Origin of the sequence: Colwellia sp. MB02u-9 (assembly GCF_014077085.1) — a bacterium.
In the GTDB taxonomy this organism is placed as follows: Bacteria; Pseudomonadota; Gammaproteobacteria; order Enterobacterales; family Alteromonadaceae; genus Cognaticolwellia.
The window spans coordinates 173,015-288,357 of record NZ_JACGVF010000099.1 but is presented as its reverse complement, the minus strand read 5'-3'; the positions used below and the strand labels follow the sequence as shown (position 1 = coordinate 288,357).

Here is a 115,343-nt window from a genome sequence, read left to right as displayed (position 1 = left end):
TTGTATTTACCGTCGGCTAAGTGGCAACAAACGTTAGCTAACGGTCAATATCGCAGCAAAGACGATATGTTAACCTTTAATAGCGTTAAAATTCAAACCGATGGTGCCTTAGGCAGTCGCGGTGCGGCATTAATTGAAGATTATTCTGACCACCCAGGTCATAAAGGCTTACTGTTAAATACCCCGCAAGAATTTGAACATTTAGTTAATACTTCAATGCGCCAAGGCTATCAAGTTAACAGTCATGCCATTGGTGACAATGCGAATAAACTGGTACTTGATACCTACGAAAAACAGATCAAAGCGACTAATACCAAAGCGTTACGTCACCGTGTTGAACACGCACAAGTATTACGACTTGAAGATATACCGCGTTTTGCAGCGCTAGATCTTATTGCTGCCATGCAAGCAACCCACGCGACCAGTGATAAAAACATGGCACAAGACCGACTTGGGCCAAGCAGAATGTTAGGCGCCTATGCCTGGAGAAAGTTACTCGATGCTAAAGTAATGATTGCGGCTGGTTCAGATTTCCCCGTTGAATCACCCAATCCATTTTTTGGTCTACATGCCTCAATTACTCGTCAAGATCATACCAATAGTCCCGAAGGTGGTTGGTTTGCTGATCAGAAAATGACACCGCTAGAAGCTTTTAGAAGTTTCACCTTAGATGCCGCCTATGCTGGCCATCAAGAAAACATCATTGGCAGCTTAGCCCAAGGGAAGAAAGCTGATTTTGTTTTACTCGACAATAATTTATTTACCATGCCTGAGCAAAATATCTGGCAAATATCTGTGGATAAAACTTGGGTAAATGGCAAGTTGGTGTATAAAAAGTAGTGACTATGATCGCAATAATAAACTTTATTAAGCAGTTTTGGCAGGCTATAACAATCGTGATTTTAGTACTAATAACAGTTGCTTCGCTCTACCCTGCCCAGCATTTGCCCAGTGTACCTGGCAGTGATAAAATCCATCACTTTATTGCCTATTGCGCTTTAATGTTGCCTACCGCACTACGTTGGCCTAAGTATTGGTTAGCCTTTGCCTTGTTATTCATTACGTGGAGTGGCTTAATTGAATTGATTCAGCCACACGTTAATCGTTATGGTGAATGGTTAGATCTGGCGGCTAACACCGGAGGTGTAATATTAGCGATAATTATTGCACAAGGGCTACATGGATTAATTGCGCTAAAGAAAGCATAGTATAATCAGTAAGCTAGCATCAGTAAACTAGTATGCTGCGCTTATGAGCACTGAAGTATTAATGCGTTTATGAAGATAAAAAAAGCCCATATGGGCTTTTTTTATCTTCATCATACTGGCTAGAGCATTATTTTTGATAAATCGTCGCTTTATTACGGCCATTATCTTTCGATTGATATAAAGCGTTATCGGCATGCTCAAGCCACTGTCTTTCTGAGCTATAGTTTGGTTGAATTTGTGCAACCCCTAAGCTAATAGTGTATTGAACCTCAATGCCATTATAAATAACCACTGACTCTGCTACTGTTTTACGCAAGCGCTCAGCAAATATTAGCCCGCCTTCTGCATGAGTATCCGCCAATAAAATAATAAACTCTTCACCGCCATAGCGAGCTGAAATATCAGTTTCTCGTACTTGTTCACGGATAAACTTAGCTAAATGGCGAATCACATCATCACCTACTAAATGGCCATAGTTATCGTTAACAGCCTTAAAGTGATCTATGTCTAACATAACTAAGCAACTAGCATGTTGGTTACGCGTATAGCGCTTAAACTCAGCAGCTATACATTGCTGCCAATGATTACGATTAAATAATTGTGTCAGGCCATCGGTTCGACTCAAAATAGCTAAATCAGCGTTAGCTTTTTTTAACTGCTTTTTCTGCGTAGCATTATCAGTTACGTCGTAAACTAATAAACATAAATGAGAAACTTCACCCGTAGTCGACTTTAAAGGAATAAAGGTTGTATTTTGGTACATAAACTCAGCGGTACCGGTAATAGGGCGATAATTGTTAAATTTGAAGACATAAGGGCGTTGCTCCCAAATAGTAAACGCTTTGTTTTTTAATAAAAAAACTGATTCCGCTTTACGACGAAACCAGTCTTGGGGTATTTCGTCAAAAAGATCAAAGAGCAACTTACCTTTAACTTCACGCGGCAATAAGCCACTGTGGTTTTCCATAAAACCATTCCAAATTTGAATGGTGTAATCACGATCAAGTACTACCAGGCCAACATCAATGGTATGAAGTACTTCCATCATCCAATGTAATTCGTTCAACTGTTCAGTTTGTAATGACATGATTAATCCAACAAGTAAGCTATTTTATGATTAAGTACGGCTAACGATTGTTCAGTAAAGAGCAGCAGTAGATCAAATTTAATAGGGTAGTTTTCGATACTATAACTAATTTCAATCGCGAGCGTTTTCTTCCATTTATTAGTATTTGTCGCAATTAATTCAGAAATTTTCCTATGTTGACCTAACACAACTGGATGGCCCTGACTAAAGGACATATCAAGCTGTTCTGCAATACCACTTAAACACGCACCAATAAGTAAGTTAGCCATATCCATTAACAACTCTAACTCAACATTGTTGTCTAATTTGTCTTCATATTTCATCAAAGAAGCAATGTCTTTAAAGCTGGAGTCATTAAGAATTAAAAGTGCTTCGCCTGAGATGCCAGCACCAATAAAACCTTGACAGATACCTGAGGTTTCATCTTTGTTCTCAACGTCCGAAAGCGCCATGGTTAACTCACTGACTTCAATTAAATTAACATTAGGAATGGGTAAAACAACAACAACGTCCAGTAAACGAGCGAGCAAATCGCCTGCCTGCCCCATAGCTACATTAGTGATTTCTTGATAACAATCAAGCATTTCACTATCAACTTTAGTAATGGATTTCTGGGTTGCTGCCACAGCAGGCTTTCTCACTGATGCGCTTTTTACCGGGCCAGTTGATTGATTTATCAGTTTAGCTGTATCATTTTCAGCAATGATGAGATCTTCTTTACTGAAAACCCCATAAGCACTCAATACTTCAGTGAGTTTGCTTTTATCAACCGGTTTTTTAATGAAGTCTAATGCACCTAACCCCTTCACTCTTTGATGTGCTTCAGGTTGAATGTCACCTGATATAACAATGGCAAGGGTTGGCAGGTCTTGTTTCAATATGGTTTCTAGTACTTGATAGCCGTCCATTTCTGGCATGTTCAAATCAAGTAATAAGATATCACCTTTACCTGCCTTAATTGCCGCTATGGCTTCAACACCATTACTGGCAAATGTTAAATCAACATCCCAGCCATCAGGAAGTGAGCGCGCGACTTGTTTTCGCGCCATAGTGGAGTCATCACAAATAAGTAAAGAAGTTGGCATAACAAAAAAGCCCTAGGTTGGGATAGCAAAAGATAACTCAAGTGAAATTTTCAGCAAGATATACTCAGGAATAAAAGATTAAGATATATTTATGCTACGATATTTAGTGGTGGTTTTTAAAATAAAACACGATTAATTCGCATTTTTTTCTACACTTTTTTCTACACTTTTTTCTTACAAAAAGGTAAGCTTGGGGTCTAGTTTACCTTAAGTAAATATCGAAATTATGAATATTTTTAAATTAACCGCAATTGCCTTACTTAGCTCAGTGTTTTTCTCTTCAGCCAGCGCTGATATTTCTGTACCTGAACTGACAGAAACTACCAATTTAGTCATGGCAGGTAATAAGTACGTTACCTTACTTGGCAATCAAGTAAAAGTAGGAGATCAAGCACCTGACTTTAAGGTAGTAACTCAGTCATTTTCACCCGTTACCTTGGCTGAATTTAAGCAAAAACCTGTGTTAATTTCAGTTGTACCGAGTTTAGATACTGGTGTTTGTTCTATTCAAACTAAGCGTTTTAATGATGAAGTAGCAAATTTACCCGAAAACGTGGTTATGTTAACCATTAGCAATGATTTACCTTTTGCGCAAAAACGTTTTTGTAAAACTGAAAAAGTACAAAATATCAAAGTGTTATCTGATGCTGTCTGGCGAGACTTTGGTCATAATTATGGTTTGCTTATTAAAGATATGGGCTTGTTAACACGCGCTATTTTCATTATTGATGTTGACGGAAAAATCGCTTACAAAGAATTAGTCGGCAATATTTCTCAACACCCAGATTACGACACAGCGTTAACCAAATTAAGATCAATGAGTCAAACAGTTCAACCAACAAAAACCACAACAAGTGAGCATTCTGGCTAGCACTTTTCAAACTATAGCATGATGAGAGCCAATAGAAAATATTAGCTCTCATCAACTAATAAGCGTAAAACAAATAATTATATATTTAAAAATCAATAAGTTAAAAATAAATTCAACAATAACTCAACTATATCCCCTCCTTGCTCTTGAAATTAAATGCATTAATCCCATCTTTAATAGTGTAGTCGCCGATAGGGTCTACATTAACCGCCTGTTCAATATTGAAAGGCACAATTAAACTCTGTAAACGTTTAATTTCAGTTGTCACAATTCGCAGCTTTAGCTGGTTTTAGCATCAGAAATATATTTACAGAGACAACATATTGCTAAACTTAAATAGGATATGAATTATGCGTACAGCTACAGATTTCAGCCCACTTTACCGCTCATTTATCGGATTCGATCACTTAGCCGGATTAATTGACAAAGCATCAAGGGCAGATAAACAACCTTCTTACCCTCCGTATAACGTAGAGTTACTGGCGGAAGATCAATACCGTATAACCATGGCAATCGCTGGCTTTGCTGAACAAGAACTCGACATTGAATCAAAGCAAGACACACTCATAGTTACTGGTACAAAAAGCGCTAGCGACAGTAATAAAGAGCGTAAGTATTTGCATCAAGGTATTGCTGATCGTAACTTTGAACGTAAGTTTCAATTAGGCGAGCATGTTAAAGTCATTGGTGCGTTTATAGAGCATGGCTTACTGTCTATAGATTTAGAACGAGAAATACCGGAAGCGCTAAAACCAAGAAAAATTGCGATTAACGGCAAAAGCTTATTACAACAACGTAATGCCAATGTAATAGAAAAAAATTAACCCCTTTGTTTAAATAGTTTCTCCCTGTTGTTTTGCCCAGTCTGTGACTGGGCTTTTTTATAAATAAAATACGGTTAAAAACTGATCTCAGCTAATAAAGTTCGTGTTTAGCATCAACTTATACGTCTTTTAATTCACTTGCTTTTTCATGAGAAAAAATGGCTTAATACCAGGTATAAAATTTAGTCAGGCGTTATGCTAGTTATCAATTTTATCACTCTGTATTTTTTCATTTTATCCCTTAAAAATGAACAGCTAATTAATCAACTTGCTATTACATACTGTTCATAAACACGACTTGACCAGGCAACTCAGCACAAAGGTCGTTGCTATTTTATTATCACTAAAGCGATATCAATATAATCCGCGCTAACGATTAAATTTATTGTGATACTGAACCATTTACTTTTCAGTATCACAATAAAGACACGTTAAGGGCTAGGCTTGTTATTTCGCCATAACATCAAGTAGCGCATATACCGTAGCTTCAACACCTGATTTAATCGCCGGCTCAGGGGTTATTTTAAATTGCGGACTATGATGACTTGGCACAGCCGCGCCACCCGCTTGTGCGCGCTCAAAATCAGCTTTTGGCGTGCCGCCTACTTTAAAATAAACGCTAGGAATATAAGGCTGAGTGGTAAAAAAGCCAAAATCTTCTGCGCCCATACCCGTTTCTGCCGGCTCTAATAGCGCGTCAGCACCCATTTTTTCGCTTAATACGTTTTTCAAACGCTTAGCCAACTTTTTATCATTAAAGGTCGGTGGGTAAGCGAATTCACTGACCACAACTTCCGGTAATTTGTCTTCTGGCACACCTGCAGTACGTGCTGTACCAATAGCAACACGCTTAATTGCCGATAGTAACTGCTCACGTACCTCTGGTGTTAAGCTGCGTACTGTTAACTGCAACTTAGCTTCATCTGAAATAATATTATGCTTAGTACCGGCATGAAATGAACCTACTGTGATAACACCTGCATAACGGGGAGCCAACTCACGACTAATAATCGTTTGTAAGTTATTCACAATTTGCGCACCGATCACGACAGGATCTTTACCTTGATGTGGTGAAGCACCATGAGCACCAATACCATGTACCCTAATATCAACCGTATCCGCACCGGCATAAGGTGAGCCTTCGTCTACAATTATCTTACCCGCTTCTGAATTAGCGGTAACATGAAAAGCAAAAGCATAATCTGGTTGACCAAAACGCTGCCATAAATTATCTGCCATCATTGCAGACGCTCCTGGGCCCTTTTCTTCTGCAGGTTGCCCTATAAGCATTAAAGTGCCTGACCATTTATCTTTATTTTCAGCCATATAGCGACCAGTTCCCACTAGGCTCGTCATATGAACATCATGACCACAAGCGTGCATAACGCCAACAGTTTCGTCATTCCAATTCTGCATTTTAACGGTTGAGGCATTAGCTAAGCCTGACTGCTCGACTACGGGCAAACCGTCCATATCGGCTCGTACCATGACCATGGGGCCTTCGCCATTTTTCATTATCGCGACAATACCTGTGCCACCAACACCTTGAGTAACCTCATAACCCACAGTACTCAATTCTTGCGCTAAACGTTTTGCTGTTTTAGTTTCCATTAATGATAATTCAGGATTACGATGAAAATGATCCCATAAGGGTGCTAAGTGCTGTTGATAATCTTTTGCAATATCGTTAGCCGTGTCTTGTTCAAAGGCTAAAACGTTAGTCGTCGCAAAAGACGAGATTGTGAGTGCTGACGCAATTAAGATTGCTAGTGTTTTACGCTTCATTTTCAACTCCATAGATTGTCCAAATATCATCCCATTTTTATAACGAATCACTTTAAAATCTTGATGACTTTATTGTTATAGCAAACAGAGCGGGTAGGTAACTTACTCTACCTAGGCTAATTATCAATGTCTTGCTGTTTTCGCTAATCTGCCTAGATTCAACGACAGGCAACCTTAATTTCTAACCATTTATGTCTAATTATTATCTTATTCTTGTTGGTAATTAAAGCGACCGCTGACTGTACAAAGCTCAGTCATATCGAGTCTTTAACCACCCTTTCGCTTAACGAATATGCGCTTAATAACACATTTGTTTACTTCTTGATTTATGAGCCTCGGGGATAAGATTTTTTTAACAACAACTAAAGCTTAATTAACCGACAAAAACTTAACCTAACAGCAGCAGAAAGAATCTACTTTTTTTATGAAAAAAGTTACTGATATTAAATTTTTTATTGTGCTCAATATTATGCTGAAAGTTAAATTCAATCTTACTCATGCTACCCACAATATTGAGTTATCATTGCATAAACGCCAAGTCGATATTGCCTGCTGGTACAAGGGTAAATATCTCAACAGCAGTTCAGGTGCTATGGCCGGCTGTTTTGTATAACAAAGCCACATTGAAAATACCCAAGTTAAGCGCTTTGCGGGTTGAATGTTGAGTGTTAGCACTGATGGGCGCACAACTTATGTTATTTGTGTTACGCCCGTGTCGTTATACAATAATGTTCAAAATATTTACCATTTTGTCAGAATATTAAAGGAATTCATCTAATGTCAGTCAGAGAGCAAATAACCATTGCCGGTGCCGGCCCCGTTGGTACTCTACTTGCCGTGCTTTTAGCTCGACAAGGTTATGCCGTTAATTTATTTGAATCGCGACCTGACTCACGTAATCATAATATTTATCAGGGTAAGTCGATTAACATTGCTTTGTCTGATCGGGGATGGCTGGCATTAGCAGTTGTTGGTATTGAAGCAGAGATTAAGCAACATGCCATTGCTATGCATAAGCGCGTAATGCATGCCATTGATGGCACGATTACCGAACAAGCATATGGTCAAGAAAACCAAGCTATTTGGTCGGTTTCTCGTTCGGGTATTAATGAGCAGCTACTTGATTTAGCTGAGCAAGAGCCCTTAATAAACGTGAGATTTGAACAACGTTTAGTTGATCTTGATTTTAGCGATGCCAGTGCTAGCTTTAGCCATGATCATAAGCTTGAAAAAATATCAGCAGATATTTTATTTGGTGCCGATGGCGCTTTCTCAAAAGTGCGTCGCCTAGCACAAGACACGCCAGGTTTTAGTTCTAGCCAGTCTTATATGCCACAAAGCTATATTGAATTAAACATTCCAGCCAATGATGATGGTTCATTTAAAATAGCCAAAAATGCCTTACATATTTGGCCACGTAAAACCTTTATGCTGATTGCCTTACCTAACCCTGACGGTTCTTTCACTTGCACTTTATTTCTAGACGCTGAAGGTGAGGTTTCATTTTCTTCATTAACAAACCGCGCTGAAGTGACTGCGTTTTTTACAGAAAATTTTGCCGATGCACTCCCTTTAATGGAAAATCCGATAGATGACTTTCTCAATAAAACCGCCAGCCCATTATTTCTGCTTAATATTGACCCTTGGGTTATCAATAATACTGTCGCGTTAATTGGTGATTCAGCTCATGCCATGGTGCCTTTTTATGGTCAAGGCATGAATTGTGGTTTTGAAGATTGTCGAGTATTAAACGAATTAATTACTGAATATCAGCAAGACTGGTCAAAAATATTTCCAGCTTATCAAGTGGCTAGAAAAATAAATGCGGATGCCATTAGTGAGTTAGCGAAACGAAATTTTGTTGAAATGAGTGAGTTATCAGGTCAGGCAAGGTTTTTATTACAGAAAAAAATAGAAGCAGAATTTCATCAACGCCATCCTACACTTTGGACTCCGCTATATACTATGGTGACCTTTTCGCCCTTACTGCCTTATTCTCAGGCCTTAGCTCTGGGTGATATTCAGCAAGAGATTATGCAGAAAATAATGCAAATTCCCAATATCGAAAAATGTTGGCAAGCCGACTTTGTGTATGAAAAGTTGTGGCAATTAGCCCAAGCAGCATTTGGCGCTGGCCATACTGATTTAGTTAACCAAAAAATTTAACCGACTATGCTAAAGGCTAAAGCAGGTTCGACAAAGGCAAGGCTAATCATACCAACGCAAAGAAAAAATCCGCTAGCGAAACAAGATAACTGGCGGTCCTTTTCATCATTAAACCAGTAAGGTTGGGATAATTATCAGGCACTGAAAACGATACTCATCAGGGGGATCTGCTTAAAAGTAGCCGTTAAAGATGAGATTTATTCTTCAGCCGATTGCCATTCGTAGCCATTTATACCTCAGCGCGATAGGCAGCTTAGATTCATTAGTTAACTCAGCTGCTTTTAATTGTAGAAATAGTTAATGCGCTAAAATAAACAACAATTCTGCTAAATCAGGTTGCCATTGAAAGTCTTTTAATTTGATACGCGCCCCTATAACCACCACTTGCTCAGCTTGCAGTAAGTCACGTTGTCGAGCAAAATTCTCGCTACCGGCTGCAAATGAAATTCGACCTTGAGCATTAATTACCCGATACCAAGGCACGGTTTGCCCGTGCCAACCGTTAGTTGGCACAGCAGCTAACGCTTTACCTACTAACCGAGCGCGGCCAGGTAAACCGGCTAGATCAGCAATTTGGCCATAGCAAGCGACTTTCCCCGCAGGAATAGCCAGAACAGTTTGCCAAATTTTTATATGCTTGCTACTAAACGGTTTACCAACATTTGAGCGTATAGTGTTCTTTATTACCAAGGCAAAACACTACCATTAGAGTGTTTAAAAATACCACTTTGTGCCAAGGTTAATTGATTAATTAATTCAACTAGCTTTTTAGCCGCATCACTCGCGCTAATATCACCACCATAATTAACCATCTCTGTTTGGACATAACCAGGATGATATATACCAACAGCCACTTTATTACTGGCAAGGTCATGACTCAACGACATGGCGGCCGCATTTAAAGCCGCCTTTGACATTCTGTAACCATAACGACCACCTGAGTCATTATCGGCAATAGAGCCCATTCTTGAGGTGATAAGTGCTACTTTTGCTCCTTGGTTAAGCTGCTTTTGCAAACTAGCAACCACTCTTAGCGGTGCTAAAGCATTGACTTCGAACTGCTCTCGTATCGTGCTTAAATTGAGATTGGCTAAACTTTCATCCCTTAAAACACCTGCATTACACACCAATACATCAATGTCGATATGCTTTAATCCAGAGACCATATTTGCTATACCCAAATCACTTGTTACATCGATATCTTCGATGATATTGACATCAAGCGCGGTTAACTCAACTGAAGTTTTTCGACACAGCGCAAAAACACGATCTCCTTGTGCCTTAAAGTGCATACACATGGCTAAACCTATGCCTCTATTCGCACCGGTAATCACAATATTATTCTTCATTGACTATCCTTATAGTTAAACGTTTTCATTGATATTAAATCATTAAAACTAAAAAACCACTCAGTGAGTGGTTTTTAATATGCTATCAAGCTTATTGGCTAAACGTTAGACTTATTAACTAAGCGGTGCGCTTATTCGCCACACTTGCCTTCTTTAGCTTTTGTAGCTTTACCTTCACCACATTTGCCTTCGCCACATTTACCTTTGGCTTTGGTCTTCATTTTACTTTCGCCACACTTGCCTTCAGTTTTAGCTTTGCCTTCGCCACACTTACCTTCGGTTTTAGCTTTGCCTTCACCACACTTACCTTCGGTTTTAGCTTTGGCTTTACCTTCACCACATTTGCCTTCGCCGCACTTACCATTCTCGTGACCGTCAGCAGACACTATAGTCATGACATTTTGCACAGCAAATGGGTTAGTTTCTGCTTGCACTGGCATTGTTGCCGCAACAGTTAATACAAATAAGCCTAATAAAGCCGCAATTGAAGATTTTTTAATTAATTTCATTATATTTTCCTTTTAATTTTTTATGTAGATACTACATCTACTAGGTACAGCTATTAACAAAGACCATACTGGATGTGAATAAATTTCAAGCGCTGTAAATTTTTACATTAATTTAAAGAAATTTTGTATCTACAACAACGTTGAGATTAGCTTTATCAACATGAAACCACAAGTAAAAAAACTCACCTATTTAACTGCCGCATTAGCCACTTTCGATCGTAAAATGTAGTTAATATGATTGATTATCATTCTGTCTTTGTCGAAAAAAGTACATAAACATAGGATAAGCTCACTTAACTTTACTAACGCCATTTAATTTTTTAGCACAAAACCACATTAGCTCTGAGTCATTTTCCGGTGGAACCCTAATTTTTTGAGCAATTTTTAACACTAAAAAATAGAAGATAAATAAGTAGCCTGCTATTTATTTTTAGTTGTTATGGTGCGCTTAATGTTATTATTGCCAGATGATTACCCTTGGGTAAATCAACATTAATGGCAGCTAAAGCGCGTTGCCTGTTGAGAACACAGCTTGCTCTCAGCATAAGATATTTAATAAAACACCATTGAATAACGTCTACCGCCTCAAATATTACAGCTAATAACGTATGCATACCCCAATAGAAACCAAAGTAAAAAAAATAATCCTAGCACCTATGGAAGGTGTTGCCGATGAGTTAATGCGTAAAACACTGACATCTTTGAATAATTATGATTTTTGTATAACAGAATTTATTCGTATTGTTGACGCCTTAATGCCTGAGCATGTTTTTAGAAGAATGTGTCCTGAACTAGAGAATGGCTGTAGAACTCAAAGTGGTACACCTTTGAGAATTCAGTTACTCGGCCAAGAGCCCGATTGGATGGCTGAAAATGCGGTCAGGGCATTAGACATGGGATCGCACGGTATTGATGTTAATTTTGGTTGCCCAGCTAAAACCGTTAACAAAAGTAAAGGTGGCGCTGTTTTGCTGAACGAGCCAGAAAAAATCTACCAAATAATGGCTAAAATGAGAGCCGCCATTGGCCTTGATGCAACTTTATCAGCGAAAATTAGGCTAGGCTTTAACGATGCGTCAAAGCTAGATGAAATTGTTAGTGCAATCGAGTCAGCTCAAGTTGACCAATTAACCATTCATGCTCGCACCAAGCAAGATGGCTACCGACCTCCGGCTTACTGGCACTTTATTGGCCAAATAAGACAAAAATACGCTATTGAGATATTTGCTAACGGTGAAATTTGGAGTAAAAGTGACGCGGCTAACTGTATAACTCAGAGCCAAACACCCAACCTAATGCTGGGGCGTGGCGCATTAGCCCTACCCAACTTAGCCAATGTGATTAAGTTTGATGAAAAACCTATGCCTTGGTCTGAACTAAGCTTGTTGTTAATAAGTAATAGTGAATTTGACTTAAAAGGTAATAAAAGCTTTTATTTTTCAAGTCGTTTAAAGCAATGGTTGCGTTATTTAAAATTACAATACCCACAAGCAGATACCTTATTTAACAATATCAAACGATTAAAAGATAAAGATGAAATTCTTCATCAAATAGATATCGCCGCATCGATATAGAAAATCAAGTTAACGTACTAAACCCGCTGCCTTATCAACATTAGCTATAATGTTGATAAAACTATTATTAGACTAACGCAGATTTTTATCATCCAACAAGGTAAGATAATTGTTATTAAAGACCATTAATTTACCTTAAATAAGAAGTAACGATAGTGAAGAACGGTTCAGAGTTAAGAGCACGATATAACGACGTAAATCGTGGTGTCTACTTTATTGGCACAACCCCGCCTAAAAGTGATACACCCATTGAGCAAGTATCAACCATTGCCGATAAATTACTTGAGCGTGTAAGCGACATCGATTTTGACGGTTTAATTGTTTATGACATTCAAAATGAGGATTCACGGACCTCGAAACCACGGCCTTTTCCTTTTAAGTCGACACATGATCCTCGGCTTTACTCTTCACTTTTACAGCAAAAGTCAAACCGGCCGGTAATTACTTACAAGAGTGTCGTGCAATCAAACGGCGATGCGTTTAATCAGTGGGCTAATGAAGCCTGGCATGAATATGGTATTCGCGACATTGTGTTGGTTGGAAGCCCTTCAAGGCAAAATAATATCAGTCTGCCTTTAGGCGAAGCCTATAAAACTTTAGTAAACAATGAAAACAACTTTTTTATTGGCGGTATTACCATTGCTGAGCGCCATGCAAATAAAGGCAACGAACATGTTAAATTAATTGAAAAACACCAGCAAGGTTGCAATTTTTTTATCTCTCAAGCCATTTACAATGCCCAAGCAACCATCGATATGTTGACGCGCTATGCCATTGAATGTCAGCAACAAGGTATAAAGCCACAACGTATTATTTTAACTTTCTCTCCTTGTGGCAGTAAAAAAACCTTAGCGTTTATTGAGTGGTTAGGAGTCAGTGTTCCTGAAGCAACAAGTTTACGCATTTTGAATGCTGAGCGACCATTATACGAATCCATTAGAATTTGTAGCAATACCTTAGTTCAGATACTTGATGCGGTATTACCCTACAAAGTACCTTTAGGGCTTAATATTGAGAGTTTAACCAACCGTAAAGAAGAAATTGACGGTTCAATATTACTTTATAAACTCTTACGTTCAACCATGGATAATTATTTAGCTAAACAAGAGCTCAGTGGACTTTTTACTGATTAATTAAGCATTTTTCTCATCGTTATACGCTATGCTTAATTGAAATATTATTTATTTCAATTACAAGGTAAAGGAGACTTAAATATGTCAGGTACAGCGATGGTTGTGTTAATTGTATTTATTTCAGTTGGCTTTGGGGTGATATTCGACATGTACAAAAAGCATTTAGAATTTAAAACCAAAACCTTAGACCACAACAGCCAAAGTAATGAACAAGCTGTAGCGATGACAAAACAAGTACAAGCACTTGAAGAACGTATGCAAGTGTTAGAAAAAATTGTTACTGATGAAGGCTATAGCGTACAAAAAGAGATTAATAAACTCTAAGCTACAGACTTTAAGCTAAAAAATTTTGCTATTGGTAATTATGACGGTGGTGGTGATGATGGTCATGACCAAAAGGATCAAGTGTTAATATGAAATTAATCATGAGAACCGAATTTGAAAACTTACAAAAAAATCCACTTCATGGTTATCAAAGTGATGTAAATGGCGAAAAGCAGGTCGTAAAATTATATCGAAATGATCAACTTATTGCGAAAAAGATCACGCTAAAAAAATCTATTCGATATTTTGCTGTTGATGGCTATCAGCAATTTCTCACTGATGAAACTGAATAAACACAACAACAGCTAACTATCTGATCAGATAAACCTCTGATCAGATAAATACCTAATAAATAAATACACCGCCTGCATCACTATATTGCTATTTACTTCACTTATCGCGCTTTGTGCCTATTTGGTATTACCACAGCAAAACCACTAAATAAGGCTACGTTTTATCGCTGCAATAACGAAATAGAGTTGACTGTAGATATGATAAATTATAATGATTTATAAGGCAGGTACTAAGAGTTTTTTAGATTAACCAAACCCATTAACCTTCCAAAATTTCAGTTAAAGAAGCCAAGGTTTTACCATGTGGGATCGGTTGTTTTGATTCAGGATCAACCTGAACAAAAACGATATCATCAGCCAAACATATTGTTTTTTTCGTCACCTTATTGCGCATAATGCATGTAATGGTAATCGACGTACTTCCAACCGCTTTAGTTGATAAACCAAACTCAACAATGTCACCTTGTTGTGCCGGCGATTCAAAGTTTATTGCGCCAATATGCTTAGTAACCAAACAGTTTGTTTCTAGTTGGCAAATGGCATATATAGCAGCTTCCTCATCAATCCAAGCTAATGCCCTGCCGCCGAAGAGTGAATTGGCATAATTTAAATCATTAGGCAAAATTAACCGACGAGATAAAAAGCGCATAGGTATCCTTATTATAGCTATCAGCCAACTCAAAGTAGTGTTGGCTGATGAACAAAAATTTATTTTTACAAAGATTTGCCAGCAATAATGTCTTGAACTAATTCCAAGCCAGACTGCTTACATTCAGGTAAGTCAACATCGGTCGTTGATAAAGCGTGCGTTCTATCACCCCATTTCACCACATGAGCGCTCCATGTTAAACCACCACCAAAGGCCGGAAGCAACACATAAGATTGCTTTGCAATAAAGCCTTCTTCTATCGCTTCGACAAAGGCCACTAAGGTGGTTGCCGCTGACATATTGCCGTATTTATGAATGTTGATAAACACCTTTTCTTTGTCCACTTTAAGACGTTTAACTAGGGTATCAATAATACGTAAATTTGCTTGATGAGGAACAACACTGGCCATTTGGTCAGCACTAAGTTGCGCTTGTGCTAGTGCTTTTTCACAAGCCTGCGCCATACCTGAAACCGCTTTTTTAAATATTTCTGGGCCTAAAAACGCCCAATTAGACTGCCCAAGCAAACGTCCTTTATTGGCATATTTCATGCCCCAACCTTCAACAGCAAGAATATCTCGAGATTCGCCATAACAGCCTAAAGCTTGCGTTATAACGCCAGTTTCTTCTGCACTTTCTTCCAAGTAAAGCGCTGCTGCACCGTCACCAAATAAGACAGCAACATCACGATTACTCCAGTCCATAATGGGCGAAATAGTTTCAGCGCCAATAACCAGCGCTGATTTAACCACGCCACTTTTTATCATAGACGTTGCAACACTTAGGCTATACATGCCACCAGTACAAGCTGTACTAACGTCCATACAAGCGGCATTCTCAGCTCCTAGTAAACGCTGAACATTGGAGGCTGCGTTAGGACAAATCTGATCAAAGGTGGTGCTGCCAAAAACAATCAATTCAACATCTTTGGCAGTTTTACCTGCAGCAGCTAATGCTCGCGCACAGGCAACATGGGCTAACTCACTGACGGTAACATGAGAAATTCTTCGCTCTTTCATGCCGGTGCGAGAAGTTATCCATTGGTCATCTGTTTCTAAAAACGTTGCTAAATCATCATTGGTAAGAATAGCGGGCGGTAAGCATTTGCCCCAACCGGTAATTGCTGCGTATGTCATAGGAAACCTTATTTTGCTGTTATTTTTACTTTTAAAAAGCAAAGAATAGTCTTTTTTTTATAGCCACATCATACTACAAAAAAACAGTATTTTAACGGCTATTTACTGTATTTACATCAAGTTGATTTAAAATTTAGTCAGGCAATATAGGCTAGTATGAAATACCTCCTAAAAAGTCAGCGTTTTTACCTCTCCTGCCGTCCTCCTGCTTTCCTCCCTGAGAATTATTTTATTTTTTACAGGAAGGAAACAATGAGAAAACAAGGAGGAAAAACTTAAACCTTTTAGGACAGTTCTATTGATACAAAGTTGAGCAGTTAATTTTAAAAATTTTGAAGCTAAATTTTCGCCATGATTAACGCATAACTATTGCGCCAATCTTTATAATCAATGGGAATATTGATAAGCGATTGGTTGTTAACTAAAACTAACGCAGGAAAACCGTTAATAGGCATCACACTCATTTGGCTGATTTCTTTTTTCAGAGCCTTATCAAGTTGCTGGCTGTTCATTTGTTGCAAAAAATCATTGCCGTCCAAGCCAATTTCAATCGCTAACTTATATAAGGTATCGATATCCGATGGATTTTTGGCCTGTAAATAATAAGCATGCTGAATAGCGGTCAGCATGCTTTGTTCTTTATTGCTGGCTCTTGCGATAAGTGCAGCGCGACAAGCCGGAAAGGTAGAGCGCCTTGGCTGACAATCACGCCAAAAATCAAAATTAAATGCGGTACCAAGTTGCCCAGAGATATTTCGCCAAGTTTGCTGTAAAAAATGTTGCATTTCGTCTGGCATAATTTCATCGCAATCTTGTGCTAAACCACCAAGCCCATAGATAATATCAATATGTGGCGCAAGTTCTTGTTGCAGTCGCTTCCAAGTAGGTGCATAACCCCAACACCAGCTGCACATAGGGTCGTAAATATAATATAAAGTAGAGGCCATATTCATTTTAGATCAGGGAGTTGGGTGTGATAACAACTAGCATACTAACTTCAATCTAACATTTCATTATAAAGCTATTATCTATAGTCTACATTTAGTTAAAACGTTGCAGTAACTTCAATTAAAACCAAGTAAGAAGAAGGTTGTATAACAGATAAATTAAACATTAATAAGTAAATTACATGTTAAAAAATTAGTTGTAACGATAATAATTACTGCCTTAACTTCAGCGTTTAATGCCTCCGCGCTACAAATATCTGAATGCAAGACCAGTGAATGTCTGACTTACTTTAAGTCATTTAAAAAAGCCTAAAATCGTGGCCATAAAAATGCCATGTATAATTTTGCAAAGTTTTATCACTATAGTTTTGGTACTGAAATTGATAAAGCTAGGGTGCTTAATTTTTATAAAAAAGCAGGTATACCTGGGCTAGGCGAAGCAGAATACAGAGCGGGAATGCTACTATTAACTGACGAAGAGATTTATGACTTTGATGATGGTGTAAACTGGTTACAGCGAGCATCGAGAAAGGGCCAGCCAAACGCCGCATTTTTATTAGGACAAAATTTTTTTCAAGGCAAAGATATACTAATGCAGATACTTGGTTGACTAAAGTCCACGAAAGCCACCCTATCAAAATGGCAAGTTGGCTTAAAGAAGCACAGCTAACTGAAGCCTATAATGAAAACAACTTGCCCTCATTGCATAAAGTATTTGAAACAACCCCTCTTAAAAATTTGGACTCTACTTCATCTGACAATATTGAAGTTATAACCGTCACTACAATACATAGAAACTCCCTATTAGGCTATATGTTAACTGAATTTAAAAACGAATTACATCAACAGGAACTCGACTGCCCAATATTACTTGTGACCAAAACCTCGAATGTAATAAAAAGTTGTTAAATGAAATACAGTATTTGGGTTAGTCAATAATAATAGCTATTATCGAAGGTATAAAATGAATTAGGCGAAACTTGATCTTACAAGTTTAATAATGAAGTCTACTAAAATTGACAACTTAGTGCGCACAGAAGAAATAAAGCTGCCATAACTTTCTTATCCTGTGGCGCTAAGGGGGGCAAAGCGCCATAGAAATTTTGCCCTATTAATCTGTTTATACTGTCCCCATTTACGCGCGCTTTCTTCAAAAAGAAAAATCAAAGTTCCTCGCCTACAAAATCGATTTGAATGTTCATGTACTGCTTGGACGATTTCGCTAAGGTGCTTTCGCCCCCGTAACGGCTTACAAACCTACAAATTTTTAGCGAACTAAAAGGCAAAAAGCAAGACACGACCCTATTCACACGTCCGGCTTACCCATTGGCTAAATCAGGTTTAGATGACTACGACAATATAATCTATAAAACTTACGCTAAAGTATATTTTAAAGCTTATGAAAAATGACTTTTTATTCTACCTATACTCCAACGACTATGTACGGCGGAACCAACAAAGACTACACTGATCACCCAGTATACATAAGGTAGACAGCTTGTTGCTCAATGCTGAGAACAGCTGTAGCACTAACTCTGCTATATATTCCCTATACATTCCCTATACACGAAATAATTAAAGGACTTGATATGAAAAGCATAACCCTTTCTACACCGGGCGGTCTTGACCAGCTCAAACTTAACCATAGCGCGGAACCCGGTGAGCCGGGGCCTGGCGAAATTCGAGTACGTATTCGAGCCTGTTCTCTCAACTTTCACGATTATGCAGTAGTTGTCGGAGCCATCTCGACCGAAGACAACCGCATCCCCATGGCTGATGGCGCCGGCATTGTAGAAGCCATCGGTAAGGGTGTCAGCGAATTTAAGATTGGTGACCCTGTCGTGTCGACATTCTTTCCTGATTGGCTAACTGGCCCTGCTCTTGTTGGAAACTTCAGTACCACACCCGGCGATGGCCAAGATGGTTACGCCTGCGAGCAAGTTGTACGCCCAACGAACTGGTTCACCCACGCCCCTAAAGGCTACACCCATGCCGAAGCCGCTACATTGACCACCGCAGGCTTAACCGCATGGAGAGCGCTTGTTGTTGATGGTGGGCTGAAAGCAGGCGATACCGTGCTCACGATGGGCACCGGTGGTGTGTCTATCTTTGCACTGCAGTTTGCCAAAATGATGGGTGCTCGGGTTATTTCTACGTCGTCTTCAGACGAAAAACTGGAACGGCTCACCGCGATGGGTGCCGACCACACCATCAATTACAAAACCACACCGGCCTGGGGCACTAAGGTTCAGGAAATGACTGGTGGCAAGGGCGTCGACCACGTTATTGAAGTGGGTGGCCCTAGCACTCTGCCAGAATCTATTGATGCCGTGCGCATTGGTGGCCATATCTCGCTCATTGGGGTGTTGACTGGCTGGGCTGGGGATATTCCAACCGCAAAACTGATGGCGAAACAAGTCCGCCTGCAAGGACTGATTGTGGGCAGCCGAGACCATCAGCAAGAAATGATCCGCGCGATTGAAGCAAACGATATGCACCCGATCCTTGACCGGTCATTTGCGCTGGAAGAGATCGCTGACGCGTTCCGCTACCAAGAGTCTGGCAAGCATTTCGGCAAAATCTGCCTAGAGTTTTAATACGAGTAATATATGGCCAGCCATTTGTGAAACCATTTATTTGCATCTAGTGGCGGGATGCGCAACTTGGTTATGGTGGGCTTAGCCAATCCAATCCGCAGCGGCTTATGGGCCACTGCGGCCTTATAATGTCTGATTGAGTATGCGTCACAAAGCAACTATTTTTCCGGGAGGGGCGATAACGAGATAAAAATATACTGCTTATGTCTGCTTTCTCTGGAAATAGTGAGCGTAATATTGAAATTCATTAATCTCAAATTTTAGACCGCTTTGTGGCCAGCCTGTGTGAAAACTATTTCGAACTTGCGTAATTGGATAATATCAACGTAAAAAGGCTCCATAGATTAAATTCTGTAGTACGTTTGAGGTAAAACCATCTGGTAATTCACGTAGCGTCGCATAAAAAATTTACTCTGATATTTTTCACACAGCCTGTGGCAAAAGCTGAATTCATATTTGTAAGAGCAGATATGAGCCACTAATGTATATCACGGTTTTAATATCACTTTTTTTAAATTAACTTGAATGCCTTTGATAACTGACTCCCTTTGAATTACCGCGCCTAGTTTATTTATAACATTAATGGTGTCGCCATTACCCCGACATAGAGGAAGAGTGCTATACCATTAAACGAGAAGAGCTAGCCTTTACGATGTAAAATAAACCATCTGCCATCGCAAGATCTTTATTTAATGTCGCCATAAAGATCTTCATCTTTTGTTTACAGACCAATTGATTTTATTTAGCGATAAAGTAATCATCTATGACATTATTTTTTTCATCATCCATTAATGCTAAATTTTCTAAACCAAGCCAGTTCGTAGCTTCACTTTTTTTATTATCCTGTCAGCTTAAAACGGTAAATAATAAGGATGTCTTAATGAAAAAAACGCCATTTAAAACGTTTTATCAGCAGCATTTATTATTTCACAAGCATTAAAACACCTTGAATAAAGGCGTTATTTTTCGTTAACAACTAAGAGTTACTGATCTTTATCAGCATTTTCCAACACAAATTAGAGATATTGACTAAGTACAACTAAGCTCATAATTCAGCGATTAATGGAAACTGTTATGTGTAAATTGTGCGGAATATTCTTGATTTTATATTGTGCTTTGCTCTCAATACATGCCTTAGGAACAGCAGAAACGCCGTATTTAAAGCCAGTAGCCAATAGCGCTCAGCAAGAGATAAGTATTAATGCAAACACTTTGGTTGTGCCATTATTAACCATCAAAGGTGCTATTGGGCCTGCCGTTAGTGACTATTTAGTGCGAGAAATAAACAGTGCTAATATGGCCAGTAACATCCCTTTAATTATTATCACACTCGATACTCCTGGTGGCTTAAGTGCCAGCCTACGTGACATTAATAAAAGTATCTTAAATTCTACTATTCCAATCGCCTGTTTAGTTTACCCACAAGGAGCACGCGCAGCGAGTGCAGGTACTTACATACTTTATGCTTGCCATATTGCTGCTATGGCTCCCGCCACCACTCTGGGCGCTGCGACACCAGTTAATATTGCTGGGCCGATGACGCCACCAGCAGAAGATAAGGCACAAAAAAACGCACCTTCTGCGATGGAGAAAAAGGTCTTAAATGATGCCATTGCCTATATTCGTTCACTCGCACAATTACGTTCTCGTAATGAACTATGGGCTGAAAAAGCCGTTACAGAAGCGGCAACGTTAACAGCGAAAGAAGCACTAAAAGAAAATGTCATCACGTTAATCGCTCAGTCGCCACAAGTGTTATTAAATAAACTAGAGGGTCAGCAGGTAGCGATAAAACAGCAAAATATTAAATTATCCTTACAAGGTGCTGAAATACTGAGTAAAAAACCAGACTGGCGTAGCCAATTTATTGCCACGATTACCGACCCTAATATTGCCTATATTTTAATGCTACTGGGTATTTATGGTTTGTTATTAGAATTCTACAGCCCTGGTGTCGGCATAGCAGGTATCATCGGCGGTATATCATTACTTATCGCTTTATATGCCCTGCAGTTATTACCCCTGAATTTTGCGGGTATTGCCCTACTATTGTTAGGCGTAACACTCATGGTGATGGAATCACTGATACCAAGTTTTGGTATCTTTGGCCTCGGTGGTATTAGCGCATTTGTTTTAGGCTCGATATTTTTATTCGACACTAAACTTGAGCAATTTAAAGTTTCACTGCCATTAATTGCCAGTTTTGCTTTTGTCTCTGCACTCTTTATTGTCTTTGCCTTGGGTTTTATCTACCGAGCCCGAAAAAATAAAATAGTCAGTGGTCAAGAAGAAATAATTAATGCTTGGGTTACGGTGGAAAATGACTTCACTGATAAGGGTTATGTGCTCTTTAATGGCGAGCGTTGGGCGGCTAGTAGCCCACTAGCCTTAAAAAAAAGTCAACAGGTACAAGTGCAAGCAATTAATGGCCTAACCCTTGTTTTAGCGCCCGCAATCAACACAACAACTAAGGAGCAAGATAATGACTTCACTATTTAATAATTCAGAATTATTCACCGGCTCAATTATTTTTTTACTTATTGCCTTTTTTTTCAGTGCTTTTAGAATTTTACGAGAATATGAACGCGGGGTAGTTTTTTTACTTGGACGATTTTATAAAGTGAAAGGGCCTGGTTTTATTCTTGTTATTCCCTTTATCCAACAAATGGTAAAAGTTGATTTACGTATAGTAGTGATGGATGTACCTAGCCAAGACGTTATCAGCCGCGATAATGTTTCAGTAAAAGTTAATGCGGTTATTTATTTTCGAGTTATTGACCCACAAAAAGCGATTATCAATGTCGAAGACTATTTACAGGCAACGTCTCAACTTGCACAAACCACCTTACGTTCGGTGTTAGGGCAACATGAATTAGACGAAATGCTCGCGAATAGAGATATGTTAAATGCCGATATTCAAACCATTTTAGATGTCAGAACCGACAGTTGGGGCATAAAAGTGTCTAATGTTGAAATTAAACACGTTGATTTAAATGAAACTATGATCCGCGCTATTGCCAGACAAGCCGAAGCAGAGCGAACTCGTCGAGCCAAAGTTATTCATGCCACTGGGGAATTAGAGGCGTCAACTCACCTGACCCAAGCCGCCAATCAACTGGCCAAAGAGCCTGATGCGATTATGTTACGTTATTTACAAACTTTAACAGAAATTGCTGGTGAGAAAAATTCTACTATTATTTTCCCTTTACCCATGGAGCTGATAAGCGGTCTTATTAAATCAACAGACAAAACAACCAAAGGATAGTAGAAAAACACACGCTATTATCTTTACTCATTATTATAATATTAACGTTAATCTCTTATGACAAGGGGTTAACTCCTCTTAGAAACATTACCTAGTAAACCATAATATTGAAACAGTAAACTTTGCATTAAACAGCCAAGAAAAAGCCGCTAAACTTGAACCTGTGCTTGCCTTACGTGCTGAATAAATTTTAACTGTAATTAAAATTATTGTTTATAACAGAACATATACCTGCAGTGACTGGTTAATTTCACCCCGTCTATCGAGGTAATATTTCGCGCACTTGAACCCAGATACCGAGCAGTAAAGCATAACAACCTATGTTGATATGGGTTTATTACCTTGAGTTATCAACAATAAAAACCCACGACTAGCAGCTTAATATTTTAGCATGTTCTATTTGCTAAAAGTTTATCTTTATTAAAGTTCAAGAGATTAGGACTTATAGACTTATGGAGCTATGGATTTATGAACTTATGAACTAATGAACTTATGAACTTATGGAACTATGGAACTATGGAACTATGGAACTATGGAACTAAAACAATAGGCACACCAACACAATGTGCCAGTTTATTCGCCACACTACCCAGTAATATATCAGCAAAGCGCGATCGACCTCGCCGACCAACAAAGAGCATATTAACGTGATAATCATTTACCTGTTGAAGTAACGCGTCAACAGGCTCACCCCAGATATATTCACTACTCAAATCAACCTTTTCTGCTTTAAATTTTTCAATCGAGGGTTGTAAAATTTTTTCATTCACATCATGTTCTATTTGTTTTTTATCAAGCGGAGGTGGCGCAACCCCCTCAATCATCATTGGCTGAAATTCTTGCCAAGTAATCACATACACTAATTTAACACTTGCACCTGTTTTTTGTGCAAGATGAACCGCTCGTTCAACAGCTCTGTTACTCCATTCACTGCCGTCAACGCCAACTAAATATAAAAGTTTATGCATGTTATTTACCCTTTTTAATAACCTGTATTTTTAATAGTGATAAAATTGATAGTCAGTTCTTCTATAAGGCACCAACTCATAATGAGGTTGTAAAAATGTTACTAAATCAACCAACTCTGTTATCGTCATCACATCATTAAAATTGCTCATTTTAGACTCTCCGTCAACAGCAATAGCGGTAAGGGCATAACCTTTAGATAGTTTATGTGAAGGATTAATAACACTGGTCACAAGTTCGGCATACGTTGTTACCTTGGTTGATTTACCTCCTAAACGTACATTTAAATCAGGGTTATTTATACCTTCAGCTTGTTCCACACCATTGAGATTATGACAAGCTAAACATTGGTATTTTGTTAATACCATCGCTCCCTTAGCAATATCACCTTTTGGCAAACTAAAGCCTCTGGGTGAATCAGGACCTAAGTCACAACTGCTCAGACTAATAGCGATTAAAGTAAAGCAACAAAAAAGTAAATATTTCATAACAACTCCTCGACACCGATTCAAAAAAGAACAACTACTTTATAAACCTAACATCTAAGTAATAATGCACAGGTTAATTTATCTCTACTTTTTCTAACAAGTAGCTGAGATAGATCAGTTAATGGTCACTAACGATGAAAAATAAGTGTTATTCATCAAAAAGTAGAGCAATACCCCGTAAAATTGCTCGCTGGATTAATAAAATTGCCAAGATAAAGATAAGAATCAACGCCTCATTTACCTCTCTATCTACACACAAAATGACACGCCAAAAAACTTCATATAAATGACATTTATCAGGATCGCCAATATAACTTGGTGATAATATCGTGGTGAATAGCAGCGGTATTGTCTGTTTTACTCAATGTACCTATTGATTATGACAACGACTATTTAATGCATGAGCTTGTAAAAGCTATATTGAAATTTTTATTAACTTATAACGCCAGCAACTATTACGCTGTGGCGTTATAACACTGTACGGAGATAAAAATCATGACATTATTTAAACATCAACCATTATCAACAAGACCACAACTGCCCTTGTTTTCGCAATTATCTAACGAAATTGATCGGTTTTTTGGTCAGGGGTTTCCGATGAATAGCCGGAGTTCAGATTTACTGACTGATGTTTGGCAACCTTCTGCGGATATAGAGCAACAAGACAATCGCTATATAATCAGAGCTGATATTCCTGGCGTTGATCCTAAAAACATTAATGTCTCCATGGACAATGGTAATTTAGTGATTGAAGGAAAAAGAGAAAGCAAAGCGGAAGATAAACGAGAAAATTACTATCGACTCGAACGTTCATACGGAAGCTTTTATCGTAGTTTCAATTTACCTGATGCCCAAGATGCAAAGAAAATTGAAGCGCATTGTCATAACGGTGTATTAGAAGTTATTGTGCCTAAACTCATCGCAGAAAAGCACAAAAAAATAGAAGTAAAAGTGGATTAATATCCGCTCTATTATGTTTGTGAGCTTGTTGCGCACAGAAAAATAATTCAAGGGGTTATATTAAGGGTCATATTTATTGTTTCAGACTAAACATAAGTATCTACATCCGTGTAGGTAAGGTGCTCAATTGATCAATAGCTAGCTATTGGTATTGAGAGCACAGGTGTTTAGTTCCAGAAAAAATCTAAGTACTCGGCTCAATGTGAGCAATAAAGCCTTGGGCTATTTAAACCAGCACAAGTGAGCAATAGCTTAATAGAATTGGTATCACTCAGAAAATTTATTTATCTGGACTAGGGGATCAGTCCAGATAAACTTTAGCTACTCAGTGCTAAATCCATGGAAGCTGAGCTTTATGATAAGGAATAAACCATGTTATCTTTTAATCATGAGGTAGCCAAAAACCTGCGAAAAATCTCATTTTTGCTTAAAGAGCAACACGCCAATCCATTTCGTTGTCAAGCTTATCTAAAAGCGGCAATCACCATTGAGGCATTACCACAAGATCTCAGACAACTTTTTAAAAACAGTGGTGTCAAAGGATTAACTCAGTTACCCAATATTGGCCTTGGTATCGCCCGTTCAATTAATGATTATATTACCATGGGACATATGACGAGATTAGATAATCTCAGAGGAAATACCAATCCCATCGATTTATTTCAAGTTATTCCAACCCTTGGTCGAGAGATGGCTCAACGTATTCACGACACCTTACATGTCGACACCTTAGAAGCTTTTGAAAATGCGATATTTGAAGGTCAATTAGATAATGTTAAAGGGATAGGCGTAAAACGAAAAAAAGCTATTAAAGCTTGGTTTGCTCAATGTTTTGGTGCCCGTCAATTACCCATACCAACTCACCACCAGCCCATTGAGGCTAAGCCCAGTATTGAGCTAATTTTCAATATTGATGCACAATATCGTAAAAAAGCAAAAGCAGGAGAACTGCCTGTAATCACACCAAAACGTTTTAATCCAGAAAACAAACCTTGGTTACCTGTAATGCATCTTAATAAAGAAAATTGGCATTTTACTGCCATGTATTCTAATACTCAGCGCGCCCATAAGCTTAACTTAACTTTAGACTGGGTATTAATCTTTTGTTATGACGAACATCATCAAGAAAGCCAATACACCCTAGTTACCGAAACCCATGGTCCACTGAAGGGAAAGCGGGTGATCAGAGGACAAGAAGCCGCCTGTGAAATTTTTTATACCACAAAAAATGCGATCAAAAATCCTAATACTGATATCGAAAAAATAGCAGCAACAGTAAAATAAATAACCAAATTATAAAGTAGCTGCCAAAATAACAATAATGAGACAAAAATCAATAATACTAAGGTTTGTCATATAACACCTGAAAGCAAAGCAGATATTCGATGCTTAGGCCGATCTAGAATAAACCATTATAGAATTAAATTTATAATTCAATAAGTTATTGTAAAGTTATGTTGTTGTTTTTTATCTAAGCGCTATTTTTCTACCTTAGTTTGTTACGCAAGTGATTGCGATTATCTAATGTTGGGTGATTTTTTGTCGGTCAAACTTTAGTCCATCAACCGTTAAACAGGCAATTAACCTGATGTGTTAACCAACATCTGCAACGGGATTATTTTTATTGCTTGGCCGTTATGCCAATGACGGTCAAATTTCATTTAACTTGATGGACTAAAGTCCATCCTACATACGACCTACATAAACCCTACGGGTGTTCATCTAATTTTGTAGGTCGGACTTTAGTCCGTCAACCGTTTAACTGGCAATTAACCTGATGTGTTAACCAACATCTGCAACGGTGTTATTTTTATCGCTTGGCAGTTATGCCAATGACAGTTAAATTTCATTTAACTTGACGGACTAAAGTCCATCCTACATAAAACCTACATAAGCCCTAGGGGTGTTCAATCTAACGTTGGGTGATTTTTTGTCGGTCGGACTTTAGTCCGTCAACCGTTTAACTGGCAATTAACCTGATGTGTTAACCAACATCTGCAACGGTGTTATTTTTATTGCTTGGCCGTTATGCCAATGACGGTTAAATTTCATTTAACTTGATGGACTAAAGTCCATCCTACATAAGCCCTAGGGGTGTTCATCTAACGTTGGGTGATTTTTTGTCGGTCGGACTTTAGTCCATCAACCCTTAAACACCCTATTGAATCGGCTTTGTTAATGCTTCATCTAATACAGTATCGACATGTTCAGCCAACACAAAACGCATTTCTTTCTGAATTGACTCAGGTAAATCAGTCAAGTCTTTCTCATTTTTACTGGGTAAAATAACTGTGGTTAAACCGGCGCGGTGTGCGGCTAAAATTTTATCTTTTATCCCCCCAACAGGTAACACTAAACCCCGTAAGGTAATTTCGCCCGTCATGCCAATATGATGAAAAATAGGCCTATCAGTTAATAACGACACTAACGCGGTAATGATGGCAACGCCAGCAGACGGCCCATCTTTTGGTGTTGCTCCGGCGGGTACATGAATATGAATATCAGTATGCTCAAAAAAATCTTCAGCAATACCTAATTGCTTGGCTTGGGATCTTACGTAACTTAACCCTGCTTCAACTGACTCTCGCATTACATCGCCTAATTGTCCGGTAATGGTCAAACCCTTTTTACCTGGCATAGCGCTAGCTTCAATAAATAATATATCGCCCCCAACAGCGGTTACCGCCAACCCTGTTGCTACGCCTGGGCGTTCAGTACGTTCGGCAAGATCATAAGAGAATGGCGGTTTACCCATTAATTCTTCCAACATAGCGTTATCAACAGTGAGCGATTTACCACTTTTTGTGGCAATTTTTATCACTAATTTTCGACAAATAGCACCTAAACGTCGATCCAAACTACGTACACCCGCTTCTCGGGTGTATTGACGAATAAGTGTCAGCATCGCCGCGTCATTTATAGTTAACTCTTTAACCCGTAAGCTATTTTCTCGTAATTGTCGAGGTAATAAATAACGCTTCGCGATATGAAATTTTTCATCATCGGTATAGCCCGACAAGGTTATAACCTCTAATCTATCTCGTAACGGCCCAGGAATGTTATCGAGTTGATTAGCCGTGGCAATAAACATTAACTGACTAAAATCAAAAGCGACTTCAAGATAATGATCACGAAATTCGCTATTTTGTTCTGGATCTAAAATTTCAAGTAGCGCCGACGCAGGATCACCGCGCTGATCGCCAACAATTTTATCAACTTCATCTAACAATATAACCGGATTATTAGTCCCCACGTCGCGCAATGCTTTAATAAACCGACCCGGCATCGCACCAATATAGGTACGACGATGGCCCCGAATTTCAGCCTCATCACGTATGCCTCCTAAACTGATACTAACCAACTTACGTCCCAAGGCATGTGCTATTGAATGTCCTAATGACGTTTTTCCAATACCGGGAGGCCCGACAAAACAAAGAATAACGCCTTCTCGTTCTCGGCGAATATGAGGTGACGATGCACGCTCATCTAATGGTTTAGTTAATAATCTTTTCTGCCGCAGCTGCCTGACCGCCAAGTACTCTAAAATGCGCTGTTTTATTTTTTCCAAGCCATAATGGTCTTCATTAAGAATTTTTTCTGCCTGTTTAATATCAAGCGTGTCTTCCGTCGTTTTTTTCCAAGGTAACGCGAGTAACCAATCAAGATAAGTTAATATCACGCCTGACTCTGAAGATGATTGTGGGATATGTTCTAAACGAGAAATTTCCTGCCTTGCTTGCTCTTCTGCTTCGGTTGACATACCACTGGTTTCGATTTTCTTAAGGTATTGCTCTATTTTAATTTGTTGGCTATCTTCTTCACCCAATTCGCGTTGCATAGCCTTAATTTGATGGCGCAAAACATAGTCACGTTGTGCCTTGTCCATTTCACCATGGGCTGAACTTTGTATTTTCTTACCTAGCTCAAGTACCTTCATTTCGTGTTGGATAAGATCGGTTAGTTTAAGCATTTTTGCCACAACATCTTTCATATTAAGTATGTCTTGAGCGTCAGCCATGTTCATTCGCATACTCGAACTGACTAAATAAACCAGTTGACGACAATCTTCTGTTTGGCTTAATGCACTCACTAATGATTTAGGTAAATATGAAAGTATGTTAATTAATTCGCTAAACGACTTTAACAAGTTATTGCGTATTGCTTGTGCTTCAATATCTCCTGCTTCTGGTTCAATATCAGTAACAAGATGAATTTTTGCCCGTAAATAGGGCTTTTCGCTCAGCCAAGCGTCAACCGAAAATTTATCAAGCCCTTGTAACAATACCGTGGAGTGATTATTTTCACCCTTTGAAATTCGCAATATCTGTGCAATACACCCCACTTGATAAAGATCTAAAGGTGCTGGCTCTTCAACGTCTTGATCTTTATAAGCAAGGGTTGCCAATAAGTTATTACCTGCGGCCACATCCTCGAGCAATTTCAATGAGCGCGCTTGACCAACAGAAATAGAATTAACGTTGTAAGGGAATAAAACTAGATTTCGTAACGGCAATACCGGCAGATTATCAGGAATAGCGACTAAGGCTCTAGGTTGTTGATTTACATCAACTGATTGCTGTTTATTGTCCTCTTTTACTTTAATACCTTTAACATTAATGTCTGACATCTGGGTTCCTTAATATTACAAAATTATAAATTTACTTTTCGTAACTTTTTTTTCGTAACTTTTTTTTCGTAATATGGTCATTACTGCTTGGGTTAATTCACCAACATAATGCTAATCCCAGTTATTAATTTACACGCTGATATTTATCAGTTCAATTTCGTATTATTCTGTTTAAAGTTGTTTTAGTGTTTTAGAGTTATAATGTATTTACATTAGCGATATTTATAGCTAATGCTGATTTTTAGTGAGTATCAAGCCATTGAAACTACAAAATCTTTACGCTAAAACTTGATATAAATGGCGAAAATAACTTGCTGAGATGGGTAAAAACAATAAGTACAATATTGTTAAGGAGTGGGTCAAGTGTCTGGACTAAAAGTACAAAACATTTTTATTGTTGACGATCATGAACTCGTTCGCCAAGGGCTACGTCAGTTGGTTGACGGTGAAGCAGATATGCACATTTGTGGTGAGGCCGCCAATGTCTATGACGCACTTAACATGCGATCTACCCTGACAGCAGACGTTGCTATTGTTGACTTATCATTGCCCGACGGTAATGGTCTGGATTTAATCAAACAACTTCATGCTTGGCGACCACAAATGGGGATTATCGTCTTATCAATGCACGATGATGAATTGTATGCAGAAAGAGCATTAAATTGTGGTGCGCTAGGTTATATCAATAAACAAGACTCAGCTCAAAAATTACTCCTTGGCATAAGACAAGTAATGAAAAATAAAATTTTTGTTAAAGCAGAAATTCTTGAAAAAATACGTAAAAACCCATCACGAACAATAACCTCTAAAAATGCTATCAACATACAGATACTGACCGACAGAGAACTACAGGTTTTTGAAGCTATTGGACAAGGCATCACAACAACAAAAATTGCCAAATTACTCAATGTTAGCGTAAAAACGATTGAAAGCCACCGGCGTCACATCAAAGACAAGTTCCACTTAAGCTCTGGTTTAGAGCTAACGCGCTCAGCAATAATCTGGAGTTTAGAAGTCATTTCAGCTGAATAAAAAATAGATATAAAAATATTTTTATTCTTAGCACAACACTTAAAATAAATCACTTTAGATCACACTCACTTTTCCACCGAAACTAGGTGCTACATGTCAGGAATAAATGCAACTACACCTAAGCTGATTGTCGGTATTGGCGCTTCTGCTGGCGGGCTTGAATCATTTAGTACCTTCTTTGCTCATATGCCAAATGACAGTAATATAGCCTTTGTTTTATTACCTCATTTAGACCCAACACATAACAGCTTGATGCCAGAGTTACTTTCCAAAAAAACGGCTATGCCGGTTTGCGAAGCGAGTGAAAATATGCAAGTGCAAGGGGATCATGTCTACATACTGCCTCCCGGTAAACTGCTTTTTATCAGTGGCGGGCACCTGCACCTTTCACCAAACGTCAAAAGTCGCACCCAGTGGGTTGCGATTGAATATTTTTTACGCTCTTTAGCGCTAGATCAAGGTGAACATTGTGTTGCCATCATTTTGTCTGGCACTGGCAGTCATGGCACATTAAGTTTTAGTGATATAAAACTTGCAGGTGGCATGATCATAGCTCAAGACCCAGCTAGCACTACCTATAATCAAATGCCTATAAACGCCATTAATACCGGATTAGTTGATGTGATTGCCCGACCTGAAAACATGCCAATGTTGTTAACAGAGTTTTCCAACCACCCCTATTTACAAAGTAAAGCTGAACAAACTGATCAACAGGTGTTTAATTGCATGTACTCTATACTGTCATTATTGCACAGCCGTACAGGTTATGATTTTAGTGGCTATCGGAAAAATATGTTATTGAGGCGCATTCAACGACGCATGTGTGTGTGTCATAGCAAAACAATACAAGATTATCATCAGTTTATGAAAAATAATCCAACCGAAACCAACTCATTAAACAACGATTTATTGATTGGGGTTACCGCATTTTTTCGTGATGAAGAGGCATTTTCAGCGTTACAAACCCATGTTTTTCCTGAACTTGTCGCGCGAAGTAGTGTAGATAATCCTGTTCGTATTTGGATCCCTGCCTGCGCTACTGGGGAAGAAGTTTATACCATCACCTTATTAATGTTTGAGGCTTTTGACCAAGCGAAGAAAGAAATTAACCTGCAAGTTTTCGCCAGCGACATTGATGAAAAGTCAATCAATGTTGCTCGCGGCGGCATCTACGCTAAAAGTATTGCTGAAATTATCTCTGCTGAGCGCTTAGCCAGTTTTTTTGACGTGACTAATAAAGGCGATTATCAAATTAAAAAAGTCATTCGCGAAAAAATTATTTTTTCTAATCAAAATCTGATAAACGACGCGCCATTTTCTCGACTAGATCTCATCAGCTGTCGTAATCTGTTTATTTATTTACAGCCAGAACTGCAAGCTAACCTGCTCGATTTATTTCATGTTGCGCTGAAAACGACAAGTTATTTAATGCTAGGCCCGTCTGAGTCTCTGGGTAAAAATAAACATCAATTTACCACTATATCCAAAAAGTGGCGTATTTTTAAAAATATTACACCATTAATTAAAAGCTCATTGGCTGTACCCGTGAGCCGTATGCCAACACCAAATATCGCAATAGATCAAAGTACTATAAGCAATAATTTTAGAGTTGACTCACCTTCTCGTTATAGTGACTTGGTTAATCGTGATTTACTTGCCGCTTATGCGCCAGCAGCCGTGTTGATTAATCGTTCATTTGAAATACTGCACCATCAAGGCCCTACGGTTAATTTTCTTGAGTTTCCAAAAGGCTCCCCTTCTAATGATCTATTAGTCTTATTACGTGAAGGACTCAGAGCGCGAATGCGTTCAGCGATTAATTATGTGCAAAAAGAAAATCAGGCTATTGCAGATCACCAAGCCAGAGTAAAACGTAATAATCATTATGTAACTTGTACACTTACCGTTCGCCCCGTATATGAGCCAAACCTTTCAACTGAGTTGTTACTGATCACTTTTGAAGACAAACATCCTTTACAAAATAGCTCGCCGCAAAATATTTCAGTAGAAGATACACTTAAAAAGAATCCCCCTAGTCCGTATTTAATCGCAAACAATGACAGCGCAGCAAACTCAAACATAGTCACTCAACTTGAGTATGAACTAAACGCTACTCGCGAAGATTTATACAGTACGGTTCACGAACTGGAAAACTCCAATGAAGATCTAAAAGTAAGTAATGAAGAAGCCATGTCGATGAATGAAGAGTTGCAATCTGCCAACGAGGAATTGGAAACCTCTAAAGAAGAACTGCAATCGATGAATGAAGAACTCAACACCATTAACTCCGAATTACAATATAAAGTTGAAGAATTAGAGCGAAGTTATAATGATATCAGCAACTTACTTTCCAGCACAGATATTGCCACTGTATTTCTTAATCGCGACATGCAAGTGATGTTATTCAATCCTCCTATTAGTGAATTGCTCAACTTACGTGAAAGCGATATTGGTCGTCCTATTAGTAATTTTTCTGCCAATGTATCTAATAAAGCTTTAATGACTGACGCAAAACAGGTGCTGGAAACATTAACCCCGATTGAAACCGATGTATGGAGTCATCATAAAGGTCAAAAGCAGCGCTGTTATTTACGTCGAATAGTGCCCTATCGCACCTTAGATGATCATATTAACGGTATTGTGATCACTTTTGTCGACATTACTGAGCGCCATCATCAAAAACAAATATTGGAACAATGTGTGCAAGAGCGCACGCATGCGTTACACGAGCGAGAAGCACGGCTAAGCGCCATAATGAATTATGCTTTTGAAGCCATACTTGTTTTAGATTTATCAGGCAAGATTACCGAATTTAATCACTCAGCCCAAACAATGTTTAATTATAATAATAAAGAAATTATTGGCAAAAACATTCAAGCATTAATTCCCTCAATCAATATTAAACAGCTAACTAGCCAAGCACTGAACCTTGAATCATCGGCTCTGTCTACCTTGATTTTAGAGAAAAAAGAATTGATAGGATTAAGGAAAGATGCGCTTGATTTCCCCATCGCACTCTCCTTAACTAAGGTCAAGGGTCGACCACTTTACATCGGTATTATTAATGACTTGAGCGAACCTCAAGCATTAAAAAAAGCCTTAATTAACATCAGCACCTATGAGCAGGAAAAAATTGGCCATGAAATTCATGATAATTTAGGCCAACGTTTAACTGGGATCAACTTACTGGCGAGTAATTTAAAACGCTCTTTGCCTAAAAGTGACATAAAAAACAATCAAGCAATGGACCTTATAATAGAACAATTGAGTCAAGCCATTGGTGATACTCGAGATTTTAGTCATACCTTAGCCCCTATTTTATTTCCTCCGCATGGCTTACAAGGCGCCTTAACCACCATGATGAAATTATTTGATTCATCAGGTATTAAAAAGAAAATAAAATTATCTTCAAATTTAACCATTGTAGATTCCGTCGTAGCGACTCAAGTCTACCGCATCGCCCAAGAAGCCATTAATAATACCTTAAAACATGCTAAAGCCCGAAAGGTAACACTGCAACTACAAGCGCAAGGAGAAAACACCTGTTTAGAGATCACTGATGATGGCCTAGGTTTTGACATCAATGATCCAAAGTTTAATCAAGGTATAGGTATACAAATCATGCGATATCGGGCATCTAATATTAATGCGACATTAGATGTTGTCTCATCGAAAGGCAAAGGTACAAGTGTGCGCTGTGTGTTTTAACACTCTAATTTATTTTCATCACTTCAATAAACCTAACTAAACAGCACACTAAATAACAAAGTAAGAATATAGCAAAGTAAGCCACAGCAGATGAAAAATCAGGTCGGTAGACTCATAAGAACCCTCATGCATTTTAGTGTTTTTTATACTCGTATTATCTTAGCATTACCCGTGCATTCGATAATTTGACAGTATCAGCTATAAGTCTATAGTTATAAATGATGACATCCAAAAATTAAATAACGAATAATTATAGTCAACATTAGGAGTTAGTTTAATGGTTCGCGTTAAACGTTTGGTACTCGATATTCTAAAACCCCACCAACCCAATGCGCTAGAATTTTGTCAGGTGTTAGCGTCGGTAGGTGAAGACTATCATGTGACGTTAACTGTAATCGAGATGGATGAAGAAACAGCCACAACCGAAGTGGTAATAGAGGCTAACCATATTGATTTTGATGCAATTTGTGCTGCTATTACTTCAGTAAGTGGCTCAGTTCATAGTATCGATTTTGTCGAAGTACAAAACGACACTCAACAAGAGTAGCCGAGGAATCTGGAATAGCATTTTGATTAGCACTTTAAAACAGGTTGCGTTATTGTTGAGGATCACTAACTCGCAAGACATTATGCGGCGGTACTTTGTGGTTAACGGCTTCGATGGTGCGCTAACAATGCTTGGCATCATTGTCGGTTTTAGTCTTGGTTCCACCACCAGTTTGACCATCACCATTAATGCTTGTGTAGGAGCGGCTATTGCGCTTGCAGTTAGTGGTTTAAGTAGCGCATATATCAGTGAGCATGCAGAGCTTAAACGCACGTTAGTGGAACTTGAAAACATCATGTTAGTTAACATGGAAAATACCGCTCATGGACAAGCAGCACGCTGGGTACCTATTTTTGTTGCGCTAGTTAACGGTTTGGCACCTTTGGTCATATCCTTATTAATTATTGCTCCGCTATGGTTGGCCGACGCTGGATTTTCGTTAATTTTTCCACCTCTGTTAATGGCCAGTATTATCGCGATGACATTAATTTTTTTTCTTGGTATATTTCTAGGCCATGTCTCTGGAGTGTCTTGGTTAATAAGTGGTCTAAGAACCCTGCTGATCAGTTTAGTGACAATCTTTCTTATCTATCTGTTTAGTAAAAACTAATACAAAAGTCATGGTGGTTAACTTTCAATTTTAATGGCTAAAATTAAAGAAATACTAGCAGATATAGCGGCAATAAAAGATCATCAACCTGCACTTAACAGATACCGGTTATTTTAACAAAAGTCACCAATATCTATTAAGTTACTTTAATCGTTTCTCATAGAATATCAGCAAGGTAACGTACACGCAGCTAACGATAACACCTCATAAATAGCCCCCCTTAAATAACACCTTTTTTTAACGCCATAAAATCATAAAAGCAGCTTTTAATATGGCTTCAGCCTGATATATATCATTCAGATAACCTCGAATAATCCTTAATGTTAGTAACACTTTTTTGATACACAGAGCGATTACCATGCAATTTAAACCATTTATTTTTATATGCATACTGACATTAGTGGGATGCAATAACAGTGATAGTGAACCCAGTATTCCTATTGATCAACCAAGCACTGATTTAGTTACTGTAGGGACAATATCGGGCTTCGGCAGTATTATTTCTAATGGCGTTACTTTTTCTACGACAGCCGCCACAGTCATGATCGATACAGAACCGAGTAACCTAGCAGAACTGCAAGTAGGAATGGTGGTTTCAATACGTGGGAGTGTTAATACTAACACTGGCGCAACTACAGCAAGTTACATTCATTTTGAAGGTGATGTTGAAGGTGTTATTACCAACATTAACACAAACAATAACAGCCTAATTATACTCGGCAGAACTATTTTAGTTGATGAGTTAACGGTAATCAATAATGCATCATTTGCAACGTTGGCAATAGGTAACATAGTCAAAGTTAGCGGTCAGTGGCGAGACCAAGAAAGAATACAAGCAACTTATATAACACGAACACAAAATCAATATATGAATGGCATGCACATGCAAGTTAAAGGAGTAATACAAGCGCTTGACCCTGATTTACAGCGCTTCAATATTGGTACGCAAGTGTGCGACTATTCGGGTGCTATGCTGAAATTAAATGGCTTAGCATTAACTAATGGCATGTATGTTGAGGCATCTAGTATGAGAGCATTGTCAGAAAATGTTTTTTTTCTTGACCAATTGCAAATACGTCAACGCAATAGAAACCGATATAACGACGGTGATAAACTGTGTAACCTTAATTGCGATTTTGAATTGAGTGGATTCATTACAGAATTCATTTCAGCTACTGACTTTACTGTCGATAGCTTACCTGTAACGACGACAAGTTCGACTGTTTTCGTCAATGGTAGTTCTTCTTCGCTTGGGCTTGATGTGAAAGTGAAAGTTGATGGTGTTCTAAATGATGACGACATTTTAGTCGCTGACAAAATAGTTTTTAGCCTACAATCATTTATCGAAATTGACGCCGATGTAGAGTCAATTAATGTCAGCAATGCTGAGCTCTCGATACTAGGAATTAATGTTGAAACAAATTCGTCAACGCTATTTCACGACCACAGTGATGCCGCACTTCGAGAATTTTCAATCAACGACTTAGCCTTTGGTGATCGCGTCAACATTCGCGCTTATATGGATAGTGATCGTGTGATGGTATCGCGTTTAGAACGTCAGCCCCCTGAAGACAAGGTTACGCTTAAGGCCTTAGTAGAAGAAATTAACCCATCGAGTTTAACGCTACTTGGCGTTAACGTCACAACTAATCAAAATACAATTTATCGAAATAAAGCTCGTGAAATAATTGATGCTGAAACTTTCTTTTTGTCAGTAACCACGACCAGTTTGGTAAAAGCTGAAGGCTCCTATGATAATACGGCTATTTTGGCTAACAAGTTGTATCTTTTAGATTGTGACTATGGCTGTCTTTGATGGTTGTCTTTGACGATTAATGTGTTAACTACGTGTTAGATTATTTAGCGTGCAGTTAAACAGCTCCACGCTATACCTTGTATTGCATTGCAAAACTGACTATAACTAAACCAGTAGTGCAAGTGCAATGCAGAGGTATATTGTCGAGTAATAGCTGGATATTGTACTTAAGATCACCTGTGCTTAAGATCACCGCGGCCGTGGTGTATTTCAACCAGCAAAAGTGGACAATAATCGCAATAAAATGAGACTAAGACCCATCAAAAAAGAGACCGTATCTTATGCTGTTACCCGCCGAGTAACTTCAACCTAGTAACTTCAAGGTATTCGCTTCCAACCTTAGTCTATTTTAAATTAATGAGTGGCTTTAATTCGTCTCTTTCCCCAATAGTACTTCAACCCTTAATAGTTCATTATCACTCGGCAATGCGACTTGCTGACCTGTTATTACCTTGCCATTAACACTGATTTGAATGACACCACAGCCGACTCCCTCAGGGTCTTTCACTGCAAGCTCAATAGTGCCGTTTTCTCGAGTTAACGTAGCGCTATAACTGCCCCATGACTTAGGAATACAAGGGTCAATCAAGAGGTATTTATCACGATAACGTATGCCTAAAATGGCTTCAGCTCCTAAGCGATAAGCCCACGCCGCTGAGCCCGTATACCAAGACCAACCCCCACGCCCCATATGAGGCCCAGCCGTTGCTATATCTCCTGCCATTACGTAAGGTTCTATTTGATAAGTGGTCATTTCTTCTGTCGTGCTAGAACGCTCAATAGGGTTGAGCATATTAAATATTTGCATCGCCCCGTCTCCATCTCTGTCTTTTGCCAATGCCCAACCTAACCAAGTAGCCGCATGCGAGTATTGTCCACCATTTTCTCGAGTGCCCGGAGGATAAGCCTTGATATAACCTGGGTCTCGCATGGTTGCGTCAAACGGGGGCCATAGTAGTCGAGCTAATTTATGCTCTTGATCAATTAATTCATTTTGAGCCGAGGTCAATGCCTGCTTAGCGCGAGTTTTATCAGCTTTACCACAAAGAGTTGCCCACGATTGTGCAATAGAGTCGATACGACATTCTTGACACTCACTTGAGCCCCAAGGGAGTTGCATATCATCGAAAGCTCGTCGATACCAAGCGCCATCCCAGCCATTATTTTCCACAGCGCGGCAAAGATCTTTAGCTCGCTTACGCCATTGTAAAGACAAATCACTTCGCTGTTGTTGATCGCATATAACCGTAAAGGCATCAATCACAGCAATAGCAAACCAACATAACCAAACGCTCTCACCCCGACCTCGAACACCCACTCGGTCCATGCCATCATTCCAATCACCCGTACCTATTAGCAATAAACCATGCTCTCCAGATGAATCAGTGCCACGTTCGATTGCCCGTTGGCAATGTTCAAAAAGCGAATAGCTTTCGCTTGAACTTTCATACTTACTGTATCGGTCTGCTTCCTGTGTGGTTAAGGGCTCTCCAAGTAAAAACGGAACTTTCTCATGCAATATCGAACTATCGCCACTGGTTTCAACATAATACGAGGTGACAAAAGGTAGCCACATCAAATCATCAGAACAATGTGTTCGTACACCTCTACTATAAGGTGGATGCCACCAATGTAGTACATCACCCAGGTCAAACTGGTGTGCTGCACACTCAAGAATATACGCTCGAGCCAAAGCAGGCTCTATGTTTACTAGCGCCATCATGTCCTGAAGTTGATCGCGAAATCCATAAGCACCGCTTGATTGATAAAAGCCTGAACGCGCAAATATTCGACACGCTAAGGTTTGATAGATAAGCCATTGATTCATCATCAAATTAAATGACAGTGACGGTGTTTCTACCTTGATAGCATTACAGACCTTTTGCCAGTGCGCCTTCATTAATCTCCAATCTTGGTTAATAACACCAGCAGAGCGCCATTTCTTGATGAGTTGTTGCACATGATTATCATTTTTACCTTGACCAAAGATAAAGTGAATATCGACTTGTTCATCAGGGGCTAAATCAATATGCACTTGCAAAGCGGCGCAAGGGTCAACTGCCGCGCCTACTTTGCCACTCATTCCCCAACGAGCTAATGCGGCAGGCTTAGAGCAATGCCCTTCACGACCTATAAATTCAGCTCTGTCTGTGGTGAAAGCATGTACTGGATAATCAGAGAATAAAAAACTTACATTAGTCGAAAAATCACTGCTCCAACGATTTTTAGCTAAAATAACGCCCTCATCAGCTGAATATTCGGTAAATATATGCGAACCACTATGGGCGCGATTAACCCCGTTAACGAGTTCCGCATAATAAGTAACCGTTAAACGTCGAGCGACATGGCTGGTATTATTTAAGCGCAGACGAGTGACTTTAATCGGGTCTTCATGGGCGACAAATACGCTTAGCTCTTGCTCTAATTGATGCCAATGGCTACGCCAACGACTATAACCCACGCTATGGGTGACTTCGCAAAGGTTACCTGTTCCTAAGGGTTTTGGGGTAACTGTCCACACTTGTGCTGTTTGTTCATCACGTAAATAAACCGCTTCACTGGGTTGGTCAATAACGGGATCATTCGTCCAAGTCGTGAGTCGATTTTCACCACTGTTGCCAGCCCAGGTATAACCACCGCCAACTTCGCTAACAATACTGCCAAAATTAGCATTGGCTAACACGTTACACCAAGGCGCTGGTGTGGATTTATTTGCCTCAAGATAAATAATGTATTCCTTATCAGTAAAGCCACCAAGACCGTTAAAAAAAGCCAAATTTTTGCGGCGCTGTAGTTTTGGTATGTCAGGTACTTCTTCAGGAGCCACCATCCCCCGAAAAGGAGGCAAGAGTTCTGTCTGACGATAAGCGAGCGCTAACTGCTCTTTCAATGAAGAATGTGCACCTAAGATGACATGAGCACTCGCCTCAAGTAAATGTGTTTGCGAAACTGAGATTTGATCTGAATGAATGACATGAATACCCGCCCTTTGCGCCACTAAAGTTTCAATGTCTAACTCATGTATAAGTTGCTGTATTTGCGCACCAAACTTGTCATCATAACCAGAAGGGCCTGCTTGTAATATCACAAAATCAATCTTGATCCCTTGATGATGCCAACGTCGATAAGCAAAAAATAACAGTCGTAATAACGCCACATTCGTTTCATCCACAAGTCGCAACAACAAAATGGGGAAGTCACCCGAGATACCAAATGGCCAAAGTGCTGACTGGCCCAATAAGTTATCCGTGATCACTTTATCTGCGGCGCGTAATAGGTCAACCGGATAAATAATGAGTGCCAATAATTGCTGTAATTCGGGTAAATAAGCAACGGCATAATCGAAGGTTTTCATCTCATTACTGACTTTAAATAAGGCATCATGAAAAAGTAAATCAATGGCAGAGTAAACTTCATAACATTGGCAAACATCAAACAATGCGTGTCGCGAACTGGCTGCAATAGTAACCAAGGCAAAAGATTCACTATGATAAGGTGATAATTCAACATTTACCTGTAGAGACATAACTGCATCAAGTGTCCAGCCAAGAGTTTTCGAAACCCCGTCAGTGACTGCTTGTGGACTTTGTATCGAGCCATTTCTACCCATAAATTTAGCACGGTCAGTCTCATAGCCAACCAATGTTACCGCGTCACTATCGGTCAGTAATCGGTGCATCATAGCGGGAGATTTTTCTTGTGGTGAGCGCGCACGACGTTCAAAAATCAATGCATTCATGTTGCTGGCTAATTCACTGTGAACAAATAATTTGCTAAAGGCTGGATGACTTTGGTCGGCGTCGCTTGGGCTTAAGACCACCTCAGCATACGTGCTGACTTGAAGCCTTCTTGACGCGGCCGTTTCATTTATAAAGCTTAATCGCCTGACTTCTACATCATCATTTGCTGCAACCGCGATTTCCATACGTAAGCTAATGCCTTTATCGTGGCGATTAAATTCTGCCATATGCGCATGGAATACCACTTCGTATTTATCAGCGCGTTTATTGACCGGTTGCCTACCTGCAGACCAAATCTCTCCACTATCAAGGTCACGGATGTAGATCCATACCCCCTGATTATCGATTGTTGAATCCGCTGACCAACGGGTTAAAGCGTTATGACGCCATAATATGCCTCCTGATCCCGAGTCGGTCAGCAAGGTAGTAAAACGACCATTACTTAAAGTATGCAGCTGCGGAATAACGCCATGCAGTTTAGGTTTCCAAGTGGGTAGGTGTGGCAATTGATGCATGGGTACATGATTGATTTCCGCTTCGGTAATTGCATCAATAGGAAACTCAAGGGCATGGGTTGTTGGTATTTGTTCATGTAAAAGCAATTCTACCGTTTGCACCATGGGACACGACTGAAAACGCTGGGCAACCTGATCATGAAATATCGCATTATCTAACGCGGTTAATATCATGCCTTGATGGTGCGCCATATGAGAACGAACAATAGAAAAACGTCGATTCTTAGCGACTCGCCCTGGGGTGTAATCAATTGCTTCATACATACCATAAAGGCTCATCATACCGAGCTTGGTTAATTTTTGAAGGTTTTGCACGGCGCGAAGTGGATAGATAGCTAATGCCAGTGCAGTAGAATAAGGTGAAATAACCGTATCTTCCTCTAAGCCACGCTTATAACCCAAACTGGGCACACCAAAGGCACGATATTGATAGTTATGTTGAAAATCAACCGCCGCATACCCAGACTCAGAAATTCCCCAAGGGGTATTACGTTTTTCAGCTAATTTAATTTGTTCATCGACCGACACTTGTTCACTTTGAGCCAATAAAGTTCCAGCATGACTTCGCAGTAATATCCGCGGCATCAAATACTCAAACATTGTGCCTCCCCAAGAAAGTAAAACACTACGGCCAGCAACTTTGGTGACAGAACGCCCCAAAGTAAACCAGTGCTTTATCGACACGTCTCCCTTTCCTATCGCGACAATACTCCCCAAACGCGCTTCTGATGCGAGTAAGTCATAATGGTGTGTATCCATAATTCCGGTAGTGGCATTAAAACCAATATGAAAAAGTGCAGCGTCTTTATCATAGAGTAAACGAAAATCCATCGCCGATACTTCTTCACTCGCCAATGTAGCGATAGTATTTAATTCTACTTGCAGGGTTTGAGCATTCTTTTTCGATTCACTTACTGCAGTCTCCAGCTTATTAAGCCATAAGGTAAAATCATTCGCGGGTTCCTCTAGCCAAAGACTTGGCTTGGCGTCACGTAAAGTGGCAATAAGCGCTTGAGCTGACTCACAAGCGAAAGGCACTTCAGCCAAGCTTAGCGTTGGCTTTAAAACTTGATTAAAAGCACTTATTGCTTGGTAGTAGCTACTTGTATCTTGGTGTAAGGTTTTTGGCTGGGCTTGCAATAACACAGACAACCAAGGTAATAAGCGGTCAATATCACGTAACATATCACGTAGATGTTGGTGTAGACGCCCCAACCAAACACGGACATCTCGCAGTTGTGAAACCCTTGAAACCAAAGATTTTTTAGCCAGTGTTGCCACCAAAGTACGGTCAAAATCAACACAGTCATCTTGACAAAGTTCGTGTATGGTTAACCACCAAAGCGCTGAATTTTTTTTTGCTTTATTGGCCTTATGACGGATATCAGCTATTAGTGTGACTAATAGGGTAAAGTCATGGTGTTTGTCTGTGTTAAGTAACGCCAAAGACTCTTCAATCAAGGCGATATTATCCATCAAGCCATCCCAACGTGAACAGGTAAATATGGCGGTGTTTTGCACTTCTTGGCAGCTTTTTTCAAGGGTCATTAAAGCCGCCGCCAAATTACCGCTATCAACCATTGAAATGTAACGAGGTGAGAGTACTTCTAATGTTTTAGTGTCATACCAGTTGAAAATATGACCACGATAATGCTCAAGTTTAGTCAGTGTGTTCATGCTGGCCAGTAAACGAGCAGCCAAATCTGTTGGGCCAAGGTAACCAAAATCCCAAGCAGATACATTAGACAAAAGCATCATGCCAATATTGGTTGGAGAGGTGCGATGTGAAACATTGCCATGTGGGTCTTCTTGATAATTGTCAGGCGGTAACCAATGATCAGAGGGTCCAACAAAGGTCTCAAAAAACAACCAGGTTCGTCGGGCCAAACGGCGTAAAAATATCACCTCATCATCGCTTAAGCTTTCCTTGTCACTCGATAGTGTACGCCCTAGTGCCCTGGCTATTTCTGGTGCCATAAGCCACAAAAACAACAAAGGTGCAGCAATAGGTAATACCGCTAAATTAACACTAGCAACCGCTGCAGCTAGCGATAAGGTCAGCAGTATACTTGTGCTCATTTCACGCCAATAAAACAACCGAGTATCATCACCATTGAGCTGATTGTCAGTATCAGCTGCGGTTACCCATTCCAACATTTTACCCCGGCTAACCGTTATTCTATAAAGTGTTCGAGCAATAGCATCTGTGGCAATAATCGCTTCATAAGGCAGAAATATGAGTAACAATAACCAGCGACCCGCCACCTCACGTGGCACAATAAAAGAATGCATCAAAGTTTTAAAATTAGCCGCACGGGCGACCCCTAACATGAAATGACAAAAATTATGTCCAACAGGGGCAAGTAGCGCCATTGCGGTCCAAACTAGGGCGTTACCGGGCAACCATAGCCAACCCGCCATAAGCCATAAAAGCAATGTTGGTGCAAAAAGGCTGCGTCGTAAATTGTCGATTATTTTCCATCGTTCAATCACACCAAAACGATTTTTAACCTTGGTGCCATCAGCCTGAAATACACTATTGGCTAGCCATGGCATAAGCTGCCAATCTCCGCGTATCCACCGATGTAAACGGCGACTAAAGCTGAAATAATGTGTCGGGAAGTTTTCATAAAGCACAATGTCAGAAGCCAGTGCTACCCGGCCTAAGATACCCTCGAATAGATCATGACTTAGTATGGTGTTTTCCGGAATACATTGCTTGAGGCTGCGCTCAAAACTAGCAACCTCATAAATACCTTTGCCAACAAAAATGCCCGTACCAAAAAGATCTTGATACACATCAGACACAGCATGGCTATATATATCAATAACACGATCGCCAGAGGCTAATCGAGTAAACCAAGTGTGGCGGTGTATGGTAGGAGCGATTTCAATACGGGGTTGAATAATGGTATAACCTGCAATAACCTTGCTTGTTTTATCATCAAAAACTGCGCGGTTCAGCGGATGCGCCAAGGTACCAATCAGCTTAGCCGCAGCCCCCCGACAAAGCTGTGTATCACTATCAAGGGTGATCACATAACGAATATCATTTAGCCCTATTGGCTCTCCCTCATGAACAAAAATAGCCTCACAGTTTTTGTCGCTAAGAAAACGATTGAAATCGCTTAATTTACCGCGTTTTCTCTCCCAGCCCATCCAGCAATTTTCACTGAGGTTATAACGTCGCTCTCGGTGTAATAAGTGAAATGGTCCGGTATTGCTAGCACCGTATTTACTATTGAGTGCTCTGATACCTTGACTAACACGATTAAGATAATCCGCGTCACTGGCAATACTCTGCACTTGCGCGTCAAGATAATCAGTTAACAACACAAAACGCAGTGCAGGATCGCTATTTGACAAATAATGAAGCTCTATTTGTTTGAGTAATATGTCGATATCGCTATTACTACTTAACATACTAGGTATAACAACAGCTGTTTTATATTGGGGGTCTATATGCTGATCAAAGTCGAGCTTGTTTAAAATTCGACTTGGCCATATGAGGGTAATCAACCAATTAGTAATAGCAATCGATAACATCGACGCGGGTATTAATGTTAATGCCAAACCCGCAAAATATGTTAAGGCTTGAGCATTGTTTTGATAGAGATAAACAACAACCACAACTTCAGCCAATATCACAGAGAATGCTAGCGCTAATAAATATAATAGGCTGGAAAATTTGCCACAAAAACGCTGAAAACGCTGCCACCAAGACACCTGATAACCTAAATCTTTTTCTAACGCCATTAATCCTTCATCAACCAGCCAATAACCTACATGGGAATAACGTTCGCCATTGGCACTTTCACAACAGGCTAATGCGACCGCTCGCTCGGCAATATGAGCTTCATCATGGGCAGTTGCCCTTGCTAAGTTTTCAATGACTTTGCAATACCTATCACGGCTGTCAAAATCAAGGCTTTGATATATGTCTGCCGGCTCATGGCGAAGCTTTTCCTCAACCACACTCACTTGCTCAAAAAACTTACGCCATGGGATTGTTTCTATCACTGAAAGACAATGAATAGCTCGACTTAAATAATCAATTTCATCACGAGAAACCATTAAAGGCTGGCTAATATCGTCACGCGAATAAGGCACAGTGAGTTCAGGTACTATATTGTCTACCGCTTCGACAATTAATTGGATACAAACCAAACGCAATAGTGTCGGTAAGGCCCATAATTCAGAAATATTGAGCGTCGTTTCTTGTTGATAGCCTTTAACATATTTAACCAAAAAATTTAACGACAGTTGGATACCTGTGGCCGCTAATAAGCCACTAGCCAGAGAATAGGCCCGCGGTAATGACTGACCACTGGTGTTTTGTAGACTTGGTAACAGCCGATAATAACTTGTTGGCATATCGATTTGTATTTGAGTAATGGCGCGGTCAACAACATAGCCATTGTCATAGACCCACTCAGCGACTTTCGCGGTATTAACATCACGGGTATTAAACAAGAGTTTTGCCTGCTCAAGCCACTTGGGTATTTTGGGCAATGCATTAAGTAAAGGGATTTGAGCAGGCGGACGATACGACACGGTTTGACTTTTAGCCAACTCCTGCGCCTTTATCGCTAACAAAACTTCATTAGATATTTCCGCCTGAGGATTCATTAATAAGCCCTCTGAGGATAACGTCCTTCTAACTCAGATTGATCAGTATTGCCAGGCCTGAGTAAATCATCTTGCGGTGTTATACCTTTTACCAACAACACGGGCACTTTACTATTTGCCAAAAAATCCATGGCAATATTACCATGGTAACGCCCTGCTCTAGCAGAGCGACCATGCGCGTTCATAATCACCATATCGATGTCATCTTGCGCTACCACTTGTAATAACTCGTCACACACGCCATGTTTGGGGATCAGCATCGAACTGATGTCTAAAGTGGTTAACGATGATAATTGTTTTCTCACCTGCTCTAGGTAATTGGCTGCAACTTGTTCATTATGTCGCTGAATACTATTTTCCAATGCTATTTCATCATTGTTCAACGGCATAATATGCGTCAGTCCAGACTCTGGTACAACATGGGCTAATAGTATTTCTGCCTGCTGCTCTTTGGCGATGCTTAGCGCAACAGGCAGTACGCTTTCAGCCCAAACAGAGCCGTCTAGCGGTACCAATATTTTTTTACAGTGAAGGGGTTGTTCTTGATGTTGTTGATGCTCTTTTGCTGGCACCAATAATGTTGATACTTTGCTGCCAAAAAGTAGTTTTTGACTATTACTGGCTAATGGCCACTGCGAATAACCATTGGCACCATGACTGCAAAGTACGACCAGATCGACAGGGTGTTTTTTTATCCAATGACTAATTTCTTCTGCCGCTTTACCTTCAACAATATGGCTAGTAACTATATTAGTGTTGGCTGGAAAATTTGACATAATATCATCAAGATATATTTCTATTTCTTGTTTTTGTAGCGCCCAAAGAAAAGGGTCAACCGGTGTTTTAATATTATTGTCTGAATATTCCAGTACATGTAGCAGGGTAATTTTTGCTTTAAAAGCATGTGCTATCGCCAATGCATAGGGAATAGCCTGCTTAGAAATAGCGGATCCATCAAGGCAAATTAAAATATCACGCATGATATACATCTCCTTCATAGTTAAGGACACAATTATTGAGCCTCTTTTTTAGGGATAAACGTAAATACGAAAGGAATTCGTGGTAATACGCTAAACATTGTCAGTGCTATATTTCAGGCACAGTTGAAATGCGCCAAGGCAGTAATAATGTATGTTAGCTAGACTATAAATAAGAAGGGGATTTTTTAAACTGATAATAATCAGGTCAAGAAAGATTAACTAAAGTATAACGTCTTAAACTGTATTAATCTTGCTGTAATCTCTTGATCAATTCACCCAGAGATAATAAAACCTGTTTCTTTTTACCAAAGGCATGTACTCAAATAAGTACATGCATATTGAGTCAATCAGTAATACATCATAACGAGTTACCTACTGCACGAAATAGCAAGATAACAGCAGCATTTATGAAGCTCTGAAAAATATCCGTTGAGCATAAAAAGTGTTTTATGCTTGCCTTTTAACAGGCACAACGCATTTATTTAACCGAGACCTTAACTGAGACCTTAACCGAGACCAACAGGTGATTTTACTTAGCGATGTTGCGCCATTTCACTTAAGTGCGGCGCATTTATAATCGTTACATTTCTCCGTTCCATTTTTACTGAGCCTTCTTGTTGTAACTGAGTCAATGTTCTGCTGACTGTTTCTGATGCTAGCCCTAGATAATTACCTATGTCATCACGAGACATACTTAATTCAAAGTTCTTATCCGAACAACCAAGGGATTTGTAGTTATCAGCCATATCCATTAAAAATGCCGCTATCCGTGCTTTAGCTTTTTTCTTATTTAACAAAGCAATATTACGACCCTGTTTACTCAAATTATCGGTAGCAAGCTTGATTAACCAACTCGGTACTAACTCAGCGAGTATGTTTCTAAACTGTTGTAATGGAATAGCACAAACAGCCGAGGTTTGTAAGGCAATAGCCGAAGAAGCATATTGCTGGGTATTTAAACCATCAAGCCCAAGGATATCGCCTGGAATTAAAAAGTTTAGAATTTGTTCATCACCATCATTATGGGTAACATAATTTTTAATTGCCCCTGATTTAATTATATAAAGTGCACTCAGCTCATCACCCGCATGATATAGGTGTTCATGAGTACTCAGTAAATATGAATTAACGGTTTTAATATAAGGCGTACTACCTAATAACTGTGCGACAACGCAATTTTGATATCTAATACAACGTTCACATTTACTTGCTTCCGCGTATTTAAGGTGTTTCATGGCTTTCCCTAAGAGGTTTTTACGCTCATGTATTTATTTCTCCCATTAATCATTATTCAAAGGAGAAAAATTAGTAATAAGGGAAAACCTGATATAAAGCTTATTAGTTAACTCTCAAGAAATATTGATGTCTCCTGATTTTCTTATACCTAAGTTAATGTATGTAAAAATAGCGATCGCTGACCTTATTTTCAATGACAATAAGTCAACGAATTACAACATTAAGCAGCTTGAGATAAGCCTGTTAAGCATCACAAGATAACGACGTTTTAAGCAGAAAATAAACTGTGTGAACAATAGCTTGAAATAGGATTAACAACCATCAGCCATATATTCAGTTTCTATATAAGATAATCAACAAAGCCATTTATTACGCGTTGATGTCATCTAAAGATGAGGTAATTGTTTTAGCTGCCTGATTCGCCCAAGCTTGATAAGCTACTTTTGATGGGTGAAATCCATCCTTGGCGATGTACCTTGGTTCAATAGGTGCATCGATATCAAAGTTAGTACATTGGCTAAAATTTTTAACAACAACAGTGAGCCGGTTATTTAACTGCTTAGAACGCTGCCCCCACCACCAACGTAAAGGTAAAGGAAAGGTGGTAAATTCTTGCATGGGTGGTAAGTTTGATAGCAGTATTTTTTTTACTGAAAATTTTGATACTAGGATATTGAGCATCACATTCATACGCTTTTCCCATCGATTTAAATGAGTGAAATGCGTTACGTCATTAACACCAATCGATACGAGTACCACATCAAACACTTGCGCTTGTTGATTATGTAACATAACCAGTACATCTTCAGCAGTGGCCCCGGTCTTTGCAAGTAACTGCCAACTAACACTATAATAACAGCCAAGTAATGATGATAGCTGTCCGGCTAAAGCATCTTCTTGTCCATCGACCCCAACACCTAAGGCAGCTGAATCGCCAATGATGAGTAATTTCAGTTCATTACCCGCACCACATACACCTAAACGCTCCCCTGTTGGCTCTGGCAGTGATACTGTCATTTTATTGATAAAAATAGCTTGTGGTATCAATACCGGCATTAACAAAACGGTTGTTATTTGATGGAACATATTAATCACCCTCCCTGAGTTTATTTCCCTCTTTGTGTTTTTAGCTCTTTGTGTATTACTATCACTAAACGGGGAATTGAATGCTGTCACTGCTTGTGCTGCTTGTGCTGCTTGTGCTGCTAATAGATGATATTCACCATTTCATGATTAATACTTTGATTAATACTGTGAGTAACAAACTTAGATGAAAGCGAGCAATCATATCCTGGTTGCGGTAATCACTTTAAAAAAGCTTTAGCATCATAAGCGTCATCTAAGTCACTTCCATGGTGTTGATCAATCACCTTATACTCTAGCGCTTCAAGTTCTTGTAATTCTTGTCGAGTTGCATTTTTGTTAGCTTCTTTCTTGGTTAGTACCAATAAACGGTTATAATCACGTTTTTGCATAATCAGCTCTATTAATAAATAAAGATCATAGTCTGCGGTATCTACTCCAAGGATAAAATGATAAATATCAGCCGAGTTAACATATAAATGACGCAAGCCTGCCTGACCTCCAAATGATTAAATTAGTCGCAACAATCACAATAAAAATACCTTATTGATACGATAATAAAAATGTCACCAAACCTTATTCAAGGGACTAGCACAATAGGTATGCCAATAGAGTGAGCCAGTTTATTAGAGACACTGCCAACAATAATTTCAGAAAAACGCGAACGACCTCGTCGGCCAACAAAAAGCATATTGGCATGTTCCGTTTTGGTCTTATCATGTAAAACTTCAGCTGGGTCTCCCCTTAGCACTTCACTGTCTAAATGAACATTTGATTTCTTATATTGATCACACAAAGACGACAGCATGTTCAAGGCAATTTTTTTTTCATCTTCATTTTTTATCATAGGCACAATACCGCCATCAACAACAAATGGCTCTGATAGGATCGGGGTAATAACTTGCACCAATTTAACCTTAGCACCAGTTTTTTCAGCTAATAAAATAGCACGTTCTAGTGCTCTTTTTGCCCACTCACTGCCATCTATGCCAACAATATACATAGGTTTGTCCATACTATTATCCTCATTTATTAAGACCTAATGCCAAATCAATAATCAATAATAAAAAGCCAAAAATAAAAAATCGTTATCCTGAAAAACCACTCTATTATTAACTTGCCACTTATATTTTGCTTGTATGAGTGTGATTAAATCCAGTAGCGCGATAACAATCATCCCCATTAAAATTTTCACCTTGTTGATCTACCCTTTTTTGGATAGCGCACTAAGGCTAACCTTTTTAATTGACTTTATATGGCTAGCATTTCAGTCGTATGCCGTTCTTAAAATATTCAATTAGGGGTTATCGCAATTTTCAGCACGCCATCCCTTTGATTGGCAAATAGCGCATAAGCATCTTCTATCTGATCAAGCGAATAATGATGAGTAATTAAGGCTTTGAGATCAATTCGCTCAGATTCGATCACATTCATCAATCTACGCATCCGCTCTTTTCCGCCAGGACATAAAGAGGTAATTATTTTATTGTCGCCTAGTCCGGCATGAAAAGCATCGAGGGGGATAATTAAATCCTCAGAATACACGCCAAGGCTAGATAATGTGCCTCCAGGCTTGAGTGCTCTTAGGCAGTTTTCAAAGGTTGACTGCAGCCCTAACGCCTCAATGGCCACGTCGACACCGCGCCCTTGGGTAATGCGCATAATTTCTTTAACGGGTTCTGTTTTTCGATAATCAATGACAAAATTTGCTCCTAACTGTCTGGCCATTTCCATTCGCCGTGGTACTGTTTCTACTGCAATTATGGTGGTTGCACCGCGCAACTTAGCCCCTGCGGTAGCACATAAACCGATCGGCCCTTGGGCGAATATAGCCACACTATCACCAATTTTTATGTTGCCTGATTCAGCGCCAGCAAAACCGGTAGACATAATATCTGGGCACATAAGCACTTGCTCGTCGGTGAGATTATCAGGTACCAGCGCGAGATTTGCCATCGCATCTGGAACCAATAAAAATTCAGCTTGAGCACCGTCAATGGTATTGCCAAAACGCCAGCCACCAAGTGCTTTTAGGCCATGTCTACAGCTGCCACCATCTTGCGAATGAAGTCCATCAAGACAAGCGTGTGAATAGCCGCTAGGGCAAATTGCTCCCGCAATAACACGCTGACCTTCTTGATAACCAGCAACATTAGCACCTAACTTCTCTATTATCCCGACCGGCTCATGGCCTATTGTCAGGCCTCTGGCGACTGGATATTCTCCCTTCAATATATGAACGTCTGTGCCACATATTGTTGTTGTAGTTACCCTTATTAACGCATCATTAGGCCCAACATTAGGTATAGGTTTGTCATCAAGAACGATTCGACCAGGCTCAACAAAAATAGCCGCTTTCATCATCTCAGCCACAGTAATTTACTCCAAAAATTAGTCTTGAATATAAAGGCTATCATGGCTGCTGTGGGTGAGAACTGATATTTATCAGTTCGACAATAAGTGTAAACGCGTATTCTTTAGCTAGTAATTCAGATATTGATTCAGATGATGAATGTTTAGTGCATTCAAAAATTAGCATAGCTATTGGAGGGATAAGGATGTCAAACAGTTATCATACTGAACAGGTACAAACAGTCTTCGAATTACTCGAGGCAACACCGAGTGGACTATCAAAAGATGAGGTAAATAAAAGACTGACAAAATATGGACCGAACACCTTACCGGAATCAAAGGGACGTGGTTTATTAGTCCGCTTTTTATACCAAATTCATAATATTCTCATTTATGTCTTACTAGTAGCGAGTGCTGTTACCGCAATCTTGGGTCATTGGATAGATGCCAGTGTGATCCTAGCGGTTGTTTTGATTAATGCCATGATTGGCTTCGTGCAAGAGGGTAAGGCCGAGAATGCTTTGAAGGCTATTCGGAAGATGCTTTCTCCAAATGCCATGGCGTTACGTGATGGCAAAAAAATAAGTGTTGCTGCACAAGCCTTAGTACCTGGCGATATCGTGATGTTGCAGTCAGGCGATAAGGTCCCTGCAGATCTACGACTATTTTATGTTAAAGGGCTTCAAATACAGGAGGCAGCGCTAACAGGGGAGTCGATAGCAGTAGAAAAAATCACAAGTCCTGTTGCACAAGAGTCGATGATAGCTGACCGTCGATGTTTAGCTTACTCAGGCACTCTCGTGACTCATGGCCAGGGCAGCGGCGTGGTTATTGCAACAGGTGCACAAACTGAGATTGGTCACATTAGTAAACTCGTATCACAAGTAGACTCACTAACAACACCATTATTACGTCAAATAGCCCAGTTTGGACGCTGGCTTACACTCGCCATTTTAGCGATTGCTATATTTACATTTATTTTTGGTTCACTAGTAAGAAATTATTCACTCTCTGAAATGTTTCTTACCGCTGTCAGCCTTGCTGTAGCGGCAATTCCAGAAGGTTTACCTGCCATTATGACAATCACCCTGGCCATAGGTGTACAGCGTATGTCAAAACGAAATGCCATTATTCGTAGATTACCTGCCGTGGAAACTTTAGGGGCTGTGAACGTCATTTGTACTGACAAAACAGGTACCCTGACGCGCAATGAAATGACGGTTCGAATGATTGCCACGACTAGTAGTTTATTTGAACTGAGTGGCACCGGCTACGATCCTCATGGCTCAATAATGTTATCAGGTATGAATGTGTTTCCTGAAGAGAAGTCACTTCTGTTGGAGGCTATCAGGGCTGCGGTGCTATGCAATGATGCATCACTAGAACTAAAAGAGGGAGAATGGCTAGTGCATGGTGATCCCATGGAGGGGGCTTTATTAGTATCAGGTATCAAGGCTGGATTAGACCTTGAGGCAGAGACTAAGCTATATCCCCGCACAGATCTGATTCCTTTTGAATCCGAACATCGCTTTATGGCGACACTTCACCATCAACACACAGGTGATGCCTTTGTTTTCCTAAAGGGTGCCCCCGAGCGTATTTTACAGATGTGTAGGTATCAGAAAAAAGCACAAGGTGTTCAGACCTTAGACAGTGATTACTGGTTAAGCCGTATTAATGAAATGGCTCATCAAGGCCAGCGCGTATTGGCTATTGCCGTTAAGCCAGTCAATAATAAGCAGCTGGAATTAAAGTTTAGTGACGTGGATAACGGTCTCATATTGTTAGGCATGTTTGGCTTGATTGACCCGCCTCGCGAAGAAGCAATAGAAGCGATAAAAGTCTGCCATGCAGCGGGTATTCGGGTAAAAATGATTACAGGAGACCATGGTGTTACAGCGCGTGCTATCGCCCAGCAACTCAACCTGATTAATGTCGACGATGTACTCACCGGACAGGAACTGGATCTCATGAGTGAAGATGAATTACGCCAGCGCATCCAAGACATTGATGTCTACGCACGTGTCAATCCCGAGCATAAGTTACTTTTAGTTAGGCTGTTGCAAGAGCTGGGGTTAATTGTTGCCATGACCGGTGATGGCGTGAATGATGCCCCGGCCCTGAAACGTGCTGATGTCGGCACAGCTATGGGGCATAAAGGTACAGAAGCGGCAAAAGAGGCGGCTGAAATGGTATTGCTTGACGATAATTTTGCCTCTATCATTCATGCGGTAGAAGAAGGGCGCACCGTTTATGACAATATCAAAAAATCGATTCTTTTTATTCTGCCCACCGGTGGTGGCGAAGCACTGATCATTTTGGCGGCAATTTTATTTGGTTTTCATCAGTTACCGTTAACGCCAGTACAAATTCTCTGGGTCAATATGGTGACCGCCGTTACTCTGGCATTGTCATTATCATTTGAGCCGCCCGAAAAAAATGTCATGAAACGCCCGCCACGTAATTCTAAGGAACCTATGCTGACACCCCACTTAATTTGGCGTATCAGTTTTGTTGCTGTTATTTTGATGAGTGGAACAATCGGCCTTTATATTTGGGAAATTAAACAAGGTATGAGCATTGAACATGCACGCACAGTAGCGGTGAATACCTTGGTTATGTTTGAAATATTTTATTTATTTAACTCCCGCTATTTGAAAAACAGTGTCTTTAATTGGGCCGGACTAACGGGTAATCGTTATGTATTAATCGCTATTGTTATACTGATTTTTTTACAGTTAGGTTTCACCTACCTAATACCCATGCAGTCTTTATTTGGCACAACAGACATTGACTTAACTGTATGGCTACGTATTTTTCTCGTTTCTTCTTCGGTATTGTTTTTAGTCGAGGGGGAAAAATATTTTAGGCGACGTGCAGAACGAATGACATAATAAGTCGTATAACCACGGTCTAATTTTACCGACGGTTAATCGTTATATTAGTTGGAGGATAATGATAGGCGAGGGTTTAAAAAATTGTTTGGTTAGCTGTTTATATTGTTGGAGCAATGAATAGCACATCAGCTTTAGTTGCTTTAGATCAGAAATTTAAACCAAAGTCAACTAATGAGTATTTGGCTTACTGCTCAGTAATTTTTTTAAAACCCTATTCATTATTTATCTCTAAGCTGTTTAACAAGGTCTGGGAATATAACTTTCCATGTTTCATAATATATATTCAGTTCTTCGCTATCGACACCATCAACGCCAATCAATTGATTTAGTTTATCCATGAATGCCATACGTAAATTAGGATCCTTTTTTAGGTACATATCAACCGTTAATAAATCAGATTGTAAATCACTTTTAAGGTTTTTCACATAGTGATAAAGCACCATAATTTGTTGTTCTGACAGCTGAAACTCCTTGGCCATAATAAGTTTAAATTCTTGCTTTTCATTATTATCATCCAAACCGTCAGCACTAACCACATGATAGAGCAAAGCAGCCAATGCGATATGAAGGGTAAGTGAGTTTGGATGCTCAAATAATTGGCTTTCTTGATCTCTGGCTTCAAACCAGTGCTTGAATGATTCAAACATACTTACCTCCTATGTTGATATTTGCGCAGATCGTGGTGCTGACATTGAAATTAGATAATCTGAAATTCAAACAAAAACCACTGAGCTGCTAATGGCAACACAGCCTTTTTTTATCCAAAGCAGAACCATAACCGCATCTTCGCCATGGCTATTAATAAGATTAGGCAGTTTTTCAATCAAGCCTATATCAGCACTATTAAATTCATAATACTGCGTATTTTTGGCATAGGGTTCTGCAATTAATACCACTTTATTGGTATCATAAGGGTGTTTACCCAAAGCACCAGAAAAAGCCACATGCTCATTTTTAAATGCCGTAATATTAAAATCGAGATGATATTTAACTAATTCAGTACCTTGGGCTGCAATAATAAAATATGACATAACCGACCTTATTTAGCTGGGAGCTTAGACCTTCACTAAGACCTTAGCTTAGACCTGAACTTAGGACCTGAGTTTAACTGTGAGCGATGCAATTATTTTAAGTTAATATTAACTCTGATTGCGCCGATAAATAATGTGATAAACAAAGGCAACAAAAACACTCCCCCCCACAAGATTACCCATAATTACCGGTACTAAATTACTAAAAAACCCAGACCAAGTTATCGCAGCAACAGCCAAGTCGGTGTTACCAAAAGTCTGCGCTAACATCGCCAAAGGAATGATGTACATATTAGCAATGCAATGTTCGAACCCTGCGGCAACAAAAGCTGAAATAGGAAAAACAATAGCCATTACTTTATCTGTAACGCTTCGTCCCGCAAAGGCCATCCAAACCGCCATACACACCAAGACATTACATAAAACGCCTTTAAAAAAAGCACTCCAAAAAGGCAAGTTACTTTTAATAAGGGCTATTTTGATATATTGCTCAGCAATAGCACCCTGGTTCATGTCAATATGACCCGACAGAAAAACTAATACGGCAAGACCTGCTGCCCCAATAAAATTAGCAAAACAAACAACAAACCAGTTTTTTAAGATCTGGGCTGTCGATATCTTACCTTCGGCCCACGCCATCGCTAATAGGTTATTACCGGTAAATAATTCCGCGCCAGCAACAATGACTAAAATTAAACCCAGAGAAAATGCTACCCCTCCTAACACTTGGCTAATAGCAAAACCCAGGCTGGCATCTGACTTTATCAAAACAAAATAAAGTGCGCCTAAGCCAATAAATGCCCCCGCAAGCATACCCAGCATCAATAACGATAAAAATGGAAAACCTACTTTAGCAACACCTACATCATTAACACGCTGGGCAATTTCTTTGGGTGAAAAGGCATCAGAACCAAATATCTCAGACATATCAACAAACCTTGTGCGATCAAATATTAATAATTTCAAACCTAAGAATAAACCTTAGCTGTTCATAAAATATACTTATCACAGTGTTGGCTGATTTATATCAGGCAAAGCAAGCTTTTGCCGATAAGCAGGCATTTTTTAGACTCTATACTCAATGTAAATGTTGGCTTTGCCGGTGAATTTCAATCAAATTTCAATCAAACTTTAATCAAACTTTAATCAAAGTAACGGGGGGATTAGACGTGGCTAATAAACTGATAAATACTATTTGTCCCTTTTGTGGCGTAGGTTGTGGTATAGCTTTATCTGTAGATGAAAAAGGTAAACTTATCGGCGTTGAGCCACAACCTTCACACCCTATTAGTCAAGGGAAACTCTGTGATAAGGGCTGGAGTACCGCTTATGCCATCACGGACAAAAACCGCTTAACACAACCGCTAAAACGTATTAATCATCAATTTTTTCCCATTAGTTGGCAAGAAGCCCTTGTCAGCATTGCTGAAGAATTAAAGCAGATTATTGAATATAGTGGTACTGACAGTGTTGGTGTTATTAGTAGTGCTCGAGCAACTAATGAAGATAACTACGCCGCGCAAAAATTCGCTCGGGCGGTATTAAAAACAAACAATATCGACCATTGTGCCCGTATTTGCCATAGCCCAACCGTTGCGGGCTTAAAACAATCTTTAGGCTCTGGCGCAATGACCAATAGTGCCAAAGATATTTTCGACACTGATTTGATTATGGTCTTTGGCGCTGACCCGACAGAAAACCACAGTATTTTAGGTGGGCATATTATGCAAGCACACCTCAATGGCTGTAAATTAATCGTCATAGATCCAAGAAAAATACGCCTGGCGAAACTAGCGCCACTGCATTTACAGCTCAAGTTAGGCAGTAATATTGCGCTGATCAATGCAATGCTACATGTCATCATCAAAGAGAAATGGTATGACAAAGATTTTATTGATCAACGTTGCGAAGGTTTTGAGCACCTAGCTAAACACGTTGAAAATATTACACCAATATCAGTTGAAGCAATAACAGGCCTTAGAGCCGCAGATATTTACCAAGCCGCAAAGCAATATAGTCAAGCGAAACGGGCAATGATTTTCTATGGCATGGGCATCACCCAATACATGAGCGGTACCAATAATGTTATTTCTTTAGCTAATTTAGCGTTAATCTGTGGCCATATTGGCAAGCCGGGTACTGGGGTCAATCCACTTAGAGGACAAAATAATGTTCAAGGTGCTTGTGACATGGGCTGCTTACCTAATGTTTATCCAGGCTATCAAAATGTTGATGATGAAAAAGCGCATGAAAAGTTTAGTAACGCTTGGCATACAGAACTAGCAAAGGCCCCAGGATTAACCTCATTAGGCATGACCAAGCGCGCTTTATCGGGAGAGTTTCGCGCACTTATACTGTTTGGAGAAGACCCCGTAGTGACCGACCCAGATCAAAATCATGTTAAAGCATCACTCAAAAATTTAGACTTATTGGTTGTTGCTGAGCTCACCTTAACCGAAACAGCGAAGCTCGCCGACTTTGTTTTACCCGCGGCTTCTTTTGCTGAAAAAGAAGGTACCTTTACTAATTGTGAACGCCGAGTACAGAAATTAAACCAAGTTATCCCACCTGTTGGGCAAGCAAAAGGTGATTGGCAATGGCTACAAGCGTTGGCAAAACAAATGGGATCTGAGCAACTAAACTGGTCAAATTCACAAGACGTATTTAATGAAATGACCTCCCTAACTCCGCCATATCAGGCGATGAATTATCAAAAACTTGAGGATAATTACGGTTTACAATGGCCCTGCACTAATGACAGCCCCAAGGGTACCGCCATTTTACACAGCACGAGTTTTCCTATTGGCAAAGCAAGATTAATTGCAGTAAACCATAGTGATATCGATGAAATGCCTGATGAAAACTTTCCATTGCAGCTGACCACTAATCGGCTACATTTTCATTATGGTTGTGGCTCAATGACCCGAAACTCGCCTTTGTTAGAAAGAGAAATACCCCCTGGTATTTTATTTATTAATCCCATTGATGCCAACAACCTTCATATCAGCCATCAAGACGCTGTTAGCGTTAAATCGCGTCGAGGTTATTTAGAGACCAGAGCGATAGTCACTAATGACGTGCCTGTTGGACTGGTCAGCATGCCTTATCATTTTAAAGAAGCGCCATCGAACCAACTCACCAATACCGCGCAAGATCCGATCACTAAAATGCCTGAGTTAAAAGCCTGTGCGGTCATGGTTGCAGCATTAGCGAAAGGGCAAATACCAAAAACAATCGAGCAATTGCAGCAGGAGCCAAAACATGAAAATTTATTTACTTGATGACTTGCAGCATTTGCAAGCACATTTAGCTCAGGATTATCAATTTCATCAGGTGGTAACAAACAACAATGGCCAATATCATTGGCAACAACTCGCCAGTGATGAAACTCAACCTCTAGTGCATGACAAACCACAAAGCTCAGCCAAAGGCTTCTTTTTTGCCGAACAAGAAAGTTTACTGGTTTTTAATGGTGAATATTTTCAAGAAACCTTGCCTACACCTAAGCCTTTTGTTTTATTTGGCGTACAAAGCTGTGATTTAACGGCTATTCATTATCAAGATAAATTTTTTAAAGACGATCGCTATTATCAGGCAAGGCGCCAGCAATGCTTATTGGTAGGACTTGATTGCATTAATCCTTGCGAGCATGGTTTTTGTCCAACGGTGAATGCAGGGCCTGGTGTAAGAGAAGAGCACGCAGATATTGTTTTACACCCGCTAGGTCATAAATGGCTAGTCATTGAACAAACGAGTAAAGCTGCAGAAGCATTACAAGCATTAGCACTGTTAGAAACACACTGGCATTATTTGACCCAAAGAGACTTAACATTACATCAATGTGAACAAAAGTTTCCTGACGATAAATACATCACTGATGGTATAGAAAAGTTAAATTCAGGAACAATAACTGATGAGTTTTGGCAAACGTTAGCCATACAATGCTTGGGTTGTTCTGGTTGCACCACGCTCTGCCCAACTTGTTCTTGTTATGGCACCCGAGCGATAAAAAAAGACAACAATGAGTTTAGTCAGCAGCGTTTTTGGGACTCTTGTCTTTATGAAGGTTTTCAACGAGAGGCAAGCTTTAATAATCCCTCGGCAGAAGCAGGCACAAGAGTAGAGCGTTTTTGGCAGCATAAGTTTGCTGATGAATTTTTCACCGAATTTTCTCGCCATGGCTGTGTAGGCTGTGGTCGTTGTGAACAAACCTGTCCGGGTGTTATTGGTGTACATTCAGTGATGAAGCGCATAACTAAAGAAGGTGGTCCAGAAAATGGCCCCGAGGTGACTCATGCTTAGTCATATTCCTGATTGTATTGAGTTAGTGGATTACATTGATGATGGTGAGCAGGCACGTCATTATTTGTTTCGGCTTTTAAATTTAGCACAAAGTAAAAATAAAAATCATCCACATGATTGGCAACAAGTACAACCAGGACAGTTTTTTATGCTCAATGTCCCTAGCATAGGCGAAGCCCCCTTCACCTTTACCGAACCACCCAATGAACGAGGTGAGTTTAAAGCTTTTATTCGACAAATGGGGCAAGTCACCTCAACTTTATTCTCTATGCAACGCGGTGCTATTCTTGGTGCGCGTGGCCCTTTTGGCCGTGGTTGGCCGTTGGATAAAATTGTTAATCATAATACGCTCATTATTGCCGGTGGCTGCGGATTAGCGCCTTTAGTGACTTTAATAGACAAATTAACTAACAACTCACCTGACAAACCAACTGATAAACTAGCTAATAAAGCCAAAAATAAACAACAACTCATCTTAATCTATGGTGCTCGTAATAAAGCCGCGCAGATGTTAACCCCAGAACGTGCGCGTTGGCAAAAGCAGATCAAGATATTTAATACGCTTGATGCCACTGATGAATATACTAGTACTAATGCCAATACCCGTGCTAATAATAGTAATGAATTACGGGCAACTACTGTTCAAGGTAGCCCTTTAATGATATTACCCACAGCGCTGAGCACTTTTACTCGCCCACCCACCACGGCGCTGCTTTGTGGCCCAGAGCTGATGATGAGTAGTGCCGCTACTTATTTAACTGAGCAAGGCATGGCAAGTGATGCTATTTTCCTTGCGCTTGAACGACGCATGCATTGCGCCCTTGGTTTATGTGGCCATTGTTACATCAAGCATCAATATGTTTGTAAAAGTGGTCCCACCTTTAGCTGGCATGCTTTACAGCAACTCAAAGCACATTAATCATTAAAGATTTTTTTGCTTATTTATCGTGTTTTCTGCTAAGGCAATATGTACGCTAGCCTTAGCAACTGAGTCAGGGTTCAATGAAATAGAATCAATACCGCATGCCACTAAAAACTCGGCGAACTCAGGATGGTCCGAAGGGGCTTGTCCACAAATCCCTACTTTGCAACCACACTCATGAGCGACTTTTATCACTTGTGAAATCATACTTTTAACCGCATCATTCCTCGCATCAAATAAGCTTTTTAACTCTGTTGAATCACGGTCTATACCTAAAACAAGTTGCGTTAAATCATTGCTGCCAATAGAGAAACCATCAAAACGCTGAGCAAACTCTGCTGCCAAAATAATATTAGAGGGTATTTCACACATAACATAAACCTGTAAGCCCTTCTCGCCTCGCGTTAACCCCGCTTCACTCATCACAGCAAGTACTTTATCGGCTTCATCGGGTGTGCGACAAAATGGGATCATCACGATGACATTATCAAACCCCATTTGCTCTCGCACTTTAACAATCGCCTGACATTCCAACATAAAGGCTGCGCGATAAAGTTTATGGTAATACCGTGAGGCCCCCCGTAAACCTAGCATAGGATTTTCTTCGATCAGTTCAAAAAACTCCCCGCCCAATAAACCACGGTATTCGTTAGATTTAAAGTCGGACATACGCACAATGACAGGTTTTGGGTACTGTGAAGCGGCAATTTTAGCGACGCCAAGCGCAAGATTATCAACAAAATAATCTCCACCTTGTGCATAGCCACGGCATAATTCGCTAATTTTTTGTTTAACTTTACTATCAGTCACTTTTTCAGGGTGTAATAACGCCATAGGATGCACCCCTATTTGACTGGATATAATAAACTCTATGCGGGTTAAACCTATGCCCGCAACCGGCAAAGCGCTCCATTTAAAAACGCCATCGGGCATCGCGGCATTAATCATAATATCTGTGTTGGTGTGAGGTATGTCAGCTAAATTTACCTCTTCAGTTTCAAAAGCTAATCTGCCTTCATAAACAATACCGAGTGTGCCTTGGGCGCAACTTAAGGTAACTTCTTGATCATTTTGTAGCACTTGAGTGGCATTTTCACAGCCAACAATCGCGGCAATTTTTAGCTCGCGACTAACAATCGCTGCATGACTTGTTGGTCCACCCGTATCGGTAATAATACCTGCCGCTTTACGCATTAAAGGTAACCAGTCAGGATCGGTTTTTTGAGTTACTAACATAGCGCCTTCAGGAAAGTGTTCAACATCTTCAGGATTAAGGACTTTAAACACCTTACCCGTAGCAATAGCACTGCCAACACTGGCACCTTGCACAAGTATTTTTGATTTTTCTTTCAGCTTATAATTGACTAATACCGAATGATTTTTCTGTGATTCTACTGTTTCAGGACGCGCCTGAACGATGTAAAGCTGCCCTGAACCACTATCTTTTGCCCATTCCATATCCATGGCTTTGCCGTAATGTTTCTCGATTATCACCGCCCAGCTTGCCAGTTGCAGTATTTCATCATCAGATAAAACTAAGCTGGTACGTTCTTCAATACTGGTTGCTAGCGTTTCAGTACTTGCTGCTACTTTACTGATATGGATATTTTTTGATTTATCCGCATGGGCAAAGCACATTTTCTCTAGTTTGCTGCCACATTTTTTTTCAATAATAGGTCTAAAATTTTGCTTTTGCTCACTAGAGGTAACTTTTATATTTTGTGCTAACAAAGGCTTAAAAACCATAAATCTATCTGGCGTAACGCTCCCTTTTACTATGGTTTCGCCTAATCCCCATGCGCCATTGATTTCAACAACGTCACTAAAGCCTGTTTCGGTATCAAGCGTGAACATCACCCCTGCTGCTTGAGCATTAATCATTTGTTGAATACCAATCGACAAGGCGACTTTCTCATGTTCAAAGCCTTGTTTTTCCCGATAAACAATGGCTCTATCGGTATAAAGCGAAGCAAAACATTGTTTACAGGCGATCAGTAAATGTTCAATGCCGATAACGTTTAAGTAACTCTCTTGTTGTCCGGCAAAGCTTGCTTCGGGTAAATCTTCAGCGGTCGCCGAACTTCTTACCGCAACACTCGCCATATAGGGGGCTTGGTTTACTAAGTCATTTTGATTAAGTTTGTTGTGTTGAGTTGCTTGTATTCTCTTTGATAAGTCTTGATAGGCTTGGGTAATTTCACTGTTTTGCTGCTCGGTAAAGTCACCATTCGCAATTAATTTTCTGATCGCACTGCCGGTAGTGGCCAAGTTTTGTTGTGCTGAACCATAGGCATCAATATGCTGTTTTATTTTTTCATTGAGCTTATTTTGTTGTAAAAAATCGACAAATAATTGTGCGCTGGTCGCAAAACCAATAGGTACCTGCACTGGTGTTTCACTCATATTGGCGATCATTTCGCCTAAACTGGCGTTTTTTCCACCCACTTGTTCAAGGTTAGCGAGCGTTAATTGCTCAAACCAAAAAATAGTTTGTGCTTGTTGTTTTGATTGCATATTTATCACCTTTATCCGCTCGACATTACCGACTATAAACTCAACTATTCTTATCGTTAAGAAAAGCTAACGCACTATTAATACTATGAAATTTAGGGTAATCACCCTCAATAATTTTTATTCCCGTTGATTTTTGCAACGCCGCTAAATAATTAATAAAGTCCATTGAGTCTAAGTCACACTCTTCACGGATATCTTCATCAAAATCAATGGTGTTTTTTTCAACTTCAGGCGCAACTTCCTGTATAGCCTCAATAATCAAGCGCTCGATTTCTGTTGTATTCATAATTGCTCCGGTTTTTGTAAATTTTTAGCCAAGCTATTTAAAAACTTCGCCGCGAGCATGCCATCAACGACTCGGTGATCGGCACTTAAACAAAGCGTTATTTGCTCACCAATATCAATTTTTTCATCGCACACTTGTGGGACTTTTTTTACTTTACCAACACCGATAATCGCGACTTGTGGCGGATAAATAATGCCAAAAACTTGATCAACGCCACGCTCACCCATATTGGTTATGGTAATTGTGGCGCCCATCAGTTCTGAGCTACGTAAACGCTCACCACGTTCAATCGCTCGACTTCGACGCGTAATATCACGCAAAGCAGACATAATGTCTGGCACAGATAACTGTTCGACATGGCGCAATGCAGGTACAACGACTCCACCACCTCGTAAACTAATGACATTGGCAATATTGATTTCACTCGCTGGCTCAAAATGACCCTGTTGGTAAAAGCCATTTAATTGCGGATATTTTTGTAAGCTTATAGCAACCGCTTTAAGTACTAGTGCAATAAGTAAAATATGTGTTTGGGGTGTTTTGTCTTTATTGGCTTGTTGTAGCCATTGCTGTGCCTTGTTTATAGGCAGGTCTACACTCAGATAAAAATGGGGGATTTCTTGCTTAGATTTGGTCATAGCAGCGGCAATCGCGTTACGCATGTTTGCTAATGGCTCGCCCTCAGTTAGCCGTGTTTTGGGTGCTATCTGCGCAATATCTTTTAGTATGATGCCACCATTAGGACCACTGCCTTTAATCCTCGACAAATCCAACTGCTGTGCTTTTGCTATTTTACGAACAATGGGCGAAGCAAGTACCCTATTGGTTTTGGTATTGATGTTTAGCTTTTCAGTAGTTTTTTTTTGCGGTTTTTCTGTCAAGGCTTCTACCGATAATAAAACCGGCTCCTCAATTACTTTCTCGGGTGTTGTTTGTTCAGGTGTAGTTTTTTCAGTAATGATTTCTTCAGTGGTTAATTCTTCAATGGCTATTGGTTCTTTGATGATGTCTTCAGTGCTAGTGTTTTGATTTTTAGATTCATTTAGTGACTTTTCTTCGATGTCTATCCTTGCCAATACGCTACCGACAGGAACAGTGTTTACCGGTTGAACTAATAACTGGGTAATAATGCCGTCGTGGTAGGCTTCCATGTCAATAGCACCCTTTTGTGTTTCAAGCACGGCAATAATATCGCCATGCTTTACCTTATCACCTACCTTGATTAACCATTCGACCAACATGCCCTCGCTCATATCTGCCCCCAGTGATGGCATGGTAATGTCTATGGATTTTTTCATGCTTGCCTTCCCCCCTATTTTACATGACCTGCCTGACGTTGAAGCGCAGCGTTATTGTTCACCTGCAAATAAAATTGTTGCACAACGGATGATTTGTTCTACCTGAGGTAAAGCCGCTTGTTCGAGGTGACTTGGGTAAGGAATAGGCACCTCTTGAGTACAAATTCGCTGCACTGGCGCATCTAAATACCAAAAAGCTTGCTCCATAATAATGGCGCTGATTTCACCCGCTAAACTGCCGGTTCTCCAGCCTTCATCGATAATAATAGCGCGGTGTGTTTTCTTAACACTGGCTAAAATGGTGTGGTTATCTAATGGTCGCAAACAACGTAAGTCAACAATCTCGACATTAATATTTAATGCGTCAAGCGCAGAGGCGGCCATTAAAACTTTAGGTAAGCTGCCCCCATAGGTGATCAAGGTAATATCTGTACCTTGCTTACGCACTACGGCTTTTTCCATATCAGCGTCTGGTGCATTAAAGACTTCACCTTGGTTATTTAATAGCATGACATGTTCAAAAATAAGCACAGGGTCAGGGTCTTGTAGTGCTTGTGATAGCATATAACGGGCATCGTTATGCGTTGCTGGGCTTAATACTTTTAAACCAGGAATATGGGCGTATAAATTTTCCCAGCTATGAGAATGTTGCGCGGCCAGTTGTAAACCGGCACCACATGCCATGCGAATAACAATGGGGACATTCAGTTGACCACCTGACATATGACGTAACGTGGCGGCACTATTAACAATTTGATCCATTGCCAACAAGCTAAAATTAACCGTCATCACCTCTACTATTGGCCTCATTCCCCCTAACGCGGCGCCGATACCTACCCCGACAAAACCTGATTCGCATAGCGGCGTATCAATAATTCGCTCTGCGCCATAATGTTCAAACAAGCCTTTACTTACGCCATAACAGCCACCATAACGTCCAACGTCTTCACCCATTAAAAATGTGCGTTCATCGTCGTTTAGGCATTGTTCAATACCCGCACGTAAGGCTTCGCGGTAAGTCATTGTTTTACTATTGTTTGTTTGAACCTTCATGCCAAGCCTCCATGCTCTGCCTTGGTATTTATTTTCGGTGTTGTAGGGCTATAAACATCTTTACAAAGATCTTCAACCGGCTCCCATTGCCCTTGCTCGGCAAAGTTAATGGCTTCGATTATCTCTTGTTTAATGTCTGATTCAATGCCGTTAAAGTCACTATCACTGAGCTGATGATTTTGTATCAACCAGTGCTTTAATTGCTTTACGGGGCCGTGCTTTTTCCACTGTTCTATTTCTGCATTATCACGGTATAGCTGACCATCAAAGCTTGAATGTCCTCGAAAACGATAAGTCTGACACTCTAAAAAATAAGGTTGTTGATGACTTCTAACGTGCTGAACTGCTTTAGTCGTTGCCGCTTCCACGTTGACCACATTCATACCGTCGACTTGCTGCGCTGGCATGCCATAACTTTGTGCTTTTTTGGCAATATTGATTTCTGATTCAGATAAGGCCAATGCCGTACCCATGGCATAACCATTGTTTTCACAAATAAATAGTATGGGTAATTGCCATAACACGGCCAGATTCATTGCTTCATGAAACTCACCTTCTGCCACGGCTCCTTCGCCAAAAAAACACACGGCTATCGCTGATTTTTTCAGTTGCTTATTGGCCATAGCTAAACCTGTGGCTAAAGGCAAGCCACCTCCAACAATGGCATTGCCACCATAAAAGTGCTGCTTTTTATCAAATAGGTGCATAGAGCCGCCGCGCCCTTTACTGCAACCATTCGTGCGACCATACATTTCAGCCAACACAGACTTCATTGATAAACCACGCGCAAGCGCGTGACCATGTTCACGATAAGTCGCCACAATATTATCTTCTGGGGAAAGCGCCGCCATCACGCCCACAGCTACCGCTTCTTCGCCAATATAAAGATGAAGAAAACCTCGTATTTTCTCTTGTGCATAAAGCTCAGCACATTTTTCTTCAAAAAGGCGAATGCGTAACATTTGTTTTAATTGTGCAAGTAAGTGCGCTTTATCAAGATGTAATTTATCATTCATTTTTTATTACTCTTTTTTCTTACTATTTTTCATTACCTTCTTATTGAACATTACTGTTCATCACTTTCTAAGGTGGAAATATCACCTTCGGGTAAATTGAGTTCACGTGCCTTTAATAAGCGCCGCATTATTTTTCCACTGCGAGTTTTAGGTAAGTTTTTGCGAAAAATTATTTCCTTAGGCGCAACTGCCGCGCCTAATTTTTTACGAGCAAAACCTTTTAGCTCTTTTTGTAATGCGGCTAAGTTGTGCTCAGTGCATTCAACATCAGGGTTTAACGTCACATAGGCTTTAACCCTTTGCCCGGTGATTTCGTCAGGAATACCAATCACACCCACCTCAGCGACAGCTTCATGCTCCATCAAGGTACTTTCAATTTCAAATGGTCCAATTAAATGACCTGACGATTTGATCAAATCATCAGCCCGACCTACAAACCAGTAATAGCCTTGTGCGTCTCGCTTAGCGAGATCGCAAGTTAAATACCAACCGTCTTGAAAGCACTGTTGATATTTTTCTTCACGATGCAAATAGCCGCGAAACATTGAAGGCCAGCCTTGTTTTAATGCCAGCTCACCAATTTTCATAGCTTGCTCTATTGTTTCAATACGCCCTTGTGCATTACGCTTAACAATAGCGGCCGTTATACCCGGTAAGGGTAAGCCCATTGAACCGGGTTTTATTGGCTGACTAGCAAAGTTAGCAATCATGATTGCGCCGGTTTCTGTTTGCCACCAGTTGTCATGAAAAGGTAAACCCAGTACTTTTTCACTCCATCGCACGGCTTCAGCATTTAAAGGTTCACCAACACTAGCGATGAAGGTTAACGCGGATAAATCATATTGTTCACGAATAGTTGTTCCTGCTTTCATCAACATGCGAATCGCGGTTGGCGCGGTATACCAAATGGTTATTTTTTGTTGCTGTAAAATGTGATACCAACGCTCAACTTCAAATTCAGCTTCATCAACAATCATTGTTACGCCCAAACAAAGTGGCGCAATAATGCCGTACGAGGTGCCCGTCACCCAGCCAGGATCAGCAGTACACCAATAAATATCGTCTTGCTTTAAGTTTAAGGCGTACTTTGCCGACGATTGATGGGCAACCACCGCTTGGTGCACATGAATAACGCCTTTAGGTTGACCCGTTGTACCGCTGGTAAAGTGCAGCAAAGCCATGTCATTAGCATGAGTTTTAGCACAGGGATATCTGGTGTCAGCATCAGTAAGCAGTATGGTTAACCAATAACAGCCTTTGTCTAAGGGATGAGAAGAGGCAGCTGAAATTTTTTCATCTTCAGGACTATCGATGAATAGAATAACGTTAAGATGAGGCAGTTCGTGCCACCAAGTGGCAATTTTTTTATCATATAAACGCTTAGTGGTGACTAATACATTAGCTTCGCCTATCTCCATTCGAGAACGAATAGGCTCAGGGCCAAAGGCAGAAAATAAGGGGGTGAAAACGCCGCCAAACTTTAACGTACCTAACGCTGAAATATACAGTAGCGGTAATCGCCCTACCAAGCTAAATACCCGTACGCCTTGTTCAAAACCCAGCTTAGCTAACACACTAGCAAAAAGACTGGTTTGTTCTGCTAAATCACGGTAACTATAATCAATTAATTGTTCATCTTTACCAAGCCAGCGAAGTGCTACTTTGTTTTCAAGGCTGGTATTTAAATGTTTATCAACGGCTTGGTAGGCAATATTAAGTGTTTTTTTGGGGTCCGTTTGCCAATTAAAGTCATCACAAGACTGCTGATAATCATGCAAATTTGTATCACTGCTATTATATGACATCTTATTAATTATATTTTCAGACATGCGAGCAAGATCAATCAAACAAATGATGTAAAAAGTATAGTGTTCATTTAATTTTTTACGTTTGCTTTTACTGATCTACATCAGGTTAAAACACAATAAACAGCAGGCGTTATATCGAAGAGTGTGGGTAGGGAGATATGCAAATTTCAGAGAAAAATGAACCCTTAGGTATCGTAAAGTAAGACAAACTATATTTCAGAAATGGCAGAGAAACTTGGCTAGAGATACGAATCATAACTTTTTGAAAAATTTTATTCTGTTTATTGACCCACATATGACCCATACAAAAAAGCCCGCTTTAAAAGCGGGCTTTTTCATACACTAAGAACTAGAAAGGCATTTTCATCCCTGGAGGCATTTGCATACCACCAGTTAAAGCACCCATTTTATCTTTATTTTGCTCTTCAACACGACGTACAGCATCATTCATTGCTGCGGCAACTAAGTCTTCAAGCATATCTTTATCATCGGCTATTAAGCTGTCATCGATAATAACGCGACGAACGTTATGATTACCTGTCATAGTCACTTTAACCATACCAGCACCCGCTTCGCCGGTCACTTCCATTTTGGCTAGCTCTTCTTGTGCTTTTGCCATTTTAGCTTGCATGTCTTGGGCTTGCTTCATTAAGTTACCCATGCCACCTTTCATCATAATTTTTCTCTCCAAATGTAATATGCCGCCAAAGATAGTAGTTAACGGCTAAAAGTTCAAGTAGCGATTAACGCGCTACAACAGTTTCTTGGTCAAGCTTAGCTTGAAATTGTTGTTGCAGTGCTATAACAATTTCATCTTCAGCTAATACTTGCTTTGCATATTCATAGCGCTTGGCATTAATGTCCGCTTGGATCTGATAAGGATCTGAAACGGTTTTTTCAACAATATTTAATTCAACGGTAATTTTACGTTGTAAATATTCAGATATTTGTGCTTCTAATTGCTTATGTGCTGTATCGCTATTTAAGTGTTTAATTGATTGATCTAGTTGTAAAATCAATAAGTCGTCAGTAGACCTATCATCAATAGTAGCGTGGATTGCTAGCTGCCTTAGCCGCGCGAGCAAAGACATACTGTCAATCATATGTGCCCATTTATCAACTTGGTTTGCTAGTTTAATCGTCGCTGGATTGATAACGCCTTCATTATAAGGTTGCTCAGGTAATGTTGCTAGTTCTGGAACATTAGGCTGCTCAACAGCGGTATTTTTTACCGTGTCGACACTGGCATTTTCTCTCGTTGCTAATGCTGGGCGCAAGGCAGCGCCGTTAGGCTTTTTTCCGCTATCCTCCATTGACTTTTTACGACTTCTGAGCATATTTCGTGTCGCTATTGCTGCCGCAACGGGCGATTCGAATACTTTTTTGTCATCTTTAGCCGGTTGTAAATCTGAACTATTGTTAGTGGTGCTAACAACAGTTTTATCTTCATCATTATGATTAGCAGTAAGGTTTGGCTCAGTAATATTTGGTTCAACAGGGCTTTGTTCAATAATATTTTGATCACTATTGCTCTGCTCAGATTGTAATATATTCTCTGCGGGTAATGGCTCAATAAGCGTATGAGCTTGATGTTCAATTGCCCGCATTTCTTCTGCTAAAACATCATTCGCTTCAAGTTCTTGATCAGGGGCTATACCTGCATCTGAAATCGATTTGTCTTCATTTATATTAACGCTTGATTGCTGTTGACTCTCTGGTAAGGCTGATTTTTTTTCTGGATTGAGGTTTTCATCCATATTAGCACTAGCATGAGCTGCTGACGTTGGATCAATAAGCGAGATATCATCAGCTATTTCTTTACCTGCTTCGGGTAAATTATGACTATTAACAACCGGTTTAAAAGCAAGCAAGCGAAGTAACATCATATCAAATGCAGCTTGTTCATCATCTGCATAAGGTAAATCTTTTCTGGCAGTTAACACGATTTGATAATACAGCTGAACATCTTCAGGCGACATTAACTGACAGAAACGCGTTAGCAATTGTTGGTGTTCTGCCGGCAAGCTAAAATTAGCTTTAACCACTTGTGTCATCGCTATTTGATGCAGCAGTTGGATTAGATCAGCTGACAATCGGCTATAGCTTGGCGCGTATGAGGCAATCACCAGTGAAAGCTGCATTAAAGCGGCAGAGTCTTGTTTTAATAAGGCGATGATAATTTTAAAGACCCAATCGCGGTCAACACCACCTAACATTTGCTGCACGTCATTTCTGGTTATATGGCCATTACCTTGCGCGATGCATTGGTCGGTCAAACTTAAGCAGTCACGCATGCTGCCACGGGCCGCTTTAGCGAGCATAGCAATTGATTCATCATCAAATGATACGGTTTCTTTTGTGAGTATTTCAATAATTTTATCGCTAATTTGTTTAATCGTTAGCGCTTTTAAATGAAACTGTAAACAACGAGAAAGTACCGTAACGGGTAATTTTTGTGGATCAGTAGTCGCAAGGATGAACTTTACATGCTCTGGCGGCTCTTCAAGTGTCTTTAATAAGGCATTGAAACTACTGCGCGACAGCATATGAACTTCATCAATCAAATAGACCTTATATCGACCTCTTGTTGGTGCATATTGTACGTTATCTAAAATTTCACGCGTATCGTCAACTTTAGTGCGTGAAGCAGCATCAATTTCAAGTAAATCTACAAAGCGACCTTGATCTATATCCACACAAGCATCGCAAGTACCACAAGGCGTTGCTGTGATGCCTGTTTCGCAATTTAGGCTTTTAGCAAAAATTCTTGCGATGGTAGTTTTGCCAACACCACGAGTTCCAGTAAACAGATAGGCATGATGTAACCTTTGTTGCGTCAGGGCATTAACCAAAACAGTAACAACATGTTCTTGGCCCATCAATTCACTAAAGGATTTTGGTCGCCATTTTCTTGCTAAAACCTGATAGCTCATTCTTCAGCCTTAATCACCAGCATATTGCAGTAAAGAGAACACAGATAAATCCATGTCTTCGAGTTTTTTTTCTCCACCTAAATCTGGCAATGATATAACAAATGCCGCATCTGTTACCTTCGCACCTGTACGTCTTATCAGCTTGGTGGTTGCTTCAATAGTCCCACCTGTTGCCAGTAGATCATCAATAATTAAAACATTATCATCTTGGGTTAACGCATCTTGATGAATTTCTAAGGTGTCGTGACCATACTCTAGCTGGTAGTCTTGCCTGTAAGTAGCTCTTGGCAACTTACCTGGCTTGCGCACTGGAACAAAACCTAAGCCCATTGCTAATGCTAACGGAGCTCCAAAAAGAAAACCACGTGCTTCAGTACCAACTACTTTAGTAAAACCACCCGCGTTGAATTTATTCACTAAAATGTCTATGGTGAGCTTGAATGCTTCAGCATCATCTAATATACCTGTTACGTCTCTAAACATAATACCGGCTTTTGGATAATCTGGAATGGTGTGAATTGCGGATTTAAGTGTATTGATTTGTGTTTCAGTCATGTTCTAAGCGTCTAAAAATATTTTAGTTACAGAGTAAAGCAATTCATTGAAAGATTATAGTAACTGATAGCGAGTATTTACCGATAGTAAGCTCTTTATCAATTTAAGTAGGTTTTGTACGTCAATCGGTTTATCAATTACCGCTGAAAATAAGTTGGTATCACAAATCAGCTTTAACGATTGATGACCTTGCGTTGTCATCAAGATAACCGGTGTATCTAAATAGGTTTTATGTTGGCGTATGTGTTTAGTTAGCTGAATACCATTCATGATAGGCATCAAGTGGTCGACGATCACTAAATCGTAGTATTCGTTTTGTAACTTTTCAGAGGCATCTAGACCGTGACACCCTGTGTTGACACAATAACCTTGAGCGAATAACAGATCACTCAGGCTATTGAGTATTAACGGATTATCGTCTACAACAAGAATTTTCATATTAAATAAAACTGTTGTTGGTTAATTTGACAATAATGTAAACCAACCAGCCAACATGGGTAATAAAGGTGCTGCGAACATCACAAATAACGCGGCAAATAAATGACGCTTAGACGAACTATCTTTGAAGTTTTCTTCTGACATTGGCATTCCAATTGATTGACTAAACGGCGCGGATTGTAGTCTAAAAAAGCTATTAAAAATAGCTTTATTTGATTTAGAACAACTAACTTAACTATAGTTTAAAGTTTTATTTGAAATTTGAAATTAATGTGCTACGAAGTCATTATTGAATAAGTACTCTTCAAGATATAAAAAAACCAGCCTAATTGGCTGGTTTTTTAGTTTCATATCTATTAATTAAGTATAAAAATTAGATAGAAACGTTCTTACGTCGTGCTGTGTCTTTAATAAAGCTTTCCCAACCCTTAGCTGACTTACGGGTTTTAGGATCTTTCATTGCTAAACTAATCGCTTTATAAGCTTGTTTATATTGCTCTAAATAAAAGTGAGATTCTGCGATACTCATTTGCAGTCTACCTTCATTTTTAACACCAAGCTCAATTGCTTTAGTTAACGCTACGATCGCTGGCTTAAATTGCTCATCTTGCTTTAATAACATACCTTGTTTGCTGTAATGCTTAGCAAGGTTAGTCATTTTAGCTAGTTCGCCATAATAAGCAGCAGCTTTATCAATATTCTGAGCAGCGTGCCAAGCGTTAGCTAGTGAAGATAAATTTTTATCATCACGTGGTACTAAGCCAGAATCGATATGCTTTTCTAACAGTATTGCTGCTTTATACGGCACTACATTCTGCGAATATAAACTTGCTAGTGTTTTAATTTCAGATTCTTTAACAAGGAAACCTTGTTTATAAGCCAGATCAAGTGTTTGTAAACCTTTCTGGTAATCTTCAACTAGCAGATAGAACATACCTAACTGCGTCCACCAAGTTTTATCTTCTGGGAATATTTGGATAACAGTTTCAAGCGTTTTAACAGCATCTTTATATTTTTTATTTTCATAAAATGAAGTGATCTTCAATATATAAGGATTTTTGTTTTGCTTGTCACCATAAGCTGCAATCGCATTATCTGCTGGCACAATCATTTCATCTAATTGTTTCAACGCATAATGAGCATTAGCTATTTTTGTCCAAGTATTACCGTCAGATTCACCCGTAAAATCCATCCAAGCTTGGTAATTAACTAGTGCTTCTTCATAAGCCTTGGTCTGCATCTGTAAATCAGCTAACAATTTAATCGCAGCACCATGATCACCTTCGTTAAGGAGATCAGGTTCAACCGCTGCTTTTAAATATTTAATTGCATTAGCTTCTTCATCACCCATAGTTGCATACATAACTGCTATAAAACGGGATACATAAGCTTTGTCGTAGTCTTTACTCGCATCAATATCTAAAAGAATAACTAAAGCACCTGGAATATCATCCGCTGAATAAGCTTCAAAGGCTTTTGCTACTTTTTTACCGACACTAGGACCAACAAGCTGTGTTTTACGCTTTGGTTTTTCAGACTTTTCAGCACCAGCTGCAGATACTTCTGCAGCTATTGGCAATTGAATTAGAACAACTGAAATAATTAACAGTAAAGATGAAAAAATCTTATTCATTACTAATTCCCTCCATCCATTTTAAAGTCAAGTCGTACGGTCAAACCTGTTTGTCTCATAGCTTTGCCATCAACAACTTTTGGTTTGTATTTCCATTTTCGCAAAGCACGTTTAGCTTCTCTGTCGAAAACACGTCTTGGCTCTGCTTCAATGACATCAACATCTTCAACACCACCAATTTCATTGATAGTAAATGAAAGCGTAACCCAACCTTCTTTACCATCACGAGCAGCTTGTATTGGGTATTTAGGCTCAATACGAACTATTGGTGTTGCATCTCCGTCACGACCGAAACCAGCACCAGGTGCAGAAATACCTGCATTTGCTCCGGCTAACTGTACACCAGGCATATTAAACGTTAATCCACCCGCGTCGTTATTAGCTTCAGGCTCTGGAGCTTGAGGCTTAGGTGGCGTTTTAGGCGGCGGCGGCGGCGGCGGCGGAACACGTTGACGGCGTTCAGCAGCTGACTTAGGTGGCGTCGTATTAACTTCTACAATGATATTCTCTAATCCTACTTCCTTGGTTCTATCACCGCTAGAAACAAGGAAGGCCATAAAAGAAAACAAAGCAAATGTTACTGCCGCGCCTAGTAGTATAGATACTAAAAAGCGAACCATAGACTACCCCTTAGCTGCAGCGATAGATATTCTGTCTATGCCCGCTTCTTTAATTGCATCCATTACTTTAACAACTACACCATGTTTAGCGTCTTTGTCAGCTTGAATGATTACAACATCAGTTGGTTGCTCAGCCAATAATTTTTCAATATTGGCCGCTACGCGTTCAACATCAACACGACGCTTATCTAACCAAATTTCACCATTATCTTTAATTGCCACAAAGATATTAGCTGACTTTTGTTTCGATTGATTTGCCGCTTTAGGTTTATTAACTTCAATACCAGCTTCTTTAACAAAAGAAGTAGTTACGATAAAGAAAATCAGCATAATGAATACGATGTCAAGCATCGGTGTCATATCTATAACTGCTTCTTCGTCCTCACGAATACGTTTACGTGCCATTCGAATATCTCTCTAGTGATGAGGTAAACTGTCAACCAGTTTAGCCTTTGCTAGTTTAACTTTAGCGTCTAACCTTGAACTGAAAAACACCCCTGATAATGCTGCAACCATACCCGCCATTGTCGGAATTGTTGCCATTGATATACCAGACGCCATCAGACGCGGATTACCAGTACCTTGTTGTGCCATTACTTCAAACACACCGATCATGCCGGTTACGGTACCAAGTAAACCAATTAGTGGACACATTGCCACCAAGGTTCTAATTGTGAGCATACGTTGCTCTAGTAGTTCTGTCGCTTCGGAGATCCAAGTATCTCTAATTCGATGTGCATACCAAGAAGTAGTATCTTCTCTTGCATCCCAACGTCCGACAATATCGTCTTTCATTTTAGGATAGATTTTAGATAGGAACCAATAACGCTCTATCATCATTATCCACATCAATAAGAGTGCGAAGGCAACAACGTACAGTACGTTACCGCCAGTCGCAATAAAACTCCTGACAGATTCCCAAAGCTCTATCAGGAATAACATTATTTAGACTCCTTCTCTGCAATAGCAGCGATCAAGCCAGCACTTTGCTCGTCTAGCTTTTGCAATACAGATTTACTTTTACCAGCAACAACACTGTGGATTAAGATTAATGGCAATGCACAAATCAAACCTAGGGCAGTTGTTACAAGTGCTAGAGAGATGTTACCCGCCATAATTTTCGGGTCACCTGTACCGTATAATGTAATCGTTTGGAACGTCATAATCATACCGATTACTGTACCTAATAGACCCATTAGTGGTGCAATTGCAGCGAACATTTTGATTAAGTTAATACCACGGTCAACTTTAGGTGTTTCGCGTAATATAGCTTCGTCAAGTTTAAGTTCAAGTGTTTCCGCATCAACCGCTTTGTTGTCAAAGTAAACTTTTAACAAGCGACCCAGTGGGTTATTGTCGTTTGGCTGTTCAAGATTCTTCTCTTGAGCGCGGATTTTAGAACTCATGCTGCCAAGAACAATCATACGCTCTAAAGCAATAAGAAGACCAAAGAATAGTAATACAGTGATGGCATAGCCTACTTCTTTACCTTCATGGTAGAATTCCATCAATGTTTTCTTACGCGTTTCAAGCGTTAAGATAGCACCACGAGATGGATCAACATAAAGAGGTGAGAAACCAGCAGTTTCACCAAAGAAAGAAATCGCAGTATCAGTGATATAACCAGCAGGTTGCTTAGCTAGTGGCTGTACTTGACCAACTTCATCATTATAGTTTAAGTAACCGTTTTCAGATACTAAGTTGAAAGTACCAACACGTGTTACTGATTCAGTAGACTTTGAACCATCTAAGTTAGTTACTTCTGTAGTAAACTTAGATACTTCACCTGACTGAGTCATTTCAGTTTGCAGAGCAAACCATAATTCTTCAAGCTGCTCAAGTTCAGGGATAGCTTTTGAATTAGCAATCTTGTCTAACGTGTCACCACGACCTGGGTATTCAGCTGAAACAATTGACGTTACAATTGAACCATAAGCATTAGCTGCAGCTGCACGACTTACGCCGAACATTTCACCTAAAGTACCTTGGGCATTGTCTAACTCTACAGATTTTTGCGCTAAAGTAATTTCATTAGCGGCATACTCTTTTGTCAAACGTTTGTTTCGTGCTTGTTGATTTGCTAGTTCTGTTTTAGCTGTGTTCAATAAAGATTGCTTGTCAGAACGCGCAGAAATAAATTCCGCTTCACGTTTTTTATCAATTTTAGCTTCAGAAATACGGTCATTTTTAACTTGTTTTAATAAGTCATCTAACTGATTCGCTGATGCTGAAGCTGCTACTGTCATTGAAGCAGCAAATAATACGAAATTAATAACTTTTTTCATTATTCTGCTCCTGCTGCAAATACGGGTAGTTTAGCTAGATCAAGTGGTAATTGCTTACGAGCCATACGAACGGCATCAGTCACTGGTTTCAAGTATTCGTCACCTAAAGCATCCCAACCACGTTTTTCATTATTCCAAACCCAAGAGTTTTTCATGTCAAGAGATTGAGCAACAAATGAAATACGACCCATATGAACAAAATCAACAGTGATCATACGATCACCTAAGTCAAGCTCACCTTGATACACACCGAATATGGTGCCGTAACTGGCTTCAATTTCGTATGCTTCAAGCACTAAACGAAACTGTTCAGATACTGATACATCTGAATCACCCATTACATCACGTAAACCAGCAATACGCTCTTTACGTGCATCAATGTTCATAGGAACATCAAGGTCAACAAACTTCTCTAATGTGTCAATCATTTTGTACATCAATGGTACAACGCCTTGCTTGGTTTTATCTATACCAGCAATTTGTTTTTGTAATGATTTAATATTAGCTTCTTGATCATCAACCATAAGTTGAACATGATCGTTATAACCGTTTAACACGTCAGCTTCATCGACTGTATTACGGTACTCAGCTAGTAGCTCTTGAGTTTGTCCGTAAATGTTGTCTATTTTGCTTTGTGATTGACTTGAAGCTTTAAAAATTTGAGCTTCTGCTTTTTGTAGATCTGTTAATGCATCTGCAGCAGCGAAGTTGCTTGCTGAAAATGCTAGTGCGCCAATTATCGTCGTTGCGATAAGGCTTTTCTTGCTTAATTTGGACATAGTTCCCAACCATTGCTATTGAATTTTGATAACAAACTTTATTGTTAACGCAAATTTAATAATCTGCCATTTAAAGTTTTATTATTCTAAAATAAAACTACGACAATATTCCCAGACGACAGCCTAACTGTCAACTAAGTACAATAAAAAGACCATTTATTTCGCTTTTAAAGAGTGAAGTAAATTTTTTTGTAACGATAATTTAACAATATATTCATTTAATGCAGAAAATTATTAATTTAATCGATGTTACAGAAGGCCTCATTATTGTAAAAATATGTGCTGTTCATGTTTTACTAACTCTTTCGTAGTAAGTCAAACTTTATTATCTAAATGCAGTTTAATTTTGCCATTTTGGTTTTTAAATGAACAAATATATAACATTATAAATATGCAAGCTATATGGCGTTCATCAACGCCTGCCCTAAATTATGCGAGTTAGGTCAGCTTATAATTTAATCACAAGTAAGACTGAGCCAACCAAAAGACTAGCAAATGCCTTAGATAATAAGCTGTCATAAAGTGGTATTAATTTGGTATTCTTTTTTACTATAAAAGTATAAGACAATCTCCTAAAAATGCACAAGTTAAGCGATACAAAACTAGCAGTTTAATTAAACAACTTTTACTTTCCAACTATTTGAATAAACTATTTGTAATCGCCTAAAATACCGAGGCACTAATTGTTTCAATCCCAATTACGAATTTTAGTGAGGTAGTCATTTTTAAGACGTAATTACGCACTATTACAATCAAAAACAAGCTTGCTTAACATCAAGAAATAGGTATTCAGGTAAGTTCGCTTAACCAAAATTCAAATTAGCTTGCTCGTAACAGTATCCAGTCGAGTTGTTGAAATTGTTTAATACACTGAGAAAAGTATTCTATTAACTGATTATTGTCTAAGGATTGATCCTTCAGTTCTTGTCTAACCTGATCAAAAAGAACTTGTAGTGTCTTTTACCATCAATATTTTTAAATATTAAATAGTTTAACTGTGACGCGGCTAGAACAAACTTAAATCCGCTGATATGTTTCATCAAAATAGATTTATTGGCGTTTGCCAACATAGCTTCTGCTAGTTGACTACCTAGATTTCATAAAGGTTCTCAGGAAAAAAGAATGGTACATTGGACAACGTGGAAAAACTTACCTTTGTATCAACACCTACTGAGGCATAGTACTCATGATTTTTAAAAGCGCCCACTAATAACTCAGCAATGCCGTGCTGCTCTTTTATCAGTCGCTGTTTAATCTCCTTAAGCAAGTTATTGTCGGTAATATATTGCTCTGGCCGGTAGGACGTTCTCAACTTAACATAATTGAGCTCTACAAACTGCAACCCCCAACTGTTTTAGCAACTGATAAACTTCTAAAATGCTATAAGCACAGTATTGTTCATGCAACAATAAATGTACTAAGCCGTTATCTTCACATTTAATATGATCAACGATAAGTTTTTCATTATGGGAAAACCAATTAGTTCCTGGGATATTTTCCAATATTCTTTTAGTATTTGTCACCCATTAGGAAAATATTCTTCATCCGCGTTAATCATTCTCATTAACTGCTGCATTTGATAAACGCCAGTGCGTCCATATTTCCCTTATACCATCAAACCCATTGCACCTGAGTCATTCAATAAATTTTTAAGTGAGTGTAGACCTAACAATTGCTCGTCTAAATGATGTAATACACCTGCTCAACCTATGTAGTAAAAATTACCTATATCCCAATAAATAAGAGTAATGAGCCATGCAACCAGTTTATATTGGTCAAATTTCTGCCGTGTTATCTTTTAATTATTCCACTAAAAAAATATCGGAATCTCCTGTTCCCGCTGCCAGCGACTAACACTCTTAATTGATTAAAATCACAGCCGCCTTTAAAGCAATAGAAATGGATCAAATTAAGGCCTTCAATACCTACTTCAACTAATCGACGGATTTCGTCAAACGGATCTCTATGAGCGTAGGCGTAACTTTCATATAAATCTCTACCTTTTTTAAATATTGCCTATTACGCTATGCTACCTTATTATTTAAGGATCAAAATAATCTTTGTTAATCATCTGGATAGAAAATTTCATATTATTTTGGATTTATGTCATTTGTTACAAAATCATTATATACATATTTATAGTGAAAATTATAATTTAGGTTATCTTGCAAAGTACTAATAAAGAAATTTAATGAAACACGTACAACTTACTAATAATGCCGTTTGCAGCATTTGCTAAGATATAGTTTGTAAAATCAGGCTGTTTGGTTATCAGTTTAATAATTTAGTACGTTACAAAGCAGTCGTTACTCATAAAATATAACAATGGAGCTCAAAATGTTAAAAAAAACATTACTAATTAGCATTACCATATTACTTGCCGCTTGTAGTTCAAGCCAGTCAGGCTATGCTGATAAATCTAAAGAAAATGATGATAAATATACCAAGATGGCAAATGATAAAAATATGGTATGTGAGTATAGAGCTACGACAGGAAGCCATCTAAAAAAACGCAGTTGTATGTCGAAAGAATTGGCTGACGAAGTAAGAAGAAGAAACCAAGAAGCGCTTAGATCACAAGAAAGTAAAGCCCAAACTAGCGCTGGTTCAACAATTTAGCGATTGAATAAGTGCTAGATTATAATTTACATAGTAATGTGATTGCTAAATAAAGCTTAAGTAGCTTCTGCAGAAAGCTAATCCTTAACTATTGAGTAGTTAGGGATTTTTTATGCTTCAATGTGTCGATAGCATGGTTTGAAATAAGGTTGTTACAATTCGATGGAGAAGCACCTAAATAAGTAAAGAAAACCAACAAAGCTGAAATGCTATTCCATATACTTATACTCCCCGCGGATGTCAGCTTGACTCTTTTCGGTATCGCCCCTTATTCTTAATAAATTCAGTTTATAACATAGTTAGTTTATTTGTATATTGGTTGATTGTTTATCGAAAATAAAAGAAAAACAGAAAGATAAATACCTTGGTTGTAGTGTGCTCGGAGTGAACAGGACAGACTTATACCAATTGCATTAAATTACTGCTCAATTGCTGCTGTTTAAAATACCTAATAAAGAAAATAAAAAAGCCATTGAGTCGTTCTCAATGGCTTTTATGACTTTACTTAACTAAAACTAACTTAAAAAGCTAATCCTAAAGTTACGTAAACGTGACGACCTGACGTGTTATAAGTACGCGGGTCTGTATTATCGTTGAAGCCAGTATCTGCATACGGAGGATCTTCATCAAATATGTTATTCAGACCAATAGTTGCCGTCATGTTATCCATGAAGTAACTAAAGCGTGCATCATTAATAATTTGAGCATCAATAGTACGGAAGTCACCGTCAAATGGTTCATCTACTTCACCAATGTAACGAACTGACCATGCTGCAGACCAATCATCGCTTGTGTAGCGAACGTCAGCATTTGTTTTCCATTCAGGGAAGTTACCATCACCACTATTGCGGTAAAAATAACCCGCATTCTCAATTACATCACCATTGGCTTGTGTAATATCATATGTATCATAATAAGTCGTGTCAACGTTGTAAGTTATTGTGCCACCTTCAAGGTCTGTAGAGTAACGAATGTTAAAATCGTAACCAGATGAGTCAACACCACCAACGTTAGTTGTGCGGTCATCAATGTCAATTGAGTTACCGTAAAGTGTGCTATCAGCACCGAAACGTATAATTTTATCACAATGCTCGCCAGTTGCTGCACAGCTATCTAGAATTAACTGCTCACCTAACGTACTAATTGCACTCGTAATTTCGATATTCCAGTAATCTAAAGTTAATGACAAACCTTCTACGAAATCAGGGCTATATACAATACCAGCGGTAAAGATATCAGCTTCTTCTGGTTGTAAATCTTGACTACCACCACGCGTTGAAGATAATTGGTCACCAATGGGTTCGAAACCGGCAGCAGGAACACCATCAGCAATACAGAATGCTGTTGGGTTTGTGTTACAAGGATCAACTACTTCTGGACTGTTGTCTGAAGAACCAGCAAACAGGTCAGATGTAGATGGAGCACGGAATGCTGTTGATGATGTACCACGTACCATTAGTCCATCAAATGGAACCCAACGAACACCAATTTTGTGGTTAGTTGTATCACCAAATGTATTGTAGTCAGAGTAACGAACCGCTAAATCAACTTCTAATACTTCAGCGCCAACAACACCACTTAATAGTGGAACATTAGTTTCCAGGAATACTTCATCTACTTCGTAGCTACCTACCGTTGATGTACGCGATGAGCCAGATGTAATACCTAAAGCAATTAGCGCGTCAGGAAAATCAGCACCTTTTTCTTCACGATGTTCAACACCTACTGCGAAACCTACAGTACCAGCGGGTAATTCAAACGCATCACCAAAGATACTTGCAGACATGATTTGCTGTTCGTTAGAACCCACATCATGTGCTTCAAACAACATATAATCCATCATTTCTTGGCTAATTTCACCATCTGTACCTGGAGTACCGAAGGTATTTAATGATACACAGCCTGCAATTGGAGCAGCTTCAGTGCCACAAACTACATTACCAAGGTCATCCATAAAAGATGGACCAACAGCTGCGCTAACTTTTTCAAAGTTTACACCGCCAGCACCTTGTGTTGCTGAATCGTTACGACCAAAAATGTAACTTGCTTCCCAGCCCCAACCATTGTCAAATTCACCGTCCATACCAATCATAGCACGTACCGTTTCAACGCGGAATTGTGAATCACGTCCACCTGTTTCAACCATACGACGACGCCAATCAGCAATATCTACTGTATCGCCATTTTTGTCTTTTGGACCAAATTGTTGATTGTAGTAGTTGTCTGCAGAGTAAGTTGCATCACCCCAGCCAAAAAATGCTAATGGTGCTAATGGCAACGGTGCTAGTTTTGTTTTAGAAGTACGACGGTTAAAGCTTAATTCAGTAAATACACGAACAGTATCAGTGATTTCATAAGAGCCTGAAGCATAAATACCGTAACGCTCTTGTGGCGTTAAGTGATAGTTAGCTGGTGCGAAGTTGTAAGTATCTTTATCCCAATCCCAACAATCATAACCCGTAGCATTTGCTGGGTTAGAAGGATCAGATTGACCTGGACCATTTGCTGCGCCGTGAGTAAATGAGTTACAAGTACCTGTAGGTAAGTCAAATTGTTGGTTACCATCTGTATCTAAATCAGGGTTGCCATCTTCATCTAAACGAAGTTGAGTAAAGTTATCTGGGTTAGCTGAGTTTACACCGTTGTAACGTCCCCATGGTGGAGCCGAAGAGCCCCCTGGAATAAGTTCGCCATCTGCATTCATACCATAATCGAATTTAGACCAATCACGATCGCCAGACCATTGTGCGCCCTGCTGAACATAGTATGCATTTACAACAGCATTACCTTTATCGCTTGAAAAACCTATGGTTAAATCCATATTTTTGGTTTCGCCATCCCACTCTTCAGTGCCGATATCATAACCTGCATTGAATTCGAAGCCTTCAAAGTCATCACGAGTGATAATGTTTACAACACCACCGATAGCATCAGATCCGTAGATAGCTGACGCGCCATCTTTTAAAACTTCAACACGTTTTACAATGGCAGTTGGGATAGTACTTAAATCAACGGAACTATTTGCACCAGTACCAGAGGCAACCATACGGCGGCCATTTAAAAGTACCAATGTACGAGGAGAACCTAAACCACGTAATGAAACACGAATGGCACCTGAACCACCGTTATTGATCGCGGTGTTAGTTGCGGCACCAGCTACAGATGGAATTTCTCGTAAGATATCACCCATATTAGTGATACCTGATGCAACAAGGTCTTGGCGAGTGATAACTTGGACAGGATTTGCACCTTCCATATCAGCACGCTTAATACGAGAACCTGTTACTTCAATACGCTCTACACTTTCAGCTGATTCATCTTCTGCTGAAAATGCAGGTGCTGAAATTGCAGCAGCTGCGCCTGCGCCAAACATCATGGCGACGCGTACTGCTTTAGCTATTTTGCTATTGTTATACATAAATACTCCCTGGACCACTTTCGTGATACTAGTGTTTAAATTCAAGACTATATTGCCTTGTTGAATTATTTTTGGTCAGATACCTGACCTAACGGTTAAGATATTAAACTTAATATTGTTAACAGGTCAACACAAACAGTTACATTTGAATTACTTTAATCAGAAGCAGCAGTCCAATTAAACAAAAAACACATTATAAACAATTAGATAAATAATATTATTTTAAATGAAAACTTACTAAAATAAACATCAACAGATCGCAGTAGCCTGGTTCGCTATAAAAATCATGCCAAATTCGACAGCATATTAAATTTTAATAATTTTGTTAAGAGAGCCAACATTTAAAAGAATAATATTTTGGAAGGTATAAAAGAATAAAAAAACATGTCTATGCAGATAACTTAGGATGGAACAATAGCGTATATATAAACACAATGTGTAGGTAGCCATTACCCTGAATATGCCAGAAGCCATATTTTTAGCTTGGCAGAAACAGTTTAATACCGAAGACGATTGCTTGAAATACTTACAACAAATAAAATAGCCAGATAGTTTTATTTGTCCTCGTTGTGGTAATGCCCATCACTATGCAATAACAAATCGCCATTTATACGAATGTACGCAATGTAAAAAGCAAACATCCGTCATGGCGGGAACACTTTTTCATGACAGTAAAATCACCTTGATTCAGTGGTTTTTTGTTATCTATTTTCTTGGCTCAGAAAAGGGAAGTAAATTAATAGAAATCAATTGGCGCAACGCTAGACTTATTGTAAAGAAACTTAGAACGGCTATAGGGTATAGAGCATAGTTTGTATCAATTAAGTGGCACAATAGAGCTAGATGCTGCGCTAGTTGGTAGCAGACAAAAAGGCAAGTGTGGTCGTGGCGCAGCAGGAAGAAATAATGTGTTATCGCCTGTGAAAGCAAAGATAAAAAAACAGGATTTATTGCTATGGCAGTAGTCGATAGTATTTGTCATTTTAGCGTAGAAAAATTTGTCAAAAAGCACTTAAACAAGTTCAAAAAATTCCTTCAGATGCATTGCCCGCACTGACTATTATTGACCAAACACAAGACTACGAAGCCTGTAATTTAGTTGATGAATGGCTACCGTGGGTACACATCGCCATGGGTAATTTAAAAATATTTTTGTTAGGTACATTACATGGAGTATCAAGGAAATACCTGCAAGAATACTTAGATGAGTTCTGTTATCGCTTCAATCGACGTTTTATCGAAAAACAGATACCAAATCGATTGTTAAATTTAGCAATAATTCATTCGACGATGAAATCGACCTGAGCCAATTGCATAGGCATGTTTATCTATTGGTTGGTTGTCGAAAATAAAAGAAAAACAGAAAGATAAATACCGAGGTTGTAGTGTGCTAAGAGTGCACTGAACAGACTTATACCAATTGCATTAAATTACTGTCCAATTGGTGCTGTTTAAACTACCTGATAAAGTAAATAAAAAAGCCATTGAGTCCGACTCAATGGCTTTTTAGCTTTACTTAATTTAAAAATTATCTTAGAAAGATAATCCTAAAGTAACGTATACATGACGACCTTGAGTGTTATAAGTACGAGGATCAGTATTATCGTTAAAACCAGTATCTGCATACGGTGGATCTTCATCAAATACGTTATTTAAACCAATAGATGCAGTCATGTTATCCATGAAGTAGCTAAAGCGAGCATCATTAATGATTTGCTTATCAATCGTACGGAATCCTTCACCAAACGTCTCTTTAACATCACCTATATAACGAACTGACCAAGCTGCAGACCAATCATCGCTTGTATATCGAACATCAGCATTAGTTTTCCACTTAGGAAAGTTACCATCACCACTATTACGGTAGAAGTAACCAGCATTTTCAATTACGGCGCCATTGGCTTGTGTAATATCATATGTATCATAGTAAGTCGTGTCTACGTTGAAAGTTATTGTACCGCCTTCAAGGTCTGTAGAGTAACGAACGTTAAAGTCGTAACCTGATGAGTCAACACCACCAACGTTTGTTGTACGGTCATCAATATCAATTGAGTTACCGTAAAGTGGGCTATCAACGCCGAAACGAGTGATTTTGTCACAATATTCGCCACTTTTTGCACAACTTGTAAGAATTAACTGCTCACCTAACGTACTAATTGCACTAGTAATCTTGATGTCCCAGTAATCTAACGTTAGTGATAAATCTTCAGCAAAATCAGGACTGTACACAACACCAGCGGTAAAGATATCAGCTTCTTCAGGTTGAAGATCTTGATTACCACCACGCGTTGAAGATAATTGGTCACCAATTGGCACAAAACCAGCGGCAGGAACACCGTTAGCAATACAGAACGCTGTTGGGTTAGTAAAACATGGGTCTACGACTTCTGGACTGTTGTCTGAAGAACCAGCGAACAAATCAGATGTAGAAGGAGCTCGGAATGCTGTTGAAGATGTACCACGTACCATTAGACCATCGAATGGAACCCAACGAACACCAATTTTGTGGTTAGTAGTATCACCAAACGTATTGTAGTCAGAGTAACGAACCGCTAAATCAACTTCTAATATTTCAGCGCCAACAACACCATTTAATAGTGGAACATTGGTTTCAAGGAATACTTCATCTACTTCGTAGCTACCTTCTGTTGATGTACGCGATGAACCCGACGTGATACCTAAAGCGATAAGCGCGTCAGGATAATCTGCACCTTTTTCTTCACGATGTTCAATACCAGCGGCAAAACCAACAGTACCTGCTGGTAATTCAAATGCATCACCAAAAATACTTGCTGACATAATTTGCTGTTCATTAGAGCCAAGATCATGTGCTTCAAAAGTAATATAATCTAACATTTCTTGAGAAACTTCACTGTCTGTACCTGGAACACCAAAAACATTCAACGATACACAACCGGCAATTGGCGCATCTACCGTGCCACAAATTACACTTCCAGTATCATCTAAAAATGACGGGCCTACCGCTAATGCTACTTTCTCAAAGTTTACACCACCTTGTGCGGAGGTTGCAGAGTCATTTGAACCAAAGATGTAGCTAGCTTCCCAGCCCCAGCCATTATCAAATTCGCCATCAATGCCAAACATTGCACGTACAGTTTCAATACGGTAGGTAGAATCACGACCGCCAGTTTCAACCATACGTCGACGCCAATCAGCTATATCTTGACTTTCGCCTGCACCATTTTTTGGACCTACAGTCTGGTTGTAGTAGTTATCGGCAGTGTAAGGAGCAGAATAACCAAAGAATGCTAATGGAGCTAAAGGTAATGGTGCTAATTTAATATCTGATGTACGACGGTTAAAGCTTAACTCCGTAAATACGCGAACACTATCATTAAGTTCATATGAACCCGATGCAAAAACACCGTAGCGCTCTGCAGGTGTTAAATGATAATTTGCTGGTGCGAAATTGTATAAATCGGTACCACCAAAACAGTCATAACCGGCAGTACGGTGATCTGATGGATCAGATTGACCTGGTCCATTAGCTGCACCATGAGTGAAATCTGTACAGCCGTCAGCGTCTTCATCAAAACCACGGAAACGACCCCATGGTGTAGCTGAAGAGCCACCTGGTGTTAATGAACCATCATCTTCCATACCATAATCGAATTTAGACCAATCACGATCTCCAGACCATTGTGCGCCCTGCTGAACATAGTATGCGTTTACAACCGCATTACCTTTATCACCAGAAAAGCCAATAGTTAAATCGATATTCTTGGTTTCGCCATCTGACTCTTCAGTGCCGATATCGTAACCCGCATTGAATTCGAAGCCTTCAAAGTCATCACGCGTAATAATGTTTACAACACCACCAATCGCATCCGAACCATAGATAGCTGACGCGCCATCTTTTAAAACTTCAACACGCTTAACAATCGCAGTAGGAATAGTACTTAAATCAACTGAACTGTCTGCACCAGTACCTGAAGCTACCATACGGCGACCGTTTAGAAGAACTAGAGTACGTTCAGAGCCTAAACCACGTAATGATACGCGAATAGCACCTGAACCACCGTTATTGATCGCTGTGTTAGTTCCCGCACCAGCTACCGATGGAATTTCTTGCAAGATATCACCCATATTAGAAATACCTGATGCAACAAGGTCTTGGCGAGTGATAACTTGGACAGGATTTGCACCTTCCATATCAGCACGCTTAATGCGAGAACCTGTTACTTCAATGCGCTCTACGCTTTCAGCTGATTCATCTTCAGCTGCAAATGCAGGTGCTGAAATTGCTGCAGCTGCACCGGCACCAAAGATCATGGCGATGCGCACTGCTTTAGCGACTTTGCTATTGTTGTACATAAATACTCCCTGGACCACTTTCGTGATATTAGTGTTTAAATTCAAGGCTATTTTGCCTATTTTTGAATTGTTTTTGGTCTTTTGGTTACAGACCTAATTTGCTCTTTTGGGTCGTAAACCTGATATGTCAGCTAAGACATCGAACCCAATATTGTAATAATTAAGTTAACAGGTCAATACAATATTGTTGCAATTTAGTTGCCAGGTCAATACAAACGGTTACGTTTATTGACTTTAGATTAGGTCAACAACTAAACACAGCAAAATACCTGAACAATACTGACTAAAAACAATAAAATGTCATCCCGAGTGAAACTTACATAAATAAACACTAATACATCACAACAACCTAGTTCCATATGAAAATTAAACTATATAAAACAATGGATAAAGTTAAATGATAATATAAACTGAAGAACTGCATTTAAAAAATAAAATCTTTTGAACGATATAAAAGAATAACCAGTTAATTAAGATAAACTAATAATTACAATCACTTAATAAAAAAATAATTACTGTAAACAAAATGAAACGTTTTGCTATTTTTTTATTGGGATTTATTTTGTAACTGAGTTCAAGCAATGCTGAGGCACTATTGTATTACTAGTTATAACTAGGTGGAATATTCGTATTTAAGGTTATAACAGCGCCTAAATTATTAGTACCACAACTCATTAACCGCATATGCAAAATCTCTAAGTTAGGTTTAATTAGTACACATTAATTGAAAACTGATTTCACACGTGAAAAATTGAAAAATAAAGGGCAATCAAATCAAGCTTTCACTGTGGTATAGTTAGCGCTAAATTTTATATGCAATAAACCCTATGATTATTGATCCCGTCCTAGACATGAGTTTATGGATAACCTTATGTAGTGTCGGCTTTGTTGCAGGGCTAATTGATGCAATCGCCGGTGGCGGCGGAATGCTAACAGTTCCAACATTACTAACGTCAGGCTTGCCACCACATGTTGCCTTGGGCACCAACAAACTTGCTGCGTCTTTTGGTTCATTCACCGCATCATTTGCCTTCTATCGTAAAAGACTTTTTAGCCCTAGATATTGGCGATTTGCTATTATTGCTACCGCCATTGGTGCTGTTTTAGGCACCATAATGGTTAATTTTTTATCCGTCGAATTTTTAGATAAGTACATCCCAGTACTCATAGTGATGACCGCGATATATACCTTACTTTCAAGTTCAGTTACTAGTGACATACAGGGTTTGCCGTTAAAAACCATGTCGATTAAATTCAAGCAAGTTGTACAAGGCTTAATACTAGGATTTTATGATGGTTTTGCAGGCCCAGGTACAGGGGCATTTTGGGTAAGCTCGTCTAATGCAATATATAAGATCGATATTCTTTTAAGTTCTGGCTTAGCCCGCTCCACCAATTTTGTCAGTAACTTTTTTAGCTTATTAACCTTTATCTATCTTGGCCATGTTAACTTTGTCTTAGGCATTTCTATGGGAATATTTATGATGCTAGGTGCGTGGGTAGGCGCTCATTGGGCGATTAAATTTGGTAGTAAGTTTATCCGCCCAGTATTTATTACTGTGGTCATTTTAATGTCTGTTAACTTGGGCTACCAAGCTTGGTTGAGCTAAGAAAGGTTACTTATGCAAAGTGCAATTAATAAAATTCACGCCATTCTTGATCAACTTAACGAGCAAGCTCTGCAAGTTGATCAAAAAAATAAGCAGTCTAAATCACATAAAATAATTCAAGAAAATGATATTTTTTCTGAAGCATTATTCCTCACCCATAGCGATCAGTTCCACCCTTATATTGTTGAAGTAAAAAATAAAACTAATGAATTGTCTCGATTACTATCAGCTAACAAGAATGCACTTGCACACAGCCGTTTACTGATATTAGAACAGCAAATATCGGCGTTGCGTAACGCATTGAATTCAAATAGTGCGCTACATAAAGAGCCAACTCAAAGGCTTGTTGCCATAAAAGCCCGTCGTTATAAAAAAGCGGCTCAAGCGGTAATGCAATCGAGTCACAACTTACATAAAAAGCTTAATGAAACCTTTGAGTTTGAACGTCGATTAGTAGAAATGATCCAAGTGCGTGAACGACAAGGCCACAACACATCAGCGACACAAGCAAAGCAATTTACCGAAGAAATTCTTGCGCTACACCAACGCCTTGGTCGGTGTCGTCAAGCCATATCTAAATTAGAGCGTGAAATAGCCCAAGCTGAAAAATTTTAACTAACAGCTTACTGCCATTAACTTTTTTGATAAAAATCAATCTAAAGGCATAAAAAGTTGGTGTTTTCATTACACTAGCATTACGCTTGAAAATATAGTTATTAAATTAAGTGACGCCGACATGAAAATTTCTGATGATATTCACAACTACTATGAAAAATTAGTGGATCAGCACTTTGCTACGTTAAAATTAGAAGAAAGCTATGATGCTGAGTTTATAGCCGATTTAGTTTGCGTGGTGTTAAACCAATTACCCACCCGCTATATCCGCCATGAAGTTGATATGGCCTTTTATTTACCCGCATCTGAGCGTTTTGAAATGGAAAGCGATGTCAAAGTAGCGGTAGCAAAAGCATTAGAATTTATGAAAGAACATACTTAGTTTGTTAATGAATAACTGATAAAATTCGACCAAGTCAGGGCGAGATCTAAAAACTAAACAATTAAATCAACTTGGTAAAGCCTTTGAATATTCCAGAGCTTCCTAATAATCATGCCTTAGCAGTTTTATTGATAACGGTATTGGCATTGTATTTATTTCGTCGAGAAGATACTCCCTTAGAAACCTCCTCACTTGCTGTTATAGCAATTTTAAGTGTGATGTTTGCTGTTTTTCCATTTTATAGCGATGGCAAACACTTTGAGCCAAGCTCCTTGTTCTTTGGTTTTGGTCATGAGGCTTTGGTTACTGTCTGTTCCTTGATGATTATTGGTCATGGCATTGTGCGCACCGGAGCCTTGGAGCCTATTGGCCGATACCTGGCCAAGTTGTGGAAAATAAGTCCCACACTATCTTTATTGATCACACTTATTTTAGCAGGCGGGTTAAGTGCCTTTATTAACAATACCCCTGTGGTAGTTTTATTACTGCCTATTTTGATCAGCGTGTCGTTACGCACTAAAACAGACTCATCACCCATGTTGTTACCTATGGGGTTAGCCACCTTAGTCGGCGGAATGGCAACAACGATAGGCACCTCAACAAACCTTCTGGTGGTTAGTATTGCAAAAAATATGGGCGCAGCTGAATTTGGGCTATTTGACTTTGCTAAACCGGCACTGATGGCTTCAGTCGTTGCTGTACTCTACTTATGGCTAATTGCGCCAAGACTTTTACCCCGTAGAGCACCATCAATGCCTGATACGTCGCCACGTATATTTAGTGCTTACCTCAATATAAACGAAAACAGTCTTGTTAACGAAAAAACCATCACCGAAATAATCGCCTTAACTGATGGCCAAATAAAAATTGAGAGTATCCAGCGAGGGCCCGAAAATCGAAATATTATCCCTTTACCCGATACTTTGCTTGTTGTTGGGGACCGGTTAAAGGTTCATGACTACCCCGATCGTCTAAAAGAATATGAAACAGTATTAGGAGCCACTTTATTTTCTGGCTTGCATAAAGTTGACGACGAGCATCCATTAAAAGCTGAAAAACAAACCTTGGCTGAAATTGTCATCATCGCTGGCTCTGGTCTTGAAGGTCGCACCTTACAACAGGCCAATTTCATTCGTAAACATGCCATAACGGTAGTGGCATTGCACAGAGCAGGTAAAGCCATGGAAATTGGTGCTAATGGTATAGGAAACAGTCGCTTGCAGATTGGTGATGTATTACTTGTGCAAGGAGAAACCGAGCAAATAAGTTTATTAAAATCCAAACCCGGTCTGTTAATAATCGATGGGGCAGAATCGTTGCCACAAACAAAAAAAGCCCCATTGGCTTTAGGCACATTACTCGCCGTGGTTGTTTCGTCGGCACTGGGTATTTTACCCATTGAAATTAGTTCAGTATGTGGGGTGCTGATACTGTTGGTGACTAAATGCTTAGATTGGCAAGAAGCTGCATCTGCGCTTAGTACCCAAGTTATTTTAATTGTTGCCGCCTCTTTAGCTTTAGGCTCTGCAATGATGATAACCGGAGGCGCAGAATATATAGCCCAGGTTTTTGTCGCCTTATCTTTTGGTTTACCACCAGGCGGAATTTTAGCCGCGTTAATGTTGTTATTAGCCATATTAACTAATATTGTTTCTAACAATGCTGCAGCCGTTATTGGTACACCTATTGCTATTTCCGTGGCTAGCCAATTAAACCTTTCACCTGAGCCATTTATCTTAGCGGTGTTATTCGGTGCTAACTTGAGCTATGCCACACCTATGGCTTATAAAACTAACTTATTGGTGATGAATGCCGGTGGCTATAAATTTTCTGACTTTATGCGTATTGGTATTCCGCTGATTCTACTGATGTGGGTAACACTCTCTCTGTTATTAAATTGGTTGTATTTATAATCTTGGTGAGGGTGAGGGTTAAGCATAAGTTTACGCCAAGTTGCCATTTGATTGATATTTTGCCTCACAAGGTAACTTTATAGCCCTATTACCTTTACCCAGAATCCCCTTAATTGCGGCTAAAATTTCTTCTGGTTAGCTGAGAAAATATAAAAGCCACCTCCCTCTTACACTGAACGCCCAGTGAGTTTCAAAGAGATTAATAACGATTGTCATCAAAACTATCGTGAAACTAAAGATAAATAATTGATAAGAGGTTTTAGTAACTAGCATGTTAGCTAAAAGTGATCAGCATCGATGTTATTCAGTGATGGGGCTCAGTGGTAATGTACAAAAATTATCACTGGCTGTATTTGAAATATAAGTCAAACTTGCTATTTTATTCTTTACGAAAACGTATAACGCAGATGTTGTTACCGGTATAGACTCATTGATAAACTAAGGGTTTGAGCTATTATTTTTCGCTAAAACGTCATCATGTAAATACTTTTTTCTGTTTTCACTCATATAGTGCTAGCTTAACTTTTATAACTTTTATAACTTTAACTACTGCTATCGTTACCTAGTAATATCATTATTCGCTAAATTAAGGCATAACTTTCATAAAACGTTTAAATTTATCCTGGGCTCTTACCACCCAATGAGGAGCGCCTTCCCCTATCCCTGCCACTTGAATATTTGGATGCATCTTCATCACTGAAGCTATTGCCATTTCTTGTTCAGGGTCGACATCAACAAACAAAATATACTTACCTTCATGCAACATTTCCTTAAACTGTACAAAATTGATATTGGGTGTTTGAATGCCGATAAGGCCGCCCTCCCAAGTACAAAAACCAAGTATAATAATAGACAAGAAAATAAAGGGTATCCAACCCACAGTAGATTCTGTCCAGCCCATAGTATATGAAATCAAGAGAGTGATAATAGCGCCAATAACGCCATAAATAGCACCAACTTTTGTTGAATGGACAACATCTTGTTTCAATACAGACTCTACTGCATGTAAATCATGGGTTTCAACCTCAGTATCATTTTCACTCAGCACATGAATTTGTGAATCAGTAAAACCTTGTGACTTGAGCTCTTTTTCAACTTCTTCAACTTCGTCAATGTCTGCTGTAACGTAAAAGTGTCTGATCATAATTGTTCCACCTAAAATAGGATGTATAAAGTTGCTATTTATAGCTAGCGTATAACTAATGATAAACCGGCTAAACCCCACAACTAAGCCTACTACGTGTTGAAGTATAGCAGCGATTTTTAAAAGACCTTCTGGCAGTGAAGATAAAATATTTAAGCTTTGTATTGGCAATAGATTTGTTAAGGTCTTGTTTTGGAACATAGGTTTTTAACGCTAGGGTGTTAATCTTCTTGTCGTAAATTTTTTTATACTAATTTAATTAAGTGATCAGCTTTTTTATGAGGGAGAATGGATAAATATAAAGCATTAAATTTAGTCAGTAGCTATTCACCTTATCAATTTTATAACGACGATGTTGTTCATTTTAACCATTAAAAATGAGCAGATAATTAATCAACTTGGTATTACTTCCATTGAACTGCCGTCACTATCCCCTAATTACTATTGGGCTTGTGCTTGTTTTAGGGCTTGGTCTAGAGCATTTTGCAGTATTCATTTTTTAAGTCATCAAATTTAGTTAGTTACCATTACTGAGGACTTGTCTGATGGAGTAGTCGAAGGGGCAGTCTGTTGGTATAAAAACCTTAAGGAATATTGGCAAGGAATAAGGTTTCCATTAGCGTCCACTTTGCTATTTTGGATCAAGAGTTCTACTTCGGCACAAGGTAATTTTGTTGCAATCTGGCCTGTTAAATTTTGGCTTAATTTTGATGAGTAATACAGTGCTTAACGAGATGATAGTATGTTGTGCTGTTGCGGATGGTGCGGATAGAGAAAAAATATATAATCGCTGATAACTAATTGAAGCTGCTTTTTCTAAGCTATGCTTAACAATGTACAAACAGGGTTATTTTGATAAAAGAATACTATTACAAGATTACAAGATTACAAATGAGGGATTATAGCTGACTTCGTTGCTGCACCAATTGTAGCCGTTGCGCTTTTCTGGTGTAAGTCATTGATAAAAATAGTGGTGGCAACCCTAATAGCCACACTCCGGCACATGAGTCGTCTGCTGCGGTTGCTTCCTTCCGGACCTGGCCGAGTTCACAGAGTATCATTGCGGAGGGACCAAAAGGGTCACCATAGAGGCGTTAAAAAGAATATCTTCTAACACGGCGCGAATTATGGCTAATCAATGGCTTGGTTGCAAGCGCTAGTTACTAAATTCAGACTGCTTGCGGATTTTTTGCACAAACATCAGTGAAAACTTGCGTAAATTCGATTAACGCTTGATTTATATCGTTCGTTATAACGACTGCAGGATGAAGTCGCACTTCCTTTTTAATCAAATCAAAACTTAAGAGTACCACTAGCACATTCGCTTGCTTGGCAATATGCAAAAATACAGTTCTCCACTCGGTATGTTTTACCGCGAGTTTCTTCTAGTGCAAACGCTAAAATAAATTGCTTATTCTCTTTAAATTTTTCAACTATTTGGCTAAAAACACCATGGCTATGCTTATGCTTAAGTTACGTTCAACACGAAGGCTGTCAATAACCACTTTATTGGCCAGTGATAGATACTGCCCTTAGCAAGAAGTCACAGCTTGATATTTAATGAAAAAATAACCGCGATGCCAGCACCTCGCAAAATTTAAGGGCTGAGGGGCCACCGCAATAATAAACGTTTCATGTTGTGGCAACGCTGCAGTAATTTTCAAACTACAGCGCACCACTGCTTGACTGGCGAATCATCTTACAAGAGCATAATCGCGGGTTGTTATACACGCAGGTAATCTTGGTTTGATTAACAGATTCATTTAATACTTAACCAGTACTTAACGCGATCTTGCTAGCTTTTCGTTAATTTCTAACAACACTGACTTGATCACAAGTAAGTTTTCTTTACCTAGTCTTAGCAATAGTTTTTCTGCGTCATCTAAAGACTCTAGCGATGAATCTTTATATTTATACATAACGCTAAGGCGCTCTAACTCAGGCTGGGTTTTAGGGATTTCCATATCTAAAACCTTGGTTATAGCATTGTGTAATACTTCGGTAAAATCTTGTTCAGGGTAACCTAACTCACCATAAGCTTGATCAATTAACGGCTTAAGTTCAACATACCATTGAACTAGCGTTTCGCTGTCCATTGAGCGTAAAAGATCAACGTAGTTGCTAAAACGACGAGTGCTACTTTCATCCCACTGCAATTTAATGCCGTTGTCTGTGGGTTCTTCTAGCGCAGTAAATTTTTCACTCGGTGTAATTAATGGTGTGTGCTCATAAGCTAAGGTACCTTGGCTGAAATTATCAGTAAATACCACAAACCGGCGGATTATATCTTCTGTAACGACCAGTTTCAGTAATTCTTTGCGCCAAGTTAACGTCGGCAATTTAGTACTAAACCAAGTGTCACTTTCGTCTAATGTTGGTAATAAAATTTCAGGCTCAAGCTCAATAATCTCTTCTTCAACCTGCTCTGTGGTAATTTCTGGTTCAATTAACTCAGGTGTAATTTCAGGCTCAAGCACGGGTGTTTGAACGGGTGCAACGGCAGTAGTAGCGACGGTATCACTACTGTTATCTTCATCTGCTGCAATCACGTAGAAATAGATAACCAAGGCGATAACAGTAGCAATAATTACTGCAATAATGGCCCAAGGCGTTTGTTTTTGTTCAGTATTTTTAGTTGACATAATAACCTTAAATTTATGTAATACCCATTGTATTAATGAATTGGTTTAAGTAATGGCATAGTAAATAATAAATTTTCAAAAACATTGCACGTTACTGTGCATCCGCCTGATTCTCAGGCAAAGCGGCAATAAAGGCCGCATGTTGATTACAATTTTCAGCCACCCGACAAATATTTGGAAATTCACTCATATCAAGATTAAATCGATAGGCGTTATATACTTGAGGCACTAAGCAAATATCGGCCATAGTAATGATATCGCCAAAACAATATTTTCCTGAGTTTACTTTTAACTGCTGCTCAACAGCCAAAAAACCTACATTCATCCAATGATGACTCCAAATAAGTTTATCACTTTCTGGTAGTGAAAAATGATTAACTAGGTATTGTTGTACGCGTAAATTATTAACCGGATGCATTTCACAGGCAACATCAAGTGCAAGCGCCTTTACTTTTGCTTTAGCCACAATATTTTCAGGATAAATAGCCACCGACGGATATTTATCATCTAGGTACTCAACAATGGCAATCGACTGATGCAAAATAACATCATCATCAATCAAGGTGGGCACTAAATGTGTTGGGTTTAATTCAGTGTAAGCTTTTTTATGCTGCTCGCCACCATCTTTAACTAAATGCACGGGAACTGATTCAAATGTCAGCCCCTTTAAGTGCATAGCAATTCTTACTCTATACGCAGCGGATGAGCGCCAATAACCATATAATTTCATATCTAATACTCAAATAGCTTTTGCAGTAAAACCAATATTGGTCAGTTAACGTTAAATTTTAACCGTTTTTTTATTGATATCGTAGTCACGTAATTTGTTGGCAATGGCCGTGTGACTCAGTCCTAATTTTTTGGCTAATTGTCGCGTACTTGGATAAGCAGGATAAAGTTTACGCAGCAAATCGGCTTCAAAATTTTTCACTGCCGCATCCAAAGTACCTTCAAAATCTTGCTCAAGATAACCATGCTCGCGCGTATACGCAGGTAAATGCAAGTGCGAGGTTGTAATAATATTGCCGTCAATTAAGGATACAGCTCGAATCAGCACATTTTCTAGTTGTCTAACATTACCAGGCCAAGGATAGTGTTCAATAAACTCAAGACATTCTTTATCGAAAGAAACATGAGTCTTGCCAACACGTTGACCAAATTTAGCGACAAAAAGTTCCGCTAAAGGCACAATATCTGAACGTCGCTCACGCAAAGATGGAATATTAAGCCCCAAAACATTTAAACGATAATATAAGTCTTCTCTAAACTCTCCAAGAGAAACCATATTAAGTAAGTCGCGGTTGGTTGAACCAATAATACGGACATTAACTTTGATTTCTTTTTCGTCATCAATGCGTCTAAAAGTGCCATCTTGAATGACCCGCAGCACTTTAGTTTGTAATTTGGCTGACATCTCGCCTACTTCATCGAAAAATATAGTGCCGCCGTCTGCTGATTCGAATATACCTTTTTTACTTTTTGCTTCTCCAGCAGCACCAGAGCCAAATAATTCTGTTTCTGCAGCATCGTCAGGTAATGCTGCACAACTTAAGGTCATAAAAGGCTTATCCTTGCGATCACTGGCCGCGTGACAAGCGCGAGCTAATAACTCCTTACCTGATCCTGTTTCACCCACAATCAGCATAGAAGAGTCGAGCAAGGCCATACGCTTTGCTTCGCGTATCAATTTACGCATTGAACTGCTGTTAGACTGGATGCCGTTAAAATCATTTTCATTGGCTTTTTTAAAGGCGCTAATTTGTTGACCTAATCTCGCTTCTGATTTTAATATCAGTACTGCACCCGCCAGTACTTGCCTGCCGTCACCTTCAGCAATGTGAATAGGAATAATGTCGGCGACAAAGTCACCTTCTTGAAATTTAACACGGCGAGTTTGGGCCAGCACTTCTGCACTGCCAAACCAGCGGGTAAAATTAAAACCTTTTAGCCATTGTCCAATATACTCACCAATAATATGCTCAAGCGAGCTACACATTATTTGCGCAGCAATATTATTAACCACACGAATTTGGCCATTATTATCAATCGATATAAAAGGGTCTGGAAAGGTTTTAACTAAGGTTTCAAATTCATTTCTTTCACGCTCAGACGGCATATAAGGTGTTGTTTTAACATCAATAACGCCATCTATTAATCGCAATTGCGGCATGAAACTTTGCAGCTCTGAAAACTCTAAATCAGGGATGTTAATAAAAATTTTCCCTGGTTGTTTTAACTCGATACCACGTAGGTCGATCCCACGTTCAACAAATATTGCTAATACACTTTGCGCAATACCAACTCGGTCCTTGCAACCAATTTCTAAACGCATTTAATAACCTCAAGCAAACAACAAAATCCAATATCACCATTGTAAACTATTTTTTACAACAAAAAAAAGCCCCCTTTAATAGGAGGCTTAGTATTATTGTGTGATATTAGGTTAAAGAAGCTGATCGGTTTTGGCCGCACAAATAAAGTCATTCTTATGCAGCCCTTTAATAGCATGGGTCCACCAAGTAACTTTTACTTTGCCCCACTCTAATAAAATGGCTGGATGATGAAATTCTTTTTCTGCTAATTCAGACACTTTATTTGCAAAAGCCCATGCTAGTTTATAGTTTTTAAATTTATAAACACGTTCTAGCATCATAATACCGTTATTCACTTCAGGTACCCAATCAGGTATTTGAGCCAATAAACTTGCTAATTCGTCATCGCTAACCTTTGGTGCATCTACTTGGCATGCTTCACATTGTTGATTTGATAATTCGCTGATCATAAAAATTCCTTTAACTTACTTTTGAAGTTGTTTTTAATTCAAATTTAGCTGGATGTAGACCTATTTCTTTCGCTTGTTCTACCAACACCATAATATCTTCTACGCTTAATTTTCGTACCTCATCGAGATCACTAACTTTGGTGAGCATAAAATAAACCGGTTGCAAAATATCAATGCGATATTGTGTTCGTAAAACATCTAAAACATCGAGTGGTTTTCTTTCAACATTTTTATCATGTAATGCATATTCTGTTTCAGTTGGAGAAGACAAAATACCACCACCGTATACACGTAAACCTTTAGGGGTATCAAGTAAGCCAAACTCTACGGTAAACCAATAAAGCCGAGCTAAAAATACACGGTCTTCCTTCGAAGCATTTAAACCCATCATGCCATAAGCTTGGGTATAATTAGCAAACGACGGATTAGTCAGTAAGGCACAGTGACCGTATATTTCATGAAATATATCGGGCTCTTGTAAATAGTCAAACTCTTCTTCGGAGCGAATGAAGGTCGCAACAGGAAATTTCTTTTCTGACAGTAAGCGGAAAAACTCACCAAAACCAATCAGTGCTGGCACGGGTTCACAGCTCCAACCCGTTTCTGCCCTTAATACCTGGCTAACTTCTTCTAGTTGAGGAATACGATCAAGTGGCAGATTTAACTTACTTAAGCCGGCGATAAATTCATCACATGCGGTATTTTGTACTGTTGAAAGTTGTCGCGTAATTAACGCTTGCCAAATTTTGTTTTCTGCTGCTGACCATGCAATGTTGCCATGTTCATCTGCAACCTTAGAAACGTACTTACTCGCCTTTGCCATTCGTTTAACCTTATTGAGTGAATATCAATTTTATTATTTTTTGTTAATTTTATTTTGATATTTAAAACTACTTTAGTTGTCATAATCATAAGGCAACACCAATAGAAAAAGCACGACTTTCAAAGTGGCTATTTTTTCACCAGAACAATAAAGCTGTAAAACTTATGTTACATCTAAATATACAGTTAAAGAAATTATATTTATTTTCAGTAGCTTGGCTAACTTCTCTTCACCAGTGATTGCACTTGGCTGACAATCTGTTGACGAATATGCCCAAGCTTTGGCGCATCATCGGTAAAAGGAATAGGGCGACATAAGTGCATGGCTTTGAGCCCCAATCGGGCGGTTAACATACCTGCACCTAGGCCTTGTGCCATACGCGCTGATAATTTTCCTAACAGCTCTGCGCCCAACAGATCTGCACCTAAATCAGCCACTAATTCACTTGCGCCGGCATAAGCCATGTTAATAATCACTTGTTTAATGAGTTTGACTCGGCTCCAGTAACTTAGTTTTAAACCATATAAAGCAGCTATTTTATTAACCAAACGTAAATTTCGCCATAACATCAGTAACATATCAATAATGGCAATCGGACTTAAGGCCACTAAAACAACTGACTCTGAAGAAAACTTTGCAATTTCTTTCAATGCTTTTTGATCCACTTGAGATAAAACGTTGCGAGCATATAACTGCATTATTTCCACATCGTTGTACTCTTCAAGGTTTAACTGCTGCCATGAACTGTGATCAAATTCAGCTAAGTCAACCGGTAAACGCTGAGATATTTTATTACAAAGGCTGGTGGCATCAATTTGGCCTTCTTCATTGATAATATCTTGTGCTTGTTGTTTAAGATTTTGCTGATATTTAAACTGCCTAAGCCCAGAAAATTCGCGCCACACACTACGGCCGCAAATAAGTGATAAACCGGCCAGTAAGATAGCGTACAAACTGGCGATTATCGGCGATTGGCTGAAGCCATTAACAAAAAACTGTACCGCTTCAACCGCCACTAAAGTAACAAAAACCACCCCTAGTGTACGCCAAAGCCAGCTTGATTTTTTGCTGGCAATAACGCTATTATCGTCAACCGTTTCTACTTGCTCATCACAAACCCAATCTTGCTCATTAACAATAATTTGCTGGGTGTTTTCTGTTGTTGGCTTGTCAGTAACATCAACATCAAATAATATTTGTTGTTGATGTTTTTCTTTATTTTCGGTCATTTTAATTTATCTCCAAGCAAAAACTGCAACATTTGATCCATGCGAAGATGCGGTAAACATTCGTCACTACTCGCCGGTTCAATCGGCGAAAAAGCGATATAGTTAAAGGCTTGCTTTTGCCAATAATCAAGCGTTGGAATACTCGCCGGCACCGCACCAGGAAATAAGGTGATCATTTGGCCATTACTTAACTGATGACCTTTAATCACTGGAATATTTTGGCCTTGATACAGGCTTTTGCCTACTTTGGTTGCTTTAACCGAGGCAATAGCGATTGTTTTCATTTTAATGGCATCAAAACTCAGCGCTTGCTTAGTTTGAAAAACCAGCTTGTTGAGCAAGGAAACTAAATTACCGTGTTGTTCAGGTGTGACATGGTCGGCCTTAGTGGCAGCAAAAAGTAATCGATCAATTTTTGGCGAAAATAAACGCGACAGTAAACTCGATTGCCCATATTGAAAACTTTCCATGATCATTGCCATGGCATGTTGTAAATCTGCAAAACTTTCTGGGCCTTTATTTAATGGCGTTAAACAGTCAGCAAGCACAATTTGTCGATCAAAATTAATAAAATGCTCTTGATAAAAACGCCGCACTACACGCTCTTTATATTCAGTAAATCGTGCGCGCAACATGCCGATATAACAGTCGTCTTTAGCATTTTTATAGTCATTACTGTCAATATCGTCAAATCCGCTATAAGGAAAAAACTGCAGTATTGGCGCATCTTCTAACTCACCGGGTAGAATAAAACGTCCTGGTTGAATAACAGACAAGCCAAGTTGATGACGAAAGAGTAACAGTAGGTCGGTATATTCTTGTGATAGTTGCGCTAAAACAACTTCGTCAACACTGGCAAAGGCATCAAACTCAGCCAGTTTATCGAGAAAGCCCTGTGCATGTTCACTTCTGGGTGCCTGCTTAAGCAGTTCTATGGTCTGTTTCGACCATTGCTCAAATGTTAACGACAACATAGGTAAGTCAAGCAGCCACTCGCCTGGATAGTCGGTAATATCAATATAGAGCGTTGCCGACTCCGTAGCATACTTTAATAACGAGTCTTTCGGCTGATAACGCACCGCTAAGCGTAACTCACTAATACCGTTGGTAGGTTTTGGCCATTTTGGTGGCGACTGACACAAGGCTGATAGCGCCCCGTCATATTCAAATCTTGAAATATGAAGATGCTTTTGTGGCACGCGTTTAGCGGCAATGTAACGACCTTGATGGACTACATTAAAAAAGCTGAGCTGCGAATTGTTACCTTCGTTGAGTAACTGATTCACTAAAGAGGTAATAAAAGCGGTTTTACCACTGCGGCTAAGTCCGGTTACAGCCAATGTGATATGTTGATCGATAGAACGATTAACGATATCGCTAGCTTTTTGTTTTAACTTGTTTAACTGAGCTTTATTAATAAATGCCATACTTGAATGCTATCTTTTTATTTTCAATACGTTGAAGGGAGAATACTTGTCTTAACAATACTATCACTGCCTTAGATATTAGCGACTTTTACATTGAGATAACAGTGCTACAACGGCTTTATCATTAAGTTACCACTATAAAAAAAGCGGCCTAGCCGCTTTTTTTATAGTTGATTAATTTCTCGTGACACCGTAAATTCTGGTGAGGTGACATAGCGTTCAATCACTTGTAGTTCCAACTCTAATGTCTTGAACTTGCGCCTAATATCTTGAAATGCTTGTTTAGGCGGCTCACCTGCTTGCCAGATTCGCGATTTCACTTTAATCGACTCATTGGTAATGTCTTCATCAAACCCTTGTTGTTCTGGCGCTTGCTGCTTAGACTGCTGCTGACCAGCCTGACCATGGCCAAAATGACCTCTTTGGGCGTTACGGTTAACATGGCCTACATTGGCGGGTTTTTTATCTAATATAAACCAAGCGGCAATATAGATAACAATAAACCAACCCATGCCTAACAACACACCAGAAACTACGAGTATACGCACCAACCATGATTCCCAGCCAAAGTAATCGGCAATACCTGCACAAACACCGGCTAACTTTCCTTGGCTAGTATTTCGATATAACTCACCTCGGGATTTGCCGTTCATCATTTGTTTCTCCACTCGGGTGTTTCAACATCTAAAATAGCTTCTAAGGTTTTTATTCTGTCAGCCATTTTATCGGCGAGTTCAGACAACTCAGTCAGTTGAATATACTCTTCTTCACTGAAACCCTGGCTAATTTGGCGTTTACTACGATAATGCAATATCAACCAAATAGGCGCTACGACGACCATGAATATAATTACTGGGGCGATGATAATCTCCTCCACGATTTTTCTCCTTTAATTGCACCTAATTAAGGCATATATTCTTAATCTATGATGATTTATTTTTAGTCTCTGATTTCATTTTAGCTTTTAATTGCGCTAATTCATCATCAACTTTTTCATCTGAAGCCAACTCTGAAATTTCATCAGCCAATGACTTGCTGCCCATATCGTAAGATTCGACTTGTGCTTCTATACCATCAATTTTACGCTCGTAGCGGTCAAAGCGGCTGAGCGCGTCATTAACCTTATCGCTGTCAATATTCTGTTTCACTTTTAAGCGTGAGTTTGCTGTTTTTTCGCGCATAATAATCGCTTTTTGACGCGACTTAGCATCGGCTAATTTGTCTTGCAACTGTGAAATTTCACTTTGCAATTTAGCAATATGGCTATCTACGCGGCTTAACTCTTCACGCAAAGCACCAGCGCTTTCAACACATTTTTTCTTTTCCATTAATGCTGCACGCGCTAAATCTTCGCGATCTTTACTTAATGCTAGCTCAGCTTTTTCTTGCCATTGTGATGCATCCGCTTCAAAGCGACTAGCTTGGCGTGCTAATTCTTTTTTATCTGCTAAGGTTTTTGCTGATGAAGAGCGCACTTCAACTAGCGTGTCTTCCATTTCTTGTATGATTAAGCGCACCATTTTTGCAGGGTCTTCTGCTTTGTCTAATAAGTTGTTAATATTAGAATTAATGATATCTGTAAACCTTGAAAAAATACCCATATTTACTTCCTCGTTCAAAAAATGACTTTAATTGTCTTAGGTTTTACTATTCACGTTCTGCGCCAAGTTTTTATAACACTATAATATATTGATTAATAATGCTTTATTATTATTTAAAAAAAGACTTTTCTCTAAGCGGTTAATAAAATACACTATTTGTTAGTGAAAAAAACCAATTATTAGGTCAGTTCATGACACGTTTTAAACAACAAGATAATCTCATTGGCCAATCTAACAATTTTTTAGAGGTGCTTGAGCAAATTTCACAGATAGCACCTTTAAGTAAGCCTGTGCTGATCATCGGTGAACGCGGCACAGGTAAAGAGCTAGTTGCGGCCCGTTTACATTATTTATCTAAACGATGGGATCAAAATTATCTCAAACTTAATTGTGCGGCGTTGAATGAAAATTTATTAGAAAGTGAATTATTTGGTTATGACAGTGGTGCCTTTACTGGCGCGAGTAAACGTCATGAAGGTCGTTTTGAACGCGCAGACAACGGCACTTTGTTTTTAGACGAAATCGCCAATACGACTGGCTTAATCCAGGAAAAATTATTACGTGTTGTAGAATATGGCGAATTTGAACGTGTTGGTGGCTCAAGAACCATTAAAACTAATGCTAGATTAATCGCAGCAACTAACGAAGACTTACCGTCAATGGCTGCAGCAGGGGAATTTCGTGCCGACTTGCTTGATAGGTTGGCCTTTGACGTGATCACCCTGCCGCCTTTACGCGAACGTTTAGACGATATACTGGTATTAGCTGAGCACTTTGCTATTAACATGGCGCGCGAACTTGAATTTGAGCTTTTTAGTGGTTTTACCGCAAAAGCAAAACGTGCTTTACTTGAATATCATTGGCCGGGTAATATTCGAGAATTAAAAAATGTAGTAGAACGCAGTGTTTATCGCTGTAATAATCCACACTTACCTGTGCATGAATTAGTCATAGATCCATTTGAGTCACCTTATCGCCCTTCTAAACGTATGAAGACTCAAGATCGCATCATAGCGACACCTGTTGCACAAACCAGTGAAACCACGACAGCAACGCCGGTTAAAGTAGAACAAAAAATTCAGCCAAGCACGCAAGCCTTACAATTCCCGCTGTCATTAAAAGATTTATCACAAAACTATGAAGTCGACTTGATCAAGTCGGCATTGGCGCATTGCCAATATAGTCAAAAGAAAACCGCTGACGCCTTAGAATTAACCTATCATCAGTTAAGAGGCTACTTAAAAAAATATAATCTACTCGATTCAAGTAGTGCAGACGAAGAATAAAGATTAGCTATGGCTTACTCTACCCTTACATACTATTACGGTTTTGCACTATTGATATTGGTGTTGTCAGGCTGTGACTCAAACGAAGCACTTTCGTTAAGTAAAAAAAGCATTATCTATTGTAGTGAAGGCCCTCCCGAAAGCTTCAACCCCCAAACAGTGTCCTCTGGAACGACAATAGATGCCACGTCACATCAGTTATATAACCGTTTAATTGAGTTTAGCCCTATCGATAATGCGATTATACCTGCTATTGCTAAATCTTGGCATGTGACACGTGATGGCAAAATGATCACTTTTTATCTTCGCAAGGATATTCAATTTCATCAAACTAGCTATTTTATGCCAACAAGGGCGCTTAATGCTGACGATGTACTATTTAGTTTCAATCGCATGTTGGATATCAACCACGAATATCACCCGATTTCAGGTGGCAAATATCCATTTTTTCAGAATGCTCAATTAGCCAGTTTGATTGATAACATAGAAAAAATTAATGACCACACCATTCGCTTTCGACTTGCACATTCTGACAGTTCATTTCTCGCCAACATTGGTGGTGATTCAGCCGTTATTTTATCAAAAGAATACGCCGACGAATTAGTCGAACTTAACGCTATGCCAGAAATAGATATGCTCCCCATTGGTACAGGGCCTTTTAAGTTTAAACAGTATAGTTCAGGGGCTTTTATTCGTTATGAACCTCATTCAGATTATTGGCGAGGTAAGTCAGAGCTTAAACAACTCGTTTTTGATATAACCCCTAGAGATACAGCTCGCTTAACTAAGTTATTAGCCGGTGAATGTGATGTAATTGCCTACCCTATTGCACATGAAAAAATTAAACAGCACCCCAATCTCATTTTAGAATCAGTGATATCTTTCAATGTGGGTTATTTTGGTTTCAATACCCGCAAACCGCCCTTTAACAATCCTTTAGTACGCAAAGCGTTATCCTACGCTATCAATAAGCAAGCAATTCTAGAGGCGGTTTATACCGGCCAAGCAGAAATTGCTAACGGCATTATTCCAAACTCTTCTTGGGCTTATGATGCAACGATCACAAGCCAAGACTATTCAATAGCTACGGCACAAGAATTATTAACGCAAGCGGGTTATAGCAATGGCTTTTCTATGGATTTATGGGCAATGCCTGTGCAGAGATCCTACAACCCAGATGCCATTACGATGGCAAAACTTATTCAGGCTGATTTACAAAAAATAGGGGTAGAGGTTAATATAGTGTCAGGTTATGAATGGTCAACTTTTTTACGAAAGGTTTCTGAAGGTGAGCATCAAAGTGTGCTATTAGGTTGGTCAGCTGACAACCCTGATCCCGATAACTTTTTTTCGTCATTACTCAGCTGCTCTGCAGCAAATACTGGCAGCAATCGCACCTTTTGGTGTAATAAAAAATTCGATCAGCTTATCCAAAAAGCGCTAAAAACAAATAACACTAATAAACGAAAAGCCTATTATTCAAAGGCGCTAAAATTGATCAATGAAGAAGTGCCATTAATTCCCATTGCCCATTCAAAAAGATATCAAGCACGGGATAATAGTGTAAAAGGCACTGTATTACGCGCCATCGGTGGGGTTGATTTTAACGGAGTTACAAAAAACTAATATGCTAATTTTTACTCTGCGTCGTTTTAGTTTATTCTTTTTTACCTTGTTGTTATTAACAATGTTGTCATTTAGTTTGAGTTTTTTATTTCCTGGTGAGCAACTCATTAACCTAACGGGCCAAATAAGTGCTTCACCAGAGCAGCTAGCGATTTTAGCTGATGAATATCAACAGCAATCGGGTTTACTGGGGCAATATGTCAGTTATTTGAAACACCTATTTCAAGGCGACATGGGTTATTCAATGACCAGCCACCTACCGATTTCAACCGAAGTACTTAACCGTTTACCTGCAACGGTCGAGTTGGCCAGCGTTGCTTTGTTAGTGGCAATGTTTGTTGGTATTCCCGTTGGCTTTTGTGCCGCGATTTACCACCGAAAAGCGGCTGACAATTTAATATTGACCATTGCAATGATTGGCTACTCAATCCCAGTTTTCTGGTTAGGCATACTTGCTATATTGGTGTTTTCTATCCAATTAGGTTGGTTTCCTTCTTCCGGACAAATAAGTCTTTTGTTCGAAATTAAACATATTACCGGTTTACAGTTAATTGATATTTTACTCAGCGACAGTCCGTATAAATGGCAAGCTTTTCAAGATGCCACTCGACACCTTATATTACCGGTTATTGTCGTGGCATTAGCACCCGCCACCATCTTTATGCGCTTAGCCCGCTCAGCTATGCTCGAAGTTTTAGACACGCATTACATTAAAGCGGCAAAAGCAAAAGGCTTAACCTTTAGTCAAATTATTTATCGTCATGCTATGCGTAATGCTATTATTAAAGTTATCAGAGATATAGGCTTACAATTTGCTAATCTGATTACTATAGCCATGGTGACAGAGGTTATTTTTAGTTGGCCAGGCATTGGCAGCTGGTTAATCGAAAGTATATATCAGCGTGACTATACCGCTATTCAAGGCGGACTTATTGTGCTTTCAAGCTTTATATTCATTGTTCACATTATTATAGATTTAGTCTATGCAGCGCTTAACCCTTTAGCTCGGGAGCCTCGTCATGGCACGTGATAAAATATACTTAGAAGAAGAGTTCCCAACACCACTGGTGCAGTTGTGGCATAACTTCAAACAACCTCCTGTTGTTATGATTGGATTTTGCTGTTTCTTATTTTTAATTGCGCTGGCAGTATTAGCCAATATCATTACGCCGTATTCCTCGGTGGAAAACCATTTAGATCACTTATTATTACCCCCGGCATGGAGTGATGATGGCGATGTCAGCTTTTTGCTTGGTACAGACAACCTAGGTAGAGATATGTTGTCGCGGTTAATTCAAGGTACCTCATTAACTTTTGGCTTAAGTATTATTGTGGTTATTGCCTCTTTAGCTGTTGGTGTTGTTATCGGTTCACTATCCGCCTTAACAACCGGGATTAAATCTAGCTTTCTTAACCATTTTCTCGATGTTATTTTATCCATTCCTTCCTTACTTTTAGCCATTATCATTGTTGCCATACTCGGTCCTGGTTTAGAGAACACCTTGTGGGCCATCATTATGGTGTTAATACCGCAATTTGTGCATGTAACCCGCAATGCTGTTAAGGAAGAGTTTGCCAAAGACTACGTACTGGCATCGCGTCTTGATGGCGCTAGTTCGATTAGAATTTTACGTTATTCTATTTTCCCCAATATTATCGAAAAATTAATTAGCCAAGCAACACTTGCTCAATCAGCTGCTATTCTCGACATTGCAGCACTAGGCTTTCTTGGTTTAGGTGCACCGATTCCTATGCCAGAATGGGGAGCCATGCTAGCTAATGGCATTGAGTTATTTTACATTGCTCCTTGGACCGTTTATCTACCCGGCTTAGCTATTTTATTTTCAGTTATCGCGACAAACTTGGTCGGTGAAGGCATGCGCCATGCCCTAAAAGTGCGCAAGGAAAACTAATGAACTTAATTGATATTCGCAACCTTTCGATAAAACTGCAGACTTCAACAAAGCCAATATTTGCTGTTGATCGAGTAAACCTGACCATGAAAGAAGGTGAGGTTCGTGGTTTAGTCGGTGAATCTGGCTCTGGAAAATCGCTATTAGCACAAGCGATTGTCGGTGTGTTAGATGAGAAGTGGGCAGTTGATGCTGACCGTTTTCATTGGCGCGGCAACGACTTAATGCGGTTATCTGCAGAAGAAAGAAAAGCGATTATATCAAAAGACGTCGCCATGATTTTTCAAGAACCTATGGCATGTTTAGATCCAACCACTACCATTGGCGAACAATTAGAAGAAGCCGTAGATGTTGAGCAACTAACGGGTTATTTTTGGCAAAAAAGACAACAGCGTAAATTGGCTGCTATTAACTTATTGCATAAAGTGGGTATCAAGCAGCATGAGGTCTGTGTGAAGAGTTTTCCTCATCAACTAACCGATGCATTATGCCAACGAGTAATGATTGCAATGGCTTTAGCACGTCGCCCTATGCTTCTTATTGCTGATGAACCTACTGCCGCAATGGAAAGTACCAATCAAGGCCAGATATTTCGTTTGTTAGCGAGCTTGAATCAGCTAAAAAATATGTCAATATTATTAATAAGTCATGATTTAGAAAATGTTACCCATTGGACCAACACTATTACCGTGATGTATAGTGGCCAATTTGTTGAAGCAGGCACCACAGAGCAAATTTTTAACCAACCTTATCATCCCTACACGCGCGCCTTGGTCGACAGTAGCCCAAAAGCTAACCGAATGATCCCAAATAAATCTCGACTAATGACATTGCCTGGTAGTATTCCTACTTTGCAACATTTACCGATAGGCTGCCGATTAGGCCCAAGGTGCCCGCGAGCACAACAAAAATGCGTGCACGCGCCAAAAATTAAAAATTTTCATAGCCATCAAGTCAGTTGTCATTTTCCACTGAAGGATAACTATTCGTGAGTGATGTTTTATTACAAGTCAGTAACCTGAGTAAAACCTATAAAGATAAAAATTATTGGTTTAATCGTAAATGCGTCACGGCACTTGAGCCTTTATCTTTTGATATTATGGCGCATAAAACGCTCGCAATTGTAGGCGAAACAGGCTCTGGAAAGTCTACGGTTGCAAAACTACTGGTTGGCGCTGAATTGCCAAGCACTGGCCACATTCGTTTAAATGGCCAAAGCTTAGAACCTGGTAACTTTAAGCAACGTTGTCAACATGTGAGAATGATTTTTCAAGACTCAGGCACCACCTTAAATCCTAGTCTGACGATAGAACAATTATTAGATGAACCACTGCAACTCAACACCGAGCTAAATGAAACTGAGCGCCATCAGTTGATCCGAGAAACTTTGCAAAAAGTTGGTTTATTAGCTGAGCATATGAGCTTTTACCCTCATATGTTTTCAGGGGGTCAAAAGCAACGTATTTCATTAGCACGGGCGATAATATTAAAACCACAAGTGATCATTCTTGACGAGGCTTTAGCATCACTCGACCCATCTTTACGTTCACAAATGATCAATCTATTGCTCGATTTACAACAGCAAATGGGGCTGGCATTTATATTAATCTCTCATAACCTTGGCATTGTCAGACACTTTAGTGATGAGATGATGGTACTAAGCAAAGGTGAAGTTTTGGAGTTTGGTAAAACTGCTGATATTTTGCAAAAACCGAAACACAAGTACACTAAAAGGTTGATAATGAGTCAACGTTTTCAACTGCTGCACCGTTAGCGTTAATGGCCAATTACTTGGTCTTAATGATTATAAGCAAGGCAAACAAGTTATCTGTTATAGCAAACTGATCATTTTATGTTTCAAATGAGCTAGCTACACCTACCTAATAAACCACTTCTTTTTACACAATAACATCGTTTAGTTATAGAACAATTAACCGGATAATTTTTTCAGTATTTATACTATCTGATGTTATACCAGTGTCATTAAATTATTACCCATTTGTGCGGGTTAACCAATAAAACTTAAACCCTAAGAAGCAAAAAACCAGCCTATTGGCTGGTTTTTTATTTAACGCTTTATTAGCTCAAATGATAGCTTGAGTTAGTATTGTGTCGTCGGTGCTTGCACTTGTTTGCGTACAATCTCTGCGCCAACTTTCAGCGATTCAACATAACTTAAATAAGCTGCTTGTGCCAATTGCTGAGTTAACTGCTGCGACAAGTTCGGTGAGTTAACCGCTGTACCTTCGTTAACTGCTTGCACTTCAAGTAATGCTAAATTGCCATTACTAAGATTGACTGTCGTTGCCGATACCACGTTTTCACTTGGACGAGGTAATTTGAAGGCTTCACGTGCCAAGCTTGCATCTAAGCCGCTACCCACACGTGCAACTGCGGCTTTAACTTCCATGGAAGCGCCAATTTCAGCTAATTGCTCAGTGATATCGCTTCCAGATTTGAATGCAACCAGCAATTCATCCGCAACGGTTTGAGCTTTTTCAGACGCTTTTTTCGCAAGCAAAATATTTTCAATTTGTGCGCTAACTTCAGCAAGAGGTTTAACACTCGCTGCTTGGTATTCATTTAAACGCATTACAATGGCTAAGCTATCGCTAACGTCAACAATGTCAGAGTTTAGTTGTTCATACACCACGATATCAGAAAAAGCCACATCAACAACATTACTGACATCAAAAGGTGTGTTATTAACACCACGCGTTAACCAGTCAGATGTTTTTATAGTGGCATTAATTGCGCCTGCAGCGTCGTATAAACTGTCAGGAAACTCGAAACTTAAACGCGCTACTTCTTGTTGAAGCTCAAAAAACTTGTCTTGCGCTTTTTCATTTTTAACTTTTGAGACAATATTGTCACGTACTTCAGCTAAGCTTTGCACTTTCTCAGCCTTATAATCAGTTAATTTAATGATGTGAAAACCAAAGTCAGTTTTAACCACATCACTAACACTGCCTATACCAGACAAAGCAAATACTGCATCATCAAATGCGGTGTCCATTACGCCAGCATCAATCCAATCTAGATCGCCGCCATTTTCGCCACTAAAAGTATCGGCTGAATGCTCTTTTGCTAATTCAGCAAAGTCTTCACCGGCATTTATTTTAGCAAGTAAGGTTTCTGTTTCGACTTTAGCTTTCGCTTCGTCATCACCAAATTCAATGAGAATGTGGGCAACGCGACGTTGTTCTTCGTCGCGGTATTGACTAATATTGTTCTTATAATAATCATCAACATCGGCATCGGTTAATGTCACTGTGTTGGCGATAGTGTCAACATCAAGTGTGATGTAGTTAACTTTTACTTGCTCTTGGTTTTCAAAACGCGATTTGTTGGCAAGATAATAGTCGTTAACTTCTTCATCGCTTAACTCGATACTCGCTTTAAATTGTTCCGCATTAATCGTAGCAAAACGAATGTCACGCTGTTGATTTTGTAAAGCAGTAAACATATCTTCTTGGTACGGTAAGCTAAATTCGCTTGCTACCAATGCTTGAGTTAATTGACGACGGGTCATTTCAGTGCGTAGATAGTCACGAAAATCAGCTGATTGATAAAAACCCGCTTGATTAATCATCGCTAAGTAACGATTGTTGTCAAAAACACCGTCAATTTGAAATTCTGCCATATTTTGAATGGTACTTTTAATTCGTTGATCTGCTACACGAATGGCAAGTGCCTCTGAGTTTTGATCGATAAGTTTTTGGTTAATTAAATTATCAACCACACCGTTACGAAAATTACTCATGTAACTAGGATCAGCTGATAATGTTTCAAACATTTCACCAAACTGCTGCGCCATACGGTTACGTTGTGCTTGATAAGCTTTATTAAACTCATCTTGTGATATTTTATCACCATTAACATCAGCCACTGAAGTATCAACTGAGTTGCTGTAACTACCAATGCCGGCAACAGCGAAGGTTAAAATAATAAAACCAAGAATAATCTTAGCCGTTAATCCTTGAGAGCTTTCTCGAATATTTTCTAACATCTTTATCTCTTTACACGAGGGTATTGTACTTTTCGGGCGATTTTAACTGCGACATTACTTTACCGCTATTATACGTTGTAATTATTGAGTAGCTGGTTAATTTATCAAAGTGTCAATTCACTTTAACAGCAAACTAATCAGGCTATTTCACTAACTTACACGCTTTAAAATCGCAATATGAACGGGCATGTTAGCCCAATAATAATAAAAATGAAACCCTTTTACTCTAGCGATGAAATAACGGTTAAATAACCATCATCCAAGCATAAAAAACACTAATATCATCAAGTTTAGCTTTAGATATTTTTTTATGGCTTTAATGGATTTACGGCTTATTGAGAATATCATCCAAGTTAGCTTGCTCTTGTGTTGATAAATCATGTTCATTTACCTTAACTTGACTACGTTTTCGTAAAACAAATATCACACCGATAATAAAACCGAAAAGAATAATCAATGGACCAAACCATAGAATATAAGTTTTTTCTTTCAATGGCGGTCGATATAAAACAAAATCGCCATATCGATAGACCATAAAGTCAATAACTTCTTGATCACTCATACCTTCTTGCAGCAGGTTATAGAGGTTATTTCTTAAATCTACAGCAATTTTAGAGTTCGAATCGGCTAAATTTTGATTTTGACACTTAGGACACCGTAACTCTTTGGATAATACTTGAAAGCGTAATTGGGTTGCTTCATCTTTAAATTCAAAAGTGTCTACTGGGCTAGCATTTACGCTAGTTACCATAAAAACACTCAGCAGCATGCTGCTAATAAACAAGCGAATAACATGCTGTAATATTAGGATTTTATTGTCTATTCTGTTTTGCATTAAGACGCTCCTGCTGCCATTTCTGCTTCAAGAGTTTCAATTAACGGCAGAAACTCTTTTTGCCATACCTGATCGTTAATCGGACCTGCAAAACGCTTACGAATGATACCTGTGTGATCAATAACAAAAGTTTCAGGCGCACCAAATACACCAATATCTAGACCAAGTGCACCCTGTTCATCAAAAATTGAGAATACATAAGGGTCTTGATATTGTTTTAACCAACTTAAAGCGGCCTTGTGATCGTCAGTAAAATTAAGGCCATAGAGCTTAATACGCGGATCACGAGCAATATTAAGCAAATATGGATGCTCATATTTGCATTGTATACACCAAGTCGCCCAAACATTAAGTAACACGATATCGCCTTGTAGATCATCTCGACCTACCCGTTGTTCAATCGATTTTAATGTTGGCAATTCAAAGTTTGGCAATGGCTTGCCTATCATGGCTGATGGCATCGACTGCGGATTAAGAAATAAACCTCGATATAATAATACCGCCAATAAAAAAAATAGAATTAATGGGATAAAACGAATAATACTTTTCACTAATTATGCCTCTTGTAAAACAGCGGGTTTAGTTTGGCTAAGCTTTTGTTCTGTTACCAGCACGCGCTTACGATAGCGTTTACTTAATATCGCTAAGAAACCACCTATTGCCATACAAAAAC

At 39.3% G+C, this 115,343-nt stretch carries 92 protein-coding genes, 1 other RNA gene and 1 pseudogene (2 of these 94 running past the window's edge); 37 read left to right on the top strand and 57 right to left on the bottom strand.

What is annotated here, in order from left to right:
- Positions 1-840: the 3' portion of an amidohydrolase gene (locus H4J65_RS16150; protein WP_182198812.1), read on the top strand. 822 nt of this gene lie to the left of the window's left edge; 840 of the gene's 1,662 nt are visible here — the last part of the coding sequence; its start codon lies beyond the left edge, outside the window; it ends in the stop codon at positions 838-840.
- Between the two features lie 5 nt (positions 841-845).
- Positions 846-1,208 (top strand): VanZ family protein, encoded by a 363-nt coding sequence (locus H4J65_RS16145; protein ID WP_182198811.1) that lies wholly within the window; start codon positions 846-848, stop codon positions 1,206-1,208.
- Between the two features lie 127 nt (positions 1,209-1,335).
- On the opposite strand, the gene H4J65_RS16140 is transcribed toward H4J65_RS16145, so the two are convergent.
- Complete coding sequence (locus H4J65_RS16140) at positions 1,336-2,295, bottom strand: diguanylate cyclase (RefSeq protein WP_182198810.1); 960 nt, start codon at positions 2,293-2,295, stop codon at positions 1,336-1,338.
- Between the two features lie 2 nt (positions 2,296-2,297).
- Positions 2,298-3,380 carry a response regulator gene (locus H4J65_RS16135; RefSeq protein ID WP_182198809.1) on the bottom strand — a complete coding sequence of 361 codons (1,083 nt, stop codon included), beginning with the start codon at positions 3,378-3,380 and terminating at the stop codon, positions 2,298-2,300.
- A gap of 226 nt (positions 3,381-3,606) precedes the next feature.
- On the opposite strand from H4J65_RS16135, the gene tpx reads away from it, so the two are divergent.
- Both tpx and H4J65_RS16125 read left to right on the top strand, forming a co-directional pair.
- Positions 3,607-4,251, top strand: a complete 645-nt coding sequence (gene tpx, locus H4J65_RS16130) for a thiol peroxidase (RefSeq protein ID WP_182198808.1) — start codon at positions 3,607-3,609, stop codon at positions 4,249-4,251.
- 350 nt (positions 4,252-4,601) lie between these two features.
- Complete coding sequence (locus H4J65_RS16125) at positions 4,602-5,075, top strand: Hsp20 family protein (RefSeq protein WP_182136915.1); 474 nt, start codon at positions 4,602-4,604, stop codon at positions 5,073-5,075.
- A 447-nt stretch (positions 5,076-5,522) separates the two neighbouring features.
- Here the strand turns inward: H4J65_RS16125 and H4J65_RS16120 are convergent, their stop codons facing one another.
- Positions 5,523-6,860, bottom strand: a complete 1,338-nt coding sequence (locus tag H4J65_RS16120) for an amidohydrolase (RefSeq protein ID WP_182198807.1) — start codon at positions 6,858-6,860, stop codon at positions 5,523-5,525.
- 424 nt (positions 6,861-7,284) lie between these two features.
- On the opposite strand from H4J65_RS16120, the gene H4J65_RS16115 reads away from it, so the two are divergent.
- Positions 7,285-7,473, top strand: coding sequence for a hypothetical protein (locus H4J65_RS16115; protein WP_182185059.1), 189 nt, complete (start codon positions 7,285-7,287; stop codon positions 7,471-7,473).
- 164 nt (positions 7,474-7,637) lie between these two features.
- Positions 7,638-9,026 carry an NAD(P)/FAD-dependent oxidoreductase gene (locus H4J65_RS16110; RefSeq protein ID WP_182198806.1) on the top strand — a complete coding sequence of 463 codons (1,389 nt, stop codon included), beginning with the start codon at positions 7,638-7,640 and terminating at the stop codon, positions 9,024-9,026.
- A 297-nt stretch (positions 9,027-9,323) separates the two neighbouring features.
- Here the strand turns inward: H4J65_RS16110 and H4J65_RS16105 are convergent, their stop codons facing one another.
- The 3 genes from H4J65_RS16105 to H4J65_RS16095 form a co-directional block, all read right to left on the bottom strand.
- Positions 9,324-9,716, bottom strand: coding sequence for an MGMT family protein (locus H4J65_RS16105; protein WP_220465175.1), 393 nt, complete (start codon positions 9,714-9,716; stop codon positions 9,324-9,326).
- Positions 9,710-10,375, bottom strand: a complete 666-nt coding sequence (locus H4J65_RS16100) for an SDR family oxidoreductase (RefSeq protein ID WP_182198805.1) — start codon at positions 10,373-10,375, stop codon at positions 9,710-9,712. Before H4J65_RS16100 ends, H4J65_RS16105 begins: the two co-directional genes overlap by 7 nt.
- 131 nt (positions 10,376-10,506) lie before the next feature.
- Positions 10,507-10,884 (bottom strand): hypothetical protein, encoded by a 378-nt coding sequence (locus tag H4J65_RS16095; protein WP_182185056.1) that lies wholly within the window; start codon positions 10,882-10,884, stop codon positions 10,507-10,509.
- Positions 10,885-11,492: 608 nt separating this feature from the next.
- On the opposite strand from H4J65_RS16095, the gene H4J65_RS16090 reads away from it, so the two are divergent.
- The 4 genes from H4J65_RS16090 (at position 11,493) to H4J65_RS16075 (ending at position 14,208) form a co-directional block, all read left to right on the top strand.
- Positions 11,493-12,458, top strand: a complete 966-nt coding sequence (locus tag H4J65_RS16090; protein ID WP_182185055.1) for a tRNA-dihydrouridine synthase — start codon at positions 11,493-11,495, stop codon at positions 12,456-12,458.
- Between the two features lie 155 nt (positions 12,459-12,613).
- Positions 12,614-13,591 (top strand): methylenetetrahydrofolate reductase, encoded by a 978-nt coding sequence (locus H4J65_RS16085; protein WP_182185054.1) that lies wholly within the window; start codon positions 12,614-12,616, stop codon positions 13,589-13,591.
- An 81-nt stretch (positions 13,592-13,672) separates the two neighbouring features.
- On the top strand, positions 13,673-13,915 hold the full coding sequence (locus tag H4J65_RS16080; protein WP_182185053.1) for a hypothetical protein: 243 nt from the start codon (positions 13,673-13,675) through the stop codon (positions 13,913-13,915).
- 89 nt (positions 13,916-14,004) lie between these two features.
- On the top strand, positions 14,005-14,208 hold the full coding sequence (locus H4J65_RS16075) for a hypothetical protein (protein ID WP_182136923.1): 204 nt from the start codon (positions 14,005-14,007) through the stop codon (positions 14,206-14,208).
- A gap of 259 nt (positions 14,209-14,467) precedes the next feature.
- On the opposite strand, the gene H4J65_RS16070 is transcribed toward H4J65_RS16075, so the two are convergent.
- From H4J65_RS16070 to H4J65_RS16060, 3 genes are all read right to left on the bottom strand, one after another.
- A complete protein-coding gene (locus H4J65_RS16070) occupies positions 14,468-14,857 on the bottom strand; it encodes an acyl-CoA thioesterase (RefSeq protein WP_182185052.1) in 390 nt (129 codons plus the stop codon).
- A 65-nt stretch (positions 14,858-14,922) separates the two neighbouring features.
- On the bottom strand, positions 14,923-15,993 hold the full coding sequence (locus H4J65_RS16065) for a beta-ketoacyl-ACP synthase 3 (protein WP_182185051.1): 1,071 nt from the start codon (positions 15,991-15,993) through the stop codon (positions 14,923-14,925).
- A gap of 338 nt (positions 15,994-16,331) precedes the next feature.
- Positions 16,332-16,946: a DsbA family protein gene (locus H4J65_RS16060; protein WP_182185050.1), complete on the bottom strand. Its 615-nt coding sequence runs from the start codon at positions 16,944-16,946 to the stop codon at positions 16,332-16,334.
- Between the two features lie 328 nt (positions 16,947-17,274).
- Between H4J65_RS16060 and H4J65_RS16055 the strand changes: the two genes are divergently transcribed.
- The 4 genes from H4J65_RS16055 to H4J65_RS16040 all read left to right on the top strand — a co-directional run bounded on the left by H4J65_RS16055 (position 17,275) and on the right by H4J65_RS16040 (position 22,802).
- Positions 17,275-17,550, top strand: coding sequence for a hypothetical protein (locus tag H4J65_RS16055; RefSeq protein ID WP_182185049.1), 276 nt, complete (start codon positions 17,275-17,277; stop codon positions 17,548-17,550).
- 979 nt (positions 17,551-18,529) lie between these two features.
- Positions 18,530-19,537 (top strand): NAD(P)-dependent alcohol dehydrogenase, encoded by a 1,008-nt coding sequence (locus H4J65_RS16050; RefSeq protein ID WP_182198804.1) that lies wholly within the window; start codon positions 18,530-18,532, stop codon positions 19,535-19,537.
- Between the two features lie 1,074 nt (positions 19,538-20,611).
- Positions 20,612-22,036, top strand: a complete 1,425-nt coding sequence (locus H4J65_RS16045) for a nodulation protein NfeD (protein WP_182198803.1) — start codon at positions 20,612-20,614, stop codon at positions 22,034-22,036.
- On the top strand, positions 22,020-22,802 hold the full coding sequence (locus tag H4J65_RS16040; protein WP_182136929.1) for a slipin family protein: 783 nt from the start codon (positions 22,020-22,022) through the stop codon (positions 22,800-22,802). Before H4J65_RS16045 ends, H4J65_RS16040 begins: the two co-directional genes overlap by 17 nt.
- A gap of 530 nt (positions 22,803-23,332) precedes the next feature.
- On the opposite strand, the gene H4J65_RS16035 is transcribed toward H4J65_RS16040, so the two are convergent.
- Together H4J65_RS16035 and H4J65_RS16030 are read right to left on the bottom strand one after the other, a co-directional pair.
- Entirely contained in the window at positions 23,333-23,770 is a 438-nt protein-coding gene (locus H4J65_RS16035; protein WP_182136930.1) for a universal stress protein, read from the bottom strand.
- A gap of 30 nt (positions 23,771-23,800) precedes the next feature.
- Complete coding sequence (locus H4J65_RS16030; RefSeq protein WP_182136931.1) at positions 23,801-24,256, bottom strand: cytochrome C; 456 nt, start codon at positions 24,254-24,256, stop codon at positions 23,801-23,803.
- A 495-nt stretch (positions 24,257-24,751) separates the two neighbouring features.
- Here H4J65_RS16030 and H4J65_RS16025 point away from each other — a divergent pair, with 495 nt between their 5' ends.
- Complete coding sequence (locus tag H4J65_RS16025) at positions 24,752-25,216, top strand: Hsp20/alpha crystallin family protein (protein WP_182198802.1); 465 nt, start codon at positions 24,752-24,754, stop codon at positions 25,214-25,216.
- A 372-nt stretch (positions 25,217-25,588) separates the two neighbouring features.
- Complete coding sequence (locus H4J65_RS16020; protein ID WP_182198801.1) at positions 25,589-26,500, top strand: DNA-binding protein; 912 nt, start codon at positions 25,589-25,591, stop codon at positions 26,498-26,500.
- Between the two features lie 874 nt (positions 26,501-27,374).
- On the opposite strand, the gene lon is transcribed toward H4J65_RS16020, so the two are convergent.
- Positions 27,375-29,843 (bottom strand): endopeptidase La, encoded by a 2,469-nt coding sequence (gene lon, locus H4J65_RS16015; protein ID WP_182198800.1) that lies wholly within the window; start codon positions 29,841-29,843, stop codon positions 27,375-27,377.
- 363 nt (positions 29,844-30,206) lie between these two features.
- Here lon and H4J65_RS18205 point away from each other — a divergent pair, with 363 nt between their 5' ends.
- The 5 genes from H4J65_RS18205 (at position 30,207) to H4J65_RS15990 (ending at position 37,556) form a co-directional block, all read left to right on the top strand.
- The gene (locus tag H4J65_RS18205) at positions 30,207-30,875 is read left to right on the top strand and encodes a response regulator transcription factor (protein WP_182185043.1); all 669 of its coding nucleotides are present in this window, start codon (positions 30,207-30,209) and stop codon (positions 30,873-30,875) included.
- A gap of 93 nt (positions 30,876-30,968) precedes the next feature.
- Positions 30,969-34,583, top strand: a complete 3,615-nt coding sequence (locus H4J65_RS16005; protein WP_182198799.1) for a CheR family methyltransferase — start codon at positions 30,969-30,971, stop codon at positions 34,581-34,583.
- A gap of 277 nt (positions 34,584-34,860) precedes the next feature.
- Positions 34,861-35,130 carry a DUF211 domain-containing protein gene (locus tag H4J65_RS16000; protein ID WP_182198798.1) on the top strand — a complete coding sequence of 90 codons (270 nt, stop codon included), beginning with the start codon at positions 34,861-34,863 and terminating at the stop codon, positions 35,128-35,130.
- An 82-nt stretch (positions 35,131-35,212) separates the two neighbouring features.
- On the top strand, positions 35,213-35,740 hold the full coding sequence (locus H4J65_RS15995; protein ID WP_220465174.1) for a hypothetical protein: 528 nt from the start codon (positions 35,213-35,215) through the stop codon (positions 35,738-35,740).
- Positions 35,741-36,098: 358 nt separating this feature from the next.
- On the top strand, positions 36,099-37,556 hold the full coding sequence (locus H4J65_RS15990; RefSeq protein ID WP_182198797.1) for a DUF5666 domain-containing protein: 1,458 nt from the start codon (positions 36,099-36,101) through the stop codon (positions 37,554-37,556).
- Between the two features lie 367 nt (positions 37,557-37,923).
- Here H4J65_RS15990 and H4J65_RS15985 read toward each other — a convergent pair whose 3' ends face one another.
- The 7 genes from H4J65_RS15985 to H4J65_RS15955 all read right to left on the bottom strand — a co-directional run bounded on the left by H4J65_RS15985 (position 37,924) and on the right by H4J65_RS15955 (position 52,103).
- Positions 37,924-46,440, bottom strand: coding sequence for a GH36-type glycosyl hydrolase domain-containing protein (locus H4J65_RS15985; protein WP_182198796.1), 8,517 nt, complete (start codon positions 46,438-46,440; stop codon positions 37,924-37,926).
- Positions 46,440-47,420, bottom strand: a complete 981-nt coding sequence (locus tag H4J65_RS15980) for a universal stress protein (protein WP_182185039.1) — start codon at positions 47,418-47,420, stop codon at positions 46,440-46,442. Before H4J65_RS15980 ends, H4J65_RS15985 begins: the two co-directional genes overlap by 1 nt.
- Before the next feature lie 533 nt (positions 47,421-47,953).
- Positions 47,954-48,655 carry a cyclic nucleotide-binding domain-containing protein gene (locus H4J65_RS15975; RefSeq protein ID WP_182198795.1) on the bottom strand — a complete coding sequence of 234 codons (702 nt, stop codon included), beginning with the start codon at positions 48,653-48,655 and terminating at the stop codon, positions 47,954-47,956.
- Positions 48,656-49,025: 370 nt separating this feature from the next.
- A complete protein-coding gene (locus tag H4J65_RS15970; RefSeq protein WP_182198794.1) occupies positions 49,026-49,742 on the bottom strand; it encodes an SGNH/GDSL hydrolase family protein in 717 nt (238 codons plus the stop codon).
- A 218-nt stretch (positions 49,743-49,960) separates the two neighbouring features.
- Entirely contained in the window at positions 49,961-50,131 is a 171-nt protein-coding gene (locus tag H4J65_RS15965) for a hypothetical protein (RefSeq protein WP_182182394.1), read from the bottom strand.
- 188 nt (positions 50,132-50,319) lie between these two features.
- Complete coding sequence (locus tag H4J65_RS15960; protein ID WP_182198793.1) at positions 50,320-50,754, bottom strand: universal stress protein; 435 nt, start codon at positions 50,752-50,754, stop codon at positions 50,320-50,322.
- A gap of 278 nt (positions 50,755-51,032) precedes the next feature.
- Entirely contained in the window at positions 51,033-52,103 is a 1,071-nt protein-coding gene (locus tag H4J65_RS15955; protein ID WP_220461252.1) for an NAD(P)-dependent alcohol dehydrogenase, read from the bottom strand.
- Between the two features lie 194 nt (positions 52,104-52,297).
- On the opposite strand from H4J65_RS15955, the gene H4J65_RS15950 reads away from it, so the two are divergent.
- Positions 52,298-54,985: a cation-transporting P-type ATPase gene (locus H4J65_RS15950; RefSeq protein ID WP_182198792.1), complete on the top strand. Its 2,688-nt coding sequence runs from the start codon at positions 52,298-52,300 to the stop codon at positions 54,983-54,985.
- A 221-nt stretch (positions 54,986-55,206) separates the two neighbouring features.
- Here H4J65_RS15950 and H4J65_RS15945 read toward each other — a convergent pair whose 3' ends face one another.
- From H4J65_RS15945 to H4J65_RS15935, 3 genes are all read right to left on the bottom strand, one after another.
- Positions 55,207-55,635 (bottom strand): TerB family tellurite resistance protein, encoded by a 429-nt coding sequence (locus H4J65_RS15945; RefSeq protein WP_182198791.1) that lies wholly within the window; start codon positions 55,633-55,635, stop codon positions 55,207-55,209.
- 66 nt (positions 55,636-55,701) lie between these two features.
- The gene (locus H4J65_RS15940) at positions 55,702-56,019 is read right to left on the bottom strand and encodes a hypothetical protein (RefSeq protein WP_182198790.1); all 318 of its coding nucleotides are present in this window, start codon (positions 56,017-56,019) and stop codon (positions 55,702-55,704) included.
- Positions 56,020-56,127: 108 nt separating this feature from the next.
- Positions 56,128-56,946, bottom strand: a complete 819-nt coding sequence (locus H4J65_RS15935; protein ID WP_182198789.1) for a formate/nitrite transporter family protein — start codon at positions 56,944-56,946, stop codon at positions 56,128-56,130.
- Between the two features lie 242 nt (positions 56,947-57,188).
- Here H4J65_RS15935 and fdhF point away from each other — a divergent pair, with 242 nt between their 5' ends.
- From fdhF to H4J65_RS15920, 3 genes are read left to right on the top strand one after another with little or no spacing between them, the layout of a single operon-like run.
- Positions 57,189-59,300, top strand: a complete 2,112-nt coding sequence (gene fdhF / locus H4J65_RS15930) for a formate dehydrogenase subunit alpha (protein ID WP_182198788.1) — start codon at positions 57,189-57,191, stop codon at positions 59,298-59,300.
- A complete protein-coding gene (locus tag H4J65_RS15925; RefSeq protein WP_182198787.1) occupies positions 59,281-60,321 on the top strand; it encodes a 4Fe-4S dicluster domain-containing protein in 1,041 nt (346 codons plus the stop codon). Before fdhF ends, H4J65_RS15925 begins: the two co-directional genes overlap by 20 nt.
- Positions 60,314-61,240, top strand: coding sequence for an FAD-binding oxidoreductase (locus H4J65_RS15920; RefSeq protein WP_182198786.1), 927 nt, complete (start codon positions 60,314-60,316; stop codon positions 61,238-61,240). The genes H4J65_RS15925 and H4J65_RS15920 overlap by 8 nt, the downstream gene beginning before the upstream one ends.
- 3 nt (positions 61,241-61,243) lie before the next feature.
- On the opposite strand, the gene ppsA is transcribed toward H4J65_RS15920, so the two are convergent.
- The 17 genes from ppsA to H4J65_RS15840 all read right to left on the bottom strand — a co-directional run bounded on the left by ppsA (position 61,244) and on the right by H4J65_RS15840 (position 78,461).
- Positions 61,244-63,757, bottom strand: a complete 2,514-nt coding sequence (gene ppsA / locus H4J65_RS15915; RefSeq protein ID WP_182198785.1) for a phosphoenolpyruvate synthase — start codon at positions 63,755-63,757, stop codon at positions 61,244-61,246.
- A 40-nt stretch (positions 63,758-63,797) separates the two neighbouring features.
- On the bottom strand, positions 63,798-64,043 hold the full coding sequence (locus H4J65_RS15910; protein WP_182185029.1) for an acyl carrier protein: 246 nt from the start codon (positions 64,041-64,043) through the stop codon (positions 63,798-63,800).
- Entirely contained in the window at positions 64,040-65,341 is a 1,302-nt protein-coding gene (locus H4J65_RS15905; protein WP_182198784.1) for a dihydrolipoamide acetyltransferase family protein, read from the bottom strand. Before H4J65_RS15905 ends, H4J65_RS15910 begins: the two co-directional genes overlap by 4 nt.
- A gap of 51 nt (positions 65,342-65,392) precedes the next feature.
- The gene (locus tag H4J65_RS15900) at positions 65,393-66,394 is read right to left on the bottom strand and encodes an alpha-ketoacid dehydrogenase subunit beta (RefSeq protein ID WP_182198783.1); all 1,002 of its coding nucleotides are present in this window, start codon (positions 66,392-66,394) and stop codon (positions 65,393-65,395) included.
- Positions 66,391-67,410 (bottom strand): pyruvate dehydrogenase (acetyl-transferring) E1 component subunit alpha, encoded by a 1,020-nt coding sequence (gene pdhA, locus H4J65_RS15895; protein WP_182198782.1) that lies wholly within the window; start codon positions 67,408-67,410, stop codon positions 66,391-66,393. Before pdhA ends, H4J65_RS15900 begins: the two co-directional genes overlap by 4 nt.
- A gap of 50 nt (positions 67,411-67,460) precedes the next feature.
- The gene (gene acsA, locus H4J65_RS15890; protein WP_182198781.1) at positions 67,461-69,239 is read right to left on the bottom strand and encodes an acetate--CoA ligase; all 1,779 of its coding nucleotides are present in this window, start codon (positions 69,237-69,239) and stop codon (positions 67,461-67,463) included.
- Between the two features lie 328 nt (positions 69,240-69,567).
- Complete coding sequence (locus H4J65_RS15885; protein ID WP_182137031.1) at positions 69,568-69,897, bottom strand: YbaB/EbfC family nucleoid-associated protein; 330 nt, start codon at positions 69,895-69,897, stop codon at positions 69,568-69,570.
- A gap of 64 nt (positions 69,898-69,961) precedes the next feature.
- Positions 69,962-72,151, bottom strand: coding sequence for a DNA polymerase III subunit gamma/tau (dnaX, locus tag H4J65_RS15880; protein ID WP_182198780.1), 2,190 nt, complete (start codon positions 72,149-72,151; stop codon positions 69,962-69,964).
- A 9-nt stretch (positions 72,152-72,160) separates the two neighbouring features.
- The gene (gene apt / locus H4J65_RS15875; protein ID WP_182198779.1) at positions 72,161-72,706 is read right to left on the bottom strand and encodes an adenine phosphoribosyltransferase; all 546 of its coding nucleotides are present in this window, start codon (positions 72,704-72,706) and stop codon (positions 72,161-72,163) included.
- A 54-nt stretch (positions 72,707-72,760) separates the two neighbouring features.
- On the bottom strand, positions 72,761-73,144 hold the full coding sequence (locus H4J65_RS15870; protein WP_182198778.1) for a response regulator: 384 nt from the start codon (positions 73,142-73,144) through the stop codon (positions 72,761-72,763).
- 21 nt (positions 73,145-73,165) lie between these two features.
- Positions 73,166-73,288, bottom strand: a complete 123-nt coding sequence (locus H4J65_RS18090; protein ID WP_259363252.1) for a hypothetical protein — start codon at positions 73,286-73,288, stop codon at positions 73,166-73,168.
- Positions 73,289-73,517: 229 nt separating this feature from the next.
- Positions 73,518-74,777, bottom strand: a complete 1,260-nt coding sequence (locus tag H4J65_RS15865; RefSeq protein ID WP_182198777.1) for a lipopolysaccharide assembly protein LapB — start codon at positions 74,775-74,777, stop codon at positions 73,518-73,520.
- A 2-nt stretch (positions 74,778-74,779) separates the two neighbouring features.
- On the bottom strand, positions 74,780-75,397 hold the full coding sequence (locus H4J65_RS15860) for an energy transducer TonB (RefSeq protein ID WP_182136961.1): 618 nt from the start codon (positions 75,395-75,397) through the stop codon (positions 74,780-74,782).
- Between the two features lie 3 nt (positions 75,398-75,400).
- Positions 75,401-75,802 (bottom strand): biopolymer transporter ExbD, encoded by a 402-nt coding sequence (locus H4J65_RS15855; protein ID WP_081149207.1) that lies wholly within the window; start codon positions 75,800-75,802, stop codon positions 75,401-75,403.
- 12 nt (positions 75,803-75,814) lie between these two features.
- On the bottom strand, positions 75,815-76,339 hold the full coding sequence (locus H4J65_RS15850) for a MotA/TolQ/ExbB proton channel family protein (RefSeq protein ID WP_182136962.1): 525 nt from the start codon (positions 76,337-76,339) through the stop codon (positions 75,815-75,817).
- Entirely contained in the window at positions 76,339-77,682 is a 1,344-nt protein-coding gene (locus H4J65_RS15845; protein WP_182198776.1) for a MotA/TolQ/ExbB proton channel family protein, read from the bottom strand. The genes H4J65_RS15850 and H4J65_RS15845 overlap by 1 nt, the downstream gene beginning before the upstream one ends.
- Positions 77,682-78,461, bottom strand: coding sequence for a DUF3450 domain-containing protein (locus H4J65_RS15840; protein ID WP_182136964.1), 780 nt, complete (start codon positions 78,459-78,461; stop codon positions 77,682-77,684). Before H4J65_RS15840 ends, H4J65_RS15845 begins: the two co-directional genes overlap by 1 nt.
- A 2,337-nt stretch (positions 78,462-80,798) precedes the next feature.
- On the opposite strand from H4J65_RS15840, the gene H4J65_RS15835 reads away from it, so the two are divergent.
- Positions 80,799-81,080: a hypothetical protein gene (locus H4J65_RS15835; RefSeq protein WP_182198775.1), complete on the top strand. Its 282-nt coding sequence runs from the start codon at positions 80,799-80,801 to the stop codon at positions 81,078-81,080.
- Between the two features lie 520 nt (positions 81,081-81,600).
- Here H4J65_RS15835 and H4J65_RS15830 read toward each other — a convergent pair.
- A complete protein-coding gene (locus tag H4J65_RS15830) occupies positions 81,601-84,498 on the bottom strand; it encodes a TonB-dependent receptor domain-containing protein (protein WP_182198774.1) in 2,898 nt (965 codons plus the stop codon).
- Positions 84,499-84,952: 454 nt separating this feature from the next.
- On the opposite strand from H4J65_RS15830, the pseudogene H4J65_RS15825 reads away from it, so the two are divergent.
- A pseudogene (locus tag H4J65_RS15825) lies at positions 84,953-85,803 on the top strand (IS1595 family transposase).
- 228 nt (positions 85,804-86,031) lie between these two features.
- Here the strand turns inward: H4J65_RS15825 and H4J65_RS15820 are convergent.
- A complete protein-coding gene (locus H4J65_RS15820) occupies positions 86,032-88,833 on the bottom strand; it encodes a TonB-dependent receptor (protein WP_182185018.1) in 2,802 nt (933 codons plus the stop codon).
- A gap of 830 nt (positions 88,834-89,663) precedes the next feature.
- On the opposite strand from H4J65_RS15820, the gene H4J65_RS15815 reads away from it, so the two are divergent.
- The 4 genes from H4J65_RS15815 (at position 89,664) to H4J65_RS15800 (ending at position 93,353) form a co-directional block, all read left to right on the top strand.
- Positions 89,664-90,443: a TSUP family transporter gene (locus H4J65_RS15815; RefSeq protein WP_182198820.1), complete on the top strand. Its 780-nt coding sequence runs from the start codon at positions 89,664-89,666 to the stop codon at positions 90,441-90,443.
- A 12-nt stretch (positions 90,444-90,455) separates the two neighbouring features.
- The gene (gene priC, locus H4J65_RS15810; RefSeq protein WP_182198773.1) at positions 90,456-91,058 is read left to right on the top strand and encodes a primosomal replication protein PriC; all 603 of its coding nucleotides are present in this window, start codon (positions 90,456-90,458) and stop codon (positions 91,056-91,058) included.
- Between the two features lie 121 nt (positions 91,059-91,179).
- Positions 91,180-91,440 carry a late competence development ComFB family protein gene (locus H4J65_RS15805; RefSeq protein WP_182136970.1) on the top strand — a complete coding sequence of 87 codons (261 nt, stop codon included), beginning with the start codon at positions 91,180-91,182 and terminating at the stop codon, positions 91,438-91,440.
- Between the two features lie 83 nt (positions 91,441-91,523).
- Complete coding sequence (locus tag H4J65_RS15800) at positions 91,524-93,353, top strand: SLC13 family permease (RefSeq protein ID WP_182136971.1); 1,830 nt, start codon at positions 91,524-91,526, stop codon at positions 93,351-93,353.
- A gap of 586 nt (positions 93,354-93,939) precedes the next feature.
- Here the strand turns inward: H4J65_RS15800 and H4J65_RS15795 are convergent.
- The 12 genes from H4J65_RS15795 to pspA form a co-directional block, all read right to left on the bottom strand.
- Positions 93,940-94,497, bottom strand: a complete 558-nt coding sequence (locus H4J65_RS15795; protein ID WP_182198772.1) for an NAD/FAD-utilizing enzyme — start codon at positions 94,495-94,497, stop codon at positions 93,940-93,942.
- Between the two features lie 980 nt (positions 94,498-95,477).
- An RNA gene (ffs, locus tag H4J65_RS15790) (signal recognition particle sRNA small type) lies at positions 95,478-95,574 on the bottom strand.
- 704 nt (positions 95,575-96,278) lie between these two features.
- Positions 96,279-97,139 carry a DUF3014 domain-containing protein gene (locus H4J65_RS15785; RefSeq protein WP_182185017.1) on the bottom strand — a complete coding sequence of 287 codons (861 nt, stop codon included), beginning with the start codon at positions 97,137-97,139 and terminating at the stop codon, positions 96,279-96,281.
- Between the two features lie 91 nt (positions 97,140-97,230).
- Positions 97,231-97,869 (bottom strand): maleylacetoacetate isomerase, encoded by a 639-nt coding sequence (gene maiA / locus H4J65_RS15780; RefSeq protein WP_182136975.1) that lies wholly within the window; start codon positions 97,867-97,869, stop codon positions 97,231-97,233.
- Between the two features lie 51 nt (positions 97,870-97,920).
- Complete coding sequence (gene tyrR, locus H4J65_RS15775; protein WP_182198771.1) at positions 97,921-99,471, bottom strand: transcriptional regulator TyrR; 1,551 nt, start codon at positions 99,469-99,471, stop codon at positions 97,921-97,923.
- A 111-nt stretch (positions 99,472-99,582) separates the two neighbouring features.
- A complete protein-coding gene (locus H4J65_RS15770) occupies positions 99,583-99,918 on the bottom strand; it encodes a 4a-hydroxytetrahydrobiopterin dehydratase (protein WP_182137033.1) in 336 nt (111 codons plus the stop codon).
- A 13-nt stretch (positions 99,919-99,931) separates the two neighbouring features.
- Positions 99,932-100,744, bottom strand: coding sequence for a phenylalanine 4-monooxygenase (gene phhA / locus H4J65_RS15765; RefSeq protein WP_182198770.1), 813 nt, complete (start codon positions 100,742-100,744; stop codon positions 99,932-99,934).
- Between the two features lie 218 nt (positions 100,745-100,962).
- Complete coding sequence (locus H4J65_RS15760; protein WP_182198769.1) at positions 100,963-101,973, bottom strand: YcjF family protein; 1,011 nt, start codon at positions 101,971-101,973, stop codon at positions 100,963-100,965.
- Complete coding sequence (locus H4J65_RS15755) at positions 101,970-103,400, bottom strand: YcjX family protein (protein WP_182198768.1); 1,431 nt, start codon at positions 103,398-103,400, stop codon at positions 101,970-101,972. Before H4J65_RS15755 ends, H4J65_RS15760 begins: the two co-directional genes overlap by 4 nt.
- A gap of 164 nt (positions 103,401-103,564) precedes the next feature.
- Entirely contained in the window at positions 103,565-104,053 is a 489-nt protein-coding gene (gene pspC / locus H4J65_RS15750) for an envelope stress response membrane protein PspC (RefSeq protein ID WP_182137034.1), read from the bottom strand.
- Positions 104,053-104,277, bottom strand: a complete 225-nt coding sequence (pspB, locus tag H4J65_RS15745; RefSeq protein ID WP_404842451.1) for an envelope stress response membrane protein PspB — start codon at positions 104,275-104,277, stop codon at positions 104,053-104,055. Before pspB ends, pspC begins: the two co-directional genes overlap by 1 nt.
- A gap of 46 nt (positions 104,278-104,323) precedes the next feature.
- Complete coding sequence (gene pspA, locus H4J65_RS15740; protein ID WP_182136980.1) at positions 104,324-105,001, bottom strand: phage shock protein PspA; 678 nt, start codon at positions 104,999-105,001, stop codon at positions 104,324-104,326.
- 191 nt (positions 105,002-105,192) lie between these two features.
- Here pspA and pspF point away from each other — a divergent pair, with 191 nt between their 5' ends.
- Genes pspF through H4J65_RS15710 form a run of 6 tightly spaced genes read left to right on the top strand, consistent with a single transcriptional unit; the run spans position 105,193 to position 111,600 of the window.
- Entirely contained in the window at positions 105,193-106,287 is a 1,095-nt protein-coding gene (pspF, locus tag H4J65_RS15735) for a phage shock protein operon transcriptional activator (RefSeq protein WP_182185012.1), read from the top strand.
- A 9-nt stretch (positions 106,288-106,296) separates the two neighbouring features.
- Entirely contained in the window at positions 106,297-107,913 is a 1,617-nt protein-coding gene (locus tag H4J65_RS15730) for an ABC transporter substrate-binding protein (RefSeq protein WP_182136982.1), read from the top strand.
- A 1-nt stretch (position 107,914) separates the two neighbouring features.
- Positions 107,915-108,943, top strand: coding sequence for an ABC transporter permease subunit (locus H4J65_RS15725; protein WP_182136983.1), 1,029 nt, complete (start codon positions 107,915-107,917; stop codon positions 108,941-108,943).
- Entirely contained in the window at positions 108,933-109,826 is an 894-nt protein-coding gene (locus tag H4J65_RS15720) for an ABC transporter permease subunit (RefSeq protein WP_182185010.1), read from the top strand. The genes H4J65_RS15725 and H4J65_RS15720 overlap by 11 nt, the downstream gene beginning before the upstream one ends.
- On the top strand, positions 109,826-110,818 hold the full coding sequence (locus tag H4J65_RS15715) for an oligopeptide/dipeptide ABC transporter ATP-binding protein (protein WP_182136985.1): 993 nt from the start codon (positions 109,826-109,828) through the stop codon (positions 110,816-110,818). Before H4J65_RS15720 ends, H4J65_RS15715 begins: the two co-directional genes overlap by 1 nt.
- Positions 110,815-111,600 (top strand): ATP-binding cassette domain-containing protein, encoded by a 786-nt coding sequence (locus tag H4J65_RS15710; protein ID WP_182198767.1) that lies wholly within the window; start codon positions 110,815-110,817, stop codon positions 111,598-111,600. Before H4J65_RS15715 ends, H4J65_RS15710 begins: the two co-directional genes overlap by 4 nt.
- Positions 111,601-111,927: 327 nt before the next feature.
- Here the strand turns inward: H4J65_RS15710 and H4J65_RS15705 are convergent, their stop codons facing one another.
- The 4 genes from H4J65_RS15705 to H4J65_RS15690 all read right to left on the bottom strand — a co-directional run.
- Complete coding sequence (locus tag H4J65_RS15705; protein ID WP_182198766.1) at positions 111,928-113,835, bottom strand: SurA N-terminal domain-containing protein; 1,908 nt, start codon at positions 113,833-113,835, stop codon at positions 111,928-111,930.
- Between the two features lie 325 nt (positions 113,836-114,160).
- A complete protein-coding gene (locus H4J65_RS15700; protein ID WP_182198765.1) occupies positions 114,161-114,670 on the bottom strand; it encodes a cytochrome c-type biogenesis protein in 510 nt (169 codons plus the stop codon).
- Positions 114,670-115,221, bottom strand: a complete 552-nt coding sequence (locus H4J65_RS15695) for a DsbE family thiol:disulfide interchange protein (protein WP_182185006.1) — start codon at positions 115,219-115,221, stop codon at positions 114,670-114,672. The genes H4J65_RS15700 and H4J65_RS15695 overlap by 1 nt, the downstream gene beginning before the upstream one ends.
- Before the next feature lie 3 nt (positions 115,222-115,224).
- On the bottom strand, positions 115,225-115,343 hold the 3' portion of the coding sequence (locus tag H4J65_RS15690; RefSeq protein ID WP_182198764.1) for a heme lyase CcmF/NrfE family subunit. 1,867 nt of this gene lie beyond the right edge of the window; 119 of the gene's 1,986 nt are visible here — the last part of the coding sequence; the start codon falls outside the window, past its right edge; it ends in the stop codon at positions 115,225-115,227.

What these genes read in the sequence shown, in the direction of transcription:
- H4J65_RS16145 (WP_182198811.1), top strand. Translation starts at nt 846, where the DNA reads ATGATCGCAATAATAAACTTTATTAAGCAGTTTTGGCAGGCTATAACA.
- H4J65_RS16140 (WP_182198810.1), bottom strand. Translation starts at nt 2,295, where the DNA reads ATGTCATTACAAACTGAACAGTTGAACGAATTACATTGGATGATGGAA.
- H4J65_RS16135 (WP_182198809.1), bottom strand. Translation starts at nt 3,380, where the DNA reads ATGCCAACTTCTTTACTTATTTGTGATGACTCCACTATGGCGCGAAAA.
- tpx (WP_182198808.1), top strand. Translation starts at nt 3,607, where the DNA reads ATGAATATTTTTAAATTAACCGCAATTGCCTTACTTAGCTCAGTGTTT.
- H4J65_RS16125 (WP_182136915.1), top strand. Translation starts at nt 4,602, where the DNA reads ATGCGTACAGCTACAGATTTCAGCCCACTTTACCGCTCATTTATCGGA.
- H4J65_RS16120 (WP_182198807.1), bottom strand. Translation starts at nt 6,860, where the DNA reads ATGAAGCGTAAAACACTAGCAATCTTAATTGCGTCAGCACTCACAATC.
- H4J65_RS16115 (WP_182185059.1), top strand. Translation starts at nt 7,285, where the DNA reads ATGAAAAAAGTTACTGATATTAAATTTTTTATTGTGCTCAATATTATG.
- H4J65_RS16110 (WP_182198806.1), top strand. Translation starts at nt 7,638, where the DNA reads ATGTCAGTCAGAGAGCAAATAACCATTGCCGGTGCCGGCCCCGTTGGT.
- H4J65_RS16100 (WP_182198805.1), bottom strand. Translation starts at nt 10,375, where the DNA reads ATGAAGAATAATATTGTGATTACCGGTGCGAATAGAGGCATAGGTTTA.
- H4J65_RS16095 (WP_182185056.1), bottom strand. Translation starts at nt 10,884, where the DNA reads ATGAAATTAATTAAAAAATCTTCAATTGCGGCTTTATTAGGCTTATTT.
- H4J65_RS16090 (WP_182185055.1), top strand. Translation starts at nt 11,493, where the DNA reads ATGCATACCCCAATAGAAACCAAAGTAAAAAAAATAATCCTAGCACCT.
- H4J65_RS16080 (WP_182185053.1), top strand. Translation starts at nt 13,673, where the DNA reads ATGTCAGGTACAGCGATGGTTGTGTTAATTGTATTTATTTCAGTTGGC.
- H4J65_RS16075 (WP_182136923.1), top strand. Translation starts at nt 14,005, where the DNA reads ATGAAATTAATCATGAGAACCGAATTTGAAAACTTACAAAAAAATCCA.
- H4J65_RS16070 (WP_182185052.1), bottom strand. Translation starts at nt 14,857, where the DNA reads ATGCGCTTTTTATCTCGTCGGTTAATTTTGCCTAATGATTTAAATTAT.
- H4J65_RS16065 (WP_182185051.1), bottom strand. Translation starts at nt 15,993, where the DNA reads ATGACATACGCAGCAATTACCGGTTGGGGCAAATGCTTACCGCCCGCT.
- H4J65_RS16060 (WP_182185050.1), bottom strand. Translation starts at nt 16,946, where the DNA reads ATGAATATGGCCTCTACTTTATATTATATTTACGACCCTATGTGCAGC.
- H4J65_RS16055 (WP_182185049.1), top strand. Translation starts at nt 17,275, where the DNA reads ATGTATAATTTTGCAAAGTTTTATCACTATAGTTTTGGTACTGAAATT.
- H4J65_RS16050 (WP_182198804.1), top strand. Translation starts at nt 18,530, where the DNA reads ATGAAAAGCATAACCCTTTCTACACCGGGCGGTCTTGACCAGCTCAAA.
- H4J65_RS16045 (WP_182198803.1), top strand. Translation starts at nt 20,612, where the DNA reads ATGTGTAAATTGTGCGGAATATTCTTGATTTTATATTGTGCTTTGCTC.
- H4J65_RS16040 (WP_182136929.1), top strand. Translation starts at nt 22,020, where the DNA reads ATGACTTCACTATTTAATAATTCAGAATTATTCACCGGCTCAATTATT.
- H4J65_RS16035 (WP_182136930.1), bottom strand. Translation starts at nt 23,770, where the DNA reads ATGCATAAACTTTTATATTTAGTTGGCGTTGACGGCAGTGAATGGAGT.
- H4J65_RS16030 (WP_182136931.1), bottom strand. Translation starts at nt 24,256, where the DNA reads ATGAAATATTTACTTTTTTGTTGCTTTACTTTAATCGCTATTAGTCTG.
- H4J65_RS16025 (WP_182198802.1), top strand. Translation starts at nt 24,752, where the DNA reads ATGACATTATTTAAACATCAACCATTATCAACAAGACCACAACTGCCC.
- H4J65_RS16020 (WP_182198801.1), top strand. Translation starts at nt 25,589, where the DNA reads ATGTTATCTTTTAATCATGAGGTAGCCAAAAACCTGCGAAAAATCTCA.
- lon (WP_182198800.1), bottom strand. Translation starts at nt 29,843, where the DNA reads ATGTCAGACATTAATGTTAAAGGTATTAAAGTAAAAGAGGACAATAAA.
- H4J65_RS16005 (WP_182198799.1), top strand. Translation starts at nt 30,969, where the DNA reads ATGTCAGGAATAAATGCAACTACACCTAAGCTGATTGTCGGTATTGGC.
- H4J65_RS16000 (WP_182198798.1), top strand. Translation starts at nt 34,861, where the DNA reads ATGGTTCGCGTTAAACGTTTGGTACTCGATATTCTAAAACCCCACCAA.
- H4J65_RS15995 (WP_220465174.1), top strand. Translation starts at nt 35,213, where the DNA reads ATGCGGCGGTACTTTGTGGTTAACGGCTTCGATGGTGCGCTAACAATG.
- H4J65_RS15990 (WP_182198797.1), top strand. Translation starts at nt 36,099, where the DNA reads ATGCAATTTAAACCATTTATTTTTATATGCATACTGACATTAGTGGGA.
- H4J65_RS15985 (WP_182198796.1), bottom strand. Translation starts at nt 46,440, where the DNA reads ATGAATCCTCAGGCGGAAATATCTAATGAAGTTTTGTTAGCGATAAAG.
- H4J65_RS15980 (WP_182185039.1), bottom strand. Translation starts at nt 47,420, where the DNA reads ATGCGTGATATTTTAATTTGCCTTGATGGATCCGCTATTTCTAAGCAG.
- H4J65_RS15975 (WP_182198795.1), bottom strand. Translation starts at nt 48,655, where the DNA reads ATGAAACACCTTAAATACGCGGAAGCAAGTAAATGTGAACGTTGTATT.
- H4J65_RS15970 (WP_182198794.1), bottom strand. Translation starts at nt 49,742, where the DNA reads ATGTTCCATCAAATAACAACCGTTTTGTTAATGCCGGTATTGATACCA.
- H4J65_RS15965 (WP_182182394.1), bottom strand. Translation starts at nt 50,131, where the DNA reads ATGCAAAAACGTGATTATAACCGTTTATTGGTACTAACCAAGAAAGAA.
- H4J65_RS15960 (WP_182198793.1), bottom strand. Translation starts at nt 50,754, where the DNA reads ATGGACAAACCTATGTATATTGTTGGCATAGATGGCAGTGAGTGGGCA.
- H4J65_RS15955 (WP_220461252.1), bottom strand. Translation starts at nt 52,103, where the DNA reads ATGATGAAAGCGGCTATTTTTGTTGAGCCTGGTCGAATCGTTCTTGAT.
- H4J65_RS15950 (WP_182198792.1), top strand. Translation starts at nt 52,298, where the DNA reads ATGTCAAACAGTTATCATACTGAACAGGTACAAACAGTCTTCGAATTA.
- H4J65_RS15945 (WP_182198791.1), bottom strand. Translation starts at nt 55,635, where the DNA reads ATGTTTGAATCATTCAAGCACTGGTTTGAAGCCAGAGATCAAGAAAGC.
- H4J65_RS15940 (WP_182198790.1), bottom strand. Translation starts at nt 56,019, where the DNA reads ATGTCATATTTTATTATTGCAGCCCAAGGTACTGAATTAGTTAAATAT.
- H4J65_RS15935 (WP_182198789.1), bottom strand. Translation starts at nt 56,946, where the DNA reads ATGTCTGAGATATTTGGTTCTGATGCCTTTTCACCCAAAGAAATTGCC.
- H4J65_RS15925 (WP_182198787.1), top strand. Translation starts at nt 59,281, where the DNA reads ATGAAAATTTATTTACTTGATGACTTGCAGCATTTGCAAGCACATTTA.
- H4J65_RS15920 (WP_182198786.1), top strand. Translation starts at nt 60,314, where the DNA reads ATGCTTAGTCATATTCCTGATTGTATTGAGTTAGTGGATTACATTGAT.
- ppsA (WP_182198785.1), bottom strand. Translation starts at nt 63,757, where the DNA reads ATGCAATCAAAACAACAAGCACAAACTATTTTTTGGTTTGAGCAATTA.
- H4J65_RS15910 (WP_182185029.1), bottom strand. Translation starts at nt 64,043, where the DNA reads ATGAATACAACAGAAATCGAGCGCTTGATTATTGAGGCTATACAGGAA.
- H4J65_RS15905 (WP_182198784.1), bottom strand. Translation starts at nt 65,341, where the DNA reads ATGAAAAAATCCATAGACATTACCATGCCATCACTGGGGGCAGATATG.
- H4J65_RS15900 (WP_182198783.1), bottom strand. Translation starts at nt 66,394, where the DNA reads ATGAAGGTTCAAACAAACAATAGTAAAACAATGACTTACCGCGAAGCC.
- pdhA (WP_182198782.1), bottom strand. Translation starts at nt 67,410, where the DNA reads ATGAATGATAAATTACATCTTGATAAAGCGCACTTACTTGCACAATTA.
- acsA (WP_182198781.1), bottom strand. Translation starts at nt 69,239, where the DNA reads ATGTCTGAAAATATAATTAATAAGATGTCATATAATAGCAGTGATACA.
- dnaX (WP_182198780.1), bottom strand. Translation starts at nt 72,151, where the DNA reads ATGAGCTATCAGGTTTTAGCAAGAAAATGGCGACCAAAATCCTTTAGT.
- apt (WP_182198779.1), bottom strand. Translation starts at nt 72,706, where the DNA reads ATGACTGAAACACAAATCAATACACTTAAATCCGCAATTCACACCATT.
- H4J65_RS15870 (WP_182198778.1), bottom strand. Translation starts at nt 73,144, where the DNA reads ATGAAAATTCTTGTTGTAGACGATAATCCGTTAATACTCAATAGCCTG.
- H4J65_RS18090 (WP_259363252.1), bottom strand. Translation starts at nt 73,288, where the DNA reads ATGTCAGAAGAAAACTTCAAAGATAGTTCGTCTAAGCGTCATTTATTT.
- H4J65_RS15865 (WP_182198777.1), bottom strand. Translation starts at nt 74,777, where the DNA reads ATGAATAAGATTTTTTCATCTTTACTGTTAATTATTTCAGTTGTTCTA.
- H4J65_RS15860 (WP_182136961.1), bottom strand. Translation starts at nt 75,397, where the DNA reads ATGGTTCGCTTTTTAGTATCTATACTACTAGGCGCGGCAGTAACATTT.
- H4J65_RS15855 (WP_081149207.1), bottom strand. Translation starts at nt 75,802, where the DNA reads ATGGCACGTAAACGTATTCGTGAGGACGAAGAAGCAGTTATAGATATG.
- H4J65_RS15850 (WP_182136962.1), bottom strand. Translation starts at nt 76,339, where the DNA reads ATGTTATTCCTGATAGAGCTTTGGGAATCTGTCAGGAGTTTTATTGCG.
- H4J65_RS15845 (WP_182198776.1), bottom strand. Translation starts at nt 77,682, where the DNA reads ATGAAAAAAGTTATTAATTTCGTATTATTTGCTGCTTCAATGACAGTA.
- H4J65_RS15840 (WP_182136964.1), bottom strand. Translation starts at nt 78,461, where the DNA reads ATGTCCAAATTAAGCAAGAAAAGCCTTATCGCAACGACGATAATTGGC.
- H4J65_RS15835 (WP_182198775.1), top strand. Translation starts at nt 80,799, where the DNA reads ATGTTAAAAAAAACATTACTAATTAGCATTACCATATTACTTGCCGCT.
- H4J65_RS15830 (WP_182198774.1), bottom strand. Translation starts at nt 84,498, where the DNA reads ATGTATAACAATAGCAAAATAGCTAAAGCAGTACGCGTCGCCATGATG.
- H4J65_RS15820 (WP_182185018.1), bottom strand. Translation starts at nt 88,833, where the DNA reads ATGTACAACAATAGCAAAGTCGCTAAAGCAGTGCGCATCGCCATGATC.
- priC (WP_182198773.1), top strand. Translation starts at nt 90,456, where the DNA reads ATGCAAAGTGCAATTAATAAAATTCACGCCATTCTTGATCAACTTAAC.
- H4J65_RS15805 (WP_182136970.1), top strand. Translation starts at nt 91,180, where the DNA reads ATGAAAATTTCTGATGATATTCACAACTACTATGAAAAATTAGTGGAT.
- H4J65_RS15795 (WP_182198772.1), bottom strand. Translation starts at nt 94,497, where the DNA reads ATGATCAGACACTTTTACGTTACAGCAGACATTGACGAAGTTGAAGAA.
- H4J65_RS15785 (WP_182185017.1), bottom strand. Translation starts at nt 97,139, where the DNA reads ATGTCAACTAAAAATACTGAACAAAAACAAACGCCTTGGGCCATTATT.
- maiA (WP_182136975.1), bottom strand. Translation starts at nt 97,869, where the DNA reads ATGAAATTATATGGTTATTGGCGCTCATCCGCTGCGTATAGAGTAAGA.
- tyrR (WP_182198771.1), bottom strand. Translation starts at nt 99,471, where the DNA reads ATGCGTTTAGAAATTGGTTGCAAGGACCGAGTTGGTATTGCGCAAAGT.
- phhA (WP_182198770.1), bottom strand. Translation starts at nt 100,744, where the DNA reads ATGGCAAAGGCGAGTAAGTACGTTTCTAAGGTTGCAGATGAACATGGC.
- H4J65_RS15760 (WP_182198769.1), bottom strand. Translation starts at nt 101,973, where the DNA reads ATGACCGAAAATAAAGAAAAACATCAACAACAAATATTATTTGATGTT.
- H4J65_RS15755 (WP_182198768.1), bottom strand. Translation starts at nt 103,400, where the DNA reads ATGGCATTTATTAATAAAGCTCAGTTAAACAAGTTAAAACAAAAAGCT.
- pspC (WP_182137034.1), bottom strand. Translation starts at nt 104,053, where the DNA reads ATGAACGGCAAATCCCGAGGTGAGTTATATCGAAATACTAGCCAAGGA.
- pspA (WP_182136980.1), bottom strand. Translation starts at nt 105,001, where the DNA reads ATGGGTATTTTTTCAAGGTTTACAGATATCATTAATTCTAATATTAAC.
- pspF (WP_182185012.1), top strand. Translation starts at nt 105,193, where the DNA reads ATGACACGTTTTAAACAACAAGATAATCTCATTGGCCAATCTAACAAT.
- H4J65_RS15730 (WP_182136982.1), top strand. Translation starts at nt 106,297, where the DNA reads ATGGCTTACTCTACCCTTACATACTATTACGGTTTTGCACTATTGATA.
- H4J65_RS15725 (WP_182136983.1), top strand. Translation starts at nt 107,915, where the DNA reads ATGCTAATTTTTACTCTGCGTCGTTTTAGTTTATTCTTTTTTACCTTG.
- H4J65_RS15720 (WP_182185010.1), top strand. Translation starts at nt 108,933, where the DNA reads ATGGCACGTGATAAAATATACTTAGAAGAAGAGTTCCCAACACCACTG.
- H4J65_RS15715 (WP_182136985.1), top strand. Translation starts at nt 109,826, where the DNA reads ATGAACTTAATTGATATTCGCAACCTTTCGATAAAACTGCAGACTTCA.
- H4J65_RS15705 (WP_182198766.1), bottom strand. Translation starts at nt 113,835, where the DNA reads ATGTTAGAAAATATTCGAGAAAGCTCTCAAGGATTAACGGCTAAGATT.
- H4J65_RS15700 (WP_182198765.1), bottom strand. Translation starts at nt 114,670, where the DNA reads ATGCAAAACAGAATAGACAATAAAATCCTAATATTACAGCATGTTATT.